General features: G+C 55.4%; 109 protein-coding genes, 2 tRNA genes and 1 pseudogene (2 of these 112 running past the window's edge). 40 read left to right on the forward strand and 72 right to left on the reverse strand.

Going from position 1 to position 115,343, the window contains the following annotated elements:
* The 13 genes from tolQ to THINI_RS09240 all read left to right on the forward strand — a co-directional run.
* Positions 1-221, forward strand: the 3' end of a protein-coding gene (gene tolQ, locus THINI_RS09180; protein ID WP_002708323.1) for a protein TolQ. It extends 466 nt beyond the left edge of the window; the window shows 221 of its 687 coding nt (coding positions 467-687); its start codon lies off the left edge, out of view; it ends in the stop codon at positions 219-221.
* Positions 218-646, forward strand: a complete 429-nt coding sequence (tolR, locus tag THINI_RS09185) for a protein TolR (protein ID WP_002708324.1) — start codon at positions 218-220, stop codon at positions 644-646. The genes tolQ and tolR overlap by 4 nt, the downstream gene beginning before the upstream one ends.
* A 44-nt stretch (positions 647-690) precedes the next feature.
* On the forward strand, positions 691-1,887 hold the full coding sequence (gene tolA / locus THINI_RS23335; RefSeq protein WP_002708325.1) for a cell envelope integrity protein TolA: 1,197 nt from the start codon (positions 691-693) through the stop codon (positions 1,885-1,887).
* 12 nt (positions 1,888-1,899) lie between these two features.
* The gene (gene tolB / locus THINI_RS09195; protein ID WP_245536606.1) at positions 1,900-3,129 is read left to right on the forward strand and encodes a Tol-Pal system beta propeller repeat protein TolB; all 1,230 of its coding nucleotides are present in this window, start codon (positions 1,900-1,902) and stop codon (positions 3,127-3,129) included.
* A gap of 30 nt (positions 3,130-3,159) precedes the next feature.
* Positions 3,160-3,729, forward strand: coding sequence for a peptidoglycan-associated lipoprotein Pal (gene pal / locus THINI_RS09200; RefSeq protein ID WP_040840426.1), 570 nt, complete (start codon positions 3,160-3,162; stop codon positions 3,727-3,729).
* A gap of 2 nt (positions 3,730-3,731) precedes the next feature.
* Positions 3,732-4,652 (forward strand): tol-pal system protein YbgF, encoded by a 921-nt coding sequence (ybgF, locus tag THINI_RS23340; RefSeq protein WP_002708328.1) that lies wholly within the window; start codon positions 3,732-3,734, stop codon positions 4,650-4,652.
* Positions 4,653-4,760: 108 nt separating this feature from the next.
* The gene (locus THINI_RS09210; protein WP_002708329.1) at positions 4,761-4,979 is read left to right on the forward strand and encodes a hypothetical protein; all 219 of its coding nucleotides are present in this window, start codon (positions 4,761-4,763) and stop codon (positions 4,977-4,979) included.
* A 5-nt stretch (positions 4,980-4,984) separates the two neighbouring features.
* A complete protein-coding gene (locus THINI_RS09215; RefSeq protein WP_002708330.1) occupies positions 4,985-6,841 on the forward strand; it encodes an AAA family ATPase in 1,857 nt (618 codons plus the stop codon).
* A gap of 63 nt (positions 6,842-6,904) precedes the next feature.
* Positions 6,905-8,170, forward strand: a complete 1,266-nt coding sequence (locus THINI_RS09220; protein WP_002708331.1) for a YeeE/YedE family protein — start codon at positions 6,905-6,907, stop codon at positions 8,168-8,170.
* A gap of 47 nt (positions 8,171-8,217) precedes the next feature.
* A tRNA-Lys gene (locus tag THINI_RS09225) sits at positions 8,218-8,293 on the forward strand.
* A gap of 205 nt (positions 8,294-8,498) precedes the next feature.
* Positions 8,499-9,359 (forward strand): DNA/RNA non-specific endonuclease, encoded by an 861-nt coding sequence (locus tag THINI_RS09230; RefSeq protein WP_002708332.1) that lies wholly within the window; start codon positions 8,499-8,501, stop codon positions 9,357-9,359.
* 10 nt (positions 9,360-9,369) lie between these two features.
* Entirely contained in the window at positions 9,370-9,621 is a 252-nt protein-coding gene (locus THINI_RS09235; RefSeq protein ID WP_002708333.1) for a hypothetical protein, read from the forward strand.
* Between the two features lie 108 nt (positions 9,622-9,729).
* Positions 9,730-10,800, forward strand: coding sequence for an EndoU domain-containing protein (locus tag THINI_RS09240; RefSeq protein WP_002708334.1), 1,071 nt, complete (start codon positions 9,730-9,732; stop codon positions 10,798-10,800).
* 48 nt (positions 10,801-10,848) lie between these two features.
* Here THINI_RS09240 and THINI_RS09245 read toward each other — a convergent pair whose 3' ends face one another.
* The 6 genes from THINI_RS09245 to THINI_RS09270 all read right to left on the reverse strand — a co-directional run bounded on the left by THINI_RS09245 (position 10,849) and on the right by THINI_RS09270 (position 17,097).
* A complete protein-coding gene (locus THINI_RS09245; RefSeq protein ID WP_002708335.1) occupies positions 10,849-11,628 on the reverse strand; it encodes an exodeoxyribonuclease III in 780 nt (259 codons plus the stop codon).
* Positions 11,625-12,560, reverse strand: coding sequence for an ornithine carbamoyltransferase (argF, locus tag THINI_RS09250; protein ID WP_002708336.1), 936 nt, complete (start codon positions 12,558-12,560; stop codon positions 11,625-11,627). Before argF ends, THINI_RS09245 begins: the two co-directional genes overlap by 4 nt.
* Positions 12,561-12,592: 32 nt before the next feature.
* On the reverse strand, positions 12,593-13,789 hold the full coding sequence (locus tag THINI_RS09255) for an aspartate aminotransferase family protein (protein ID WP_002708337.1): 1,197 nt from the start codon (positions 13,787-13,789) through the stop codon (positions 12,593-12,595).
* Between the two features lie 161 nt (positions 13,790-13,950).
* The gene (locus THINI_RS09260) at positions 13,951-15,387 is read right to left on the reverse strand and encodes a trypsin-like serine peptidase (RefSeq protein ID WP_002708338.1); all 1,437 of its coding nucleotides are present in this window, start codon (positions 15,385-15,387) and stop codon (positions 13,951-13,953) included.
* A gap of 241 nt (positions 15,388-15,628) precedes the next feature.
* Complete coding sequence (locus THINI_RS09265; RefSeq protein WP_002708339.1) at positions 15,629-16,027, reverse strand: PEGA domain-containing protein; 399 nt, start codon at positions 16,025-16,027, stop codon at positions 15,629-15,631.
* Positions 16,028-16,077: 50 nt separating this feature from the next.
* On the reverse strand, positions 16,078-17,097 hold the full coding sequence (locus THINI_RS09270; protein ID WP_002708340.1) for a hypothetical protein: 1,020 nt from the start codon (positions 17,095-17,097) through the stop codon (positions 16,078-16,080).
* A 231-nt stretch (positions 17,098-17,328) separates the two neighbouring features.
* Between THINI_RS09270 and THINI_RS09275 the strand changes: the two genes are divergently transcribed.
* Positions 17,329-19,707, forward strand: a complete 2,379-nt coding sequence (locus tag THINI_RS09275) for a CHAT domain-containing protein (RefSeq protein ID WP_002708341.1) — start codon at positions 17,329-17,331, stop codon at positions 19,705-19,707.
* Here the strand turns inward: THINI_RS09275 and THINI_RS09280 are convergent.
* The 17 genes from THINI_RS09280 to THINI_RS09360 form a co-directional block, all read right to left on the reverse strand.
* On the reverse strand, positions 19,689-20,300 hold the full coding sequence (locus tag THINI_RS09280; protein WP_002708342.1) for a hypothetical protein: 612 nt from the start codon (positions 20,298-20,300) through the stop codon (positions 19,689-19,691). The two genes, THINI_RS09275 and THINI_RS09280, sit on opposite strands and share 19 nt — an antisense overlap.
* On the reverse strand, positions 20,290-20,964 hold the full coding sequence (locus THINI_RS09285; RefSeq protein ID WP_002708343.1) for an RNA polymerase sigma factor: 675 nt from the start codon (positions 20,962-20,964) through the stop codon (positions 20,290-20,292). The genes THINI_RS09280 and THINI_RS09285 overlap by 11 nt, the downstream gene beginning before the upstream one ends.
* 179 nt (positions 20,965-21,143) lie before the next feature.
* Complete coding sequence (locus tag THINI_RS09290; RefSeq protein ID WP_002708344.1) at positions 21,144-21,407, reverse strand: hypothetical protein; 264 nt, start codon at positions 21,405-21,407, stop codon at positions 21,144-21,146.
* A gap of 209 nt (positions 21,408-21,616) precedes the next feature.
* Complete coding sequence (locus THINI_RS09295) at positions 21,617-22,579, reverse strand: sensor histidine kinase (RefSeq protein WP_169314609.1); 963 nt, start codon at positions 22,577-22,579, stop codon at positions 21,617-21,619.
* Between the two features lie 137 nt (positions 22,580-22,716).
* On the reverse strand, positions 22,717-23,382 hold the full coding sequence (locus tag THINI_RS09300) for a response regulator transcription factor (protein WP_002708346.1): 666 nt from the start codon (positions 23,380-23,382) through the stop codon (positions 22,717-22,719).
* A gap of 17 nt (positions 23,383-23,399) precedes the next feature.
* The gene (locus THINI_RS25650) at positions 23,400-24,842 is read right to left on the reverse strand and encodes a sensor histidine kinase (protein ID WP_211206969.1); all 1,443 of its coding nucleotides are present in this window, start codon (positions 24,840-24,842) and stop codon (positions 23,400-23,402) included.
* Between the two features lie 340 nt (positions 24,843-25,182).
* Positions 25,183-25,647: a hypothetical protein gene (locus tag THINI_RS09310; RefSeq protein WP_002708348.1), complete on the reverse strand. Its 465-nt coding sequence runs from the start codon at positions 25,645-25,647 to the stop codon at positions 25,183-25,185.
* A 50-nt stretch (positions 25,648-25,697) separates the two neighbouring features.
* A complete protein-coding gene (locus THINI_RS25970; protein WP_002708349.1) occupies positions 25,698-26,603 on the reverse strand; it encodes a glycine-rich domain-containing protein in 906 nt (301 codons plus the stop codon).
* A gap of 205 nt (positions 26,604-26,808) precedes the next feature.
* A complete protein-coding gene (locus THINI_RS09320; RefSeq protein WP_002708350.1) occupies positions 26,809-28,737 on the reverse strand; it encodes an SEL1-like repeat protein in 1,929 nt (642 codons plus the stop codon).
* A 31-nt stretch (positions 28,738-28,768) separates the two neighbouring features.
* Positions 28,769-30,052: a LuxR C-terminal-related transcriptional regulator gene (locus tag THINI_RS09325; RefSeq protein WP_002708351.1), complete on the reverse strand. Its 1,284-nt coding sequence runs from the start codon at positions 30,050-30,052 to the stop codon at positions 28,769-28,771.
* 131 nt (positions 30,053-30,183) lie between these two features.
* Positions 30,184-30,771, reverse strand: coding sequence for a superoxide dismutase (locus THINI_RS09330; RefSeq protein WP_002708352.1), 588 nt, complete (start codon positions 30,769-30,771; stop codon positions 30,184-30,186).
* 115 nt (positions 30,772-30,886) lie between these two features.
* Positions 30,887-31,282, reverse strand: coding sequence for a lactoylglutathione lyase (gene gloA / locus THINI_RS09335; protein WP_002708353.1), 396 nt, complete (start codon positions 31,280-31,282; stop codon positions 30,887-30,889).
* 190 nt (positions 31,283-31,472) lie between these two features.
* Entirely contained in the window at positions 31,473-31,886 is a 414-nt protein-coding gene (locus tag THINI_RS09340; protein ID WP_002708354.1) for a hydrogenase maturation protease, read from the reverse strand.
* Positions 31,879-33,177 (reverse strand): Ni/Fe hydrogenase subunit alpha, encoded by a 1,299-nt coding sequence (locus THINI_RS09345; RefSeq protein WP_002708355.1) that lies wholly within the window; start codon positions 33,175-33,177, stop codon positions 31,879-31,881. Before THINI_RS09345 ends, THINI_RS09340 begins: the two co-directional genes overlap by 8 nt.
* On the reverse strand, positions 33,161-33,832 hold the full coding sequence (locus THINI_RS09350) for an NADH-quinone oxidoreductase subunit B family protein (RefSeq protein WP_002708356.1): 672 nt from the start codon (positions 33,830-33,832) through the stop codon (positions 33,161-33,163). The genes THINI_RS09345 and THINI_RS09350 overlap by 17 nt, the downstream gene beginning before the upstream one ends.
* A gap of 1 nt (position 33,833) precedes the next feature.
* A complete protein-coding gene (locus THINI_RS09355; protein WP_002708357.1) occupies positions 33,834-34,667 on the reverse strand; it encodes an FAD/NAD(P)-binding protein in 834 nt (277 codons plus the stop codon).
* On the reverse strand, positions 34,664-35,740 hold the full coding sequence (locus THINI_RS09360; RefSeq protein ID WP_002708358.1) for a 4Fe-4S dicluster domain-containing protein: 1,077 nt from the start codon (positions 35,738-35,740) through the stop codon (positions 34,664-34,666). The genes THINI_RS09355 and THINI_RS09360 overlap by 4 nt, the downstream gene beginning before the upstream one ends.
* 182 nt (positions 35,741-35,922) lie before the next feature.
* Between THINI_RS09360 and THINI_RS25140 the strand changes: the two genes are divergently transcribed.
* The 6 genes from THINI_RS25140 (at position 35,923) to THINI_RS09385 (ending at position 44,395) form a co-directional block, all read left to right on the forward strand.
* Positions 35,923-36,090, forward strand: a complete 168-nt coding sequence (locus THINI_RS25140) for a hypothetical protein (protein ID WP_154724388.1) — start codon at positions 35,923-35,925, stop codon at positions 36,088-36,090.
* Between the two features lie 97 nt (positions 36,091-36,187).
* Complete coding sequence (locus tag THINI_RS09365) at positions 36,188-38,014, forward strand: type I restriction-modification system subunit M (RefSeq protein WP_002708359.1); 1,827 nt, start codon at positions 36,188-36,190, stop codon at positions 38,012-38,014.
* Positions 38,015-38,029: 15 nt separating this feature from the next.
* Positions 38,030-39,037: a virulence RhuM family protein gene (locus tag THINI_RS09370; protein WP_002708360.1), complete on the forward strand. Its 1,008-nt coding sequence runs from the start codon at positions 38,030-38,032 to the stop codon at positions 39,035-39,037.
* Positions 39,037-40,374, forward strand: a complete 1,338-nt coding sequence (locus THINI_RS09375) for a restriction endonuclease subunit S (protein ID WP_002708361.1) — start codon at positions 39,037-39,039, stop codon at positions 40,372-40,374. Before THINI_RS09370 ends, THINI_RS09375 begins: the two co-directional genes overlap by 1 nt.
* Positions 40,371-41,378 carry a hypothetical protein gene (locus tag THINI_RS09380; RefSeq protein WP_002708362.1) on the forward strand — a complete coding sequence of 336 codons (1,008 nt, stop codon included), beginning with the start codon at positions 40,371-40,373 and terminating at the stop codon, positions 41,376-41,378. Before THINI_RS09375 ends, THINI_RS09380 begins: the two co-directional genes overlap by 4 nt.
* Positions 41,375-44,395 carry a type I restriction endonuclease subunit R gene (locus tag THINI_RS09385; RefSeq protein ID WP_002708363.1) on the forward strand — a complete coding sequence of 1,007 codons (3,021 nt, stop codon included), beginning with the start codon at positions 41,375-41,377 and terminating at the stop codon, positions 44,393-44,395. The genes THINI_RS09380 and THINI_RS09385 overlap by 4 nt, the downstream gene beginning before the upstream one ends.
* Positions 44,396-44,447: 52 nt before the next feature.
* Here the strand turns inward: THINI_RS09385 and THINI_RS09390 are convergent, their stop codons facing one another.
* On the reverse strand, positions 44,448-44,678 hold the full coding sequence (locus THINI_RS09390; protein WP_040839331.1) for a hypothetical protein: 231 nt from the start codon (positions 44,676-44,678) through the stop codon (positions 44,448-44,450).
* A gap of 69 nt (positions 44,679-44,747) precedes the next feature.
* Between THINI_RS09390 and tnpC (THINI_RS09395) the strand changes: the two genes are divergently transcribed.
* A complete protein-coding gene (gene tnpC, locus THINI_RS09395; RefSeq protein WP_002707503.1) occupies positions 44,748-46,244 on the forward strand; it encodes an IS66 family transposase in 1,497 nt (498 codons plus the stop codon).
* On the opposite strand, the gene THINI_RS09400 is transcribed toward tnpC (THINI_RS09395), so the two are convergent.
* The 18 genes from THINI_RS09400 to THINI_RS09485 form a co-directional block, all read right to left on the reverse strand.
* Positions 46,175-47,281, reverse strand: a complete 1,107-nt coding sequence (locus THINI_RS09400; protein WP_050988025.1) for a type II toxin-antitoxin system HipA family toxin — start codon at positions 47,279-47,281, stop codon at positions 46,175-46,177. The two genes, tnpC (THINI_RS09395) and THINI_RS09400, sit on opposite strands and share 70 nt — an antisense overlap.
* Entirely contained in the window at positions 47,278-47,568 is a 291-nt protein-coding gene (locus tag THINI_RS09405; RefSeq protein ID WP_002708364.1) for a helix-turn-helix domain-containing protein, read from the reverse strand. Before THINI_RS09405 ends, THINI_RS09400 begins: the two co-directional genes overlap by 4 nt.
* Positions 47,569-47,634: 66 nt before the next feature.
* The gene (locus THINI_RS09410) at positions 47,635-47,967 is read right to left on the reverse strand and encodes a P-II family nitrogen regulator (protein ID WP_002708365.1); all 333 of its coding nucleotides are present in this window, start codon (positions 47,965-47,967) and stop codon (positions 47,635-47,637) included.
* Positions 47,964-51,083 (reverse strand): DUF2309 domain-containing protein, encoded by a 3,120-nt coding sequence (locus tag THINI_RS09415; protein WP_002708366.1) that lies wholly within the window; start codon positions 51,081-51,083, stop codon positions 47,964-47,966. Before THINI_RS09415 ends, THINI_RS09410 begins: the two co-directional genes overlap by 4 nt.
* Positions 51,080-51,832: a hypothetical protein gene (locus THINI_RS09420; RefSeq protein WP_002708367.1), complete on the reverse strand. Its 753-nt coding sequence runs from the start codon at positions 51,830-51,832 to the stop codon at positions 51,080-51,082. The genes THINI_RS09415 and THINI_RS09420 overlap by 4 nt, the downstream gene beginning before the upstream one ends.
* Positions 51,833-51,834: 2 nt before the next feature.
* Positions 51,835-53,514 (reverse strand): proton-conducting transporter transmembrane domain-containing protein, encoded by a 1,680-nt coding sequence (locus tag THINI_RS09425; protein WP_002708368.1) that lies wholly within the window; start codon positions 53,512-53,514, stop codon positions 51,835-51,837.
* Positions 53,507-55,282 carry a SulP family inorganic anion transporter gene (locus THINI_RS09430; RefSeq protein WP_002708369.1) on the reverse strand — a complete coding sequence of 592 codons (1,776 nt, stop codon included), beginning with the start codon at positions 55,280-55,282 and terminating at the stop codon, positions 53,507-53,509. Before THINI_RS09430 ends, THINI_RS09425 begins: the two co-directional genes overlap by 8 nt.
* Before the next feature lie 4 nt (positions 55,283-55,286).
* The gene (locus THINI_RS09435; protein WP_002708370.1) at positions 55,287-57,638 is read right to left on the reverse strand and encodes a nitric oxide reductase activation protein NorD; all 2,352 of its coding nucleotides are present in this window, start codon (positions 57,636-57,638) and stop codon (positions 55,287-55,289) included.
* A gap of 29 nt (positions 57,639-57,667) precedes the next feature.
* Positions 57,668-57,988, reverse strand: a complete 321-nt coding sequence (locus THINI_RS09440) for a hypothetical protein (protein ID WP_002708371.1) — start codon at positions 57,986-57,988, stop codon at positions 57,668-57,670.
* 15 nt (positions 57,989-58,003) lie between these two features.
* Positions 58,004-58,276: a 4a-hydroxytetrahydrobiopterin dehydratase gene (locus THINI_RS09445; protein WP_002708372.1), complete on the reverse strand. Its 273-nt coding sequence runs from the start codon at positions 58,274-58,276 to the stop codon at positions 58,004-58,006.
* A gap of 92 nt (positions 58,277-58,368) precedes the next feature.
* On the reverse strand, positions 58,369-58,659 hold the full coding sequence (gene csoS1, locus THINI_RS09450; protein WP_002708373.1) for an alpha-carboxysome major shell protein CsoS1: 291 nt from the start codon (positions 58,657-58,659) through the stop codon (positions 58,369-58,371).
* Between the two features lie 37 nt (positions 58,660-58,696).
* A complete protein-coding gene (gene csoS1, locus THINI_RS09455) occupies positions 58,697-59,014 on the reverse strand; it encodes an alpha-carboxysome major shell protein CsoS1 (RefSeq protein WP_002708374.1) in 318 nt (105 codons plus the stop codon).
* A gap of 36 nt (positions 59,015-59,050) precedes the next feature.
* The gene (locus THINI_RS09460) at positions 59,051-59,299 is read right to left on the reverse strand and encodes a carboxysome peptide B (protein WP_002708375.1); all 249 of its coding nucleotides are present in this window, start codon (positions 59,297-59,299) and stop codon (positions 59,051-59,053) included.
* A 3-nt stretch (positions 59,300-59,302) separates the two neighbouring features.
* Positions 59,303-59,557 carry an alpha-carboxysome shell vertex protein CsoS4 gene (csoS4, locus tag THINI_RS09465; protein WP_002708376.1) on the reverse strand — a complete coding sequence of 85 codons (255 nt, stop codon included), beginning with the start codon at positions 59,555-59,557 and terminating at the stop codon, positions 59,303-59,305.
* On the reverse strand, positions 59,554-61,137 hold the full coding sequence (locus tag THINI_RS09470; protein WP_002708377.1) for a carboxysome shell carbonic anhydrase: 1,584 nt from the start codon (positions 61,135-61,137) through the stop codon (positions 59,554-59,556). The genes csoS4 and THINI_RS09470 overlap by 4 nt, the downstream gene beginning before the upstream one ends.
* A 54-nt stretch (positions 61,138-61,191) precedes the next feature.
* Complete coding sequence (locus THINI_RS09475) at positions 61,192-63,939, reverse strand: alpha-carboxysome scaffolding protein CsoS2 (protein WP_002708378.1); 2,748 nt, start codon at positions 63,937-63,939, stop codon at positions 61,192-61,194.
* A 23-nt stretch (positions 63,940-63,962) separates the two neighbouring features.
* Positions 63,963-64,292: a ribulose bisphosphate carboxylase small subunit gene (locus THINI_RS09480; protein ID WP_002708379.1), complete on the reverse strand. Its 330-nt coding sequence runs from the start codon at positions 64,290-64,292 to the stop codon at positions 63,963-63,965.
* Positions 64,293-64,308: 16 nt separating this feature from the next.
* Entirely contained in the window at positions 64,309-65,727 is a 1,419-nt protein-coding gene (locus tag THINI_RS09485) for a form I ribulose bisphosphate carboxylase large subunit (RefSeq protein WP_002708380.1), read from the reverse strand.
* Positions 65,728-66,023: 296 nt separating this feature from the next.
* Between THINI_RS09485 and THINI_RS09490 the strand changes: the two genes are divergently transcribed.
* The gene (locus THINI_RS09490; RefSeq protein ID WP_002708381.1) at positions 66,024-66,452 is read left to right on the forward strand and encodes a hypothetical protein; all 429 of its coding nucleotides are present in this window, start codon (positions 66,024-66,026) and stop codon (positions 66,450-66,452) included.
* Between the two features lie 15 nt (positions 66,453-66,467).
* Positions 66,468-67,403: an IS1595 family transposase gene (locus tag THINI_RS09495; RefSeq protein ID WP_002707056.1), complete on the forward strand. Its 936-nt coding sequence runs from the start codon at positions 66,468-66,470 to the stop codon at positions 67,401-67,403.
* Positions 67,404-67,509: 106 nt separating this feature from the next.
* Here the strand turns inward: THINI_RS09495 and THINI_RS09500 are convergent, their stop codons facing one another.
* Positions 67,510-68,724, reverse strand: coding sequence for a GAF domain-containing protein (locus THINI_RS09500; RefSeq protein ID WP_040839339.1), 1,215 nt, complete (start codon positions 68,722-68,724; stop codon positions 67,510-67,512).
* A gap of 48 nt (positions 68,725-68,772) precedes the next feature.
* On the opposite strand from THINI_RS09500, the gene THINI_RS26475 reads away from it, so the two are divergent.
* The 4 genes from THINI_RS26475 to THINI_RS24260 all read left to right on the forward strand — a co-directional run bounded on the left by THINI_RS26475 (position 68,773) and on the right by THINI_RS24260 (position 71,296).
* Entirely contained in the window at positions 68,773-69,153 is a 381-nt protein-coding gene (locus tag THINI_RS26475) for a helix-turn-helix domain-containing protein (RefSeq protein WP_040838909.1), read from the forward strand.
* 62 nt (positions 69,154-69,215) lie between these two features.
* Positions 69,216-69,425, forward strand: coding sequence for a hypothetical protein (locus tag THINI_RS27075; protein WP_342610126.1), 210 nt, complete (start codon positions 69,216-69,218; stop codon positions 69,423-69,425).
* Positions 69,426-69,485: 60 nt separating this feature from the next.
* The gene (gene tnpC, locus THINI_RS09510; protein WP_002707503.1) at positions 69,486-70,982 is read left to right on the forward strand and encodes an IS66 family transposase; all 1,497 of its coding nucleotides are present in this window, start codon (positions 69,486-69,488) and stop codon (positions 70,980-70,982) included.
* A gap of 14 nt (positions 70,983-70,996) precedes the next feature.
* The gene (locus tag THINI_RS24260; RefSeq protein WP_245536691.1) at positions 70,997-71,296 is read left to right on the forward strand and encodes a transposase; all 300 of its coding nucleotides are present in this window, start codon (positions 70,997-70,999) and stop codon (positions 71,294-71,296) included.
* Positions 71,297-73,197: 1,901 nt separating this feature from the next.
* Here THINI_RS24260 and THINI_RS09520 read toward each other — a convergent pair.
* Complete coding sequence (locus THINI_RS09520) at positions 73,198-74,334, reverse strand: alanine--tRNA ligase-related protein (RefSeq protein ID WP_245536607.1); 1,137 nt, start codon at positions 74,332-74,334, stop codon at positions 73,198-73,200.
* Positions 74,335-74,606: 272 nt separating this feature from the next.
* On the opposite strand from THINI_RS09520, the gene THINI_RS09525 reads away from it, so the two are divergent.
* From THINI_RS09525 to THINI_RS09550, 6 genes are all read left to right on the forward strand, one after another.
* Positions 74,607-75,833, forward strand: a complete 1,227-nt coding sequence (locus THINI_RS09525; protein ID WP_002708383.1) for an ATP-binding protein — start codon at positions 74,607-74,609, stop codon at positions 75,831-75,833.
* A 116-nt stretch (positions 75,834-75,949) separates the two neighbouring features.
* Entirely contained in the window at positions 75,950-76,969 is a 1,020-nt protein-coding gene (locus THINI_RS09530; protein ID WP_002708384.1) for a LysR family transcriptional regulator, read from the forward strand.
* A complete protein-coding gene (locus tag THINI_RS09535) occupies positions 76,969-77,610 on the forward strand; it encodes a BMC domain-containing protein (RefSeq protein WP_002708385.1) in 642 nt (213 codons plus the stop codon). Before THINI_RS09530 ends, THINI_RS09535 begins: the two co-directional genes overlap by 1 nt.
* A gap of 111 nt (positions 77,611-77,721) precedes the next feature.
* Entirely contained in the window at positions 77,722-78,417 is a 696-nt protein-coding gene (locus THINI_RS09540; protein WP_002708386.1) for a response regulator, read from the forward strand.
* Positions 78,414-79,997: an ATP-binding protein gene (locus THINI_RS09545; protein WP_002708387.1), complete on the forward strand. Its 1,584-nt coding sequence runs from the start codon at positions 78,414-78,416 to the stop codon at positions 79,995-79,997. The genes THINI_RS09540 and THINI_RS09545 overlap by 4 nt, the downstream gene beginning before the upstream one ends.
* Before the next feature lie 88 nt (positions 79,998-80,085).
* Complete coding sequence (locus THINI_RS09550; protein ID WP_002708388.1) at positions 80,086-80,943, forward strand: DUF6279 family lipoprotein; 858 nt, start codon at positions 80,086-80,088, stop codon at positions 80,941-80,943.
* 52 nt (positions 80,944-80,995) lie between these two features.
* On the opposite strand, the gene THINI_RS09555 is transcribed toward THINI_RS09550, so the two are convergent.
* Both THINI_RS09555 and THINI_RS09560 read right to left on the reverse strand, forming a co-directional pair.
* A complete protein-coding gene (locus THINI_RS09555) occupies positions 80,996-81,658 on the reverse strand; it encodes a glutathione S-transferase family protein (RefSeq protein WP_002708389.1) in 663 nt (220 codons plus the stop codon).
* Positions 81,659-81,784: 126 nt separating this feature from the next.
* A tRNA-Phe gene (locus THINI_RS09560) sits at positions 81,785-81,860 on the reverse strand.
* A gap of 117 nt (positions 81,861-81,977) precedes the next feature.
* Here THINI_RS09560 and THINI_RS09565 point away from each other — a divergent pair.
* Positions 81,978-83,111, forward strand: a complete 1,134-nt coding sequence (locus THINI_RS09565; RefSeq protein ID WP_002708390.1) for a hypothetical protein — start codon at positions 81,978-81,980, stop codon at positions 83,109-83,111.
* Positions 83,112-83,116: 5 nt separating this feature from the next.
* Here THINI_RS09565 and ppx read toward each other — a convergent pair whose 3' ends face one another.
* The 7 genes from ppx to THINI_RS09600 all read right to left on the reverse strand — a co-directional run bounded on the left by ppx (position 83,117) and on the right by THINI_RS09600 (position 90,328).
* On the reverse strand, positions 83,117-84,616 hold the full coding sequence (gene ppx, locus THINI_RS09570; RefSeq protein WP_002708391.1) for an exopolyphosphatase: 1,500 nt from the start codon (positions 84,614-84,616) through the stop codon (positions 83,117-83,119).
* Between the two features lie 17 nt (positions 84,617-84,633).
* Entirely contained in the window at positions 84,634-85,017 is a 384-nt protein-coding gene (locus tag THINI_RS09575) for a RidA family protein (protein WP_002708392.1), read from the reverse strand.
* 8 nt (positions 85,018-85,025) lie between these two features.
* Positions 85,026-86,885, reverse strand: a complete 1,860-nt coding sequence (locus THINI_RS09580) for a RelA/SpoT family protein (RefSeq protein ID WP_002708393.1) — start codon at positions 86,883-86,885, stop codon at positions 85,026-85,028.
* A gap of 101 nt (positions 86,886-86,986) precedes the next feature.
* The gene (rpoZ, locus tag THINI_RS09585; RefSeq protein WP_002708394.1) at positions 86,987-87,205 is read right to left on the reverse strand and encodes a DNA-directed RNA polymerase subunit omega; all 219 of its coding nucleotides are present in this window, start codon (positions 87,203-87,205) and stop codon (positions 86,987-86,989) included.
* A 75-nt stretch (positions 87,206-87,280) separates the two neighbouring features.
* Positions 87,281-87,970, reverse strand: coding sequence for an exonuclease domain-containing protein (locus tag THINI_RS09590; protein WP_002708395.1), 690 nt, complete (start codon positions 87,968-87,970; stop codon positions 87,281-87,283).
* Positions 87,970-89,847 carry a DUF294 nucleotidyltransferase-like domain-containing protein gene (locus tag THINI_RS09595; protein ID WP_245536608.1) on the reverse strand — a complete coding sequence of 626 codons (1,878 nt, stop codon included), beginning with the start codon at positions 89,845-89,847 and terminating at the stop codon, positions 87,970-87,972. The genes THINI_RS09590 and THINI_RS09595 overlap by 1 nt, the downstream gene beginning before the upstream one ends.
* A gap of 7 nt (positions 89,848-89,854) precedes the next feature.
* Complete coding sequence (locus tag THINI_RS09600; RefSeq protein ID WP_002708397.1) at positions 89,855-90,328, reverse strand: hypothetical protein; 474 nt, start codon at positions 90,326-90,328, stop codon at positions 89,855-89,857.
* Between the two features lie 186 nt (positions 90,329-90,514).
* On the opposite strand from THINI_RS09600, the gene THINI_RS09605 reads away from it, so the two are divergent.
* Entirely contained in the window at positions 90,515-91,540 is a 1,026-nt protein-coding gene (locus tag THINI_RS09605; protein ID WP_002708398.1) for a hypothetical protein, read from the forward strand.
* Positions 91,537-92,835, forward strand: a complete 1,299-nt coding sequence (locus THINI_RS09610; protein ID WP_002708399.1) for a DNA cytosine methyltransferase — start codon at positions 91,537-91,539, stop codon at positions 92,833-92,835. The genes THINI_RS09605 and THINI_RS09610 overlap by 4 nt, the downstream gene beginning before the upstream one ends.
* A gap of 7 nt (positions 92,836-92,842) precedes the next feature.
* Here the strand turns inward: THINI_RS09610 and waaF are convergent, their stop codons facing one another.
* The 19 genes and pseudogenes from waaF to THINI_RS26480 all read right to left on the reverse strand — a co-directional run bounded on the left by waaF (position 92,843) and on the right by THINI_RS26480 (position 113,262).
* Positions 92,843-93,940, reverse strand: coding sequence for a lipopolysaccharide heptosyltransferase II (gene waaF / locus THINI_RS09615; protein WP_002708400.1), 1,098 nt, complete (start codon positions 93,938-93,940; stop codon positions 92,843-92,845).
* Positions 93,941-93,944: 4 nt separating this feature from the next.
* Complete coding sequence (locus THINI_RS09620) at positions 93,945-94,157, reverse strand: zinc-finger domain-containing protein (protein WP_002708401.1); 213 nt, start codon at positions 94,155-94,157, stop codon at positions 93,945-93,947.
* A 21-nt stretch (positions 94,158-94,178) separates the two neighbouring features.
* A complete protein-coding gene (locus THINI_RS09625; RefSeq protein WP_002708402.1) occupies positions 94,179-95,099 on the reverse strand; it encodes a branched-chain amino acid transaminase in 921 nt (306 codons plus the stop codon).
* A 434-nt stretch (positions 95,100-95,533) separates the two neighbouring features.
* Complete coding sequence (locus tag THINI_RS09630) at positions 95,534-96,682, reverse strand: aminotransferase class V-fold PLP-dependent enzyme (RefSeq protein ID WP_002708403.1); 1,149 nt, start codon at positions 96,680-96,682, stop codon at positions 95,534-95,536.
* A gap of 406 nt (positions 96,683-97,088) precedes the next feature.
* Positions 97,089-97,631, reverse strand: coding sequence for a gamma carbonic anhydrase family protein (locus THINI_RS09635; RefSeq protein WP_002708404.1), 543 nt, complete (start codon positions 97,629-97,631; stop codon positions 97,089-97,091).
* Positions 97,621-98,649 carry a M14 family metallopeptidase gene (locus tag THINI_RS09640; RefSeq protein ID WP_002708405.1) on the reverse strand — a complete coding sequence of 343 codons (1,029 nt, stop codon included), beginning with the start codon at positions 98,647-98,649 and terminating at the stop codon, positions 97,621-97,623. Before THINI_RS09640 ends, THINI_RS09635 begins: the two co-directional genes overlap by 11 nt.
* Before the next feature lie 85 nt (positions 98,650-98,734).
* Complete coding sequence (locus THINI_RS09645; RefSeq protein WP_002708406.1) at positions 98,735-100,150, reverse strand: glutamate-cysteine ligase family protein; 1,416 nt, start codon at positions 100,148-100,150, stop codon at positions 98,735-98,737.
* Between the two features lie 27 nt (positions 100,151-100,177).
* Positions 100,178-100,435 (reverse strand): YcgL domain-containing protein, encoded by a 258-nt coding sequence (locus THINI_RS09650; RefSeq protein ID WP_002708407.1) that lies wholly within the window; start codon positions 100,433-100,435, stop codon positions 100,178-100,180.
* 4 nt (positions 100,436-100,439) lie between these two features.
* On the reverse strand, positions 100,440-101,153 hold the full coding sequence (locus tag THINI_RS23355; protein ID WP_002708408.1) for a hypothetical protein: 714 nt from the start codon (positions 101,151-101,153) through the stop codon (positions 100,440-100,442).
* A gap of 21 nt (positions 101,154-101,174) precedes the next feature.
* Positions 101,175-103,085, reverse strand: a complete 1,911-nt coding sequence (speA, locus tag THINI_RS09660) for a biosynthetic arginine decarboxylase (protein ID WP_002708409.1) — start codon at positions 103,083-103,085, stop codon at positions 101,175-101,177.
* A gap of 183 nt (positions 103,086-103,268) precedes the next feature.
* Positions 103,269-104,339, reverse strand: coding sequence for a ribosome small subunit-dependent GTPase A (gene rsgA / locus THINI_RS09665; protein WP_002708410.1), 1,071 nt, complete (start codon positions 104,337-104,339; stop codon positions 103,269-103,271).
* A gap of 350 nt (positions 104,340-104,689) precedes the next feature.
* Positions 104,690-105,094 (reverse strand): DUF1801 domain-containing protein, encoded by a 405-nt coding sequence (locus THINI_RS09670; RefSeq protein ID WP_002708411.1) that lies wholly within the window; start codon positions 105,092-105,094, stop codon positions 104,690-104,692.
* Positions 105,095-105,203: 109 nt separating this feature from the next.
* Positions 105,204-106,814 carry a type I restriction-modification system subunit M gene (locus THINI_RS09675; RefSeq protein ID WP_002708412.1) on the reverse strand — a complete coding sequence of 537 codons (1,611 nt, stop codon included), beginning with the start codon at positions 106,812-106,814 and terminating at the stop codon, positions 105,204-105,206.
* Complete coding sequence (locus tag THINI_RS09680; RefSeq protein WP_002708413.1) at positions 106,811-107,140, reverse strand: HepT-like ribonuclease domain-containing protein; 330 nt, start codon at positions 107,138-107,140, stop codon at positions 106,811-106,813. Before THINI_RS09680 ends, THINI_RS09675 begins: the two co-directional genes overlap by 4 nt.
* Positions 107,130-107,423 carry a nucleotidyltransferase family protein gene (locus THINI_RS09685; RefSeq protein ID WP_002708414.1) on the reverse strand — a complete coding sequence of 98 codons (294 nt, stop codon included), beginning with the start codon at positions 107,421-107,423 and terminating at the stop codon, positions 107,130-107,132. Before THINI_RS09685 ends, THINI_RS09680 begins: the two co-directional genes overlap by 11 nt.
* A 209-nt stretch (positions 107,424-107,632) precedes the next feature.
* Positions 107,633-107,992 (reverse strand): annotated as a pseudogene (locus tag THINI_RS09690) (endonuclease domain-containing protein); the annotation flags it as partial.
* On the reverse strand, positions 107,992-109,377 hold the full coding sequence (locus THINI_RS23360) for a restriction endonuclease subunit S (protein WP_002708416.1): 1,386 nt from the start codon (positions 109,375-109,377) through the stop codon (positions 107,992-107,994). The gene THINI_RS23360 and the pseudogene THINI_RS09690, both read right to left, overlap by 1 nt.
* A 3-nt stretch (positions 109,378-109,380) precedes the next feature.
* Positions 109,381-109,986: a protein adenylyltransferase Fic gene (gene fic, locus THINI_RS09705; RefSeq protein ID WP_002708417.1), complete on the reverse strand. Its 606-nt coding sequence runs from the start codon at positions 109,984-109,986 to the stop codon at positions 109,381-109,383.
* Positions 109,987-110,124: 138 nt separating this feature from the next.
* Positions 110,125-113,262 (reverse strand): type I restriction endonuclease subunit R, encoded by a 3,138-nt coding sequence (locus tag THINI_RS26480; protein ID WP_002708418.1) that lies wholly within the window; start codon positions 113,260-113,262, stop codon positions 110,125-110,127.
* Positions 113,263-113,401: 139 nt separating this feature from the next.
* Here THINI_RS26480 and THINI_RS09715 point away from each other — a divergent pair, with 139 nt between their 5' ends.
* The 4 genes from THINI_RS09715 to THINI_RS09730 form a co-directional block, all read left to right on the forward strand.
* Positions 113,402-113,608, forward strand: a complete 207-nt coding sequence (locus tag THINI_RS09715) for an SRPBCC domain-containing protein (protein ID WP_002708419.1) — start codon at positions 113,402-113,404, stop codon at positions 113,606-113,608.
* Between the two features lie 61 nt (positions 113,609-113,669).
* Positions 113,670-114,068 (forward strand): VOC family protein, encoded by a 399-nt coding sequence (locus tag THINI_RS09720; protein ID WP_002708420.1) that lies wholly within the window; start codon positions 113,670-113,672, stop codon positions 114,066-114,068.
* A gap of 14 nt (positions 114,069-114,082) precedes the next feature.
* Positions 114,083-114,775: a helix-turn-helix transcriptional regulator gene (locus THINI_RS09725; protein ID WP_002708421.1), complete on the forward strand. Its 693-nt coding sequence runs from the start codon at positions 114,083-114,085 to the stop codon at positions 114,773-114,775.
* Between the two features lie 141 nt (positions 114,776-114,916).
* Positions 114,917-115,343, forward strand: partial view of a substrate-binding domain-containing protein gene (locus THINI_RS09730; protein ID WP_002708422.1) — the 5' portion only. Its footprint extends 374 nt past the window's final position; only the first 427 of its 801 coding nucleotides appear in the window; it begins with the start codon at positions 114,917-114,919; its stop codon lies beyond the right edge, outside the window.

Genomic DNA, 115,343 nt, shown 5'->3' on the forward strand with positions numbered 1-115,343 from the left:
TGGGACAAATGCAGCAGGCAACCCTCGGGGTCGTTGCCCCCGGCATCGCCGAAGCGCTGATCGCTACTGCCATCGGCCTGTTCGCCGCGATACCGGCGGTTATCGGCTACAACCGCTTCAGCGACAAGATTGACCGGCTGGTGGTCAGCTACGACAACTTCCGCGAAGAATTCACCGCCCTGCTGGAACGCCATGCAGTGGCGCAAAGGAAAGCCGCATGAGCACGGCCTGCCGCCGCAAACGCCGCGCCATGTCGCAGATGAACGTGGTTCCTTATATTGACGTCATGCTGGTGCTGCTGGTCATTTTTATGGTCACTGCGCCGATGATGCAAACCGGCGTGGAAGTGGATGCGCCAGACGCACAGGCCGAACCACTGGAAACCGACAACCAGCAGGAACCGCTGACCATTTCGGTAGATGCGGGTGGGCATTATTTTCTGGATGACGGCTCCGAAGTGCCTGCCGACGGCATCACCAGCTATGTGAGTTCGCAACTGGATGAGAAGGCTGAACGCCCCATTTACGTCAGGGCGGACAGCACCGTGGAATACCGTTACCTGATGAGCGCCATGATAGCCGTACAAAAAGCAGGCGCGAAAAAGATTGGCCTGATGGCTGACCCAGCGCCTCCCGACCGGAACTGACGCACACAACCACAATGATCTGACAAGGGCTTGAACGAAAGGTCATGTTTAAAGAGATACGCAACAAACCACAAGCACTGCTATGGGCCATCCTGCTGCACGTTTTCATCGTGCTGATACTGCTGCTCAGTTTCAAACTGACCGAGCGCCCGGATACCAGCTCAAGTAATGTACCTGTACAAGTCGTCACCCCGGATGGCGCAGACTCACCCGAACCGACTGAGCAGGAGCAAGACCCTGCCCGCACCGCTCTGACAGCCAAGGAAAAAGACACCTCGCCCCCGCAACCCAGCGAGCAGGAACTGGCCGCCGAACAGGCTCGCCAGCAACAACAGGCCGAAGAGGAAGCCGCCCAGCAGAAAGCCACGCTAGCGGCGGAAGCCGAACGCAAAGCCGCGCTAGCTGAACAACAGAAGGCCGCCGCCGACAAAGCAAAAGCCGCTGCCCGCGCAGAAGCCGCCACCGACAAAGCAAAAGCCACTGCCCGCGCAGAAGCCGCTGCCGAAGAACGTGCCAAGGCCGAAGCCCGCCGCCGCGCCGAAGCCCGCGCTGAAACCCGCCGCCAAACGCTGGCAGAAGAAAAACGCCAGCAACTGGAAGCCGAACGCAAGAAAACCCAGGCTGCCAAAGCCAAAGCAGACGCAGCGGCCAAAGAACTGGCAGAAAAGAAAGCCCGCGAAAAAGCTGCTGCCAAAGCCAAGGCTGCTGCGGAAGCCAAAGCAGAAGCCAAGGCCAAGGCAGCCACCGAAGCCAAAGCGGAAGCCAAGGCAAAAGCCCTCGCCGAAGCCAAAGCAGCCGCCGAAGCAGAAGCCAAGGCCAAATCCGAAGCCCTTGCACGCAAGAAAGCTGCCGAGGAAGAAGCCAAACTGGCCGCCGACCGTGAGCGCTGGAAAGCCGCCGAAGCCAAACGCAAGGCCGCCGAGGAAGAAGCGCGCCGCGCTGCAGCTGCCGCCGCAGGCCCCAGCGCACGCGATCTCAGTTCCGCCCGCGCTGACTGGAAAGCCGCCGTCAACCGTAAAATCAGGGGCAACTGGAACAAACCTTCAGAGCGTTTCGGCATGTCGGCCACCATCCGCCTGGGGATCAGCAGTTCCGGTGGCATCCGCCGGTTCTCCCTGTCCTGTAATGGCAGCCCGGCTTTCTGTGAATCAATCAAGAACGCCGTCCATGGCGCAGCCCCTTTCCCCAGGCCACGCTACGAAGAGTTATATGGCGACACCCACGTAATCACAATGGATTAAATGGCAATGAAAATGAAAGCAACCTTATTCGCATCCGTTTTATTACTGGCAGGTCTTGGCCTGCCTGTGAGCCTCCCTGCGGAAGAATTGCACTCCCGGATTGACGTTGATGCAACCGCAGGCGAAACCAGCATACTGATCACCCCGTTCAGCCCACTATCGAAAGTCATTGAAGCCGACTTGCAACGCAGCGGGCGCTTTGCCCTGATGGATCCCGCCAAGGCGGGCGGCAATTTTTCCCCCGACGCCCTGCGCGCAACCGGCGCGGAATACGCCGTCGTCGGCAGCCATAACGGCGGCCTGGATTTCCAGATCATCAACCTGCGCAGTGGGCAATCTGCTGGTTCGTTCCGCATCCCCACACACCCCAACCAGCGGCGCATGGCGCACAAAGCTGCCGACCTGGTGTTTGAAAAGCTGACCGGGGTAAAAGGCGCGTTCGACACCCGTATTGCCTACGTTTCCGCCAGCGGCCCAGCTCGCAACCAGACCTACCAATTGATCGTGTCGGACTCCGACGGCTTCAACCCGCGCACCATCGTGTCTTCGCGCAAACCGGTGATGTCGCCTAGCTGGTCGCCGGATGCGCGCCAGCTGGCCTATGTGTCCTATGAAACCGGCCGTCCGGTGGTGTACGTGCAGGATCTGGCCTCCGGCGGCAAGCGCGCCATTTCCGACCCCAACCGTTCCAGCACCTCCCCTTCATGGTCGCCGGATGGCCGCTCCATTGCCTACAGCGTTTCCGACCGGGGCAATTACAACATCGTGGTGGCCAACGCCAACGGCGGCGGCGCGCGTCAAATCACCAACACCCGTGGCATCAACACCGAGCCACAATGGGTCAGCGGCAACACCCTGGTGTTCACCTCCGACCGCAGCGGGCAGCCACAGCTTTACCAGACTTCCGCGAATGGCGGCGGTGAAAACCGCATTTCCTTCAGCGGCGGCTATAACGCCGGGTCTAGCGTTGCGGGCAACACCGTGGCAATGGTGCGCCAAAGCGGCGGTACTTCCAAAATCACCCTGATGAATGCGGCCTCCAAAGAGGAGCGCACCATTTCACGCGGAACCCAGGACGATTCGCCCGCCATTTCCCCCAACGGCATGATGGTGCTGTACGCCACCGATGCGGGTGGGCGCGGTTCCCTGGCAGTGGCCAGCGACAACGGCAAAGCGCACCAAAGCCTCTATTCCCAGGCAGGCGATGTACGCGACCCGGCCTGGTCCCCCTATCTTGATTGATGACGAAACAGCGAGATGAATGTCATGAACATGAAAGTATTAGCATCCTCTGTACTGGCAGCGGCCATAGTTGTAACCGGCTGCGCCCCTCAAACCACGGCGACTGGCACCGGCGGCGTGGGCAGCGGCTATGGCACGGGCAATGGCACGGCTGGCGGAACTGACTACGGTTACGGCACGGGCGCGGGCGGCGGCGTCAATTACGGCCCTGGCAACGGCAGCAGCATTTACACCCCGGCGGAATTGAACAACCCCAGCAGCATCCTCGCACAACGGGTCATTTACTTCGATTTCGACAGCTCCAACATCAGGCCGGAATACATGAACGTGCTGAACGCGCACGCTTCCCTGCTGGCGGCCTACCCCAACCTGCGGGTGCGGCTGGAAGGCCATGCCGACGAGCGCGGTTCACGCGAATACAACGTCGCCCTGTCGGAACGCCGTGGCTATTCCGTCCTCGATTACATGCAGATCAAGGGCGTGCGCACCAACCAGATGGATGTGATCGGCTATGGCGAAGAAGTGCCTGCCGACTTCGGCCATAATGAAGCGGCATGGGGCAAAAACCGCCGCGTTGAAATCAAATACCCCGGAGAATAATCATGCGAAACACACTGAACCGTCGCGCGCTAGGCGTGCTGGCCGCTGCTGCGCTGGCCATGCCAGCAATGGCGGAACCGCTGCCGGATGAAGCCGCCGTCCAGTTACTGCAACGGGTCAATGAACTGGAACAGGAACTTCGTAACCTGCGCGGCGACAACGAAAAGCTACAAAACGAGCTGGAAACCCTGAAAAGCAAACAGCAGGAAAATTTCCAGCAAGTTGACGAACGTATCGACAACCTGAAAGAACCAGTCGTGGACAACGCGGCTGCCGACGACAGCACCGACAAACCTGCGCCAACCCCAGACAAAGGCGGCGATGCCGATGCACTTGGCAAAAGCGACCCGAACGGCTTCTACAGCTATGGCACCGGTAAGCTGGATGACAAAAACCTGGGGGTAGACAAACCAATAGACAAACCCGCAACGGATACGGACAAACCGGCAGGCACACCTGACCAGCCCGCCGCAACCACCACTGACACGGCTGAAAAAACTGACACTACAACTGCTGACAAGGCCAAGCTGCCGGAAGAAGAGGAACGCTCCGTCTACGACCAGGCATTCCAGACCCTGCTGCAAGACCCCAAGGAAGCTGTCCCTGAGTTCCGCGCCTTCCTCAAGGACTACCCTAACAGCTCACTCGCCCCCAGCGCCCAATACTGGGTAGGTGAAGCCCTGTACGCTGAAAAGGAATTCAAAAGCGCGGTTGAGGAATTCCTGGTGGTGCTGAAAGAGCACAAAGGCAGCGACAAAGCACCTGACGCTGCCCTCAAGCTCGGCTTCAGCTTTTATGAGCTGAAAGAGTGGGAAAAAGCCCGCAAAACCCTGGAAGATGTGATCACTTTCTTCCCGGACAATGCGGAAACCACCAAACTCGCCCAAGAACGCCTGGACAAGATGAAAGCTGAGGGGCATTAACGCCCCTCCCCGTTTTTCCACCATTCCCCGCACCTTCCGCTGCAAAATTCCAATTCTTTGCATATAGTTATCTGGCAAGGATGAAGATAAACAACAGCGGAGATACGCATGTTTGGAAAAAAATCCCCTAAATCCCCCCCTCTTCCCGACCTTCTGCAAGCCACACAGGCGGGGCAGGTAAGAACAGCGGCAGCGCGCCGTTTCCTGGAATTTTGCCAGCAGGATTACCTCACCCATACCAAAGCCGATGGTTTCGACCCACAGGTGTACCTTGATGCTGTGAAGCTGGTGCTCAACCGCCTTGAAGCCACCCGCCACATGGAGTAAACGGCATGATCATCACCTCCATTCACGCAGAAAATTTCCGCAAATACACCCAGTTGCAACTGGAAAACCTGCCCGGTCGCGGCCTGCTGGCCTTAGTGGGCGGTAACGAATCAGGCAAAAGCAGCATCGGCGACGCCATCCAGTTCGGCCTGTTCGGGCATACGGACAAGGTTCCCGCCGACGAAGCCGCAAAACTGATCCACTGGGGTGACGACAAGGCCAGCGTTGCTTTGCGCCTCCAGCACCGTGGGCATGAATACCGGCTGGTGCGCTCCATCGACAACGCGGGTAACATTGCCGCCACCCTGTTTTCCACCGAGGAAGAAACCACCCTGGCAGATACGCCCGAAGGGGTGGAACGCCAACTCAAGGCCCTGCTCGGCTATCATTACGCCGCTTTTGCCAAGGCCTTTTATTGGAGCCAGCAAAGCAATGGCAAGCACGATCAAGACAACGATAACCTGCGCGCACTGGCCGGGCTGAAGGAACATGCCCGCATCAGCAGCCAACTGGAACGCGAGCAGCAGGAACGCCTGATCACGCTGGAAGAACTGGAAACCAGACGCCAGCACACCCGGCACACCATCGACGCCCTGCACATCGACGAAGACCAGCTTCCCCACCTGAATGGCATTGCCAGCGACTTGGAAGAACACCAGCAACGCCTGTTGCTGCTGGGGGAAAAGCTCGACAAGGAATCCCTGGCCTACCCTGACAACCTGCAACGCTTCCAGAAAGCCGACCAGCGTAACCGCAAAATCTCGCGCTGGACTAAAATCACCCTGCTGGTTTTCGTGCTCGCCCTGCTGGCTGGCCTGTTCCTGATGTTTACCCCTGCATGGGGCAGCCGTGTCACTGCCTCCCTGAGTAGTGGAACCCAGGATTTCCTGGGCAAGGGGGCTATCCGCCTGGCCTCTGTGACAGCACTGATTGGCGCATTCCTGCTGATGTACGGCTGGTATGTGGACGTGCGCCACTTGCGCCCCTTGCAGAAACAGGCCAGAAACCTGACCGATGCCATGGATAACAGCCATCAGATTTGTACCCAGCCGGTTTCACGCCTGTTACAAACTGACAGCACCGATTACCTGCTGGCGAAACATCTGGATCTGCCGGACACCAGTAACGACCACACCGATATGGCTTCCGTACCCGATTGGCAACAGGCCGCCAGCCACTATCAGGCCAAGGCCCTGTATGTGCACAGTGCTGCTGACACCCTTAATATCGGGCTGGGCAACCGCAGGCAGGAGCTGGCAAACTATCTGGACATGATCAGGGCCGACATCCAGACCGAACAGCAGCATCTGCAACAGCGCAGCCAGTTGCGCAACCTGCTCCATCAGCAGGAGCAGGAGCAGGAACACGAACGCCGCGAACAGGTGGTGGCTTCCACTGCCATTGACCTGTTGCAGCGTGACGCCAGCCATTCAATCGAACGCTTCAACCAGTTGGTGAAAACCCGCTGCCCCGAATTCCTGCAACGCTACACCCAGTCGCACTACAAATCGCTGGAAATCCTGCCTGACTTCAGCCTCAAGATACTCTCCGAAGAAAAAGGTGACTTCCTGGATTTCAACGAAATATCCACCGGTACGCAGCGGCAGGTAACACTGGCCATGCGGGTCGCGCTGGCCACCGCGATGGCAGATGCCACCAAGGCCGACATGCAGATGCTGTTCCTAGATGAACCGTTTGCCTTCTTCGACCCCGAACGTGCTGGTGATACCCTGCAAAGCCTGCTGGAAACCAGCCAGGGAACGCTCAGCCAGATCTGGCTGACGGCGCAGACCAAACCGGATGACATCAAACTGGCGCAAGTCATCCACTGCCCACAGGGGAGTTCCGTGCTCAAGGCGTAAACGCTTTGTCGATTGATATTTCTCAAACTATAATGCCTCCTGCACACAGTTAGAGGAGGCATTATGGCGTTTGAAGATTTCGCGTCCGCACAGTCATTTTTACTGATAGCGGGGTTTGTGATTGCGTTCATCATGGGCGCAATCGTCAACAAGACACACTTTTGTACCATGGGGGCGGTTTCCGACTGGATCAACATGGGCGAAACCAGCCGGTTCCGCGCCTGGGGCCTGGCGATTGGCATCGCCCTGCTCGGCGTGGTCATCCTGGAAATGCTGGGCATGGCCAACCTGAACAGCACCTACCCCCCTTACCGTAACGGCCAGTTGATCTGGGCGGAAAACCTGTTGGGTGGCATCCTGTTCGGCATCGGCATGACCATTGCGGGGGGCTGCGGCAACAAATGCCTGGTACGTATCGGCGGCGGCAACCTGAAATCCATTTTCGTGTTTCTGGTCATCGGCATCGTGGCGTATTTCATGCTCAACCCGTTCCCTGGCTCCGACAAGACGCTGTATTCCATTTTCTTCTACCCGTGGATCAGCCCGCTGGCGATCAACATGGGCACGTCACAGGATCTGGGTACGGTGATTGCCGGTGAGGAAAGCGCTGTCAGCGTGCGGCTGGTCATTGGCCTGCTCCTGGGGCTATCCCTGGTATGGCTGGCGTTCAAGTCCAAAGACTTCCGCAGTAGTCCCGACTTTGCGCTGGGTGGCATTACGGTCGGGCTGTGCGTGTTGGCAGCGTGGTATGTCACCAGCAACATCAGCGTCAATGTCGACGGCGAGATGTACCCACTGACCCAGTATTACGGGGAATGGGACATGCTGGCCGAATCCGAGGAAGGCAAACCCGCCATCGGCGCAGCATTGGGGCCGCAATCCTTCACCTTCATCAACCCGATGGGGCAGGCAGTCGGCTATGCTGTGGGCGGTTTCAACAGCGCCCTGCTGACGTTCGGAATCATGGCTTTCTTCGGTGTACTGACGGGGTCACTGGCTTGGGCGCTGGTTAGCCGTACCTTTCGTATTGAATGGTTCGCCTCCGCCAGTGACGTGATCAACCATGTGCTGGGCGCGGCGCTGATGGGCTTGGGCGGCGTATTGGCGATGGGCTGCACGGTCGGCCAGGCCATTACCGGCGTTTCCTCGCTGGCGATTGGTTCCTTCATCGCTTTCGCTGGCATCGTGCTGGGCAGCGCCCTGACCATGAAAGTGCAGTTCTACACAATGATGTACGAAGAGGAGGCCAGTTTCGGCAAAGCGCTGCTGACCGGGCTGGTAGATCTCAAGCTGTTGCCGGAAAGCTTGCGCAAGCTGGAAAAAGTCTGAAAAAAGGCTTGAAACCGGAGGCAGCATCCGTATAATAGCGCGTCTTCGGGCCGTTAGCTCAGTCGGTAGAGCATCTGACTTTTAATCAGGTGGTCGTGCGTTCGAGTCGCACACGGCCCACCATATAGACGAAGGGTTGCATCCTTATCAGGTGCAACCCTTTTTCATTTCTGCCTTGTGAACCCAGCTTTTAACTCAGATTTCCATCATGGCTACACTGCATCCTCGCTGCCTGCCAACCGATAAAACAGCCGGATCAGTATCCGGCTCTTGGTGGTCATGCTGCCAATAACCAAACGCATAGAAAACCTGCCGCAGGGAGCCTGCTGTGAAATTGAATACGATTACCCACACTATCGCCGTCATCCTGATTGCCTCCAGTATGGTGGCCTGTTCCTCCCCTTCCCCAGGCAATACCGATCCGTCTTCTGTTTCCGGGACATTGGGCGGCGCAACCACTAGCACGGTCACGCAAGGGGATAACCTGACATCCGGCTCGGAAGGCGGCAGTTGTTACGGTGATTATGTGGATGGCGTACAGCCGCGCCTGACCAATGCCAAACTAGCCAGCAAAACCCGCGCGCTATGCTTTGCGGAATTCTCCATACTGCACTCCGGCCTGACCCGTACCCCGCTGTGGGCAAGCGAACACCTGACCTATGCCGAACTGCTGATGGACATTGACCGCACCGACAATTTCCATGCTGAACCAACCCTACCGGCAGATGAGCGTTCTGAACTGGCGGATTATGCCGGTTCCGGCTATGACCGTGGCCACCTGGCTCCAGCAGGTGACATGCCGACCGAACAGGCGATGCGGGAAAGCTTTTCCCTGGCCAACATGACGCCGCAAAACCCCACCAACAACCGTGGACTATGGTCTTCTATCGAGAACAAAACCCGTGACCTGGCCCAACAACGCGGGGAACTGTTTGTGGTGTCCGGTGCGGTATTTGCCGGTGCCACCCTGAACAGCATCAACAACCGGGTACTGGTTCCCAGTCATTACTTCAAAGCGGTGTATGACGCCAATACTGGCGAAAGCGGGGCTTACTGGGTCGTCAATGACGCCAGTAAGAACTATAAAATGGTGAGTGCCGCAGAACTGGCGCAACTGGCGGGCATTGACCCGTTCCCCAGTATCAGCGACTACAGTAAAACAAACACCATGGCCTTGCCCCAACCTTGAGGAGCTGACAATGGACTTTTTCAGGAACGAAGCTGAAACCCGCCTCCTGCATGAACTGAACATTGAAAACCGGCTGGATCGCGTTTCGCTGCACGGCAGCCTCGACATTACCCATGATGCTTCCGGGCTGGAACTGGCCCTGAAGCTGAAAGAGATGGTGGACGGTATGGTGGCCGTGTTACAGGCAGAACAAGCCAACGGCGCATTGCCTGCCAGCATTACAATAAAACCAACGGGACAGGTCGACAACCCATTCCTATAAAACGGTATGCACTAATCTACACCCGCCACCTACCCAAGACCACGAGTAAACACGCTTGTCACACGACTGTGCTATAAGTACCCGTCCACTCAGAAAAAGGGAGCCAGCATGAAACAAGGGCTATGGGTAACAATGTCCGCCATCCTCCTACTGCTTGCAGGCATCGGCAGCAACGTATTTGCACAAGTGACATTCCCACAACCACGCGGCTTCGTGGCTGAACAGGCGTGTGCAGCCTACACATCCCTGCGCAAGCAAACCGATCCGGTGACACTGGAAATCGGCGCAACCTACACTGCGGTCGCGGAAAACCGGCAACCCGACCCAACCCACGCGCTAATCCTGGTCGGCTCTGAGAACAAATGGGTGGAACTCGGCTGCGGTCACTACACCGACGGTGCAACCGCCACCACGCCTCCGCCGGATAACCAGGCCAGCTGCCTGCCGTTTTTCGACGACGTGGACAATCCCGTCAAGGTCAATGTCGGCGGAACGGTGGATATTACCCCACCTGCCCCGCCACTGAACGCATTCGATCGGGCAGTCAACGAAACCTGCGGCGCGGCGGGCAAGGTAGTTTCCCCCGAGGAATTCCAGAGCCTGCTGAAAAGCTACCCTGACGTGTTGCAACGCATCCACGCGTTTACCGGCAACAAGGTTTACGCCAACCGCCCTGCCGCAGCTTCTGACTCAGCTTTTCTGCAAGACCTGACCGACGCCTGGTTCACCATCAAGGCGTTTGACCACATTTTCTGTGGCGAACCGGTAGCGGGTGGCCCAATTGGCGGGCTGCATTTCTACGGGCGCTATGAACAGTTGCAAGTTAGTGGTGAAGCTTGCCGGATGAACAACTACCGCCAGAATGAAGTCGTACCGGGCGTGCTGTATTCAATGGGCGTGACCATGCAAGCGGCCAATGGCGGCATTGCACGCTCTTCCATCAAGGGTTATGGGCTGACGATGAATGCGGAAGACATGCTCAAGGCTGCTACCCGAGCGTTTGCCGAAAATCCGACAAACTCTGCGGAAAGCACTGCGTGTATTCTGCCGATAGCAGATGATGGGAAACAATTCGCGACGGTGTTTGTGCGGCGGAATAATGGCATCCGCACGTTTTACCCGGATGCTACGCCTGATGTGCAGGAGACAAAGTGTGCTGCACCAATCAGTTTGCAGTAAGCCATTATTCCAAAATAACTTTCCGCAGAGGGCGTATGCAATACGCCCCTACATGGCATAATCGTAATCCAGAATCAACGGCGCATGATCCGAAAAGCGCTCATCCTTGTAAATCCATGCCGCCTTGACTTTACCTTTCATGGAAGGGGTGAGGATATGATAATCAATCCGCCACCCCACGTTCTTCGCCCACGCCTGCCCCCGGTTTGACCACCAGGTATACTGGTCGGCCTCCTGATTCACTTCGCGGAAACCGTCGACGAATGCCACTTCATCAAACAGCTTGTCCAGCCAGGCACGTTCTTCCGGCAGGAAACCAGAATTTTTCTGGTTGGATTTCCAGTTTTTCAGATCGATGTTCTTGTGGGCGATATTCCAGTCACCACAGATGATGTAATCGCGCCCAGAGGCTTTCATCTCCTGCATAATCGGCAGGAAAAACTCCATGCAGCGGTACTTGGCCTGCTGGCGTTCCTCACTGGAGGAGCCGGATGGCAGGTACAGCGACACCACGCTCAGATTACCGAAACGCGCCTCAATGTAGCGCCCTTCCACATCGAACTCGGGATTGCCCATACCGGTGATGACTGCATCCGGCTCGCTGCGGCAGTAGAGCGCCACGCCGCTGTAACCCTTCTTTTCGGCATCGTGGTAATAGCAGTGATAACCAGCCGGAAAGAAGGTTTCGCGGTCTTCTTCCAGTTGGTGAACCTGCGCCTTGGTTTCCTGGATACAGACCACATCTGCATCCTGCTGCTTCATCCACTCGAAGAAACCTTTTTTGGCGGCGGAACGAATGCCGTTGGTGTTGGCGGAGATAATCCTCACGCTTCCGGCATTCCTTCCGGAAACCCACACACCAACACTTCCAGCAACGCCTTCTGCGCGTGCAAACGGTTTTCCGCCTCATCCCAGACCACGCTTTGCGGGCCATCCATAACTTCAGCGGAAACTTCCAGACCGCGATAAGCGGGCAGGCAGTGCATAAACAACGCATCTTTCGCCGCCAATGCCATCATCTCGGTTGTGACCTGGTAACCGGCAAAGGCTTTCTCACGTTCCTTCTTTTCCGCTTCCTGACCCATGCTCGCCCAGGTATCAGTCACGACGACTTCAACGCCCTCGACCGCCGCACTCGGGTCGCGGAAGAACGTAACGCAGCCTTCAGTCGCATTCACCACATCCTGATCCGGGTCGTAGCCTTCCGGGCAGGCCACATTCAGGTGGAAACCGAACAGTTTGGCCGCATTCATCCACGAATGGCACATGTTGTTGCCATCGCCGATCCACGCCACGGTTTTGCCATTCGGCAGGCCGCGCTGTTCCATCCAGGTCATCATGTCGGCCAGCAACTGACAAGGGTGGAATTTGTCGGTCAGGGCGTTGATCACCGGCACACGCGAATTGGCCGCAAACAGCTCAACCTTTGCCTGCTCGAAGGTGCGGATCATCACCACATCGACCATACGCGAAATGACCCTGGCGGAATCCTCAATCGGCTCACCACGCCCCAACTGGGTATCATTGGGCGACAGGAACATGGAATGCCCGCCCAGTTGCGTCATGCCCGCTTCAAACGACACTCGGGTACGGGTGGACGATTTCTCAAAAATCATTGCCAGTGTGCGCAAATGCAACGGCTCGTGTGCTTCGCGACGTTTCCACATGTCTTTCAACTGGATAGCGCGGCCAATCACGGCGTGCAGCTCAACAGGCGTAAAATCGGTTAGGGTTAAAAAATGCCTGACAGCGTTGTTCATCTCTCTCTGATTCCTCTCATTTGCCCATCTCTTCAGGATGGTTTTTCTCCAGCAGCAGCTTGCAGGAATGCCTGCACCAACTCCGTTAACATAGTTATTATTTGATCAGCCTGGGCGCGCGTCATGACCAATGGTGGTAACAGGCGGATAACATTGCCTGCCGTCACATTGATCAGCGCACCCTGTTCCAGCGCCTGTTTGACCAGTTCGCCGCAATCTTTTTCCAGCTCGATGCCCAGCATCAAACCTTTGCCGCGAATCTCGCGGACACCTGCCACACCCGCCAGTTTGGCGCGGAATTGTGACAGGAAATAGCCACCCAGTTCGGCTGCATAAGCCGCCAGGTTTTCCTTTTCCATCACCCCAATCACGGCCAGCGCCGCACGGCAAGCCAGCGGGTTACCGCCGAAAGTGGAGCCGTGGTTGCCGGGGCCGAACACGCTCGCCGCCTTGCCGCCCGCCAAACACGCGCCAATCGGCACACCATTGCCCAAGGCTTTAGCCAACGTCATGACATCTGGTTTAATCGTAGTATGCTGGAATGCAAACCACTGGCCGGTACGGCACATGCCTGCCTGGATTTCATCCAGCATCAGCAGCCAGTCGTGCTGGTCGCAAATGACCCGTAGGCGTGGCAGGTAATCATCCGCCGGAATGCGGATGCCGCCTTCGCCCTGCACCGGCTCGACCAGCACCGCGACGATGTTCGGGTTAGTTGCCGCCAGCGCCTCCACCGCGTCGGCGTCGCCGTATTCGACCCGCACAAAACCTTCCACCAACGGGCCAAAACCGGCCTGGGCTTTAGGGTTGCCGGTGGCGGTCACGGTTGCCATCGTCCGTCCGTGGAAGGAGTTGGTCATGACTACAATGGTTGGTACTTCGATGCCTTTATTATGGCCGTACAAACGCGCGATCTTGATGGCAGCCTCATTGGCTTCCGCGCCGGAATTGCCGAAAAACACATTATCCAGCCCGGCAAGGGCGCACAGCTTTTCGGCCAACGCCTCCTGATGGGTGATCTGGTACAGGTTGGAGGTATGCAACAGCTCATTCGCCTGCGCGCAAATGGCATCCGCCACCTCGCGGCGCGCATGACCGACGTTGCATACCGAAATGCCGCTGAGGGCGTCCAGATATTGTTTGCCTGCGGTATCCCACAGGAGCGCGCCCTCACCACGGGCGAAAGTCACGGGCAAACGTGCATACGTTGGCATTACTGCGTTGGTCACGGCACTACCTCCAAACTATCAGCCATAAAGCCAGAAATGCGAAAGGCAGCCCAGACAGGCTGCCTTTGCGGAAAGCGGAACAATATAGGGAATAGGTTTCCGCTTGTCAATCACCAATTTAGTGCGTTGTCAAGGGATTTGTTACAGGCCGTTCGCCCGCCTTAATGCGCCGGGTTCAGCCACGGTTGCAACAAGGGGTAAGACTGATCCAACCGCACGTAATAATCCGTCCCCGTCGGGTTGCTGCACGAAGCGCTGCCCCGTGACAGGAGACCCTTGAGGTACAGGGAACCACCTTCGGATTCCCACAAGCCGGAGCCACTACCACCCGTTTCCGTCACGCCTTGCGTCCACTGTACCACGGCGAATTTACCGTTGCTGTCACCCACTACCCTGCCATCCTGTACATTGGCATAGCCCAGAAAAGTCCCGGCGGAATACAACTTGGGTAAAATCGCCGCATCCACCACATCATGATGGATGCCGGTTACGCTTGCCTGATATTGAAACAGTGTTGTGCGCCAACCCGCGAAAAAGTTGGGTTCTGGCGGGTAGGTATTCAGCTTCACCAGCGTGGTATCCAGCGTGGCATCTGTCACCAGCAACTGACCGCCACCCGTCGTAAAAATGGCATGGGCAGAAGCATCGTTACCACCACAGGAGGAATTGGCAAATTGCCACACCGGGTTCATGGTCGCCGCCATAGTGGCATCACTGATGCAGTGGTTGGCGGTCAGGAAATACGGTGTGCCCGTTCCTACCGTGGTATTGACCAGCACCCCTGAGCAAAATCCGGTGTCCCCATTCGCATGGGTAAACAGATAGCCTGCGACTGCCCCGCCTTCCGCCTGCAAATTCGTCGGGCTACACGCAAGGTCAAAATAGCATGCCGTAGAAGCTGCCTTGAACACACCCGCTTCTGCCTCCCCGCTCACGGGATCCAGAGCCACGTGCGACAGTTTGGGAGCCAGCAAATTCAGCGCTGCTGGCTGCACACCCGCTGGCAGGAAAACTTCCATTTTCAGGGTATCGCCAGCCACCGACGGCGACCACAACTGCCCTGCCCCGGCAGAGCCATCCGTTGATGCCACGAAATCGGCTTGGGTAAAGGGGCCGTACACCACCGCTGGCTCTTGCGGCGAATAGAAACGCAGTTCCACTCCGGCTGGCAAGCTTTGCGCTTTCAATTGCAAACGCACCCGTTGCGCACCGCTGGAAACAAAGCCGACATGCGCGGCCAGCCCGTCATCCACTGGCCGCCACGCCCAATCTGTTGGCGCGGCAGTCTCCGGCAAGTTGCGGCCAACCCCGATCCGCAAAGCTTTTTCCCCACCCTCATCCTGCTGTTGCAAGTGGGTGCGTTCCCCTTCCGTCAGCGGTGGCAACACCGTGTCAGATGCGTTCACAATCGCGCCACGCGCCGCCAATACCGGCAGACTGGCAGGGTCCAGACGCAATTTCACCGGCTCTTTGGCGGCACTGCCCGCAGGTGCATTGAAACGTTGCCCTTCCACTTGCACGACTTCGTCCGCGTAGAGCGGAGCCGCCAGCAACAGTGCCAGCACGGTGGTACGAACAAAAAGATTGAATACAGTCATTGATATTGACTCCCCAAGCTGCATTTATTGAAATGAAAGTAAATTATGTGAGGCAACTCTACGCCATTCGGAGAAGCAGGTTAAATAAAGATCACAGCGCAGTTAATAAAATAATTTTTTGGTAAATAAGCCGCTACGCCTAACCCTATTGTAGGCACAAAAAAGCGGGGGCGTGCCCGGCTTTTTTGCTCCTGTCGGGTTGCCGCAAGAGGAAAAACCCCTCATCAGCAAACCCCAGGTATCACTTGGCCTTTTCCAACGTGACTTTGACTGGGTTCGGCTGCAAATCCTTGTTTGCGCCATTGGCTGCATCCACACCCACGCCAATGATTCCGCCAAAGAGCAGGTTGCCCGCCATGCCTGCCGCCCCATTATCAGAAACCTTGGGAACCACTTGTACATGCGCCGTTTTGTAACCCGGTTTCTGTACGGTGACAGTCAGGCTGTCTTTGCGTTTGACCTTGAAACTGGTCGGCGTTGTGCCCTTCATACTGTTGGACAAAGTAACGCTTGCCCCTGCCGGGTTGGATTCCACCGCCAAATCCTGTTCCGTACCGCGTGTAATACTCGCGCAACCCGTGGATGCCAGCATGGCAGCGCCGATCAAGACGGTGGCGAGTGTTTTGGTGTAACTGTTCATGGTTTGTTTGCTCATAAGTTTGGGTGAATGGGTACTATTAAAAATATTATTTAAAAACTGAATATATGGATAGCTTGCCCATAAGAACCATCACCCTCACCATCTACTTCAGCATATAACCCGCCATTGTAGACGCGAATACGGATAGCGCTATTATTGAGGCCGGTCATGGTTATCTCACCCTGGCTTGCGTCAGCAGGCACCTGGATTCTGGTGCTGACTTCAACGCAACCATGAACGTTGTCGCACATCGTCCCTTTTATCTGTTCACCACTTCTGGCAGCCTGATAAAGCGTGCCATCATACGTATGCAATTGTGTATCGTGATTCAGGCGATGGAGATCAGACTGAACCTTAAAATCAGTGGTTATCCCATTTACAATGGTTTTAGTGACTTGCCGCGCCCCGGTATACAGATGCAATTCATTGGTTTCCCAGTTATAAATGGAAAGGTCGTTGTATTGGAATGTGAAATCAGAAAACTTGTCATAGGTCAAGTTTTTTGCATTAATGACCAGCTTACCAATACCACGAACTAATATATTGCCGACAATACAGTCGCCGTAATTGACATCCAGCGTGCCTGTTCCGGTACTGTTATCCAAATCTCCCGTTATCGTTAAATTTCCACCACCATAGCAGCCCACCGTCTCACTGACTGGCCTAGCTTGGTAAGGATTCGTGGCAAATGACCGCTCTGCCTCCGCGACCACAGCCTCCTCCATTTTTCTGATGTCCCCTACTGTCGTGCCAGAAGCCGAACCAGTACTGGTATCAGGACGCTGGAAAGTATTCCCTAAAATATTGGCCTCTACCATGGACTGGATGAGCAAAAGCGTGAAATTGGGTCGGTTCAGCTCACTCAATTGCGCAGCGTTGTAATTGCCGCCTGTACCCACATAAGTAGCATCACCGCCCCCCGCATCCGGTAAACTGCGGTTGTAGCTTGAGCCAGCTTCAGGATTCAACATGGCGCGGGCATTGACAGCAGAGCCACTGCTGCCACCACCGCCGCAAGCCGCCAGCGTACTGCCCAACAATGCAACCACCATCCATTTCATGCTTCTCATAATACTCACCTCAATAAAAAATATTATTCTGCTAGCGTTGTGTATAAGGCTGGTTCCAATAGCCCGTTATTCAAACGCTAACATCAGTGAATACGCTGCCCCCGCACCTAAGGGGTTAAAATAAATCCAATAAACCTCATAGATATTTAACAGTCCCATATAAATATTATTTCGCATTGAAACAAAGGCAATAGTGTTAAATTTTATGCACAATACTGATAGGAACAAACCATGCGGGGATACTTATCACCCATCATGATCAGTGGGCTATGCCTGTATTTGGCCGCCCCCCATAGCGCCCATGCTGATGTTGACTGCCAAACGACACCCGCAGCCACCACCGCAACACCCCATACTGACGGCTATGCCGCCTCACTCAGCGCCTGGGGTAGCTATTACAGCCAATGCGAATTCAACTACGCCAAAGCAGAAAGCGCTTTTAAGCAAAGCATCGAAAACTCCCCAACTGATGACGCCAAAGCATTCGCCATCATCAATCTGGCAAAATTTTATATGGACTGGAGCCAACACCCTGACCAAGCCGAAATGCGGCTCAAGGACGCTGCCGACATGCTGCCAGACCGTCACCCACGTTACTTTGAGCCGTTGACGCATCTTGGCGATTTTTATTACCAGTCAGGCGAACTTGATAAAGCCATTGGAAAGTACCAACAAGCCTTGCAGCACGTTTCCACCGCCCAGCACCCCGACCAATACCGCGCCTTGATCCTGAACAACCTGGCCAATGCCTATTTCCAACAGCGAGATTATGCGCAACATGAAAAACTGTTGCAGGAAAGTGCCGCGCTAATCCAGCAGACTTACACCACAAACAGCACGGAATACGCCACCAACCGCTACAACCTAGCCCGCAATGATCAGGCTCAGCAGCAATACGCCAAAGCCAAACGCCTCTACGCTGCCAGCCTCAGTTATTACCAAGAGCTGCCGCCCAGCCCGTTACAGCAAAAAGCGCTGGCACGGATCAAGACGCAATTGGCCAGCATCGCCCTGCGGGAAGACAATTACAGCGAGGCTGCCAAGCTACTGGCGCAGGCCGCGCCCACCTATCACCAGCAGACGCCTGCCAACGTAGCCACCGGAACCCTGCTGGCCAGTCAGGAAGACCTGGATGACCTACGCCACTTTGCCCGCCTGCAATTGCAACTCCACGCCCAAGCCCCTGCCGACAAACAGCCGCAAGGGCTGGAAGAAGCTTTCTGGGCCATCCAGCAACTGCACGGCTTGCAGCGGATGCAAAGCCTGCAACAGGCAGCATTGCGCCTGAGTGCCAGCGGCGACCCCACGCAAAGCACCCAACTCAGGCAACTGTGGCAATGGCGGCAAACGCAAACCCAACTGGAACAACAGTACGCGGCACTCATTGTGGCAAACCCAGCCCAAGCCACCCGTATCGGCCAAACCCTGACAGAAATTAGGCAAAACATTGCGGAACAGGATCAGGCATTACTGGCAAGCTTCCCCGCCTACCGCCAGTTGGCCAACCCCGCACCCTTGACGCTGGAATCACTGCAACCGTTATTGCGCGACGGTGAGGCATTCATGGCCTGGGTGATCGACCAAAACCCCGACACCCAGGACAGCACTACCTACCTGTTTGTCGCCCGTGCCGACAAACCCGCCAAACTGCACCGCTTAGCCGCCCATTTCCCCGCACAAGCGATTACCGAATTGCTGAAACCGATGCGCCGGGTCAGCAACGCCAACCCCAAACCGGAGCCTTTTGACCTGACTCTGGCGCACCAGCTTTACCGCGAACTGTTCGCTGCCGCCGACCTGGAGGGCATCCGCCACATCATTGCGGTCACCGATGACGAATTGCTGCGTCTGCCCCTGCACCTGCTGGTGAAAACAGCGCCACGCCCACCGCAGGATTACCGCGACACCGACTGGCTGATGGACACTTACACCTTTGCCTACCTGCCCTCGATTGCGGCGTTGGCCAACCTGCGCGGCCAACTGCCCGCCTTGCCCAAGCCTGACCAGCGCCGCCCGTTTCTGGGCATGGGCGCACCGGGAAACAACCTGCCCGGTGCTGCCGAGGAACTGGCGTACCAATGCCAACGCCTCCAAGGCGATCCAGCGTTCGTGTTCACCGGTAGCGAGGCCCGTGAAACCCGACTCAAGCAACTGGATCAGAGCGGTGAATTGCGGCAATTCCGCACCATCAGTTTTGCCAGCCACGCCAACATCCCCAATGGCGTGAATGTCCAGGAAGCCAGCCTGGTGCTGGGCGCTTCCGCCACCGATGACGGGCAACTGACTGCCAGTGAAATTGCCAGCCTGCGCCTGAATGCCGATTGGGTGCTGCTGTCTGCCTGTAGCACCGCCAGACTGACCGGGTTGGAAGACGGGCTGTCTTCCCTGGTCAAAGCTTTTTTCAGCGCCGGAACCCGCAGCGTGTTGGCCGCCAACTGGGACATTGATTCCGCCCAGACCCGGCGTTTGATGGAAGCCCTGTTTGACCACCTGCCAACCCAACACCGCGCCCAAGCCTTGCAGGCGGCGATGCGTTCAATGCTGCAAGGCGAAACCCATTCCCACCCGTTTTACTGGGCCGGCTTTAGCCTTTACGGCGAGGGCAATTGATAGTTAGGGAACTGTTTGCGCAGCGCCTGCTTTTCCTTGGCAGACTGCTGCTCACAACGCTGGATCGCCGCCCACCACTGTGCCGGGTCGGCACGTTCGACCCCCGTGATGGCGCAGGCATTGTCTGCCCCGGCAGCAGTAACCGCGCTATCGGAGCCGGAACCGCGCAGCACCGGCGTCTCCGGCGACCCCTGCCGCAGTAACGGCACCAATACCCCCCCAAACAGCAAGCCCATCGCCACGGCAGCGGGCAGGGTAAACCCCGGCGCGGGCAGTGACAGCCGTGACCAACCTTCAGAGCGCCACAGCTGCTTCCACCATGGCAGTGCGGCAACGCAGCGCTTGACGGCAGGAGCACCCTCCTGCATGGCACGCAAGCGCCCGCGCAAGCCTTCCGGTAACGGCCCATCCTCGACAAAGGCGGTTTCTGACACACTCACGGTATCGGAAACCGGCGGCAATGCCTGTATGTCGCGGCGCACTTGCTGCTGGAAATCCTCATCCAGCAACGCCGCCCGGTACAAAGCCGCCAACCGGCGTGCGTCAGCGGGGTCGTCGTCCCCAACCGGAGTATCAGGTGTCTCATGCTGCATGGCAGTCAATCTCCATCAATTTGTGGCTATCCTTGCTGTTATGATCAGTCGCTGATAAATCGCGTTTTAACTTGTCTTTTGCATAACGCAGGTGGGAGCGCACTGTTTCGTGCTTTTCCTGCATCCGTTCTGCAATCGCCTTAATGGATAAACCTTGTCCAATTTGTAATTCCAACGCTTGGCGCTGCTTTTCCGGCAAGGCAGCAAAGGCTCGTTTGAACACAGCCCGTTGCGCCTCGTCGGCCAACGCCTCCTCCAACAACAACAACCATTCTTCCGGATTGGGGCCGTCATCCACCGGCTCCTGCGGTCTGGAACCCTCATCGTACTGATCCAGCCTGAGCATCAGCGTGCCCGGGTCGCGTTTCTGGCGCACCAGTTTGCGGTGGTCATCCAACGCTTGGCTTTTCGCCATTGTGCACAGCATTGCCCACAAACCTGAGTCCGGCAAAGGCTTGCCACAATACCGGATCAGTTTGAGCCATGTGCTTTGCAGGCAATCCTGCGCACCCTCAATGTCATTGTAGATACAACTGCGGCGAATATAGTGAAACAGGCGTTTGCCATAGGCATTCTCCATTTCAATCCCCGCGCGCACGTCCCGACCACAAAAACGCTCAAACAACTGCCGGTCGTACTCCATTGAAGCCGTGTCGTTATGCATGGGTTATACGTCCTAAGTGTTAAACAGGGGTTAGCCTCAACTGCCGCAGAGATGGTACTTATATTTTTAGTGCTTGTTTCACTAGAATTTTTTAGTCTGAATAAAAATAGAAAATGCCGGGACAGTTGCCTCCGGCATGTCCGCCAACGCAGCCACTGACGCCACCAGTGGCTGCGTTATCATGTGCGCGTAAACCTTAGCGTGCTGGGTACTATTGTGACTGCGCCAGTGGGTCGTGGCTTGGCGGCGGCCGCCTTGTCAGCAGGGGCGCATACCGCATCCCCGTTCCCGGCAGCCGTATCGTGCCCTGCGCACAACGGTTCTGCTGCGCTAGCGCCCCCAACAGTCACTATGCTGCGCGTCTTGACATCATCTGCACTGGCTCCCGTCACCAGCGCCACTGTCAGGAACAAACTGGACATCATGTAAGGGATAGTTTTCATGGTGCTTACTCCTCGCATTAATATTGGTTGTGCGTTGTTACAGAGTCAGCATCTCAAAGTTAACTTTATGAATAAATTGACAAAAAATACATATTCACGTGTTTTTCTACCCATGGCTCATGGGAAATAACACACATGAGATACGGTAAAATTACGTAGGGAGTCAGGAAAAATGATGGCCGGTGAATTCGTAAAACTACGGCATGGCACTATTCTGGTGTTGACAACGGCAACTGCGCATGGATGCGGGTTCCATGCCCCGTGGCGCTTTCCAGTTGGAAACTGCCATCCAGCAGTTCCATCCGTTCGCGCATGTTTTGCAGGCCAATGCCCTTGCCGGGCGGCAAATGCTCCGGGGCAAAGCCTTGGCCATCATCGCTGATTGCCAGCATGGCCTCATGCTTTTCCTGCCGCAACTGCACCTCGACATGACAGGCATTGGCATGGCGCTCGATATTGGTCAGCGCTTCCTGCAACACCCGGTAGAGCATGATGGCGGCGTCATCCGGCATAGCTGCCTGATCAATCCGCAATTGTTGGTCTATCTGGATACCGGTGCGTCCGGCAAACGCTTCCAGCAGACGCTTTATCGCCGCTTCCAGACCCATTTCATCCAGCAGGCCGGGGCGCAGGCCGTGGGAAATACGCCGCACTTCCCCCATGCATTCCACCAACGTCTCCTGCGCCTTGCCGAGGCTGTCCTGATAATCACCCTTGCCCTTGGCCAGTTGGCGTGACGCCAGTTCGACGCGGAACTTGGCCGCCCCGATCAGCTGGTTGATGCCGTCATGCAACGCATGGGCAAAACGGCGGCGCTCTTCCACCTGCAAGCGGATGAAGTTGTGCACCAACTCGCGCAGATGGCGATCGGCAAGACGGCTTTCGTGCAGGTTCACCCACCACACCAGCAGCATGATGGCCAGTATCGTCAGCGCCAGCAGGATCAGGATGTAACGGAAAGCTCTCTGCACCTTATGCGTGGCTTGCCTCAGGCTATCTCCCACATCAGCACGGACATCATGCAGTTCAGGATCATTCAATACCGTCGTCAGGATTCGCTGCTGTTCCGCCGCAAACCCACGCCCCACCTGCATGCCGACCACCGCAATGAAGCCGGACAGGAACAGCAAGGGCAGGATTACCAACAACAGGATTTTAGTTTTCAGGGACAAGGCTGGTTTCATGGCAGCAGGAACAGCAGGATTGGACAAGCACATAGCTTAAGGCAGGGAACCCGTCGTCACTATTGGCAAAAACACCCGCAGAACCGTAAAACTACGGATGCCTAGCGCGTAGAAATACGTAGGGTTCAAATCATCTCATCATCAATTAGGCCGTGTTTGAGTGCGTACCTGACCATTTCCACCGGGGTAAGGTTACCCAGCTTGTCGCGGATACTGGCGCGGTGCGCTTCCACCGTGCGCGTCGCCATGCCCAGCGCCCGCGCGATCGCACCGCTGCTGGTCAGGCGCTGGTAACTGCTGTTCCGCTCAACGCCTTGCACCATCAGCACGAACACCCGGGCTTCCGTCTCGGTTAGATCCGTTTTCGGCGGCTGGGGTGGCGGCGGAGGCGGTGGTGGGGGTGGCGGCAACACGATGACGCCCGCCTGCACTGCCTTGACGGTTGGCAACAAAGCCGCAAATGGCAAATCCTTGGTCACAAAACCAACCGCACCCGCCTCAGTGGCTTGCACGGCATACTCCGGCGAATTGTGCATGGTGCAAACCAGCACCTTGACCCCCGGCAGACTTTTTTTCACCCGCCGGGTCGCTTCCAGACCGTCCATCACCGGCATGGAAATGTCCATCAGCACGATATCCGGCTCCAGCTCCAGCGCCAGTTCCAGCGCCTCCTGGCCATTGACGGCGCAACCGACGACTTCAATATCGGGTTCCTCCCGAAACAGGGCGACCAGCCCTTCCATATAAGCCGGATGATTATCTGCCAGCAATAAACGAATGGTTCGCGCCATCATCACTCTCCACAAAACTAAGCCAAAGGAACCGTTGCCCACACCAGCGCGCCGCGCCCCGGCGCACTATCAATACGCAGTTTGCCGCCCAACAGCTCGACCCGCTCGGCCATGTTGTTCAGGCCAATGCCTTTCTGCGGCGGCAACTGGTCGGGATTGAAACCCTTCCCGTTATCGCGGATTTCCATCCGCACCTGTTTGCTATTCTTGTGCAGGCGCACTTCTACTTCGCTGGCCTGCGCATGGCGCTCAATGTTCATCAGCGCCTCCTGCGTCACCCGGTAGAGCATCAGGGAGGTGCGTTCCGGCAAATCCTGCAAGCGGACAGAACAGATTTTGTTGACCTGGATGCCGTTGCGCTCCTCGAAATCCCGCAGCAACGCATCCAGCGCATCTTCCATCTCATTGCGCATTTCGTGGGAAATCCGCCGCACTTCATCAATAGTTTCGCCCAAGGTCGCCATGGAAACGTTCAGGTTATCCTCGTAAGCGCCATCACTGCGGGCAATCTGCTTCTGCGCCAGCTCAATCCGGCGTCTGGCCGCCGCCAGCATTTGCAGCACATTGTCATGCAACTCACGGGAAAAATGGCGGCGTTCATCCTGCTCCAACGGGCTGAACAGACTGTTGCCACCCTGCCCCGCCAGCCAGCCGCCACGCCGCCGCAACAGCAGCCATGCGCCCAGTGCACCGACACCCGCCAACAACAGCGCCGTCAGCAACAAGCTGATATAAAACTGCGGCAGATGGTCGCTACGGTTTGCCCATACCAGCAAGTCCGACAGGGATTGGGTTAGGAAATTGCCATCGCGTTTGCTTTCCAGTTCCGCCCTTGCCTGCACCCCTGGCTCTGAGTTCAACCACTCATTCAAACGCTCTGCCAGACCGGGAGCGTTATACACCGCCAAAACATAATCTTCGCGCAAAAAACTGCCCAGTGGCGGCTCAATGCTGAAACTATCACGTATTTCTTTCAGATCCTCACTCCGCATGTCCCCAAGGACAACACCATCCCCCGCATAAGCGTCCAAACCTTTATCAACCGTCTCTTTCAAGCACTCCACCGCCTCATCCCGGTTAACGACACCAAGCATCCGGGCATGGGGAAACAACCCCGAAACACTGGTAGTTGTCACTGTAGAGCCAACCGATTTCAGCGGCCTGTTACAATTGGTTTGCGGATTTGTTTCCTTGTCCTGGATTTTTGAATCCAGCACGCCTATCCTGACAGGTTCACCAGCATACAGGGCAGAAACTTTCTCTTTCCTGATCAGTACCTTGGCATTAGTAGTGAAAAATATTTGCGTAAACTCCCCTTTGAATGCCCCATCTTCAGGCTCCAGCCCCTCTACACGGCTTTGGGTGCCCGAACTGGGCCCGCACAAAATCCCCGGTTGCTTATTCAGGTCTCGCGGAAACTTATCAAAACGCCAATCCGCCCGCGTGATTGGTTCAGACACCAACCTATAACCTGGGTCTTGCTGACTTTTTTCCGCCAGATAATCATAAACACGACCGCAAAAACCCAACAGGCTCCTTTTCTTGTAACTCACCGGGCTTCCGTCAGAACTGTAACCGAATGTCAGCACCACTCCTTCCGCCCTTCCTTCGGGCATGGCCGCCAACATCGTCACCGATACCGCAATGCCAGCTATAACTGTTTTGATTCCCAACTGTTTACTCACTGATCACTCCCATGCACAAGGCAAATTACACTCAGGAGTCTAGTCTAAATTTTCCGCAACCTCTTTATCCTCCCCACATCAAGGGAGGATAAAGAAGTTTTGCGCTGCAGCCAGCTCATGAATAACCCGCCTTGCCATACTGGATGGCAGGCTCGGCGGCGGTATCATCCCCTTGCATTGCAGCAGACTCCGGCTCATCCAGCAACGCATACAACGCCAACCCCGCCCCCAGCATGACCAGCCCGGCGAACAGCACCCAGAATGTCAATTGCATGACAGGCCGGTAATCATCCAGCAAGCCCAAGCTATCAACTGCAAATACGCCCACACTGCAAAGCGTCAGCACCAGAAAAAAGGCTTGAAACCTTTTGTTCCAACGGATGAGCGTGGATACAACAACAGGCTTGCGCAAGGCGTGGTAGTGATAACTCAGCATGAACAGGCACTCCAGCCCCAGTAGCAGGCTGACCAGCAACACCGTCACGTTACTCTCGGGAAACAGCGCTTTGATTGCCGCCACATCCACACCCATAACCAGTAGCAGCAACAAGCTTCCCAACAAAATTTCCAGTGATTTCATCTTGATAACCTCCAGCAATCCAAACATCCAATCCTGATAGGCGAGAAAAACTAACCACCGCCGCTACCGCCACTGCCGCCACAACCGCCATCGCCCCCTCCGAATCCCCCATCACCTCCTCCGCAACCACCACCATTATTGCCAGAAGAAGCGGTAACCCAGGCCGTGTGGCCGCAAGCGCTGCAACGGTGTTCAACCTGATGCTTGTCATTACGGATGCCGGTTGAATGGAAGACCTTGCGCTGCTTGCAGGCAGGGCACTTGCCCCTGTTGACGATGGCGTAAACGACCAACACCCCCACCCCTAGTAACAGTAATATCAATACATTATCACCTGACTGGCTATCGGTGCTGGCCTGCGCCACATCCGTTACCGCCAACCCCACGCTGATGCCTGCCCCGGTCAGCCAGCGCTGGCGCAACCATGCCCAAACTGCTGGCGGACGGGGCAGCAGCCAGTGGGTACGGGTATTCACCAGACGCAAATGCGGGGTATCGCGCAGCCGTTCGCCGGGCGTTTCCCAGATGTCGGCAGGCGGCACTTCCCCAAACCAGCGCTGATAACTGGCGAGGGTTTGCGCATAGCTGCGGTGAAAGGCATTGCTTTCCTCCAGACCACCGCGCGAAGGGATGTGGTGCAGCGGTTTGCCCAGCACCGTCCCGCACAAATCCTGCCAGTAGGATTCGGTGTAAATCAGGTGGAAATGCCAGGTCTGGTCAACCGCTTCACACGGGCACACAAAATGCCCCGCCGCCTGTGTCAGGAACAGGTAGCGTTGGTATTCGCGGAACACCCGTTGTGCATAAGCGGCAGACCAGCCATTCATGCGCGCCAGCTTGCCCAGAAAGGCCAGCGGCACATCTTCGTAGGTGTGCACCTGGAAGGCTTGCAGGCGCTGATATAAATCCGCCCATTCCAGGCGGATCTGCAATGCGGCAGGCAGTGTAGTATTCATGATAAACCTCCGTGGTTGGCAAGGGACACATCACCTGTTTTACCCTTACCACTGGCGCAGGACTATCGGGATCATTACCTAAGCGCATGAAAATAAAAACCTAAGTAATAGGGAAAAATACTGGGCTGGCTACGTATTTCCCGCAATGCGCTTATCTTGGATTACGTCAACAAATACAGAATGGGGTTAAAGCCGATACGCCTTATCAGGTGATGGCACGGCGGTTCCGGCAGATGGCCTGAGCTTCCTTGTGTCCACGTTCAGCAGCCCTTTCAAACCAGCGCATCGCCAGTTCCTTGTCTTGCGGTACGCCTTCGCCCCAGGTATACATCCAGCCCAAAGCCAGCATGGCGTCAGCATCCCCTTGGGCAGCGGCTTTCCTGTACCACTGCAAGGCTTCGGCGTAGGTTCTGTCCGAGCGGTACAATTCCCCCAACTTGCCAAAGACCTTGAGATACCCGTATTTGGCAGCCTTGCTGAACCATGCCAGCGCCTGTTGCCTGTCAGTCACCACACACATTTCGCCCAAGCCAAAGTAGGCGGCAGCATCGCCCTGGGCGGCAGCCTTGTGGAACCATGCCAGCGCCTGTGCATGATCCTGCTCCACGTAGCGACCCTGTAAATACATGAAGCCCAGCTGGCTCTGGGCAGCCGCTTTCCCAGCTTGTGCATCCTGCTGAATCTGCTCAGCGGCAGCAAACCAGTTCAGCATGTCCTGGGCGGCAGCGCTTCCCCCGACAGCGGCTTTGCCAAACCATTGCCGCGCCACACCAATGTCACGCTGGAGATAACTTGCACCATATTGAAACATGCCCATATTGTACTGAGCCTTGGCATGACCCTGGGCAGCCGCTTTATCGAACCATGCCAGCGTTTGTTCGTTGTCGGCAACATAACCATCATCCAAATAACCCTGACGTAAAATCATCCCCATGCTGTACTGGCCAGTCGCATCGCCTGTTCGAGCAAGTTCCTCTACAGGTTGGACAGCCCTGAGTTTCGTCAACTCATCTTTATCGCTACGCCCTTGGGCAGCCGCTTTTTCGAGCCAATGTAGCGCCTGTGTGAAGTCCTGATCGACCCCGCCTAAGCCATCACAATACATCCAGCCCGTTTCATACTGCGCATCGGCATGACCTTGGGCAGCCGCTTTCAAAAACCATTCCAGTGCTTGCTCCTCATCTTCGATTGCACGGAGGCTCCCGGCCTGACCACCATCATCCCAACTAACACTGACACCATACTGATACATCAAGCCAAGAATATATTGGGCTACCGAATGCCCTTGCTGCGCCGCATCAACATACCATTGCAGAGGCAGCCTCAGCTCCCGCAGCACGACGTGGAGAGGGTTACTAGCCCATTGCTCCGCCGCTTCGTAACGCCAGTGGAGCACCTGGAGATAGTCTTGCCCAACACCCTGGCCCTCACGATACATCTCCGCCAGCTTATCCATGGCCTCGCTACAACCCTGAGCTGCTGCCTGCTCGAACCAGTGCAGAGCTTGCGTATAATCCTGTTGCACGCCATCGCCATAAAAATACGCCTCCCCCAAGCTGAACGACTCATAGCCATAATCAGTCTGGCAGGCAGGCTGGGGCGGCGCTGGTTGCCCTGGAGAAATGAACCCTTTGGCAGCGGCTTCGGCATAACACTGCTGTGCCTGCTCAACGTCCTTGGCAACGCCTTTGCCCTCGGCGTACATCCAACCCAGTGCCAGTTGGGCACGGCCATCCCCCTGGGCGACAGCCTTGTGGAACCACTCCAGCGCCTGCGCGTAGTCCTGCTCCACGCATTCACCCTGATGCACGATTCCCTGCACATGCAGCCCAACCAGCGGGTAGCCATCCAGCACATGTTCGCCGTGGCAATACATCATGCCCAGGTAATACTGAGCAGTGGGATTCCCCTGGACGGCGGCGTTCCTGAACCATTGCAACGGTATTTGCAGCAACCCATACAGGGCTTGGTTTACCCCCCGGAGTACAGCTTGGTCGAACCATTGCAGCGCCTGCGCGTAGTCCCGCTCCACGCCTGCGCCCAGAAAGTATTGCAACCCCAGCTGGTGTTGGGCGGCGGCATCACCAGCGCTGGCGGCTGTTGCGATGGCATTTTTATGCGATTCGCTATCCATCGATGTCAATGGCTCCTGAGTAAACTCATGCTTATAACAAGCTCCGCTCCTGCAAATACTTGAACAGGGCGACCTTGCTGTTGGTTTCGGTGCGCTGGTAAATGGCGCGGATATGCGCTTCGACCGTGCGCTGCGATGCAATGTCCAGCTTGCGGGCAATCACGCCAGCCGGGTCACCATCTGCCCACAGACGGGCGACTTCCAGCTGTCTGGGGGTCAGTAAGCTGGTGGCGTCCGGATTGGCAGATTCTGGTTCTTCCCCATCCACATCCGCTACAACCGGCGCAGACGCTACGGGAGGCCGGTTAGGCAGAAAACCTGCAACCGACAAAGCTGGTTTCTTGGTCAGGCTACGCCAGCGCCACCACACCCGCAGCATGATCAGCAACGCCAGCAAGGCGGACAAGATGCTGCCGAACAAGCGCACGGCAGGCAAATGATCATCCCTCACGATCCAGCGCAGGGCACGAATAAAGCTATCCTCCGGCACGACCAGGGCTGCGGCAGCCGCTTTGCCCTGGTCTGAAACCACCCAGCCATTCACCACCTTCAGCAATTCGGGGGAGTTGTACACCACCACGGCGTATTCTTCGCGGGAATAGCCGTGCAGAGCCGGTGCAATCACATAATCCGCCTGCTTGTCCAGTTTAATATCATTCGCCAGCATATCCGCCAGAATGATTTCATCGCTGGCATAAGCGTCAATCGCCTCTTGCTGGTCAGCAGGTAGCAATAAATGCCTGATCGCCTCGGCGCGGTTTGTTTGCCTGAGCACATGAGCCATCGGGTAAACGCTTCTGATCAGGGAAGTGGTAATCGCGATAGGTTGCGTGGGGTCTTCCAGCAAACCGATCCGTAGCTTGCCGGGCTGAGTGTAGAGCCGCTCCAGTTTGTCGCGCCGAATCAGCAATTTGGTGGAAGTCAGCGCGAATGGCGTGGAAAAATCAGCGCCAGATCCATTCCCCAGTGTATGTAAAATTTCCACCCGCTGCCGGGTGATGGAGTCCGGGCCGCACTGGATGCCGGGTTTCCCCGCCAGTTTTTCCGCGAAAGGAACGAAACGCTCCTCAAAATGCAATTCACGCGGTTCCAGCTGATAATCCTTCCCGCGTAGAAATTCAGCTAATAGACCGCAATACCCCAGAATCTCCCCGGTTTTTTCGTTACGGATGATTTCAGTGGAACTGACCGGGCTACTATCCGGGTTGTAGCCAAACACCAGCGGTTCCCCAGCGGACACAAAGCTTGCAGGCAAGCCGCCCATAACAGCCGCCAGCACCAACACTCCGGATTGCAGGGCACGACGCTTACCCATATTCCACTCCTGCTGAAATTATCCATCCGTCAGGATTCTAGACTATCCGGCGGTCTATCCGCACCCCTGGAACGGACACAAAAAAGCCGGGGCGTACCCGGCTTTTTCGCTATGGCTGGAAAGCGTGCGCTTTACGCTGCGTAGTTGGCCGCCGCGAAATCCCAGTTCGCCAGATTGTTGATGAAGGTCTCAACAAACTTGGGGCGCAGGTTGCGGTAATCGATATAGTAAGCGTGTTCCCACACATCCACGCACAGCAGCGCGGTGTCGCCAGTGGTCAGCGGCGTGCCTGCCGCGCCCATGTTCACGATGTCGACGGAACCATCAGCCTTTTTCACCAACCAGGTCCAGCCGGAACCAAAGTTGCCGACAGCGGATGCAGTGAAAGCTTTCTTGAATTCGTCGAAAGAACCCCACTTGGCGTTAATGGCGTCAGCCAGTGCGCCGGAAGGCTCTCCGCCGCCATTGGGTTTCATGCAGTTCCAGAAGAATGTGTGGTTCCAGACCTGGGCTGCGTTGTTGTAAACACCACCGGCAGGCGCGGATTTCACGATGTCTTCCAGACCCATGCTTTCAAATTGCGTGCCTGGGATCAGGTTGTTCAGGTTGGTGACATAAGCGTTATGGTGCTTATCGTGGTGGAATTCCAGCGTTTCGGCGGACATGTGTGGGGCAAGTGCGTCTTTTGCGTAAGGCAGGTCGGGTAGCGTGTGAGCCATGGGTCGTTACTCCTCTGGTAGTTGGTCTTCAGATTTATGGACAGGGCGTAAGATAGGCCATTTTCAACAAAATGTGCAATAAGCCCGTGTTTGATTGCTGAATTGTCATATTGTTTCAGAAGCGCTTGTGATCCGCGCCGATCAGTTCGATCTGGTAGCCATCCGGGTCTTCGAGGAAGGCGATGATAGTAGTACCGGCATTCATCGGCCCGGCTGCGCGGATAATCTTGCCGCCCGCCGCCCGCATGTTTTCGCAGGCTGCGTACACGTCCGGCACTTCCAAAGCAATATGGCCGAAAGCCGTGCCCAACTCGTACTTGTCCACGCCCCAGTTATAGGTCAGCTCCAGCACCGTGTGGTCGCTTTCGTCGCCATAACCGATGAAGGCAAGGGTGAACTCACCCGCCGGGTAATCCTTACGCCGCAACAGTTTCATGCCCAACACATGGGTGTAGAACTCGATTGAGCGTTCCAGATCGCCGACGCGCAGCATGGTGTGAAGGATTCGCATGGTGAAACTCCTGTGGTGGTATTCAGCTATTCTGCCCGCATCTATTGGCGGGCGCATCTAAAATCAATCATACGTCTACAAGGCGGAAGATTACCATCAGGGCTATGACAACCTGAACACCGGTACAGGGTATTGCCAGGTGGTGACCAGCACTAAAGTGCGCAAGTTCCGCGAAAAGTTCAAAGCCCGACTAGCTGGCTAGCCCGGCAATCACCACACCCCATACCTCCAGCCGTTGGGGCAAAGTGCCCAGCACCTTCCCCATCGCCAACGCTTCCGCCACGCCAATGCCATGGGAAGAAACCGGCGCTTGCATCTGTTCCAGCTCCTCCGGCTTGAGCTTGAGGATCATGCCCGGCGAATGTTTGACGGAAACCACCGCGTCGATCAGGATCACATGCTCATGGCCGCGCATGTATTCGAGCAATTCCAGGCCGGGGCGGTCAAGCTTGTGCAGCACCAGCGTACCGGCCTCCAGCCGCGTTTTTACCCAGCTTTCTTCCGCCAACACATCGACGGCGCTCCAGCCCGCAATGTCATCCTCAAACGGTGAGCCGATGCCGATAATGGCAGTTTTGGCGGAGGGAGGAGGAGGATTAGCCACGATTCACCTTCAGCCGCAAAAAATGCGTGGCGCAGGAAATGCACGGGTCGTAATTGCGGATCACCTGTTCTGCCCGCAGCTTCAGCGCTTCATCGCTGTTGTCCAGCCCGAAGGCGTGCAGGGACTGGTGTAAATCCTGCTCCATGCGCGCCTGGTTCTGGCTAGTTGGTGGCACGATCCGCGCGTTTTTCACCGTGCCGTCAGCATTGAAAGCGTAGCGATGCCAGAGCAGCCCACGCGGTGCTTCGGTACAACCAAAGCCGACAGCCTCGCGGGTGTTGACGGGTACATGCGGCTGGTCAGGCAGAGAATATTCCGCCAACAAACGGATGGCCTCATCCATGCTGTAAGCAATCTCCAGCGCCCGCGCCGCCATGCTGTGGAACATATTGAGGCTGGGGAACTGCACCGGGCTGCCTGCCAGCAATTCCAACAACTGCGCTGGCAATTGCTCACGCAACAAATTCACCCGCGCCAACGGCCCCACCAGATAGGGTTTGCCGTGCAAATGCGCGTGCAAAGCAGTGGAATACGGCATTTGGAACTCATTGAAATGCTGTTCATATTCCCCGATACCAATATCCAACCCGTTATCGGAAATGATGCGCCCCTCATTGAACGGGTATTCGTCAGGGTGATGCAGGGCGACGGAAACGAAATCCTGCTGGTCATCGGGCATCGGCAGGTTGACCACCCAGCGCACCAATTCATAGGCGTCTGCCCGCGCCGCTTCCAGCTCAGCTTGCAGCGCCCGCATCTCATCCAGCGCTGGGGCGGAGTAGAAACCGCCCACGCAGGCATTGACCGGATGCACCGAACGCCCACCAACCACGCGCATGATACGGTTGCCCAAACCTTGCAGTTTCAGGCCACGGCTGACCACATGCGGGAAAGTTTTCGCCATCGCCAGCGCATTGTCAAAGCCGAGGAAATCGGGCGCGGCCAGCAAGTGGATGTGCAGCGCATGGCTCTGTATCCATTCCCCGCAATACAGCAGGCGGCGCAAAGCCCTTGCCCACGGCGTAATCTGCACGCCGAACGCCATTTCCGCCGCATGTACTGCGCTCATCTGGTAGGCGACCGGGCAGATGCCGCAGATACGGGCGGTAATGTCCGGCACTTCCTGAAAGTCGCGGCCTTCCAGTAGTTTCTCAAACAGGCGTGGCGGCTCGAAAATGCTGAACTTGAGGTTGGTAATCGTGCCGTTGTCGATGTCGAGTTCCAGCGCGCCTTCGCCTTCCACGCGCGCCAGCACCGGGACGCGCACGCTGACTTTACGCTGCTCCTGCATAGATCACTCCTTGCGGGCCATAACAGCCGTAGCAGCCACGCCCCATGTGCGGGCAGATGGCATTGCAACCGGCGTGGGTATGTGGGCCGAGACAATGCTGGCCTTGCGTTACCACCACGCAGACGTTACCGCGCCGCTTGCATTCGGCACACACGCTTTCACGGCTGGCTGCCGGGGTTGCGCCGTGCAACAGGGTGGCGACCGCCTGCATGACCTGTTGGGTATTGACCGGGCAGCCCCACAGCTCCAGGTCGACTTTCACGTGTTTGGCGATGGTGGTGGCTGTGGAGAGGCTGTCGAGGTATTCGGGGTGGGCGTAAATGGCCTGATGCCAGCCGCCGTTGTCGTGGATGTTACGCAACGCCTGCACCCCGCCCGCCGTGGCGCACGCGCCGATGGTAATCAGGTAACGGCTGTTGGCGCGGACTTGCCGGATGCGTTCTTCGTCGTGATGGGTGTTAACGCTGCCTTCAACGAAGGCGATGTCGACTTGCACATCTTCATTCAACATACCGGCTTCGGCGAAATGCAGTATCTCGACCCGTTCCGCCAATTGCAGCAGCGCTTCCCCGGCATTGAGGAAGGCCAGTTGGCAGCCATCGCAGGAGGAAAATTTGTGTACGGCGACCGTCGGTTTGGTGTTGTTCATTGCCATGTCAGAACCCCTTCACCCCTAACAGGCGGCTAATGGCGGGCAGTGGAAACACCGGGCCATCCTTGCAGATGAATTGCCCGCCGAACTGGCAGTGCCCGCAATGGCCGACCGCGCAGTGCATATTGCGCTCCATGCTCAGCCAGATATCGTCCGCCGCCACCTGGTGCTCCAGCAGGCGCTGGCTGGCGACCTGCATCATGATTTCCGGGCCGCACAGCATGGCGATGGCGTTGTCCGGTTCAAATATCGCCTTGTCCAGCAAATCGGTGACGAAACCCTTGTCGAATGCCCAGTGTGGCGTGGTTTCATTCGCCGCCAGCAGGATTTGCGTATTGGGCAATTGCGCCCAGCCTTCGTACTGTTCGCGCCAGATCAGGTCGTTGGCGTGTTTCACCCCCTGCATGATGATCAGGCGGGCGAAACGGTCACGGCGTTGTTGCATGAAATTGATCACCGACACCACCGGGGCGCAGCCCAGCCCGCCGGTAATCAGCAGCACGTCACGGCCTTCCGCTTCCGCCATCGGCCAGCCGCGCCCGTAGGGGCCGCGCACGCCGATGAAGTCGCCTGCCTGCAACGTTGCCATCGCGCGGGTAACGCGCCCAACCACGCGGATGGTATGGTCGTACAGGTTGGCATTATCCGGGTCGGAGACGATGGAAATCGGCACTTCGCCTACACCATGCAGGTAGAGCATGTTGAACTGCCCCGGCGCGAAGCTGTAGCTGGCTTGCTGGTACGGGTCGGTGAATTGCAGGCGCAGGGTGAAAATGTCCGGCGCTTCCTGGATACGTTCGACGATTTCAGCTTCGTGCGGGAGGTAAGCGTTGTTCATGTGGTCAAACTCCCTACTTCTTCCGTCAGGTCGATGCCAACCGGACACCAGGTAATGCAACGTCCGCAGCCAGTGCAACCGCTACGCCCGAATTGTTCATGCCAGCCTGCCAGCTTGTGGGTCAGCCATTGCCGGTAGTAATCCGCATGGCTGCGCCGCACTGCACCGCCATGGATGTAGCTGTGATTGGGGTCGAAACAGGAATTCCACAGCCGTTCATGGGTGCTGCCTGTTCCGTCCAGTGCAGGATGTTCCACTTCCTGATGGCAGAAACAGGTCGGGCAAACGCTGGTGCAGTTGCCGCAAGCCAGACAGCGCGCGCCGACTTCCTGCCAGTGTGTGTGCTGGAGTTTGTCATACAGTGGCGGCTTGTCGGGCAGGGAACGTTGTTGCTGGCGGGCGGGCTGCATCCGTTCCTGTGCAGTCAGTAACTGCTCCTGGGTGGCTTGGGCCAGCGGTAACTGGTCGGCTATCTGCTGGCCTTGTTCAGAGCCGGTTTGCAGCACAAAACCCTCAGCCGTTTCGCTTAGCAGCAGGTCGTAGCCATCGAGAATATCCGGCCCGTCGCCAGTCGAAACACAGAAACAGGTGGCAGCCGCATGGGTGCAGTTAACGCCGATCAGCAGCAGGTTTTCACGCCGCTGCTGGTAATACGGGTCGGGGTAGGTTCCGTGCAGGAAATGCTGATCCTGAATCGCCAGCGCCGCCAGGTCGCAGGCACGCACGCCGAGGATGGCGGTTTTCTGCGGCTTGGGCAGGATGGTCTTGAAATGCAGCCTGCCGGATTCGTCGCGCACCGCTTTCCACAGACTTTCCTGCGGCGCGAAAGTGTACGGCTTGATGGCGGACGCACCGTTCGCCCAATCGAACCAGTAAGGGGAACCGGTTTGATGCAGGCGGTAACTGCCGGGTTGCTGTTCATCCTGCCAGCCCTGCGGTAGTTGCGCCACCTCGTGCAGCTGGTCGAACACAATGGAACCTTGACGTACCTGCGGGCCGATGCAGGTAAAGCCCGCCGCTGCCAGTGTTTCCAGCATGGCGGGGAAATCTGCCCTCGCAAGAAAATGGTGCATGGTAATCTTGCTCCATTGCTTGTAACCATTTTTAGTTTAGTCCCTGCCTCGGCTCTTGTCATTGCCATACATCAACACAGGCACGCGCAACAGTATGGCTCTGAGCGTTACAGGGCTTTTCTATAACCCTGAGCGCGCTGGCTCGCCTGTTCGCGGAAGGGGTTGGCGGTTTCCACGGCGGCTTGAGCGCGAAGAATTACATCAGCCTGACCAAAGCCTCCCGCGCCACCGCTACCCGCGACTTACAGGAACTGGTACAACTGGGGGTACTGCACAAGGTGGGGGAGTTGCGCTATGCGCGGTATTGCCTGAATTCACGGGTGTGTGTCGGCAGTCTGTCCGGCGTTTGAAGTACAATGGATATTGTGTTGCCCATAGACAGACATGGTGATGACAATATCGACATGCCAAACAGTGTCACATGGAAAATTTTACCCCGGAGAATCAATGACGAATTTCAAAGACAAAGCCAATCTGATTTGGGAAGTGGCAGACCTGTTACGCGGCGACTATAAGCAGTCCGATTATGGCAAGGTGATTTTGCCCATGACCGTCTTGCGCCGCATTGATTGTGTGCTGGCTCCCAGCAAGCAAAAAGTACTCGACTACCTGCCGAAAGTAGCAAAGCTCTCGGATAGCGCCAAAGACCTGACCTTAAACAAAATTGCCGGGGTGAATTTCCACAACCGTAGCCAGTTTGATTTTGCCAGAATCATTGCCGACCCCAATCATGTGGCGGCTAACCTGCGTAACCACATCAATGGTTATTCCGCTTCAGCCAGGGAAATCATTGAGTATTTCAACTTCGATGACCAAATTGAACGTATGGATGACCCCAAGGCGGACATCCTGTTTCAGGTGGTCAAGAAATTTGCCGACATTAATCTGGCAGACATGGATTCCATGCAGATGGGCTACGTGTTTGAAGACCTGATCCGGCGGTTTGCAGAGCAGTCCAACGAGACTGCCGGGGAGCATTTTACCCCGCGTGAAGTCATTAAGTTGATGGTTAATATTCTGTTTGATGCTGATAGCGAGTCTCTGACCCAGCCCGGTATTGTCAAAACCCTCTACGACCCGGCTTGTGGGACAGGGGGGATGCTGTCGATTGGTGAGCAACATCTTAAGGATTTTAATTCTGGCGCCAAACTGGAGGTGTTCGGGCAGGAAATCAACCCGGAATCCTACGCCATCTGCAAATCCGATATGCTGATCAAAGGGCAAAACCCGACCAATATCAAATTCGGCAATACCTTTACGGTCGATGGTTTGCGGGATGAGAAATTTGATTACATGCTCTCCAATCCGCCGTTTGGGGTGGACTGGAAAAAAGCCCAAAAGATCATAACCAACGAACACACGGATCAAGGTTATGCCGGGCGTTTTGGCGCTGGTTTGCCGCGTATCAATGACGGTTCCTTGCTGTTCTTGCAACACATGATTGCCAAGATGAAAACGCCACCCAGAGACCCGGAACAGGTCGGTGGTAGCCGCATTGGTATTGTTTTTAATGGTTCCCCACTGTTTACCGGGCAGGCGGGAAGTGGTGAAAGCAATATCCGCCAGTGGATTATTGAAAATGATTGGTTGGAGGCGATTATCGCTTTGCCGGATCAGCTATTTTATAACACGGGTATTTCCACCTATATCTGGGTTCTGAACAATCATAAAGACCCTGAGCGCAAAGGTTTGGTGCAGCTCATCAATGCCACGGGCAGCAAGGATGAGGATTTGATCAAGGTCGGGGAACGGGATTTCAATCGTTTCTGGGAAAAGATGCCGCGCTCGTTGGGCAACAAGCGCAAGCAGATACCCGAAAACGGTGAGACCAAAGGTATCGGCTTTATCACCAAGCTGTACGGTGATTTCACCGAAAACGAATTTGTCAAAATCCTGCCCAATGCATTCTTTGGTTATTGGCGGGTAACAGTCGAACAGCCACAAAAAGATGATGACGGGAATATCGTTACTGGACGCGATGGTTCCCCCAAAGCCGACACCAGCTTGCGTGACTACGAGAACATTCCGTTTTTGCAGAAAGGCAAGCACAACCAGTTGATCCCGCAAACCATTGAGGAATATTTCGGGCGTGAAGTGAAACCTCACCTGCCCGATGCCTGGATTGACGAAAGCAAGACCAAAATCGGCTACGAGATCAATTTCACCAAATACTTCTACGAGTTCAAACCGCTGCGCTCACTGGCGGAGATCAGGGCTGAAATCCTGGCGCTGGAGGAAAGCAGCCTGGAACTGGAAAAGAAGGTGCTGGAATAAATGGAGGGCGTACCAATGGACAAGGAACAAGCAGACTTCATTATCTACAACACGGTTGATGGCAAGGCCAGCGTCAAGCTTTATGCGCAGGATGGCATGGTGTGGATGAACCAGAACCAGTTGGCGGAGCTTTTTGCCACCTCTAAGCAAAATATCGGCAAGCATATTGCTAACATATTGAAGGAAAATGAGTTATCTGAAATTTCAGTTGTAAAAAATTACTTTACAACTGCCGCCGATGGCAAACAATACGACATCACCTACTACTCGCTGGAAATGATACTGGCGATTGGTTTCCGGGTGCGCAGCAAACGCGGTACGCAGTTCCGTATCTGGGCAAACCGGCACCTGAAGGAGTACATGATCAAGGGCTTTGTCATGGATGACGAGCGCCTGAAGAACCCGGATGGCAGACCGGATTATTTTGATGAATTGCTGGAGCGCATCCGTGATATTCGCGCTTCAGAAAAGCGTTTTTACCAGAAAGTGCGTGACCTGTTTGCCTTGAGCAGCGACTACGACCCCTCAGACAAGCAAACACAGATGTTCTTTGCCGAGACGCAGAACAAATTGCTGTATGCCGTTACCCTGAAAACGGCAGCTGAGATTATTGTGGCGCGGGCGGATGCCAGCCAGCCCAATATGGCCTTGACCTCATGGAAAGGGGCGGTGGTGCGTAAGCAGGATATTGTTATCGCCAAAAACTACCTGACAGAGGATGAGATCGACACGCTAAATCGCCTTGTCGTGATCTTCCTGGAAACGGCAGAACTCCGCGCCAAAAACCGCAATGATTTGACCATGCGTTTCTGGCAGGAAAATGTCGACAAACTGTTAACCTTCAATGATCAACCCATCCTGACCCACAAGGGCAAGGTCAGCAACGAACAAATGGAAAAGAAAGTCCGCGAAATTTACCAGCAGTTCGACCAGCAGCGCAAAGCCCAAGCAGCCAGGCAAGCAGACGCCGATGATTTACAGGAACTCCAGCAACTGGAAGAACAACTCAAGCGGGAACACTGATGGAACGTTACGAACAATACAAAGACAGCGGCATTGAATGGATCGGCGAAATTCCTGCTGAATGGGGAATGGCTTCGTTAAAATGGAAATCAACAATTTTTTCTGGTGGAACCCCTGACAAGAATCGCCCGGAATACTGGTATAATGGAAACATACCTTGGTTAAACTCAGGCTCAGTTAATCAGTCTATTATCACAGAGCCTTCGGCATTTATTACGGAAGATGGATTTAAAAATTCTAGCGCGAAATGGATAGAAAAAAATAGTGTGGTAATGGCCTTAGCTGGGCAAGGCAAAACAAAAGGTATGTCGGCACTTGTCACCTTTAGGACAACTTGCAATCAATCTCTTTCTGTTATTCAGCCAAAGCCAGACATCAATGCTAAGTTTTTGCTTTATTATCTTCAAAGTAATTATCTGCATATCAGAGCACTGGCAGGAGAAGGAAAAAGAGATGGCCTGAATTTGGAAATGGTTGGTGGAATATCAATTCCTCTTCTTTCAGAAATCGAACAAACGGCCATCGCCGAATACCTCGACATTAAGACGGTAGAAATTGATGCACTAATCAGCCAAAAAGAGCGTTTACTTGAACTGTACGAAGAAGAAAAGGCTGCGATTATCAATCATGCTGTTACTAGAGGCATTGATCCTGATGTGGAACTTGTGGACAGTGGCGTTGAGTGGTTGGGTGAGATTCCGAAGGGGTGGGAAGTTAAAAAGCTGAAGTATACTGTTTTGGTTAACCCGGTTAAAGATAATATTGATAAAGCATCTAGTGATGAAGTTGTTTTTCTTTCGATGGATAAAGTTAGTGAAGATGGCAGAATTGATTGCAGCATTAAGAAACCAATAGTCGAGCTATTCAGTGGATTTACCTTTTTCCGAAAAAATGATGTGATAGTTGCAAAAATAACCCCATGTTTTGAAAATGGTAAAGGAGCACTATTAGATAGCTTGGAGACAGATATCGGTTTCGGCTCCACAGAGTTTCATGTGCTTCGCCCATCTGCCGTTATTAATGGAAAGTTTCTTTACTATATTACCAAGTCAGAAGTATTTATGAAGGTTGGAGAAGCCTTCATGACTGGAGCTGCTGGTCAAAAGCGCGTTCCAACAGATTTCATTTCTGACTTTCCATTAGTTTCACTCGATCTAAACGAACAAATAGCCATCGTCAAATACATCGAAGCCGAAGTTGCTCGCCTTGATAGAAAAATCAGTAAAACTAGACGCATCATTGAACTACAAAAAGAGTACCGGACTGCACTGATTTCTGAGGTGGTAACTGGTAAAGTGAAGGTTCCTGATCTGGAGAGCAAAGAGGTAGCTCAATGACTTTATGTGCTGCGTGGATTCGTCAAGCTAATGATACAGAAGAACTTGTCTTTGCTACCGATAGCACATTAACTGGTGGGGAAAGGTGGGATCATGGCATCAAGCTGTTTGAGCTACCACGTAAAGACTGCTTGCTAAGCTTTGCGGGCAGCACTTTGCGAGCTTATCCATTGGTACTAAACCTCGTTTCCTCTATAACATTTGATAAGTACCTAGACTCGCCGTCTACCAACATTGAAGAAGTGCTTAAGCATATTGCTGAGCTGTTTAGTGAGTTGATTCAGAAAATCGTAAAAGAAGTTGACTCAGAAGACATACATGAGTTACGCAGCGGGGCACGTTTTATTTTTGGAGGGTGGGATTGGCAACGAGGTATTTTTCGTGTGTGGGAGTTATTTTATTCCAAAGAAGTAGAGGGTTTTCTTTTCACTGAAGTCACAGATGATAACTCCAAGACAAGATTTTATACATTTGTAGGTGATGCCAAACAAGAGGATTTTAGCGCCGAGGCGAAAAAGCAATTTAAGCAACTGCTATTTGATGAGGATAAACTTGATTCAAAGTTGGATATGGAGCCATTAAAGCTTTTACGTAAAGTAGCATTGGATACCACTATTCGGGAGGTTGGCGGTAGTTTACAAATTGCCAAAGTCTACAAATCGGGGCGTACTGAGTTCTTTGGCATTGCTTGGCCTTCAAGTGATTCACCACCATATTTCCAAGGTCGAAAGTACAATCAAGTCACCAAGCCACCCGTACGCTATCTGAACCCAGATACGTTTGAGGTTATGGATATGGATTTGCCAGACAAAATTTGCATGACAGATGAAACAGTTTACGGTGTTCATATTGATTTTGTCAGGGAATGCTATCCCAATGGCGTTGTTAATGATGCAATTTCAGAGAGAGATAGATATAGAATTAAAAATATTCTGAAAGAAGTAGCCTATCGACAGTTCATGGAACGGCAGCAGCAGGACGCAGCAGAGGAAGTGACTGTATGAACATCACCTCAGAAAACACCTTTGAAACTGCGATTGTCGCAAGCCTGCTGGAGTCTGGTGGTTATATCGCAGGGGATGCCAGCGAATTCAGTGCGGAACTGGGTATGTTCAAGGCCGAGGTATTGCAGTTTTTGCAAACCACTCAAGCCAAACAATGGGACAGACTGTCCGCCATTCACGGTGAGGATATTTCCAATCGCATCATCGCAAGACTTTACAAGGAAATGGATTTGCGCGGTGCGCTGGATGTGATCCGCAATGGTTTTGTCGATTATGGCGTGCGCTTCAAAATGGCCTTTTTCAAACCCGAATCAGGCTTAAATCCCGATACGCTTGCAATGTACGAACAGAACCAGCTCAAAGTGACACGACAGGTCTACTACAGCAAGAAAAACAAGAACTCGGTGGATTTGGTGCTGTCACTGAATGGCTTGCCCGTGGCAACGCTGGAACTTAAAAACCGTTTTACCGGGCAAAACATCACACACGCCAAACGTCAGTACGCCACCTCCCGCGATCATCGGGAACTACTGTTCGCTTTCAAAAAGCGCGCCCTGGTGCATTTCGCGGTAGATGACGAAGAAGTCTACATGGCGACACGCATTGACGGTGACAGGACATATTGGCTGCCTTTCAATAAAGGTCACAACAACGGCGCAGGCAACCCACCCAATCCGGCAGGTTATCGCAGTGATTACCTGTGGCGCGACATTCTGGCCAAGGATAGCTGGCTGGAAATTATCGGGCGTTTCATTCACCTGCAAGTGGAAGAATTTGAATTTGAGGGCTATACCCGCAAAAAGGAAAAACTGATATTCCCGCGCTTCCACCAATTGGATGCAGTACGCAAAATTACCCACCATGCGCAAACCAACGGGGCGGGGCATAACTATCTGGTGCAGCATTCAGCGGGTTCGGGCAAAAGCAACTCGATTGCGTGGCTCTCTTATCGTTTATCCGGGCTGCACAACGACGCTAACCAACGTATTTTTGATAGCGTGATTGTGGTCACGGATCGGCGCGTACTGGATTCGCAGTTACAAAACACCATCTATCAGTTTGAACATAAATCCGGTGTCGTGCAGCGTATCGACAAGGATTCGCAACAGTTGGCGGATGCCATTGAGGGCGGAGCAAACATCATTATTACCACCTTGCAGAAATTCCCGTTTGTAATCGACAAAGTGGGCGGATTAGCTAATCGCCGTTATGCGGTGATCATTGATGAGGCGCACAGCTCACAAGGCGGCGAAGCCAGCAAAAAGATGAAACAGGTATTAGGCGATAACGCTACCAGTGTGCAGGAGCCTTACCCCAAATACGGTGAAGGTGACGGTGAAGAAGTCATGGATTCGCAGGATATGGTCAGCGACTATATCGAGCAAATTGACCAATCTGCGGCGGCACGAGGGCGACAAGCCAACCTGTCGTTCTTTGCGTTTACCGCAACCCCCAAATACAAGACGTTGGCGGTATTCGGATACAAGGATGTAGAAGGCAAGCCCCAACCCTTCCATCTTTATTCGATGCGACAAGCCATTGAAGAAGGTTTCATTCTGGATGTGTTGCAGCACTACACGACCTATCAGTTATATTTCAAACTGTGCAAAGCGATAGAAGACGACCCGAAAATCAACAGGAAAAAGGCAGCGCAGGCGATAGGCCGTTTTGTATCCTTGCACCCGCATAATCTGGCGCAAAAGACGGAAATCATCATTGAACACTTCCGGCAGGTTGTTGCGGCTAAGATTGGCGGGCGTGCCAAAGCCATGTTGGTGACAGGTTCACGCCTGCACGCCAAACGTTATTTCGAGGAGTTCAAACGTTATATCAAGCTCAAAGGCTACGGGCAGCACATCAAGATACTGGTGGCTTTTTCTGGCAAGGTAGTGGATGACAATTTCCCCGAGGGGGTGACTGAACCCCAACTGACGGGGTTTGGTGAAAAAGAGTTGCCGCAGAAATTTGCCGACGATGAATACAAAATCCTGATTGTGGCGGACAAGTACCAGACTGGCTTCGACCAGCCCTTGTTGCACACCATGTATGTTGACAAGCCATTATCGGGCGTTAAAGCAGTCCAAACCTTGTCACGCCTGAATCGTACCGCACCGGGTAAGGAAGATACGTTTATTCTCGATTTCGTTAATGAACGGCAGACCATTCTTGATTCATTCCAGCCTTACTACGAGTTAACCACCGTTACCGACGAACCAGAACCGAATCACCTGTATGACCTGAAAGCCAAGCTCGACGGGCAGCAGATTTATTTGATGTCAGAAGTAGACGTGCTGGCTCGGGTTTATTTCGACCCCACCACGCAAATGACTCCCCGCACACAGGCACAGTTGTACAGCTACATTGATCCGGCTGTGGATCGTTACAAGGCCATTGATAGCGAAGATTCTCAGGATGAATTCAAAAAGAGCCTGCGAACCTGGACGAATCTATACGCCTTTATGGCGCAAATCATGCCTTTCCGTGAACCTGAGTTTGAGAAATTCTACGCCTATGCCAAGCTGCTGTTGACCAAACTGCCCAAGCGTGATTTGGCCGAGAGCATGAAACTGAGCGATGAAGTGGCTTTGGAATACTACCGGCTGGAAAAGATCAAAGAGGGTTCCATTGACCTGATAACGGGTGAAGATGGTGAACTCGACGGCCTGACGGAAGCCGGTATCAAATGCACAAAAGATGAAAAGATTGCCCTGTCAGAAATCATCGACGTATTAAACGAGCGTTTTGGCACTGAATTTGAAGAGGCCGACCGGCTTTTCTTTGAACAAATTGAAACGGAGTTGATGCAGGATGCCACGCTAAAAGTACAGGCAAGAGTCAATAAGCTGGATACTTTCAAATACGCCTTTGAAGAACTGTTCATTGATAAACTGATTGAACGGATGGATCAGAATCAGGAGATTTTCGAGAAAATTCTTGAGGATCAGTCCTTTGGTGGTTTGGTGAAAGAACTGATGATGAAAAAGATATATGGGCGACTGAATGAGCGGGACTCATAGCAATGCCCAACTTGGGTTTATTTGTTGCTGTCGCTGGGCACGAAAGTTGGCATCAGCGCAAGTGTTGCCCAATTTCAGCCAACGTTTTGCCAATCCTCCGGCTTTCCTCACTCGATGCAATCCCCACCTCCCCCGCAATCCGCCCCCACTGCCGGGTCGCTGAGCGCACTTCCTCCAGCATGTCCCGCCAGCCCTTGATTCCGCAGCTTTCCGCCACCCGCCGGATGTCTTTCAATTGCGGGTTGCCGCTGCCTGCAATATCGGTGGTGTGGTAAGCGTTCACGCCCTCTGATAGGCATTGCAGCGATTTTATAGTAAATTCACCCCATCCCAATAACGAGCCATTATCCCCTTGCCAGCCCTAGCCCACCCACTGCCGACCACCCTTGATGAAGCACATCAGCTGATCGTGCGCCAACAGGAACGGATAGCCGGGTTGGAGAAGCAAGCGGCACGGGTAGTGGTGTTGGAACAGCAAGTCGAAACGCTGCAAAAACAGCTCGAAGAACTGGTGGCCAAACTGGGCAGCAGTTCCCGCAACAGCTCCAAACCGCCGTCCTCAGACAGCCCGGAACAACGGGCAGCCCGTCCAAAACGCAAGGGGAGTGGCCGCCCGCATGGCGGGCAACCCGGCCATCCACGCCACGAACGGGCGTTATATCCCCCCGAACAAGTGACCCGCACTGAACAGTATTTCCCGGAAAGCACCTGCGCCTGTGGTGGGGCAGTGGCGGTTGACTGGGAAAACCCTTACCGCCATCAGGTCACGGACATCGCCCCTCCGCCGCCACCCGAGGTGACGGAGCACCAGTTTTACCACGGTGTCTGCCAATCCTGCGGCAACCAACACCACAGCCAGTGGCCGGACTGGGTCCCCAGCGGGCAAATGGGTGCGGGTGTGATTGCCTGGATTGTGGTGCTGGCCGGACAGTTTCGCCTGTCGATGCGCCAAACCCAGCTCCTGTTGTGGGAAGTCTGGCAGGTGCGCTTCAGCACCGGGGCGATCAGCAAAGCGCAAGGCAAATCCATCCCGTGGATGGGGCCGCTGTACCGTCAGGTCGGTGAGCATGTGCGTGGGCAGGCGGTCTGCCATGCCGATGAAACCCGCCATTACCGTGGCACGAACACCTACTGGTTATGGGCATTGGCGGACAACACCGTCACGTACTTCATGACCCATTACTCACGCGGCAAGGCTGCCGCCGATGCCTTGTTGGGCAGTTTTACCGGTTATCTGGTGACAGACCACTTCAGCGGTTACGGCAATGTCCCGCCCGAACGGCGGCAACTGTGCTGGGCACACCTGATCCGGCACTTCCGCAAGATGGCCGGGCGTTGTGGCGGAGGGGGAATGGTTGGCAAACGCCTGCTGCTGATTGCCTGCGCCACCGTCCGCACCCATCACCGCTGGCAACAGCACCCCGAAGGGGCGGCACGCTACCGGCGGCGGATACTGCGCCTGCGCCGCAGCTTCCAGGCCACCCTCAGCCTGGGCGAAGCATTGGATAACTGCAAACGCACCCGCAACCAATGCAAACATCTCCGTAAAGATGAGGCCATGTGCTGGACTTTCCTCAAGGATACACGCATTCCCCTCACCAATAACCGCGCTGAACGGGTGATCCGCCCCTACGTGCAATGGCGTAAGACCAGTTTTGCCAGCCAGTCGGCACAAGGGGACAGGTTCCGGCCAACCGTGCTGACCGTGTTGGGGACTGCCCGGCAATTGGGGATGGATATGGCAACCCTGATGCGCTATGTGTGCTCCCAAGGCTTGGCTCATAAGCCGGTCGCCGTGCGCTTCCCCTTGGGGCAGGTCTGTACCCGCAAACCGCTACAAATGGCGTGAACGCTTACGGTGGTGTGCTGGTTGTTGATGCCGCTGCTGAACGTGAGGTCAAATGCCGGTGACAATTCCCAGCCGTGTTCCCGGCGGATGAAGGCAAAATTTTTGGCGTGATCATCCTTGTTGTGGGCGAAGACGTTGAACAGCATCAGTCGGAAGGCTTTTTCCGCCTCCCTAACACTACGGGTGATGTTCCGGGTCGCGTTGATGACGGTTTCGTAACTGATGCACGGCAAACGGTGGCTGGCGTAAATATAGCCCGACAAGCTGATGACGTGATGCCGCTGGTTGCCGTCCCGGTCAAAACGACACACGGCAAAAAACTCGTCGGCAGCAGCGCCTTGCCCGACCCGCAGCAGACGACATTCCGGCATTTCCAGCCCAGCCAGTTGCGCCATGCGGGCGTAAGCCAGCTCGATGCGCCCCATTTCGGCTGGGTCTTCCCGCGCCCGGAACTTGACCATCCAGTGCGTATAACCTGCGGGTAAAGGCTGGAAACCCGACAGGCATTCATCCGCCTGTTCCGACAGCGCGACCGTTACCTTGGGGCGCGCGCCACCCGGCGAACCGCCTTGTACCTGCAACTGCTGTAAAACTTCCGGCGTTTCCCCACGCAGCAATTGTTCGGCGGATTGCGCCAAACGCGCTATGTCCACCGTGGCGGAGACATCCCTGCTATGGATTTCCGGTTCATATTCCAGCGCCCCCATTGCCCGTGAGCCGATGTAGGCGAGCCGATCCAGCGGGGTGATTTCATGCGCCTGCCAGCCGGTTTGCTGGCGGAATGCCCGATCCATCAGCAACAGACCCCAGCCATCCGGCAGGGAGTCGTGGAACACGCCATGCACGCCGCCAAACTCCTGCGGTTGCGGGGAGAGTTGAGGTTCGGCTTGGAAAGGCAAGGTGCCGGGCGACAGGTCAAAGCCGGACTGGAGCCATGAGGAGGCGTACTGAAAATAAATCCGCCCACGCGCATCCGTACCGAGTTCACCAACCGTTGTTCCCGCGCTGTGAACGCGCAATCGGGTGATGTGTTTCATAAGCTCCCCCGCTGGCGTGGCCTGGCTTGCAACTCGGCAATGGATTGCGGCGGTTTTGCCGCGAACAGGGGCTGGAACGCATCCATGCAATCCAGCGCAAACGCCAGTTTCAGCAGGCTATGAAAACTGATCTGTCCGCTGGTTTCAAAGCGCTTGATGCTACCTTCGGCAACACCGGATTTTTCTGCCAGCGTGCGCCGGGTCAGGTTGGCGGCCAGACGTTGCGCCCTGGCTTGCGCGGCAACTGTTGCCAGCAGCGATTCTGGCGTTTGAAATGTAATAGGCAATATATTAACCCCATTGCAAATTTTTCTCTTACAAAGGATATTATATTACCTTTTAAATAAATTCGCCTATTCCCCGCCTTTGAATTTCACCATCCGCATGACCTGTATGTCGGAAACAAACACCACCCCGGAATGGCGACTGAAAAACGGGGTGAAACCACCCAATATCGGTTCCACCAGTTCCGGCGGAACGGCAGCGACGATCATGATCAACAAGTCTTCCTCGTTGAACATCAGATGGCCTTCGTGAAACCCCTGCCGCCCCTTGCCGGAAAGGTTATTGATGATGGTGTAACCCTTCACTCCGGCATGGTCGAGCAGGTCGGTGGCAAATTCCTGATATTCGCCTTCCAGGATAATTTCGAGCTTTTTCAGCGGACTGAGTGTGATGTCGTTCATGCCAGTGCTTCCTCTAACAGGGCAGGTTCGGGGGCGGAAAGCTGTTGGTGGGTTTGCCAGCTGCCATCCTCGAACAGGTGTACGGTGTGGGTTTCGGGGTCGATAACCAGCAGCCTGATCCAGGCGTTTTTCACCAGACGTTTGACGGAAATGACCCGCTCCACCGCCTGTCTCGCATGTTCAAACGGGGCTTCGATCAGGGTGACCAGGCGTACCGGCTCGTGGTAGGGCTTGCCTTTCTTGAGCACGGTCTGGGCGGGCAGGCCGGTACGCAGGTCGCTGATATTGCCGGTCATCACGCCGAAGCGCCCCGCCACGTTATGGTTGACCTTGCTGCCGCTGCCGAAACGGTCGTTATCGACGGTGGAAAAGTAGTGTTCCATGTTGATCCACTGCCCCACCACCAGCGGGCCGGTGAGGATGTTTTCCAGCAAGCGCCGTTTGGGGTCAACCCGGTAATCGTAGGAATGCAGAAAGGCACGCCCGTCCAGCGTTGCGTCGCTGGTCAGCCCGCGCCGCCCGATGATGAAGTAGGCGTTGCGCGACAGCCCCCATTCCGGGCGTACCTGTGACCAGTCCACCGCATTGCGTTGGGCGCATGAAAACGCAGAAGCCGGTTCGCAGCTGCTGTAAAATTCCAGCCCCAGCGTCGGTATGCGTTCCTGCGCACACAGGCGGGAAGCGGCGGTCAGGCCCTTGCGCAGCCGATCCAGATACATCAGGTGGGCAGAAGGCACCAGCTCCAGATCAATCAACTGCACCTCGTCGGTGGTAGTGTTGTGCAGGGCAGGCACGAACCAGGTGTCATCGGGAATGTCGATGCCCTGCTCATGCAAGCGTCGGCGTACCTGCGGCTTGTTGGCCATCTGCGCCAGTACGCGCCCGCTGACCTGCCCGTGATTGCCGCCACACGCGCCGCAATCCAGCGCGGATTCATACGGGTTGTTGGCAGAGGTGCTGCCGTGCCCGACCAGCAGGACAAAGCGCGAGAAATTTTCCGTCAGGCCAATTGCCCGCAGTGCCGTGCCGACGTAGTTGGTCTGCTCGTCGAGGGTGAAGCCGATCCGCCCCAGCCGTTCCAGTTGCCACTGGGCGGAGGAGGCGTTGATGCGGTAATCGGTTTGCAGACGCTTGATAAACGTGCGCAACTTGCCTTCGCCCAGACCCAGATGTTGCAGGCATTCGCCGAGATCGGTCTGGTGGTCGAGGGCGGCTTCGCGGAGTTCGCGGATAACGGCATCGGTGACTTTTTCCGGTGCCAGCCCAAATTCCTGCTCAATCGCCTTGACGATAACCGCCCGTTGTACCGTGCGCACGATGGAATCAGCCTCGGTACGACTGAGTTTGTCCAGCAGCAAGTGGGTATGCGGATGTTCCGCGTGCAGGCGCTTACGCCAGTTGTGGTAGCCCCTGGGGGCAAGGGTCTTGCCGATCATGTCGAAGCCGAACAGCAGGCCGATGGCTTCCACCGTGACGAATGGCGTCAGTACGGATTCCTTCAGCTCATGCACGGCATGTTCCAGCGCAGTCATGGCCGGGTCGTCCTGCACGCCGGTCGCGGCAATTTCCAGCACCAGATTTTGCGGGGTGAGGATGACCGGGCATAGATGCAATTCGCTGCCCTTACCCAGTTCCATAAAACTGAGCGGAACGCCGAAGAATCCGGCGATGCCGAAGGTCTGGTAATCGCCGACACTTTCCAGATGGCGACGGATGCGCTCGGAACGGGTATCGATGCAGAACAGCGCCTGTGCAAACGGGCGTTTGCTAGTGGTGGCACAGGGGCGCAGGGTCACGCCATCCAGCAACCGGGTAATAGCTTTGGCTTCCATCGCACGCAGCCACATCATGCCTTCACGCTGCTCACAGGCCGACAGGGTGTCGAGCAGGGTTTGTATTTCGTCCACCGCCATCGTTGCCAGCTTGTCGTCATCACCGGCCAGTTGCGCCAGTTCCTGCAAATGTGCGGCTTGCTGGCGGGCTTCGTGCTGGCGTTTTTTCCGGGTGTAGGTGGTAAATACAGCAGCAATGTCGACAGGCTTGTTACGCAGCAGGGCGCGTTCCACCGTATTCGCCATCACAGGCAGAATCTGCCCGCTGTACAGCTCCAGCCGTAACCAGGTCTCCTGCGGGCGTTCGGTAATCATGGCTTCCAGCGCTGTGCGGGTATTCAACCGGCGTTGTAGCTTGCCGGAATTGAGCAAAGCCAGCGCCAGCGTCAGGCGGATCGCCATGAAGTCGATCAGGTCGCCGGGGTATTTCTGGTTCCAGTGGTAGCGCTTGGCGCTGGAACGCCAGCGGATGAAACCGACCCAGCCGTGCAGCCGCGCCAGTTCGCGGGTGAAATAGGCCATCCAACGCGCTTCGGGAATACCCAGCTGTGCCAGCACGTAGGCAATAATACCTTCCGGCGTGTCGGCTTCCCCCAGAATGCGGCGCACCTGGCGGGTACGTTGCACCAGCGGAATATTGTGCAACGCCAATTCCCGCCATGCCTGGAAGAAACCGTGTTCGCGCCCCGGCATTCCCCACGCTGACTGGCCTTCATCGAAAAAGTCGAGGCAGCTTTTGATCAGCAGGGTATCAAGCTCCTCGCCAAGCTGAGTACCGTACAAGGCATCGACGGCTTCGTACACCGGGCAGTCTGCAAGCAGGCGCTGGCGCAGCCGGGTTGTCAGCTTCTTCAGATCAATGCCTGCGTTCGCGTCAGGCTCCTTACCCGTCAGTACGGTGTGGATGTCGGCAGCATCCGGCAAGGTGACAGCGGGGCTAACCGGCTGGCGGGTTTCGGTGAGCAAGGCCAGCAGCCAGCGCGGTAATGCCAGCCCGGTGGTATTTTCCCGCCCGGCCAGAAATGCACTGATTTCAGCCGCCAGCGCGTTCCTGTCTACCTTGCCTTCGTCCAGATAAGCCTGATAGAGGCTGCGCGGCAAATAAGCCCGCCCGTGAAACAGCTTGCTGCCTTGTTCCACCGCTTCGGGAAAAGGCAAGTGTTCCAGCCCGTGCAGGGGGTTGTGGTGAATGAAGGTGCGCATCGGCCAGAAAAACGGGATCGGTTCCGCCGCCATGTGAATCATGGAACGGATTTTCAGGCTCATGCCCAGAAAGTTGTTCATGCTAAACCTCCCGTTACCAGCAAGCCTGCCAGCGCCAGCACCGCCAGAATCAGCGCAAACGCCCAACTCAGCCCCGACTGCAAATCGCTGACTTGCCCGGCCTGCTGTTCAGGCCCGACCAGCAAGCCTTGCAACAGGCGCACCCCCGCCCAGCTCCAGCTCAGCCAGGTCAGCAACATCAGCACGGCGATGAACGGGCTGGCCAGCAACAACATGTGCAGCATGGTGAAAAATGTGGGGAACACCGGCGTAGCGATAGCCGCCAACGTACTGAACACCAGCAATCCGGAAAAACGTGGCATGATGCTGGCCAGCCCGCCGTACAAATGGGTGTAGGCTGCACCGAAGCGCTGTTCCAGCCCTACCGCCAGCAGCGCAATCAAGGTCAGTGGAATACTGAAACCCAACGCATCCGCCATCAGTAATGCCTGTTCTCCGTTAGCCAATAGCGGAAACCACAACAGACTCCATGCTGAAGTCGCCAGAAAGCCCACCCAGCCGTTCACATCCCGCTGCGTAATCAGGCGGAAGCCGTACAGCAAGGCTGTCAGTGCCGCCCACAGCAGTACCCAGCCGGGCAGTTCCTCACCCAGCAGAAAGAACAGTGCCACCCCCATTTGCGGCCAGCACAACAACAAACCGATCCTGAGCAAGGGGTGACTAAACCGTTCCAGCAAATAATTGAACACCATGCTGAGCGGAAACAGCGGCAGGAACAAACCGATCAACAATAACGTGAATACAGACATACTTACCCCCACCTCAGCCAGCTGTTGATCCGCGCAGACCCGGCCAGCAAGCCACGGGTCAGGGTCGTGTACAATTCCGCGATATACAGTTCCCGCATCAGCAGGGCATAGAAGCCCATCCACATGCGGGTGGCGAAACTTTTCCCCGGCGCAGCATTGCGGTCGGCGTAATAAGCACTGAGCCAGCCAACCACGATCACCAGCGCCACCAACACAATCAGCGCATTGAACCAGGTAAAATCAATGCGGGCTGAGTCATACAGCCTTTCGATAAAGCCTGCTTCAGGGTAAAGGAACAGGGTAAAGGCATGGCTGACCAGCGTGTAACCAATCACCACCACGGTAAACGAGAAGATAATCAGCGTTACCAGTCGCCACGGATTCTGCGAACGCATGTTGTAGGTCGCAAACAGCAACTGCACGCCCGTCACCCAGCCAAAGAATAGCAGCACAATCGCGCCCTGCTTGTGGAACACGCCGGGGTCAACCACCAGATGCGATAGACCCAACACGCCCAGTGGCACCAGCATGGTCAGCGCCGCCATCAACAGCCACGGGTAACGGTTGCCCTGCGGCTGCTTTTCGATAATGAAGGTATACAGCTCATCCTTGGGTATACCATCGTGCTGGCGTGCCTGCCCAATGACCCCGCCTGCATTCAGGAACAACGTCCCCTTGAACAGCCCGTGTGCAATCAGGTGGAATATCGCCAGCGAAAACGCACCCACCCCGCATTCCATGATCATGAAACCCATCTGCCCCATGGTGGAATAGCCCAGCGATTTCTTGATGTCATTCTGGGTCAGCATCAGCACCGAGCCAATCAGTGAGGTCATCAGCCCCACGACAAACACCCAGTGCAGCACATCATGCGTCTCAACGAAAACCGGCGCAAAGCGGTTGATCAGGAAACCGCCCGCATTCACGATACCTGCGTGCATCAGGGCGGATACCGGGGTAGGCCCTTCCATCGTATACGGCAGCCAGGTATGCAGCAGGAACTGGGCGGAACGGGCAAACGCCGCCAGCGCAATCAGCGCACCCACCACCTCAACCACTGCCAGCCCCAGGAAGGTTGTCACGTGCGGATCAGCTTTCACCTGCTCGAAAATGGCGGGTAATGACCAGGTTCCATACGCATGGAACAGCAGCACCGCCGCCAGCAGCAGCGGCAAATCGCCAAACCGGTAGGTAATCAGCGTCCAGAAGCCGTAGCGGTGTGCCGATTTGCTGCGCATATCCTGCCCCAACAGGAAATACAGCAATACCCCGATCAGTTGCCACGCAATCAGCAACGTGATCAGGTCGCCCGCCGCTACCATCACCAGCAGGGCGGCAACCATCAGATCCAGCAGGATGAAAAAGCGCACATAACCGGCTTCTTCCACCATGTAACGCACGGAATAGACCCGCACGATCAGGCTGATGACAGCAATGACAAAAGCCATCAGCAGGCTCAGCGGATCGAACAGCAGACTGCCCCATACCGTACCAACACTATGTAAATCGGAAGCCTGCCCTGACAATTTCAGCCATAACAGGAAACCGGCCAGCAGCAATGTCAGTACGCTACCCGCCAGTCCGATCCGCACCACGCCGCGCCCCAGCAAACCCGACAGCAGCCGGGTCAGCAAGGCCGACAGCAGCGGCAGTGCCGGTAGCAGTAACATGAGCTTATCCATAAATACCTCCAGCCCGGTTCACGATCGGCAACTGCAAAGGGGTGATGTCAACGGCATCGGCAAAGACCTGTTTGGCGTATTGCAGGGCGTCTTTGCGTTCCTTGAAGAAATGCCCGGTGCCGATATGCCTGACCAGGCCGGAGCGATCAAAAGCGGCATAAACCTGCGCCTTGCTGCGGGCGATATACAGGTCGATGCCCTTGGCGCGTAAGCGGTCGACCATCTTTTCCAGCATGTTCTCACCGGTCGCATCTACCTGGCCGACGCCTTCCAGATCCAAAATCACTGCCTTGAGGGCAGGCTTGCGGGCAATGCTGTTCAGCAGCTTGCCTTCCAGATACCCGGCGTTGGCGAAATAGAGATCGCCGTCAAAGCCGAAGATCGCCACGCTGTCGCTGGTCGGCAGGTCGTGCAGTTCGGCGTCACGCAGGATGCCGTCGCTGGGGTCACGTGCCAGTTCCACGAAATTCGGCGTCATGGTGCGGTACAGGAACAGGCCGAGCGAGAGCAGGATACCCGTCAGGATGCCCACTTCCAGATGCGGCGCGAACATCAGCGTGGCAGCGAAGGTGATGATGGCGGCAATACCATCATGCCGTTCCACCTTCCACGCCCGCACGATCGGCTCCAGTGAAAACAGGTTGAGCACCGCCATAATGATGACCGCACCCAGGGTCGCCTGCGGCAGGTGATAAAGCAGGTCAGTCAGGAACAGCAAGGTAATGCCGATCAGCAATCCGGTAATGATCGAGGCCAGCCCGGTACGCGCGCCGGAGGCAAAATTCACCGCAGAACGCGAAAACGAACCCGACACCACATACCCCTGCGACAAACCGGAGGCGATATTCGCCATGCCCTGCCCGACCAGTTCCTGATTCACCGACCACGGCTGGCGGGTTTGCGAGGCAATCGCCTTGGAGATGGAAATGGCTTCCACCAGCCCCATCAGGCCGATCACGATGGCCGAGATCATCAGCCCGCCAAGCTGGTCGAAATTGAACGTAACCACCGGGAAGGAAAATGCCGGTAAGCCTTGCGGAATCGCCCCCACCACACTGCCGCCGCGCTCCTCGTAATGGAAAAACCAAGCAATCACCGTGGTCAGCACGACTGTAAGCAGGATACCCGGCAAACGCGGCGCATAGCGTTTCAGCATCAGCAGTGAAGTCAACGCAACCGCCCCCATCAGGAAAATGACCAGTTGCGTGTCACCCAGTGAAGTGACTACTGCCCACAAATACTCGTAATAATGCTCGAACTGGTCAGCCTTGATGTCGAGGCCAAACACTTTCGGCAATTGCGAAGTGCCGATAATCAGCGCCGCGCCATTGGTAAAGCCCAAGACCACCGGATTGGACAGGAAGTCGACCACGATCCCGAGCCGCAGCAACCCCAGTGACAGACGGAACACGCCGATCATGAAGGCCAGCAGCGCCGCATAAACCATCATCATTTCAATGCCCAGTGAGACGTAGGGCTGGATGGCAGTTGCCGACATCAGCGAAGCCAGTGCCACCGGGCCAGTGCTCAACTGGCGTGAAGAACCGAACAGCGCCGCCACGATCACCGGCAGGAAGGAGGCATACAAGCCAACATACGCAGGCAGCCCCGCCAGTTGCGCGTAAGCCATGGCCTGTGGAATCGCAATCATGGCGACGGTAAGCCCCGCCATCGCATCGGATTTCAGGGTTGTAGGATTTTTCAGCTCCCCCGCCCATTGCCGGTAAGGGGTGAAATTATTGCTGAGGGATCGTAGCCAGTTAATCATAGACTCACCGGGTCATGCTCAGGTAGAGCGCAGGCAGTTTTTCCGGCAGGCGCGTGACGTGATCCAGCACCAGATAGTTTTTCGCGCCGAAGATGTTGGAAACATACTGATCGGCGTAAGGGTCGAGGCTCAGGCAGAAGGTGCGGATGCCGCTACGCCCTAGCTCTTCCACCGCCTTCTTGGTGTCGAAACGCAGGTATTGCGGATCGCGCACGTCATTGTCGGCAGGCTCGCCATCGGTCAGCAGGATCACCAGTTTCTTTTGGCTGGCTCGTTGCGCCAATAAGGAACCGGCATGACGCAAGGCCGCGCCCATGCGGGTGGAAAGCTGCCCCTTCATACCTGCCAAACGCCCCTTGGTCACATCGCTGTAGGGCGCGTCGAAATCCTTGATGCGGTAGTACTCGACATCGTGCCGCCCGTTGGAGTCGAAACCGTGGATGGCGAACGGGTCGCCCACCTTGTTGAGCGCTTCGGCCAGCAGGGCGGCGGCTTCGCGCGCCATGTCCAGCACCGTTACGCCTTCCTCGGCGTCGCGTACCTGATCGTTGGTCGATTCCGACAGGTCGATCAGCAGCACTACCGACAAATCGCGGATTTGCAAGTGGGTGCGGATGTTGATGCGCGGGTCGGGCTGCGAACCCATGCGAATACTGACCATCGCATCCACCGCCGCATTGATGTCGATGGTGTCGCCGTCTTCCTGTTTGCGCTGACGTACCACGCCTTGTGGCTGTACCGCTTCGATCAGGTGTTTGAGGCGCGATATGATCGGTTTGTTGCGTTCGATGGCGGCGTCGATTTCGGCGACTTCGCCCAGTTTCGGGCGCTTTTCCAGTACCGTCGTCCAGTTGGGGCGCTCTAACTGGGTCTGGTAATCCCATTCCGGGTAGTGCACCGGCGAAGCCATCGGCGGCTTGCCTTCCTTCTCGTTGAGGGACTTGCCGTCGTCATGGAACCATTCGGTCGCCAGCACCCAGACTTCCTGCGCGTCATCACCCGCGAATTCAACGTCGAGGTTGTTCCACATTTCCATGACGCTGACGTATTTGCGTACCTGTTTGGTCTGGCCGGGCAGCAGTATGCCGTCGGCCTCTTCAGTCTGGTCTACCCACAGGTAGCGGTTGTCATCACGGTAGGGGTTGGCGGGCAAATCCTTGTTGGGGTTGAAGCGGATACCGAGCGACTCGGCCTGTTTGGCCAGTTCGCGCCCGATTTCCCACGCCAGACGTTGCTCGCTCAGACGGTCGGAAGCTTGCTGGAACAACGCACGTGCGGCTTCCACCAGCGGGTGATCGTCGTTGCAGTAGTTTTCATCAGCCATCGCGCGAGCCATGCGGTCGAGCAGTGCGCCGGTGCTATCCGTTTTGCTTTGATCAGTAGGCAGCAGGTTGAGCCAGATTTGCTTGAGGCCGGGGAAAGCCTTGATCGCGAGTGCTTCCACCCGCGCATCTTCCACCAGCCCGATCATGGCTTTTTGCAGCGAACTCAGGTCTTCGGCCAGCGGGTCGTAGCGCGAATGCATGATGTGCGCGGAAGCGTGCGCGGCGGCTGCGCGGTAGAGTTCCATGCCAGCAATCTTGTCTTCGGCAGCAGCATTTTCCTGCTCGCTGAAGTCATCGAAAGCGTCCGGCAAGTGGATGAAATAATGTTCGATATAAGGGCGATAACCTTCGCGCGTTTCAAAGTCACCGGAGGTAGGGCGCAGGAAAAAATCCTGACCCCACAGCGCCCGCAAATACATGATCAGGCGACGTTGTACATCGACGAACAGTACCCCGCGCTGTTCCTTTTTCATGATGGTGCGGGAGTCGTCGCTGTCCAGCCCGAAATAGGCCGTCTGTTCGTCAAACTTGTTGCGGTAGGCGGCAACACCCCACATGGCCCAGCGGCGCAAACCGCCCAGGGTCAGGTGGGTCAGCAACACATCCAGCTTCGACAGCATCGGGCGCAAGCTGCGTGGAGCCTGCGCCAGCAGGGTATTCAGCAGGCCGAGATAGCCCTTGAACAGTTCCAGCTCACCCATGCGGGTGGCGGCAGTCGGGGCAGTGGAAAACAGCAGCACCAGAACAGCAGCGCTGGTGCGGGAATACATTTTGATGGCGGCGGAAAGCAGCTCGGAAACCGCTTCCTCACCGATTTCTCGCGCTACCTGCGGGGCAGCTTCGAGGAATGCTTCGACCAGATCGGTGCCGCGCCCCAGTGAATTCAGACCAGCCGCGCCGCGCAGGTAAGTGTCCAGCCCACGCGGGGTGAACACGCGCGCGGCGTCGTGCCAGTTGGATTCGAGGACGGCATTGGCGGTTTCGCCCAATTCGTCCAGGACATCCTGATAGTCACTGAGTTGAATCGCCATGGTGTCATTCCTTGTGCCGTTACCGTCTTTTAATCAGGCCAGATTCGCTCCGGATGCAGCGGAAAATCTTTGGTATTCAGATCCGGTGCGGAATCGGCAGCGACTGACCTAGCTTGCGCTGCCGGTTTGTTGCGGCTGTTACTGCCCGCTTTTGGCTTGGATGCCGGTTTCCTGGGAGCCGGTTTTTTTGCGGCTGGCTTGGGCTTAGCTTTAGGTGCAGGCGGGCTGCTTTTCTGCGCCGTTGCTACCGCTGGCTTGTCTGCCTCAGCAGGTGCCGCCGGAGTAGCGGCTGGAGCCGTTTCCTCCGGCGGGCTGGCTGTAGTGACCATTTTGTCTTCTGGTTCAGTCATGCGAACGTCCCGTCCTCAGGCTGCCACTTTGTGCGACAGGATCGCGTCGGTTTCAGCGGCGAAACCGTATTCGACCATGCCCAGATCATCAGCTTCGGCCTGGATGCGGACAGTCACCTGGGTGCGGTTAAAATTCAGACTGGGGTAGTAACCCGTGCGTTCAGAAAGGCTGGCCAGATCGTCAAGAAACTGGCGGGTTTCCTCATAGGAACCGAACTCGTAGCGGCGGGACATGCCGACCGGAAGTTTGTGGGTGTCCCAGTTATTCAGTGTGCGTATATCTGCCATGATGGTGCTCCTGTGTTGAAGATTCCCCCTTCTCCCCTCTTACTCCCTGCCCCCCTTGCGGGGGAAGGGTTGGGGATGGGGGGGTAAAACGCTTATTCAGCCGTAGGCAAAATCGTTTCCACTTCAGAGTGGACACGCGCAATGATGTGCGCCGCCACGATGCCGTCGCCGACCCGTTCGCAAGCGTCAGCGCCCGCACGGACTGCGGCGTTGACCGCGCCGGTTTCGCCACGTACCAGTACGGTGACGTAGCCGCCGCCGACGAACTGGCGTCCGATCAGTTTGACTTCTGCTGCTTTGGTCATGGCGTCCGCTGCTTCGATAGCCGGAACCAGACCGCGTGTTTCGATCATGCCAAGTGCAATACCTGTTACCTGTGCCATTGTGATTCTCCTTGAGAGTTCAATTTAATCTGTGTAATTAACCGATAACTGCCTGGTCAGCGGTCTCGCCCGGCTTGGGGAGGATGCTTTCCACTTCGGAATGGACACGCGCAATGATGTGCGCCGCCACGATGCCGTCACCAACCCGTTCGCAGGCGTCGGCTCCGGCGCGTACCGCTGCGTTGACCGCACCGGTTTCGCCGCGTACCAGCACGGTTACGTAACCGCCGCCGACAAACTGCCGTCCTACCAGACGTACTTCTGCTGCTTTGGTCATGGCGTCCGCCGCTTCGATGGCAGGCACCAGACCGCGAGTTTCAATCATGCCAAGGGCAATGCCCGTCACTTCAGCCATTTTCGTGCTCCTTTTTTCAACAAACGGGAGGAAAAATTATTCTTCATCCCAGTAATCAATAATGCCCAGTATGGTTAGATCCGTCTGGATGTCGGCGTCGCCCATGCCGAAGCGTGCCGCTGAACCACTGGAGGTAAAAACCCATTTTCCTGCTGGTACGCCAATCGGATCGGTCGCTACCAGCAGCCCGCCCTTGAGGCCCTTCAGAACCCGCAGGGAGGCGCTTTTCAAACCCGGAACCCGGCGAGTGGCAACCAGATCGCGTTCAACGCGCATGATTTCCATGGCTCAGCCTTCCGGGTTCCAGTTGTCGATAATCCCCACAATCGTCAGGTCGGAGGGGTAGGACTTGCTACCCGCCGCTTCCCTCGCTGCCGAGGAACTCACGCAGATCACCCAGTCACCGGGGATGCAACCGATCGCGTCCACCGCTACCAGCGGCACAGCACCCGGTTTGTCACGCACCACCAGCAGCGGGCGATGACCCAGTTCAGCCTGACGGTTGGTGGAAACCAGCGTCTTTTCGACCCGCATGATTCTCATAAACCGTCCTCCACCGTTTCGATCGGGCTGCCGGTTGGCTGGTTCTGCACCGAGAGGTGGCAGAACAGTAAACCGTTTTTGTCCAGTTCGGCGTAACGGGTCTTGATCGCATCGCGTACCCGTTGCGCCTTGGCTACCGCGCGTTCGCGGGAACCGGGGACTTTGGCGTTGTAGCGGAAGTGGATCGCCACCGGAACCGGCAACCCGTGCTTGACGTTGAGTCCCTTGAAAATCTTGATGCCTACATCCATGTCCGCCACGCCTTCTTCCAGCGTTTCCATGCGCGCGTAGTAGGCCACGTTGCGCATCTGCACTTCCTCGAAACTGTCGCCGACGCTGATGAAGCGTTCGGCATGACCGATGTCGGGGTAGCGTCCGCCGTATACATCGGCGACGTATTCAATCTGCGACAAATTGTTGATCAGCAGGTTGGCGACCAGGCGGCGCATTCCGTCGTGCGGTTCGCCCTTGCCTGCGCCCCAGCCGTCGGTTTCCAGCGCGGTCTTGCGGATCGCTTCGTACACCGCCAGTCGTGCTTCATCTGCCGACAGGTGCAGGGTGTCGCGGTACAGTTCGGCGTTGTCGATCAGGCGATGGGTCGACAGATCGCCGTTGGCGTCCGGCACGTGTACCCGGATCGCATCGGTGTCGGTATCGACGCCGATCAGTAATAAATCTGTGCTGGCCCCACAGCAGAACGAGTTTTCAATGGCTTCACGGAACTGGTACAAACGTTCCAGTGCGGCTTCCATGGCCTTGCGCTCGTTACTGCCGTGGGCAGCACATCCCTCATGGCAGGAGGAACTGGTGCTGGTGTGATACACCGCAATCTTTAAATAACGGGTGCCTGCATCCACGGTGGTCGGAACACCTTCGCGGAAGCGGCGTAATTCGGTTTCTTCCCAGTGGTGGACATCGGTTTCCACATCGAACAGCGTGCCTGCATATGACTTGCGGCGGGTGAACGATGAAATCGGCAGGCGCAGGATGTAGCGGCTCATGCCTTTCAAGCGTCCATCCGAGCAGGCGCTGATGTCGACCGCGTGGAAGCCGCAATCGAGGAAGAAATTGCGTGTGTCCTGCACGCTTTCGACCTGACGGCGGATGTCGTCCACAAACTGGGCGGCGGATGTCTTCAGCGCGGAAAACACGCAGTGGGCATACAGCGCCTTCATGTCCGGGCCGGAAATCCACGCATCATCCAGCAGGCTTTCCGGCAGTTCGTAATCCAGCCACTGCGCGGCGATCTCCCGCGCCTGGGCAGCGAAACCTGCCCCGCGCGGAATCCCGGCAATGTTCTTCAGGGTCGGCGCGATCATGTCGAAACGGCCTTTGACCGAATCTTCGCAATGCGCCAGACGGGCGTTCATGTGGCCGTCGGTCAACGGGTGGCGGCAGACAGCGGCAGGCAGCGAAGCGCAGGCCGGATGCGGCTTGGCAGGTGCATCGCTGGCAACCGGCAGCGGCGCAAGCTTGGCAACGGCCAGGCCGACCGGAGCTGTTGCTCCAGTACGGCGCAGGATGTTGCGGTTAGCCTGCGTGTTGCCAGAGCGAATGTTGTAAGCATTACGTGTGTTCATCGCGTGTTGCCTTTCATTCCTTGCCGTTAATCAATCTGCTGTTTAAAGCCACGTTTAACCACGCGCCCCACCGGATACGGTGATGACTGCGCCCTGATGGGTGTTGCCGCTGCTGCCGGTAATCGCCGACATGGCTGCTGATACCCGTTCCATGTTGCGGTTGACATGGGCATTGAATGCCGCACCGCGTGCCTCACAGCGCAGGGTCGGGTTGCGTCCCTGTGCCGAGCGGCCTTCCGTGCCGGTGATCTGGTGACCACGCGCCCAGTTGTCGCCGGTAATGCTGATGCCACCGTCACGACCTTCGCCGGTGATGCGCTGCACGGGTGCAGGAGCCATGCCTTCCGCCGGATGTTGCAGGGAAGCCTGTACCGGTGTCGGCGCAGTGGCCGGAGCCTGCATCGGCGCTGGCGCTGCCGGTTGCGGCTGGATCATGACCTGCTGCGGTTGCGTCATGTGGGTATGACGGAACTCGGGCGTGCCGGAAACCCACTGACCACCCAGATTCACCGGGCCGGTTACGCGGCTGTTGCCGTCGTAAGAGTTACCGGTAATCGCGCTCTGCGATCCGCGTTTCTGCGCTGCCCGTGCCGGTGACACAATGCTGAAGTCCGTTGGCGCGGTTGGCTCAGGCTGCGGTTGCGCGGCATACACCGGGTACTGAGGCTGGGCCATCATCATCGGTGCCGGTTGCGGCGCTACCTGCTGTTGCGGGTAGTACGCTTGCGGGTACTGCCCGTGCAGGGCTGCTGGCGCACTGATCGGCATCGGTTGCGGTTCCGGCTGCTGCATCGCTGGAGCCGGTGTGTGCTGATGGCTGTCCTGCTCGGGTGCAATCAGCCCGGCAGCTATCGCCAGATCCCGTGCGGCGCAAGCGCTGCAACAGGCTCCGTGATTTTCCGGCACCTGGATGCCCGCATACGGTGTTCCGCTCACTGGTAAGTGACTGCCCGCTTCGTTACCGGTCACGCTGGCCGTGTTGCTCAGCAGGGTGCCGGAAACGTGCTGGCCGTTCGGCGTATGCTCTACACCAACCTTGGCTGGCGTTGCGGGTGGGGTGCTCGCGCAATACCCGGCGAATTGTTCCTGGCCGTAGTATTCAGTCCCGGTGACGGGCAGGCACCCCCCGTGCTCGTCACCGCTAAGCTTTGGGCCGTGATCAACCCGTGTACCGGTCAGCTCACGACCTGCCAAGGTGTGCATGCTGTGCGCCTTGGGTGGCGCGCCACCACACAGTTTTCTGCTGGCACTGTCATATTGCGCACCGGTAACCCGCTTGCAGGAACCCGGTTCGTTACCCGTTACCTTGCTGCTGCGGTCAACCAGATTGCCGGTGATGACCTGATCCCTGCGGGTGCGGTCGATACCCACCTTGGCCGGACTCGGCTGCGGCATGGTCTGGCAGATCGAGGCGAACTGTTCGTTGGAAATGTATTCCGTGCCGGTAATGGTGCGGCAACTGCCTTGCTCATCACCGGTGACCCTGGAAGAGCGCCCGACTTCCGTACCGGTCACAGGGCGACCTGCGATGGTATGGGTCAGCGCGACCTTGGCAGGCCCGTTGATGGTCATTTTGGCCATGCCGGTATCCGCGTACTGCGAGCCAGTGATGCTGCGTTTTGCGCCTGCTTCGGTACCGGTAGTGCGGTTGAAGCGGGCTTCGTCCGCACCGGTTACACTGATTTGCTTGCGTTCGGTCATGCTGCTCATCACTTTGGGTGGCTTGCCTGCCAGCCCCTTGTTTTCACAGAATTCAGCGAAACGTTCCGCGCCCAGGTATTCCGTACCGGTAACGCTGCGGCAAGCGCCTTGCTCGTCGCCGGTCACTTTGGCGGAACGACCCACTTCCGTGCCGGAAACGCCCAGGCCACCGCTGGTGACGCTGAAACCGACCTTGGGCGGCTCCGTAGGCTTCGGTTTGCTGCCGCAGAAAGAGGCGAACTGTTCCGTGCCGATGTACTCGGTGCCGGTAACGGTGCGGCAGGTGCCGGGTTCATTGCCGGTAACGGTCGCCTTACGCTCAACTTGCGTACCTGTGACCGGGCTGCCGGACAGCGTAGTGCCGGTTTCCACTTTCGGTGGCGCGGCGCTGGGGCGAACCCGTCCGCTCGGGCGGGCGGCCTTGCTGTTGCCACGGCCTTTCATCGCCATGGCTTGGCGGTGCTTGCGGGCTGCTTCGCGTCCGTCAACGTCCGGATTCAGGAAGCTGGCGGCAACACTGGCGCGGCTGGCGGTGCGGCGTTTGCCGGACATCGCTGCCTTGCCCTTGTTGGCCAGCGCCTGCCGACGATTACGGCAGATCTGGCGGATGCTATTGGCGTCCTGACCCAGTGCGCCGGGGTTGGCTTCCACCAGTTCGCAGATCATGTCCAGCTCGGCGGTAGCTTCCGGGGAAGCATCGTCAGCGGATTGATCCAGCGTGGCCGGGTTGGGAGCCATCATCGGAGCAGGCCGTTGCGGGCGTGTCGGACGTGCAGAGGAAGTCTGCCCGGCCACAGCGGTCTTGCCCTGCGAGGCCATATTCTGCCGACGGTTGCGGCACAGCTGGCGCACGCTGCTGGTATCCGGCCCCAAAGCTGAGGGATCGCTCTCAACCATGGAACACAGATCAGCCAAGCGGTCGGCAGGCTGTGAGCTGGCCGTGGGTGCAGACGAAACCGGGCGAGCCTGCGCCGCTACCGCAACAGGCGCGGAAGGCGACGGTCTGGAACGCCGGTCGGCGGCGCTGCGCTGAGCGGCCTGTCTTCGCGCCGCTTGCGCTGCGCGGGATTTATCCGCGCTGGTTGCAGTTTGTGCAGGCATGGTAGTCCTCCGCTAACGTTGGATTAACCCCGGTACACGATAAAGGCAGTGCCCTGGCTTTGGGTGTAGTTGTCGTAGCCGATCAGGCGCACGTGGTGGTTGGGGTATTCACGACGGCAGGCGTCGAGTTCCGCCAGTACCACATCCACGCTTTGCTCGCCGAACATCGGCAGCTTCCACATGAACCAGTAGTTGCGCGCCGCGCCGGAAGGCTCGACGTGCTCGACCGCCGGGTTCCAGCCCTGCGCGATGACGTACTGGATCTGGGTGCGGATTTCCTCCGCCGACAGTTGCGGCAGGTAGGAAAAGGTTTCGTATTTCAGTGACTGTTTGTAGTCAGCAACAGTTGCCATGTCGTCAACTCCTTAATTAGCGGTTCTGGGTATCAAGCTTGTCGACAGTGTCGAATTCGAACTTGATTTCCTTCCAGGTTTCCATCGCAATCTTCAGCTCGGGGCTGGACTGGGCCGCCTTGGTGAGGATTTCCTTGCCGTTGCGCTCCAGGTCGACACCACGGTTGCGGGCTTCCACGCAGGCTTCCAGCGCGACACGGTTGGCTGCTGCACCCGCTGCGTTGCCCCATGGGTGACCCAAAGTACCGCCACCGAATTGCAGTACGGAGTCGTCGCCGAAAATGGTCACGAGCGCAGGCATGTGCCAGACGTGGATACCACCGGAGGCAACTGCAAATACGCCCGGCATGGAACCCCAGTCCTGATCGAAGAAGATGCCGCGTGAACGGTCTTCAGGAACGAAGGATTCGCGCAGCAGGTCGATCCAGCCGAGGGTCGCTTCGCGGTCGCCTTCCAGCTTGCCGACAACCGTACCGGTATGCAGGTGGTCGCCACCGGACAGGCGCAGGGCTTTCGCCAGTACGCGGAAGTGGATGCCGTGGTGCGGGTTACGGTCGAGTACGGCGTGCATCGCGCGGTGGATGTGCAGCAGCACGCCGTTCTTGCGGCACCAGCGCGCCAAACCGGTGTTGGAGCAGAAACCGCCGGTCAGGAAGTCGTGCATGATGATGGGGGAGCCGATTTCCTTGGCGAATTCAGCACGCTCATACATTTCTTCCGGGGAAGGCGCGGTCACGTTCAGGTAGTGGCCTTTGCGTTCGCCGGTATGGGCTTCGGCGGTTTCAATCGCGTCCTGCACGAACAGGAAGCGGTCACGCCAGCGCATGAATGGCTGCGAGTTGATGTTTTCGTCGTCCTTGGTGAAGTCCAGACCACCGCGCAAACACTCGTAGACGGCGCGGCCATAGTTCTTGGCGGACAGACCCAGTTTCGGCTTGATGGTACAACCCAGCATCGGGCGGCCATACTTGTTCATGTGGTCGCGTTCGACCTGGATGCCGTGTGGCGGGCCGTTACAGGTCTTGACGTAGGCGATCGGGAAGCGCACGTCTTCCAGACGCAGGGCGCGTACTGCCTTGAAGCCGAAGACGTTACCCACCAGTGAGGTGAAGACGTTGACAACGGAGCCTTCTTCGAACAGGTCGATGGGGTAGGCGATGAAAGCGTAGTAACAGGAATCGTCGCCCGGCACGTCCTCGATCGCATAGGCGCGGCCACGGTAGTAGTCCATGTCGGTGAGGAGGTCAGTCCAGACCGTAGTCCAGGTACCGGTGGAAGATTCCGCAGCCACTGCCGCAGCAGCTTCTTCGCGGTCAACACCCGGTTGCGGGGTGATCTTGAAACAGGCCAGCAAGTCGGTGTCCAATGGAACGTAATCCGGCTGCCAGTAGGTTTGCCGGTATTCCTTGACCCCGGCCTCGTATTTCTTTGCCATCATCTTCTCCTTGCAGAAGTCGCTGTCTGAAATCTTGTTCTGGCTGATTTGCGCCAGATGGGACGACTATAAGCAAGGTGAATTATGAACTAAAGTTAATTGTAAAAATGGTTTTCATATATAAAAGTAAATGTAAATAATGACAATTTACTGGAGTAAATGAAAAATTGGGTTGTCCCCTAGTCTGGATTAAGTTTGGTAGGTTCTGCGGAAATATCAGTCATTCGCGGACAATGACGAGGTATGTTTTACCCGTGCTACAATATGTCCAATCCTGAAACAGAAGGTTATATGCCATGACTGAGCAACATGAAAAATTGAAAGCAGATTCCAACGCGGTTATGGAGCATGTAGATATTTATCAAGGGCTGATCAATCGTATGGCGGCCAACAGTGCCGAGTGCAAGAAATGGGCGTTGGGCTTGGTTTCAGCTATTTTGGTTTTAGTAGCTGAGAAAGGCATTGAGCAAGCTGCCGCTCTAGTGATTGTGCCGGTAATTTTATTCTGCCTCTTGGATGCTTACTACCTGGCATTAGAGAAACAATTCAGGTTTGCTTACAACAACTTTCTGGATGCACTGCACAGCGGTAGCCTGCAAGCCAGCGAACTGTATCGGGTACGGGTGAATGGCAAATTACCCAAGGCTCAATATGCGTTTCAGGGTCTTGTTTTCCCCGGCATTGCAAACGTGATGGATAGCGGTAAAGTTAGTCATTTCCGATAGCCAAGGAGAGGCTTTATGACCTCGCTCATCAGTATTTCCAGCCTGACCAGTGATGCCGCCTGTTTCGAGCAAGTCCGTTCCGTGCGTTGGCCTAATGGGGTGATTTGTCCGCACTGCGGTTCACAGGACACTATCCGTCGAGGCAAGGATGACACCCAGCAGGAACGCCAGCGTTACCAGTGTAAGGATTGCCAAAAGCGTTTTGATGACCTGACGGGAACGGTGTTTGAAGGCCACCACCAGCCGCTGAAGGTGTGGGTGTTGTGCCTGTACCTGATGTCGTTGAACCTGTCCAACCAACAAATCGCCCGCGAATTGGGGTTGAACAAGGATGATGTTCAGGCGATGACGGAACAGTTACGGCGTGGTGTCGAGAAAAAAACGCCAGTAAACCTGTTTGGGAATGTTGAATTTGATGAGGTTTATGTCAAGGCTGGACACAAGGGAAACCCCGAAGCCGTCGCGGATGCTGGGCGTGAAGGTCGCCGCCGCGCCCTGAAAGGTGCGCCGGGGCGTGGGACACTGGAAAAGGACAAACCACCCATTTTCGGCATGATCCAGCGTTCCGGGGAGGTCGTGATCCGTATGCTGGCGAATGTGAAACAGACGACGATCAAGCCGTTGATTGTGGAAACGGTGGCAGCAGGCACGCTGGTCTACACCGATGAGTACAACATTTACAGCCGATTGGAAGAATGGGGCTATGCCCACAAAACCGTCAACCATGGCGCAGGCGAATATGCCCGTGACGAAGATGGTGACGGTTTCCATGAAGTCCACGTCAATACGATGGAAGGTTTTTGGTCACTGTTACGCTCATGGTTACGACCTCATCGGGGGATCTCACAAGAAAAGCTACCGTGTTACCTTGCATTCTTCGAGTCTCTTCACAACATCAGGAAACGGGGGCAAGCTGCCTTACAGTCCTTGCTTTCGCTGCTGTTGGGATAAGACCCTGAAACGCATATTGAGCCTAATATTATAGCCAGAAAATAAGCTAGCTATTGATCGTTCTGAGCTTTCCTCATTCCAGTTGGCAAAGAAAAAAAGTAACTCTTTAGTCATAATATTTAATATCTTTCAACAAGCTTCGCAAATAATCTTCATTATCTAATCTTGTTTTATCAATAACTTTGTCCGCGCCATTTTCTTTAGAAAAAGAAACTATTTTTGCATTATTATGGAATTTATTGTCAATTTTCCTATTATCAAGAATAAAAATAACTTTAGAATGACTTTCGCTATTAATATCATCTTCTGATTTTGATTTTTCTCCTAACTTAGATAACGTATCTTGCAAGGTTCTTTTGTCAACGGTTTTACCGCCAATTATTGAGATGCGCTCTTCATGGCCATTTAAATCTATAGAGAATCTAATTGTGTTCTTTTCATGCAAGAAAATATCCGCACCAATTCTTCTTTTAACAATAATAATTGATGATTTCAATTCATTGAAAAGAGCTTCCGGTTCATTAATATCTATATCAATAAAAATAGAATTTCCTTTTTTGTATTTATATATTTTGTACTCGGCCTGGCCCTCAACTTTTTGTAAAAATCCAATTATACTTCTTAGGAAGTTGAATATTGCGATATAGCAGTTTTCCCTATTGGCTAAAAATTCAATCGACTGTTCGATATTCCCAATAAGATATTGATATCCGTCTAGCTCTTGAATAATATTTTCAAACAAAGAAGAGATATTGATTGGTTCTTTGATGCTTATATCTAATAAGGATGTATCTTTAATCGCTTGCTTGATCTCAGTAACACTTTGCATTGCATCTTTCTGTAACAAGAGAGTATCTCTAAGAAGGGATGTGTCTTCCTTGAAACGTTGATAATTACCAATATCGTCTATGCTAAAGTTAATAGCACGCTCAAGATCAAGAATTGAGTCAGCTACTTTATTTTTTAATTGTATTAAAATAAATGTTTTTGCCAATTCTTCTTGGCGAGCGCTTTCTTCCAATAGTAGCTTTTGTTCAAGCTGTTTCGCCTCTTCCAACTTTCGATTCGATTCTTTCAGATCAGTATTTTCTAGAATCCGAAACAGTCCGCTAATGTGTGCCGCCACTGCTTGTAAGAAAAAAAGGTCGCGAATCGAATAGACGTATTCCAGAGTAGGATGATAAACCGCAATGACTCCTAACACGCCTTGAGAGACTGGCATATCTTTCGCTTTAGGGCAAAAAATAGGGACACCCAACCAAGATGCTAATGGGTTCCCGGCAAACTCACCCCGCTGAGGCTGAGCATATAGTCTTTTCATTTTAGTCAGCTACAATAGGACGGATGATCAACTTCCCCATCCTTCATCATGCCGACTTACTACTCTAAGGATCTCCGTGAACGTGTTGTTGCTGCCTATGACAAGAGCAAACATAAATCCCACGTTTGTGGGACGTTTTCCATAGCCCGCAGCACCCTGGACAAATGGTTGGCCCTGAGGGAAGAAACCGGCAGCCTCCAACCCCGGACACATCCCCGCCCTGGGCACAGCCATAAGGTGAAAGACGTTGAAGCTTTTCGGCAATGGGTGGAGAGCGAAACCCCGTTTGAACGCATCGAGGATTTGCTGCCACGCTTTGAAGCGCATTATGGCAAGGCCATTTCTTATCGTGGCCTGCATAAATGGCTGCAACGGATCGGTTGGAGCCATAAAAAAAACGTTCTTTCTACCAGCAAGCCAAACCGCTAGACCGCTGGGTTTTCCTGTGGCTACTTGGGCATCTGGAGAAAAAATACGGTCAGGATCATATCCTGTTTGCGGACGAGGCAGGATTCTACAGTACCGAACGCTATGAGTGGGGCTGGGCAAAAAAAGGGGAGCCTTGTGACATCCCCCGCCCTGGAGGCCGGGGACATAAACGCAACTGGATCAGCGCTATCCGCGCCTCTGATCAAAGCTGGCAAATGCCGTGGGTAGTGACCGGCAACATTAACCGGATGGTAAGCGTTCACGCCCTCTGATAGGCATTGCAGCGATTTTATAGTAAATTCACCCCATCCCAATAACGAGCCATTATCCCCTTGCCAGCCCTAGCCCACCCACTGCCGACCACCCTTGATGAAGCACATCAGCTGATCGTGCGCCAACAGGAACGGATAGCCGGGTTGGAGAAGCAAGCGGCACGGGTAGTGGTGTTGGAACAGCAAGTCGAAACGCTGCAAAAACAGCTCGAAGAACTGGTGGCCAAACTGGGCAGCAGTTCCCGCAACAGCTCCAAACCGCCGTCCTCAGACAGCCCGGAACAACGGGCAGCCCGTCCAAAACGCAAGGGGAGTGGCCGCCCGCATGGCGGGCAACCCGGCCATCCACGCCACGAACGGGCGTTATATCCCCCCGAACAAGTGACCCGCACTGAACAGTATTTCCCGGAAAGCACCTGCGCCTGTGGTGGGGCAGTGGCGGTTGACTGGGAAAACCCTTACCGCCATCAGGTCACGGACATCGCCCCTCCGCCGCCACCCGAGGTGACGGAGCACCAGTTTTACCACGGTGTCTGCCAATCCTGCGGCAACCAACACCACAGCCAGTGGCCGGACTGGGTCCCCAGCGGGCAAATGGGTGCGGGTGTGATTGCCTGGATTGTGGTGCTGGCCGGACAGTTTCGCCTGTCGATGCGCCAAACCCAGCTCCTGTTGTGGGAAGTCTGGCAGGTGCGCTTCAGCACCGGGGCGATCAGCAAAGCGCAAGGCAAATCCATCCCGTGGATGGGGCCGCTGTACCGTCAGGTCGGTGAGCATGTGCGTGGGCAGGCGGTCTGCCATGCCGATGAAACCCGCCATTACCGTGGCACGAACACCTACTGGTTATGGGCATTGGCGGACAACACCGTCACGTACTTCATGACCCATTACTCACGCGGCAAGGCTGCCGCCGATGCCTTGTTGGGCAGTTTTACCGGTTATCTGGTGACAGACCACTTCAGCGGTTACGGCAATGTCCCGCCCGAACGGCGGCAACTGTGCTGGGCACACCTGATCCGGCACTTCCGCAAGATGGCCGGGCGTTGTGGCGGAGGGGGAATGGTTGGCAAACGCCTGCTGCTGATTGCCTGCGCCACCGTCCGCACCCATCACCGCTGGCAACAGCACCCCGAAGGGGCGGCACGCTACCGGCGGCGGATACTGCGCCTGCGCCGCAGCTTCCAGGCCACCCTCAGCCTGGGCGAAGCATTGGATAACTGCAAACGCACCCGCAACCAATGCAAACATCTCCGTAAAGATGAGGCCATGTGCTGGACTTTCCTCAAGGATACACGCATTCCCCTCACCAATAACCGCGCTGAACGGGTGATCCGCCCCTACGTGCAATGGCGTAAGACCAGTTTTGCCAGCCAGTCGGCACAAGGGGACAGGTTCCGGCCAACCGTGCTGACCGTGTTGGGGACTGCCCGGCAATTGGGGATGGATATGGCAACCCTGATGCGCTATGTGTGCTCCCAAGGCTTGGCTCATAAGCCGGTCGCCGTGCGCTTCCCCTTGGGGCAGGTCTGTACCCGCAAACCGCTACAAATGGCGTGAACGCTTACAACCGGATGATTGTTGAACAATGGTTGGAAGCCTTGGGAAAATCGTTGCAGCAAGGTCAGGAAAAGCCCAAACCTTATGTGCTTGTCTGGGACAATGCGAGCTTCCATTTAGGCGGTGACCTGGAGGCGATTGCCATGAAATACCAGATTCGTATCATTCAGTTACCCGCTTATTCGCCTGATCTCAACCCCATCGAGCAATGCTGGGCAACCTTGAAACATTATGCGCGTCTGGCCATGGGAAAAGGTAGCACCCTGGACGACGCGATTGATTACGCATTCAACAGACAAAGTGTAGCCGACTAAAATGAAAAGACTATACCATTCTACTGAGTCTTTCAGTGTTTTGATAAAGATTGGTTGCCCTTCAATAATGATGTTCTCAGTACGCCCCTGCCTCTCAAGATCAATAGAGCGTGTTGAGTCCCATATAGGTTTGTCCGGGTCATTGTCTTTATACAGCCATGGTTGTCCGTCTTTATAAATTAGGGGAAATCTGATGCTGTTTTGTTCGCGGTCATGCAAAGCGATATATAGGTTATCCGAATACATGACCTTCCGGATATATTTACGTGCAAGTTTTAACAGGCCATCAAGGGTTAGACTTTGGTCGGCGTGCTGCTGACTAACACGCTTTGCAAAGACTGCCAATCTGTCATAGCGTTTCCCGTTATGGATACTGTTAACTCGTCGCCCCACAGCATCCGACACTTCGTCAATAATACGTGTACTGATCGAGCCAGGTTTATTGGAAGGAATAACGAAACAGCCAACAACGTGACGATCTTCATCTGAATAACCACAACGCATAGGGGCTACAAGATATGATTTGCCGCCAAATTCCATCCGTAACGGGTCTGTTGTATAATCCCTCGGTAAAACACGATGACCGTGTGCCCATTGGGCGATTTCATTCTGCCATCCCGCTTCCTCCCCTACCAAATTCTTGTGCCTGATGTCATGAGGCCAACGTCGATTCCAAGCAAAATTAGAATTATTAATTGTCCATATTTCCAAATCATTAATGCCGTAGGCTTCTTTCAGATAATTTGCGGCATCTTGATACAATACAGTCGGATTTGTTTCTTTGCTCGCATCCATATCAGTAATGAATGCCTGCTTTTTCTGGGTACGGAATGTTGCCAGTAACAAACCTGTAAAATCAGCAACAGCATCTAAAAAATGCATATCCCGCACGTTATAGGCGTTTGCTGTGCGGTTATGCAACACGATATGTCCAAATACAAAACCAGTTGGGTGATAGATGGTGGCTCCTAACCAAGACTGGCAGTTTCCATCCACACCGAGTAGTTTTTCCTGTGGGGTAAGCTCAAAACTGCCGTGATAGAGTTGCCCCTTCTCCTTGTCGCCAATCATAGCAGCAAGATTCTGCTGACCACCAACAATGCGCAATAAATAATCATTATCGAGAGCGGCATTGTTTTCAGGCGAACGGAAGCCAGGAATAATGCCTGCATGTTCGCTGTTGGCGAGGTAATAGCGATCGGTTTCCAAAGGGTTTTTAATCAGGATATGCGGGCGATCATTGTTATGATAACGCTCTTGTAAGCTGTCCAAAACACAGGAAAGAATCCCGCACTCTCTCTGAATTTGGTTGTTTGCCAAACTCCGTTGCAGGTTATTCCGTAGCTGGTTGAAAATCTGATCATATTTTTCTCGATCGTGCAAAACTGTGAGGAATTTGGCAAAGCGGTCGCTCAATACATCCACTATTTTCACAGTTGTGGAGGTATAGGGCGATTTACCTGTCTTGCGTTGAACAATGAATGCCCCGATAGGGCTCTTCTCTCGTGACAAATGCATAGGAACCGCGAAAGCACTCACAACTCCAGGAAAAGTAGCTGTTTCTGCGCCACCTTCAACATGAAACATGGGGTAAGCATCTCGCTCCAGTCGTTGGGAAGCCACTTTCAATACATCAGGGTTGGTCAGCAATGCATGGGTTTCTGACTTGTCTCCAGTCGGCTGTCCGCCATCCACAGCTAACTGATACTTACCACTATCGTCCCGGTACACAATGCTCAGTTCATCCTTATCAATACCTGGTAGCTGGTCAACCTCTAACAATGCTTCGATCAATCCACTGATATGATCGACTTTGCTAACGGCATCTTGTAAATGATCCACTACAGTGGCGACAGTTTCCCAGAGAGCTAAGGCGTTATCTAAAGGATGGGATAATTCACTCATATTGTCTTTACCATTCGATGCTGTTTGTTTGATTTTTGCTGGGTCTGAGTACGCCGGTTTTTTATAAAACGTTGGTATTCTTCTAGCAGATGTTCCAAAGCAGTTGGTTGGTCGGATGCAACAAGAGCCAAAAACTTCAGAGTATCCCAGTGATTGTCTTCAGTACGCTCCATGGCTTCCCGCGCCAGTTTTCGCATAATGTATTTACGCCCACCTTTTCCCGGTGCTGGTGCACCATCTGCGGTGAGTTTTAAGAAAGCGTAAAGGTGGTCAAAAATGGTATGGATGTCTTTTTGGGTGGTGTATCCGGCACTAGTAACGCCAATGTCTGACAGTTGTTCCTGCCATGTTGAGAAGCGGTGCGCATGATAAACGCTAGGTAACTCACGCAAGACCATTTCAACCCGTTCTAACCCCAGCACACACTCAGCAAATACTGTCTCTGCCGGAATCAATTTGCCGTCATCGCCAATATAGTTTTCGATAAATAGCGAATTGGAAATCTCAACAAAGCGCCCGCAACGGCAGGTTCCGGGTGCTTTCTCCCGATTTTCGCAAGCAGCGCAGACGACTTCAGGTCGCTCATAGAACACTTCAGTATGTGGCCCACATTTCTTGCCATCGCTGGCGATCTGTCCGGTGGAGCGTTGTCGCCAGAAGCAGTGCTCCTGATCCAGCCCCACCAGTCGTGAGGTATCCACGCCCAGTTCACGCCAACATCGGTAGCTCGCTTCATCCCGCCCGAACTCGCCATCATCCAGATAAGTAACCCACAAGCGTTCCTTTTCCAGCCCCAATACATCGGTTAGAAAATGCCATAAGCGGGGTAATACCGTTTCCCGTTCACTACAGCCAATATGAAATGCAGCCGACATATGAAACAGGCTCAGGCGCGTCGGGTCTGTTCCCACCTGCTTCATGTCGAAATGCCGGAAACAGGGCTGGGTAAATGCGAATTTGCCGCCGGTTTGCTCGACGATTTTTTCCAGATCATTTTCCACCTGAATCAAACCGGCACTCATGACAAAAGACATGGGCACCGAATCGTGCAACAGGGAGGAAGGCGGTAAACGGGAAAAACCGTCTTGCGCATGAAGACTGAGAAAAGCCTCGCTGATGGCGTCGCAATCCATTGTGTTGCGGTTTTGCTCTGGGGTCATTAAGCAAGTCCCTTGTCGGGGATCAACCCCGTTACAAATTAAGCATGTAGCCCAAACCACTTTTATAGCAATTTTGTGTAATCTTTACCATCCTTGTTATCCTTTTCGGACAAAAACATTAGGATTGGGATGGGTTTTGTGCGGGCGTGGTCAGTCGCGTTTGGTATCCATTCGAAAAAGTAACAGTTTGTCTACGTTGCAAAATCCGACTAAAATGGATTTAAATTCCAGATTGGTCGGATTTCATGTACATACATCGCACCCTCGAACAAACCATCCAACAAGTCAGCAAGACCTTTCCCGCCCTGCTGCTCACGGGCGCAAGGCAGGTCGGCAAAACCACGCTACTGGAAAACTGTGCACCGGAAGGCTACCGCTACGTCACCCTGGATGACCCCGAGCAGGCTGCCTTGGCGAAAACTGACCCGGCTTTGTTCTTCCAACGTCACCCGCCGCCAGTGATTGTCGATGAAATCCAGTATGCTCCTGAGTTGTTCCGCGCCATCAAACTGATCGTGGATCGCGACAAAAAGCCGGGGCAGTTATGGCTGACCGGCTCGCAGAAATTCCATCTGATGCAAGGCGTTACCGAAAGTCTGGCCGGGCGCGTGGCGGTGCTGGATTTGACAGGCTTGTCGTATGCGGAAATCAGCCAACGCGCCGAAAAAGTTCTTCCCTTCCTGCCGGGTCAGCACTGGCTGGATGCCGCGCGGAAGCGGGCAGACAAGCCTTTGACCTTGCCGGATGTTTACCGGTTGATCTGGCGCGGCAGCTACCCACGGATTGCGCTTGACCCCGAAACGCCGCGCGACCTGTTCTATAACGCCTATATCCAGACCTATCTGCAACGCGATGTACGCGATTTGACCCGTGTCGGCGATGAACGCGCTTTTCTGCAATTCCTGCGCGCCGTGGCCGCCCGCACCTCCCAATTACTCAACTATGCGGATTTGGCGCGGGACGTGGATATTGACCAGAAAACGGCGAAAACCTGGCTGTCGATTCTGGAAACCTCGGGCATCATTTTCCTGTTGCAACCCTGGCATAACAACGTCAGCAAGCGCCTGCTCAAAACCCCCAAGCTGTATTTTCTGGATGCGGGACTGTGCGCCTACCTGACCCAATGGTCATCGCCGGAAACCCTGGAGGCGGGTGCGATGAATGGAGCCATGCTGGAAAACTGGATACTGATGGAAATCCTCAAAAGCTACTGGCATAACGGTTTGCAACCCAGCGTCTGGTTTTACCGTGATAAGGACAAGCGTGAAATTGACCTGCTGCTGGAGCAGGATGGCAAACTGCACCCGGTGGAATTCAAGAAAACGGCCAGCCCTGGTCAGTCAGCGAGCAAACATTTCTCCGTGCTGGAAAAACTAGGGATTGAGGTTGGGCATGGCGCTGTGGTGTGTTTGAAGGAGGTAGATGTACCATTGTCGCGGGAGGTGGATGCGATACCGGCAGGCTATTTGTAGTAAATACATTTAATTTACTTAAGTTTATGAAAAAACAAAAATACCTATCTTTTTTGTAATCCCCCTCCAATTAAGATACATTGTCAAAACGAAATTAACTGTTTATAGGTTTTCCGATGAACCTGCGCCACATCACCCTCCATCAGCTCCGCCTGTTCCACAGCCTGGGCAAGCACCTGTCGTTCACCCGCGCGGCAGAGGAGATGCATTTGTCGCAACCGGCCATGTCGATCCAGATCAAGCGGCTGGAAGAAAGCGTGGGGATGCCGCTGGTGGAAAAGATGGGCAAGCGCCTGTTCCTCACCGAAGCCGGGCGCGAACTGTTCGAAGCCTCACGCGATGTGCTGGATCGTCTCAAAGTCCTCAACGAAGACATGATCGGCATGGAAGAAGGTGTGAAAGGCCCGCTCAATCTGGCGGCCATTACCACCGCCAAGTATTTCATGCCACACCTGCTGGGTGCTTTCATGCGCGACTACCCCGGTGTGGAGCCGAACCTGACCATCACCAATCAGGCCAAAGTGGTCGGGCGGCTGGAAGAAAACATGGACGATCTGGTCATCATGGGCACCATTCCGGAAAACATGGAGCTGGAGGCGGAATACTTTCTCGACAACCCGCTGGTAGTGGTCGCACCGCCTGATCATCCGCTGGTTGGCCGGAAAAACATCCCGCTGGAACGCATTGCCGAGGAACGCTTCATTTCCCGTGAACTGGGTTCCGGCACCCGCGAAGCCCGTCGCCGCCTGTTCGCCGAACACGGGCTGGAAAGCAAGGCGTATATGGAACTGGGCAGCGGCGAAGCCATCAAGCAGGCCGTCATGGCAGGGCTGGGTATTTCCGTGCTGTCGATCCACAACCTGCGGCTAGAGCTGGAAGCCGGGCTGGTCGCCGTGCTGGATGTGCAACACTTCCCACTGGTGCGCAAATGGTATGCGGTGCACCTGAAGAGCAAAAAGCTTTCCAACACCTCGCGTCGTTTCCTCGATTTTCTGCTGCACGACGGGGCGCGTTTGTGGGAGGAAATCAATGAAACCCAGCTGGTATGCGCCAGCAAACTGGCCAAGGTGGCAGATAATGCCGCTTACAAAACGACCTACACCCTTTCCTCACTCTCTGACCGGGCGTTGAACTGATGGATAATGTCAAACTACGTGTGTATTCCTTCATCGACTCGCTGCAACCGCAGCTGGCTTCTTATCTGGCAACCTCTTCGCAGGGTTTTCTGCCGATCCCCGGCGATGCCTGTTTGTGGGTGGAAGTCGCGCCCGGTATGTCGGTGCATCGCCTCAGCGACATCGCCCTCAAGGCGACCAACGTGCGCCTCGGCCAGCAGGTGGTGGAACGCGCGTTCGGCAGCATGGAAATCCACTTCCGCAACCAGAGCGAAGTGCTGACGGCGGGCGATGCGATCCTGTCCGAAATTCACCATTCCATCGAGGATCGTGCGCCCTGCCGGATTGCCTGGAAAGAGATCATCCGCGCCATCGCGCCGGATCATGCCACCCTGATCAACCGCCAGTTGCGCATGGGTTCCATGTTGCTGCCCGGTAAAAGCATGTTCATTCTGGAAACCGAGCCTGCCGGTTATATTGTGTATGCGGCGAATGAAGCCGAAAAAGCCGCGCATGTGACACTGGTGGACATGAAAGCCTTCGGCCCGTTCGGGCGGCTGATCATGATGGGCAGCGAGGCCGAAACCGCGCAGGCGATGTATGCCGCCGAGCAAGCGATTGCCGTGCTCAACCAGCGCGCCAACGGACGCTTACCAACCTGACTTCTGGTGGGCGGCGCTACAAATCCATAACAAAAAAACTGCGGACTTTTGCGGTGGTTCTGCTTATGCTGGCCTGATTTGCCCGCAACAGAAACCCTTATCGCAACTGCAATGCCTGCCAATAACACCCCCGTATTGCTTCTGGTCGAAGATGACGCCCGCCTGGCTGCCCTGATGCAGGAATATCTGCAACAGGAAGGCTTCCATGTCACGGTGGAAGCGCGCGGCGACACGGCTGCGAACCGCATCCCCGCCGAACAGCCCGACCTGGTGGTGCTGGATGTCATGTTGCCGGGGCTGGACGGCATGTCGGTGTGCCGTCAGGTGCGCACTGCTTACGACAACCCAATCCTGATGCTGACCGCGCGGGATGAAGACATCGACCAGGTACTGGGTTTGGAGCTGGGCGCGGATGATTACGTGGTCAAACCGGTGAAACCGCGCGTACTGCTGGCACGAATCCAAAACCTGCTACGCCGCCAGGAAAAGCTGCTGGCGCAAACCGGCCAACGCCTGTGTTTCGGCGACTTGAGCATTGACCTGCAAAGCCGTGATGCGACCCTGGCCGGTGAACCACTGGTATTGACCACACAGGAATTCGACCTGCTTTACCTGCTGGCCAGCCAGGCGGGCACAATCCTGAACCGTGACGCCATCCTCAATGGCCTGTCCGGCATCGACTACGACGGGCTAGACCGCTCGGTCGACATCCGCATCGCCCGTCTGCGCAAGCGTCTAGGGGATAACCCGGCGCAACCGCGCTATATCAAGACAGTGCGCAACCAGGGGTATTTGTTCCTGACATGAGTCGCCTGTTCCTCACCTTGTTTCTGCTGATGCTGCTGGTCGTGATTGGCTTCGGCATGAACATCAATGGTGTTGCGAAGTATCTGTTCAATGGCACGCTGGAAGCACTACGCGAACAGCAAATGGGGGGCGTGATCAGCCTGCTGGAAAATGAAATACGCGGGCTGGATGCCCCTCAACGCCAGCAACGCCTGGCTGATATACAAGCCATGTTCCGCTATGAGGTTTCCCTGTTGCCCATTGCTGAAATGGAGTTGTCCGCCAGTGAACAGCAGCGTTTACGGAATGGCGAATTCGTCAACAGGTCACACGATCAGGCCGAATTCAGTTACCACCCTGCCCATTTGCCCGGCATGGCCTGGCGCTTGCAATTGGATTACACCCTGAGCGAAGGTGACAGGGATTTTCTGGTCGGCCCGCTGGCGTTGGTGGAAAAACTGCTGGCTGCTGCGCCACCTGCGCAATGGTCGGCAGTCGTGGCGGAAAATGCCCAACATTTCGGTATTCCTATCCAGTTACTGACCGTACAGGCGGTGCAGGAAAACCAGTTGCTGGATGAGAAACAACTGGCGCAGTTACAAGCCGGGGAAATAGCCATGCGCTTTCGCCACAACAACCTGGAATACGCCTTCAAACGCCTGCTGGACAGTGATCAGGTGCTGCAAATCGGCAGGATCGAAGTGCCTTGGATGCTGGATAACTCCATCTATTTTCTGGTCGCCCTGCTATCCATGTTGCTGGGAACCGCCATCTGGCTATGGCTACATCCGCTGTGGCAGGATTTGCGCAAACTCAGGCAGGCTGCTGACGGCTTTGGGCAAGGCAATCTGGCGACCCGTATCGACATTTCCCGCTTCTCATTCGTGAAAAGCATACTGGAAGCCTTCAACAGCATGGCCAGACGCATCGAGCAACTGGTGACTTCCCACCAGACGCTGACCAATGCCGTGTCGCATGAATTGCGCACACCCGTTTCCCGCCTGCGTTTCAGTCTGGAAATGCTGGGCAGCACCCACGACGAAACCGATCGCCAGCGGCATTTGCAGGCCATGAATACAGACATTGATGAGCTGGAGGAAATGCTGGCCGAGCTGCTGACCTATGCACGCATGGATCGGCAAGGCATCAGCCTGAACAAGACGCCGTTGGTGTTAGGCGAATGGTTGGAAGAACAAATCCACCGCAACCAGCAGGATTGCCAAGCTATCCGCATCCATGCTGAAGGCGTGGGTTTGCCCACAGCCCCCGTGACGGCCATGGATGCAAGGCTGATGACCCATGCCCTGCGTAATTTGCTGCAAAACGCCTGCCGCTACGCCAACCAGCAGATTCAGGTGGTGTTTGCGTATCGTGACGGCAAACATGAATTACGGGTGGAAGATGACGGTTGCGGTATTCCGGAGAAACATCACGACAGCATTTTCGATCCATTCACCCGTGTGGATGCCAGCCGTGACCGACGTTCCGGCGGCTATGGGCTGGGTCTGGCGATAGTCCGGCAAGTCATGCACATGCACCAGGGCAACGTGACCGTGGGGCATTCACCGCTGGGTGGGGCGCAATTCGTGTTGCGCTGGTAAGCTACAAACCAGCAACATTTCACCAACAGACGCCGACATCGCAGCGCTTTAGCATGGTTCCTGTCATTAAACAAACGAGGACAACACCATGCGATATGTATTTCTATTGTTAGCGATGTTAACGCTGAGCGCGTGCAGCTATACCCCCGAAACCCTGCGCAATGCCTACCACAACCTGGGCAAGGATTACGCCAGGGAACTCAAGCAAATGAGCAGCTTCACAGCACAAGAACAGGCGCAGATTGACGACTTCGGCATGCAAATCCAGCAATGGCACAAGCAACAGAAACTGCCGGGTTACGCCAACACCATGCAGGAACTAGCCACTTCATTGAAGACGCAAGGCGCAATCCCCCGTAACCAGCTGGCGAATTTTATGGATTTGCTGGAAGGTTACCCGCATTTCAACGAAGCCCGCGAGGTCAACCTGCACCTGGCAGAGCTGGCAAGACAATTGAGGGAACCACAATACGCCCAGATTGCCGCCCAATTACGGGAAGACCGGGCAGATCAGGAAGAATCCCTGCAAGCACTGAGCCCACAGAAACTGCTACGCCAACGGGTCAAAGCCGTAAACAACTTTGCCGCTTTCGTCGGCGTGGAACTGACCCCGGAACAACTAGCGCTGGTGGAACGCCATTTTGCCGACCTGCCGGATCAGCGTACCGATGCCATCACCACCAACCGGCAATGGACGGAAGGTTTGCTTGCCTTGCTGGAAAAGCGCAACCAACCCGACTTCCCCGCGCAATTCGCCCGCCACATGTTGGATGACAACGACGCCCGACGCTTGCGGCAATATGCGCCTGCCACCGCGCAGGAAAGCCGTCAGCGCGTACTGGCCATGCTGGAAGACCTCATCGCCAGCCTGAGCGCCGGGCAGAAGGCAACCCTCGCAGGCAAACTCCAATCCATCGCCGATACCTTCAACGGGCTGGCAAGGTAATCTTGTTCCCACCGTAGGGGCAGACCTCCGTGTCTGCCCTGCCCGGCTCCTGTCAACGCTCCAGCAAATAACCTTCGCGCATTTTCACAAAATTCAGGAACACGTCTTCAAAATCCTCCACCACCGAGGTTTTGACCGCCTCCTGCGCCAGCAAGGCATCGCTCCACACCTGCATCCGTTCGCTCATTTGCAGGTCGACGCCGAAATGTTTCTTCACCAGCGCCAGACGCATGAACAACGGCGCGTACACACAATCCACCAGTTGCAGGGAGGAACCGGCGAAGAACGGGCCTGCTGCCGCCAGCTCCCCACCCACCCGCTGCAAACCGTTCCGTAATGAATCATAGGCTTCGTCAAACGCAGCCGCGTCCTTGGCACTCAGCATGTGGAACTGGCGCGTCACCAGTTCGGAGCAGAACTCGACCCAGGCACGGTGCTGTGCCTTTTGCAGCGGATCAGCCGGGTGCAAGGAGGGCGGATATACCTCATCCAGGTATTCGAGGATAACGGCGGACTCAAACAACGGCTTACCATCCACCAGCAACACCGGCACCTTGCCCAGCGGGGAAATGGCGCTGAACCAGTCGGGCGGCTCATGCGGGTTGATATGGGTAAGCGTATACGCAACGCCCTTTTCATTCAGGGCAATGACCGAACGCTGCACAAACGGGCAGACTTTGAAACTGACCAGTTCCAGCTTGTTGGGTTGGGACATGGGAAAACCTCCTTTGGCTACGGCAAGGCACAACTATACACCAAGGAGAGGATTGTAGGGGGAGGGAGCGGCTGCAAAAGGAAGCCCACTTAACAGGTGGGCTAAAGGGGGTAACCATAAATGCGGTGGTGGCCGGGGACGGAATCGAACCGCCGACACGGGGATTTTCAATCCCCTGCTCTACCAACTGAGCTACCCGGCCAACTGAGGGCGCTATTACAGCGTTTTGGCCGAATGTTGTCAAGAACTAATGTGTCAGATTTGTGTCTGCTACAATCCAGCTTGATTATCCACTGGTAAGAACAGCGACCCTGAACACATGGACTCCCACGGTCTGGTTTTATTTCTTTTCACCCTGGCGACGATTGTCGGCATTGTTTTCTTCGCCCGCTGGCTGAGCCGTTTCCTGCTGCGTTTTGAATTGCCGCCGGATACCCGCCTGCTGATCCTGATTTCTTTCGTCGGTGTGATCCTGGTCGCCAGCCTGAATTTCCTCTGGCAGAAAAGCGCCAGCCGCCAACCCGAGCCGCCCCCCAATACCGACAAGCACGACCCAACGTCCCAACAACCCGCCAAGGAAACCGACCTCGACACCTACGAAAGCACCGCCTACCCCGACCTGTACGGCCTGCGCCAAGACATGATCAAACAACTGGATGAACTGCACACCTTCTTCGCCAACGTCAGGTCATGGGCAAAGACAATGCCCGCCCAACGCCCTTTCCTGCAAACAATCATCAACATCCGCTGGGAACGCAACCAGCAACTGCGCAAGGCATACCAGGAAATCGACCGCAGCCGCCGCGAATTCTGGTTGCATTACCGCACCGGCGAAGACCGCTACGTGCGGGAAATGTTCGACGAGGAAGCCGTGCGCCTGCAAAAGCGCATCCAGAACGGCTTGGGCGACAGCCACAAGTTCCAAGCGGAGGAAGCCGACGCCATCAGCAAACAGGTACGAGCCTGCGTGGATTTGCTGAAAGCCACCAAACTGGCCAAGCCCAAAAAAGGCCAGGCTTACGATTTCCTGCCATACACAGAACAAAACCGCCAAGTATTGGTGGACATCCTCACCCGCAAGCAGGAAAACGGCATCCTCGCCAATGTGACGCAATTGCACAACCTTGAAAACCAGATCCGCGACAAACTCGCTTACATGCTGCAATACCGCAAGGTCAACACTGACCTGCTGAGTGAAGTCAATGACCTGATCCGCATCTGGAACGAAGCGCTGATTTATGCCCAATACGCGCAGTACCGCGTCCTGTTTGGCGTCGAAACGCTGGACATCCTCGAACGGCTGGGCATTTCCCCGGAAAGCCGCGATTACGCCCGGCTGCTCAACCAGCTGCGCGAGCTTGCCCCGCAAGTGGTGACGGATGCAGATGAGGAACGCAAAACCGCCGCTTACAGCTACAACCCGGACATCGACCACAAATACCGCAAGCCGTAGCAATGCTAGAACACCAATTCAAATTTCACCGCTTTCAGGAATGCCTGTTCACGTTCCAGATCGGCCAGCAACAGCGGCTTTTTCCCACGCACATCATCCAGAAACTGCACCTCCATGCGGTTCTTGCCTAGCTTGAGGCGCTCGATGCGCGGGGCGGCTTCCTTGTGGGAACGGTGCAACAACACAGCCAGCCGCAGCAACACGCTCAGGTACAACGCATTCTGATAATGTTCCGCATCCAGCAACTCAAACAGCTTGCTGGAAAGTTTCTGCCGGTGGGTGCGCACCAGCACGCTCAGCCAGCGCTGTTCCTCGGTGGAAAACCCTGGCAAATCCGCATTCGCCAGCAGGTAGCCGCCGTGCTTGTGGTAGCTGCTGTGGGAAATCGCCAGCCCCACCTCGTGCAAATCGGCAGCCCAGCACAGTAACTGGCTCAGGTGACCAGGCAGTTTCCAGTCATCCCGGCAGCGGTTAAATAATTTGTGTGCAGTTTTCTGCACCGCTTCCGCATACGCCTGATTGACCTGGAAGCGCTGTTGTAAAGCACGCACGGTCTTGTCACGGATGTCGTCGTGCTGGTAACGCTCCAACCGGTCATAGATCAAGCCTTCACGTAAAGCGCCATCCGACACATACATACGGTCGATTTTCAGCGCCTCAAAGGTAGCAATCAACACAGCCAGCCCACCGGCAAACACCGGCTTGCGTTCATCGCTTAACCCGGCCAGCTTGAGCTTGTCGACATGCCCGGCATCGATCATCATGTCGCGCACCTTGTACATGTGTTCCAAGGTGATGCCGTAGGGCGCGAGGCCAGTTTGCTGGATAACCTTTTTCACCGCGCGGATAGTGCCAGACGCACCCGTGGCCGATTCCCAACCAATTTCCCGGTAAGACGCCTTGATGGGGCGCAGTTCCAGTTGCGCCGCCGTGATGGCCTTGTCCCAGCAAGCTTTACCCAACTTGCCATCAGGGAAAAACGCGCGGCTGCTGCTGACGCAACCCATGCGCAGGCTTTCCAGATGCAGCGGCTCGAAACCTTGCCCAATGATCAGCTCGGTACTGCCGCCACCTATGTCCATCACGAAACGTTTGCCTTGCTGATCCCTGGCCAGCGAATGCGCCACCCCGAGGTAGATCAGGCGCGCCTCTTCGCGGCCACTGATGACAGCAATGGGATGCCCCAGCGCCGCCTCAGCCAAATGCAGGAAATCACGCGCATTCCTGCTCTGCCGCAAGGTATTGGTGCCAACCGCAGCCACATTGTCGGAAGGGAAATCACGGATGCGCTCGCCAAAACGGCGCAGGCAATCAACCGCCCGCTGTTGTGCAGCTTTGCCGAGATTGCCTTTCGCATCCAGCCCGCCGCCCAGGCGCACGGATTCACGCAGGCGATCCAGCACATTGACCTGCCCGAAAGCGTCAATCTGCGCGACAATCATGTGGAAACTGTTGGAGCCGAGGTCAATCGCCGCCAGCTTGTACGGTGCTTGCCCGTCTGTCATGTTTACCCCCTGGGAACTTAACCCAGCGCCATAATGGCGTCGACTTCCACTTCTGCGCCACGCGGCAGTGCAGCAACCCCAATGGCTGCGCGCGCCGGATACGGCTCGGCAAAAAACTCGGCCATCACCTGATTAACGATCGGGAAGTTGCCCAGGTCAGTCAAGAAAACATGCACTTTCACGCAATCATCCAGCGTCCCGCCCGCCGCCTTGGCAACAGCAGCCAGATTGCGGAACACCTGCCGTACCTGTCCGGCAATATCCCCCTCCACCATCTGCATGGTCGCCGGAACCAGCGGAATCTGTCCGGAAAGGTATACAGTGTGATCTACCCGCACGGCCTGCGAATACGTGCCAATCGCCTGGGGGGCGTCAGGCGTGGAAATGATGGTCTTGGTCATTGGGGTCCTTATTTCGTCAATTTGCTTACATTCAACACATTGGGTATACGTTTTAGCTGACGGATGACTTCTTGTAAATGCTCCATATCATCAACCTGCAAGGTAAAGGCATCCTGCTTGACCCGGCCTTCCCCGCTGATTTTCAGGTCGACAATGTTCACGTCCAGACTGTCGAGGTGTTTGGTAATCTGGCGCAACATCCCCTTGATGTCCCTGACGTCCACCACGATGCCCACCGAAATTTTCTCGCCATCGCCACCCTCACCGCGTTCCGGCAAGGCATCGTGCTGGCGCAACCAGGAGCGGATATTGGAACGCGCCCGGCTGGTCTTGACGAAATTCAGCCATGACACATGGGGAGTCGCCCCCTTGCCAGTCAGGACTTCAATCTTCGCCATGGTATTGGGCAAGCGGCTGCGGGGTGTTAGCTTGCGCCCATCGACTGTACCACCCTTGCAATGATGCCCGATTTCGGTGTGTACCGCGTAGGCAAAATCCAGCAACGTCGCCCCACGCGGCAGCTCCTTGACATCGCCTTCCGGGGTATAGGCGTAGATTTCGGTCTGGAACATGTCCGCCTGCATGTCGGCGTAAAACTCATCCGGATTCTGCGCCTGGCTGTCGAACGCCTTGATCTGCTCCGACCACTCGTCAAAAACAGCCTGGGTGTAGGCGCGGGTTTCCGGCCTGCTCCACTGTGACGCCAAACCAAATTGCGCCATATCGAACATTTCCCGCGTTTGGATCTGGAAACGCACCAGTTGCCCGCTGGAAGCCGTCACTACGGTCTGTAGGGACTGGAAGCCATAAGCGCGGGGGGCGGCAATGAAATCCCTGACCATGCCCATACGTGGTTTGAAAATCTCGTGGATGATACCCAACGCTTGGTAACATTGCGCCCGCTCACCAACCTGCACGCTGATTTCCAGCAAATCACATTGTTGTTTGAAATCCACTTTACGCTGGCGGCACTGCTCATAAACCCGAAACAGGTTCTTTTCCCAAAACACCACATTACTGCCGGGAATCGCCGCCTCCAACGCGCCCGAGATGCTGTAATACACTTGCTGGTGCTTTTCCTCGTTTTCCGTCAAATACTTTTCCAGTGCGGCTTCCATGATACGGCTGCGCCACGGGTAAAGGTTCTGGAAACACAACCATTGCAGCTCACGGCGGATCTTGTTCATCCCCAGGCGGCGTGCCAGCGATACATAAATCCGGGAAGTTTCTTCTGCCACCCGGCGGCGCTTGTCAGGCAACACATTCCCCAAGGTTTTCATGTTGTGCAAGCGATCCGCCAACTTGACCACGACCACACGGAAATCGCCGGTCATGGCCTTCATCATCTTCTGGTAACTGGCAATCGCCACCGCCTGTTTGGTCGGCAGGCTATCATCGCGTTTCAGCTTGGTAACGCCATCCACCATCCGGCCTACCGCCAGGCCAAAACGCTCAACAACCTCCGCAACCGTGCGCTCAGTATCTTCTGGCACATCATGCAGCAGAGCGGCGCAGATGGTATCGGCGTCCAGATGCAATTCCGCCAAGAAGCGGGCAACTTCCAGCGGATGGGTAATATACGGGGTCTGGTCAGCACGTTTCTGGTCACCATGCGCCTCAGCAGCAAACAGGAAGGCGTCATAAACCTTGCGGTGATCCTCTGCTGATGGCATATAACGCTCGACCAGCTGCATCAGGTCGTTGGAACGGAAAATGGGCGGCGGTTTGGAAGGCGGCATGACTGAAGAATCCTGAAAACCCTGATCGTCAATATTCACATGGCCGCTTACCTGACCATGCCCCGACCACGGCGACCCGTGTCCACAATCGTCCGGAGGCAGCCCGTGGTAAAAATTGTCTTCTGACATATTAATAACCTCCTTCCAAGCGGATCAGGACTAGCCACAACAAAACGCTGTCTGCGTAACGAAAAATGCCCGCTGTTTACTAGCGGGCATTTTCATCTGCATCAGTCTTCGGGCATGTGGGTGGTAATCACGACAGGCTTCTGGTTTAACAGACCGTCAGCAATTTCGCGCAGGGCAATCACGGTCGGCTTGTCACCCTCTTCATCCAGCAACGGCTGGGCACCGTGGGAAATATCGCGGGCGCGCTTCGCCGCTTTCAATACCAGTTCAAAATGGTTTTCCACATTCTGCAAGCAATCTTCTACCGTAATACGTGCCATCGTTGTTCCGCTTTTGAAAATCAATTGAATTACATTAAGCCGGATTATGACCGAGGTCAACCCCGACCCAAACCGTTAACCTAGCAAATCTGCCAGTCTAAGGCTTTTGCCATCCCCTTGTATATGGCTTATTTCGGCGAGGAAAAGTTCCGCAGTGGCAATGGCATCCTGCAAGGCATCATGCGCCCCGTAACGCGGCAGGTTGTAATGCTGGCGCAAATTCCCCAAGCGGAACTGGTTGGGGATAATAACCTGCTGGGCACGCTCACGCAGGCGCTTTTCGATTGCCAGCGTATCCAGCATCAGCAGCGGCAACTTCCGCCCATAGACACGTTCCATCGCTGCTTGCAGGAACGTGCGCTCGATATGCTCGAAATGCGCAATCAGCACCTTGCCGGTCATGCGCTCCACCAGCTCATGCAGGGCATCGTGCAGATGAATGCCCTCATTCATCCGGTCGTCAGTGATCTTGTGCACCACCACGGTTTCAGGCGGCAACGGAAAATTCAGCTTGACGATACGGTGGATACAGCGCCCCATCTGCACGCGCCCCTGGCGGATTTCCGTGTAACCCATACTGAGGATGGCATCCTTACGCGCATCCAGCCCGGTGGTTTCAAAATCCAGCACCAGATAATCCACATCCCATGCCGACTGCTTTTTGTCGGCGAAAGGGGTTTGCAGGTAATGGCGGGCGACCGGGTGTTCCACCTTCGGCAGCAGGCGCTGTTTCTGGGCTTCGGGGGAAAACCAACGCCACAGCATCAGCGGAACCGGTCAGCCTGATAGCGGGTAGCCATGCTTTCCTGCATGGTCGACACCACTTCAAAGGCATCTTTCAGATGGCGGCGTTCCAGCGCGGAAAGCTCTTCCGGGGGCACGTAGTTGTTCGGCTTCTGGCCATTTTCAATTTGCTTGGCCTGATGTTGCAGGCGTACCATGCTGATGAATTCAAAGGCATCGCGCAAGTCGTTGATAGTCCCTTCCGTCAGGACACCCGCCGCGCCAATCGCGTCCAGCCGCTCCCAGGTATTGATCGGCTCCAACCCGCCCGCCAGCGCATACAGGCGCGCCATGTCGATGACCGGCACCACGCCGCGTTTTTTCATGTCCATGCCTTTTTCTGCGCCTTCATCATGGCTATCTTTGTCCAGCACAAAACCACGGAAGAAACCCAGTGGCGGTTTGTGGCTCAGCACATTACCGGCCATGAATGCCTGGAACAGGGTTTGCACTTTAGTCATCGACAGCACTTCCGCCTGCAAGGTAGCCAGCAAGCCCTTATCACCATGCAGGCAACGCAGGTCGAAGAAAATGCTGGCATACATCAGCGCCTTCGGTTTCGGGTTCTCAATCCAGTCGGTGAAATAACCACGCCACACCGATAACGGTTGCCGCCACTGGTCGTTGGTCGCCATCACATCACCGGGGCAATACACATACCCACACGCATCCAGCCCATCGCTGACATATTTGGCTACATGACGGAAATACGCGCCGTGTTCGGCCTCGTTGTAGTCATCCGACAGGATCATGCCGTTATCCTGATCCGAATGCGCGGTTTGCTCCCGCCGTGCCATTGAACCGGCGACGATGAAAGCATATGGGATAGGCGGTGCGCCAAACTTTTCTTCCGCCAGCACCAGCAAACGGCGGACGATGGCCTGGCCGATGGAAGTCACCGCTTGGCCGATGTCATTAGCGGGCAGGCTTTGCCTGACCAGGCTCACCAGCACTTTCGGCAAGGTCTGGCTGAGTTCCGCCAAACGCTCAACGCTCTTGGCGGCAAACACGTCGCCGACCAGATAAATGGCATTGTGGCTCTGGCTGCGCAACAGGTCGGTAGCGGAAACCACCCCCACCACATCAGCGTTTTCCACCACTGGCAAATGGCGGATATTGCGGCGCGCCATCAGCAGCAAGGCTTCGGACGCCTGATCGCGTGGCGTCAGGGTCAGCGGTTTGGGCGTCATGATGCCGGATACCGGCTCTTCGACATTACGGCCTTCTGCCACCACGCGCTTGCGGAAATCCACATCGGTAACAATCCCGCACAAGCTGCCGTCAGCTTCGGTCACCATCGCGGTCTGGGCATTGAATTCGTTCATCTGGCAAGCAACCTGACGGATGCTGTCATCCTTGCCCACCAGCATCGGCAGTTTCATCAGGTCACGCACATGCATGGCCACCAGGGCGAAACTGTCACCACCACGGATTTCCTGGATGGCGCTGCGCAGGCGTTCCGGTTTGCGGTCGGAGAAGTATTTGCGTACCTTCTCGAAACGTTCCATCACCCTCTGGAACAGCTCGGCAGGAACCGCGTAAAACAGCGTATCCTCAATCGCCTTGACCGTCATGCTGACAGTGCCGCCGCGAATAATGGAACGGTAACCCACCCAGTCGCCCTCGGAAAAACGCCCGTAGAGCTGCCCATTTTCCAGCAACACCTCCACCGCGCCACTGCGGATCAGCAACACACGTTCATTGCGTTCACCAATTTTCAGCACCTCAGAGCCACGGCGGGCATACTCAATTTCTAGCCCCATGGTGACCTCATTGAGGCAATCCAGCGGCAACTCCGTCAGTGGCGGGCATTTGGCAAGGTAATCACGAATCTCAAGCTGCTCAACTTCCATCAGCATTCAACCTTCAAAACTGGGCCGGAATTTCGGCGTAGGAAACCCGCCCGGTCTGCGCCAGCGCCATGCGCACGGCGGTCGGGTGAGGCTGCAACAACTTGGCGGGGAATTCCCCAAACCATGTCTCCCCACCGGCTGGACGGTCGATGACGACATGCTGCTCCTCTTCGCCGTAAACCAGCGCGAGTTGCACCCCCCTGAGGGGTTGGTTGGCACGGATATCAATACGCACCAGATCGGGTGCGCTGGCCTCCCCACGCATCATGGAAACCTGCATGTCTTTATAGGAAAGCTTACACTGGTTGGTCGCCAGCAAACATTGACCTTCGGCAACTAATTGCTGCATAGCAACATCTTTTTTCTGGGTGGGCTTGTCCTTGTTCAACCACAAATCCATCATCCCCCAACCGCCAATCAGCATGAACGGGGCAACCATGATCGCAATACGGCTATGCAGGCTCAGGCCGAAGAACCATTTCAACATACCAACACTCTCTCTCCACGCTATTCTTGTGCATGACAGCATACACGATCCGGCAGGGAAATCAGACCATTATGTTTAGGAAAAAACAATCACCACAAAGACCGGGCTTGCCACAATTTTTGCTTTGTAACAAAGAAACAGCCAAAATCAGACGCTGAAGCATACCTTGACCTACACGGAGAAAAGATGGATTACCGCAGGACATTGGCGGAACTGGAATCGCAAGCTGTAAAATGGTGGCCTAAAGCACTGGAAGCAGAAGTCGCCAGCCAAAGTGCTATCCAACTGCTACTGGCAACCCAGGACAAATTCCTAAGCATCCTCAAGCTGTCGGGCAATACGCCTGAGCAGATTTTCTCCGTACTGGAAGCATCAGGGATGCCCGCCAACCTGTTCCTGAAACATCTTGTAACACTGGCCGATTATGGTGGGGAGGCCATTCAACGGCTAGGGCGTGAATTCACCACCATTTTTCCTATGGATGCCAGTGGTCGGCACTACTTTGAATACTTCCGCAACGGTAAAAGCTATCGCCATACCTTCGCAGCACTCCCACTCAAAGGCTTGGGCAACAGCAAGCTTTACCTTGATGGCGTTGCCATTGCCAAACCTGTAGGGCTGAACCCACTGTACCAAGACATGACCATGCTCTTGCTGTACGCCGCCACATCCGAACAATCGCATCTGGCAGCATTGGAAAAGTGTGAAATTGGTATGTTGTTGGGCGATGATGCTGCCCTCGACAAATATGTACGTGAAAAATATATCCATGTAAGCCGCATTACGACAGGTGCAAACACCAACACGCTAGGGCAGATTGCCCAACGCTACGTAGCAGACTTGCTTACGCAATACCTCCCAAGCCACTACAACATTACCCGCAATGGCAAAATCCCACTGAGAGGTTATGAAAAACCTGATGGGATGCCGTTCGATGTTGTCATCAGCCTGAACGGCAAAAGTGTTGGTGTTGAAGTCAGCTTTCAGGTCACCACCAACAGTGTCATTGAACGTAAATCCGGGCAAGCTGATACCCGTCAGCAACTCATGCACCAAAATGGGCACAAGATTGCTTACGTATTGGATGGAGCGGGCAACTTCCAACGTTCATCGGCAGTAGGAACTATCTGTCAGTTCAGTGATTGCACGGTTGCTTATTCAGAAGCTGAAATGGCAGTTTTGGCGGATTTTATCCGGGAGACGGTGGCATGATGCGGTTTGTAGATTTGTTCGCCGGCGTTGGAGGAATCCGCCTTGGTTTTGAACAGACCATGCAGGAACTGGGGATTCCCCACCAATGCGTGTTATCTTCCGAGATCGACAAGTTTGCCCAGGAAACTTACGCCCTGAACTTTGGCGAAATGCCACAAGGCGACATTTACGGCATCCGCCAATTCCCTGAATTTGATTTCCTGTTGGCTGGCTTCCCTTGCCAACCGTTTTCTTACGCAGGCAAACAACAAGGCTTTGGCGATACTCGCGGTACGCTGTTTTTTGAAGTTGAGCGAATATTACGTGAGCATCAACCCAAAGGATTCCTGCTGGAGAATGTGCGCGGCTTAACCACCCATGACAAGGGGCGGACATTTAAAACTATCCTCCAACACTTGGAGGCACTAGGTTACGGGGTGGAATACCTGTTATTGAATGGCTCCAGTTTCGGCATACCGCAAAACCGGGTAAGAGTTTATATTGTCGGTGTTTATCAGGGAAAACCACGCCTATCTCTACAGTCGGATTTAGGGGCAGCAGACTCCCACAAATTCAAGGACAAACTGACCCAATCCAGCCTGTTTGACAGCCATTACCCTCTACAGGTCGTGCGTAACATCCTTGAGCCTAACCCTGACCGCAAATACGATTGCTCCGAAGATTTTACAACACGCCTGTTACGCATGGTCGATGGCAAAGCGGAGAATCTGCACGGCATCCGCATGATTGACCACCGCAATGGCAATTCCATCCACTCATGGGAACTGGGCATCAAGGGGGAATGCAGCGACGATGAAATTGCCTTTATGAATGCCCTGATTGCCAACCGCCGCAAAAAACACTTTGGTACGGAGCAGGACGGTAAAAAACTGACACTGGATCAGATCAAAACGTTCTTTAACCCCCCTAACCTACACAGTATCATGCGCGGATTGTTGGACAAGGGCTACCTGAAAGACCATGGTGGCAAATTCAACCCGGTGGCTGGCAATATGTCATTTGAAGTATTCAAATTCCTTGATCCGGACAGCATTTCCATCACCTTGGTCAGCAGTGACGCCCATAAACTGGGGATAGTACACAATGGCCGGATACGGCGAATTACCCCCCGCGAATGCGCCCGCTTGCAGGGCTTCCCAGACAGTTTCATCTTGCACCCGCAAGATACCAATGCCTACCGGCAATTTGGAAACTCAGTATCCGTACCCGTCATCAAGGAAGTCCTGCTGGATTTATTCCGGGGTGCAGGCCACCAAATCAACCGCCAGACAAAATCCTTGAGCCAAGCGGCTTGAAACAACATTACAAGCAATCAATAACCTGATCCGGAGTGATTTTCCGCAAGCAATCCAGATGCCCCAGCGGACATTCCCGCTTGAAACAGGGGCTGCATTGCAGACCAAGATACAGGATTTGGGCGTTGGCGCTCAGCGGCGGCGTATAGGTTGGGTCTGAAGAGCCATACAAGGCAACCACAGGCGCGCCAACAGCAGCAGCCACATGCATCAAGCCGGAATCATTGCTGACCACCTGATCGGCCAGCGCCAGCAGGGCAAGCACTTCCTGCAAACTGGTTTTGCCCGCCAGATCAAGACATGCCGGTGAATTAACCGTACTGGCAATCTGCGCGGTAACAGGCGCATCCTTCCCGGAACCCAACAAAATGACTTCCCCACCCTGCGCAATGTGATGGCTGGCAACTTCGGCGAAATACTCGGCGGGCCAGCGTTTGGCTCCGCCATATTCAGCACCTGGGCATAGGGCCAAAAGAGAAGAAACCCCTCCTAACCTCCCCTTATCAGGAGGGGAACCGAGCAGCACGCCATCTTTGGCTCCCTCCCCTGATAAGGGGAGGGCTGGGGAGGGGTTTCTGCGCAAAAACTTTTGCCGCGTGTCTGCTTTTTGTTTCTCGGTCACCCGCAGGCGCGGCGGGGAAATCTCAGGCGGCAGTTGCGCATCCGCTGGCAAACCCAGCGCGACAAAGCGCTGTACAGTCATGGTCAGTACTGATTTGTCCAGTGGGCGCAGATCATTCAACAAACCGTAGCGCATTTCCCCCCGGTAGCCAGTCCGCAGCGTTGCCTGCGCCCAGAACGGTATCAGCGCAGACTTGAGGGAGCGCGGTAGCACAATCGCCCAGTCGTAGGCCGTTGCGCGCAGTGATTCACCCAACCGATAGCGGGTTTTCAGTGCCAGCTCGCCGTGTTGCAGGGGCATCGTGATGGCGAAACTGACTTCCGGCATGGCGGCCAGAATCGGCTTGCTCCAGGCTGGGGCAAGTACATCAATTTGCAAAGCGGGGAAACGTTGCTTCAGCGCCATGAACAGGCTTTGCGCCATCACCATATCGCCGACCCAAGAAGGGCCGACAACCAGGCAGCGCCGGGGGGCAAACGGCATTGCGTCAGTCAATCAGCCGGTAAAGCGTGCCGCAGTAAGGGCAGCGGGCTGTCTTGTCCGCACTGCTGTCAATTGCCAGGAAAACCCGTGGATGCGAACACCACAAGGCCGTTTCATCCGTGGGGCAATGCAACGGCAAAGCTTGCCGTTTTACCACCACTTCGCGGCTTTCGCCCAACCGTTTGTAATCAGCAATACTGGGTGCAGGTGCGGACATGATGCCTCCCTCGTTTTAGCGTTAGACGTAAGTCAGCCAATGACGGTATTTTTCAACACGGCCATGCACAATGTCAAAGTACAGGGATTGCAGCTTTTCGGTCACCGGGCCGCGCGCACCTGCGCCGATCGGGCGGCGATCCAGTTCGCGGATCGGGGTAACTTCCGCCGCTGTGCCGCTGAAAAAAGCTTCGTCAGCGATGTACACTTCGTCGCGGGTGATGCGCTTTTCACGGATCTCGATGCCCAGCTCATTGGCCAGGTACATCAGGGTCTTGCGGGTAATGCCATCCAGCGCCGACGTCAGGTCAGGCGTGTAAATGACCCCATCCTTCACCAGGAAGAAGTTTTCGCCGCTGCCTTCGGCCACATAGCCTTCCGCATCCAGCAACAGGGCTTCGTCGTAGCCATCTTCCAGCGCCTCACGCAGCGCCAGCATGGAATTCATGTAATTGCCGTTCGCCTTGGCCTTGCACATGGTGATGTTGACGTGGTGACGGGTGTAAGAAGAAGTCTTGATGCGGATACCCTTTTCCATGTTTTCCGCCCCCAGATAAGCGCCCCACGTCCAGGCCGCGACCATGGCGTGCACTTCAAGATTATCAGCACGCAGCCCCATGCCTTCGGAGCCGTAGAAACACATCGGGCGGATGTAGGCAGAATCCAGCTTGTTTTCCCGCACTGCCGCACGCTGGGCTTCATTCAGCTGCGCCTTGCTGTAAGGGATGTTCATGCGCAGGATTTTGGCAGAATTGAACAAACGGTCGGTATGTTCCTGCAAGCGGAAAATAGCAGTGCCCTGGTCGGTCTTGTATGCCCGCACACCTTCAAACACGCCCATGCCGTAATGCAAGGTATGGGTCAGAACGTGTGTCTTGGCATCGCGCCATGGAACCAGTTCGCCGTCCAGCCAGATCAGGCCATCGCGGTCAGACATTGACATTGCTTATCTCCACTGATCAAAACGAAACGGAAAGCATACACGCAGTGCTGAATTGTTGCCAGTACGCGGCACTACCCCATTAGGGCAATCGGCAGAAATAATCGTGATCAGCAATTTAAGGGCAAAAATAGTGACTTTTGCGCGGCTTTGTCAGCCTTTGCCGCCATGGCTGTCGGTTTCTGACAGCATTGACATTGACGTTATCTAGAGCGCCACTCGCGCAATAAGATAAATAAACAGATGAATCAGTGGCTTGGAATTATTTTCAGGAGTTGGCACAAGCGTTGCAAACTCCCTTAGCGTCAGAACAGCGTAACAACAAGAATTTATCAGCAAGCCCCAAGAGGTAGAGAGTAGGCTTAACCATACATAACAATAAAATGCCTGACCATGCCTCGACTCCTCTAGCCCTCGCCCCACAAAGGCGGGGGTTTTTATTTGCAAGCCACGCGTGAATATTGCCTGATAAGGCGCAACACTGTCTCCAGTTGACCCTGCGGAGTGTGGAAATGTGGCGATAAACGGACACCCCCACCTCGCAGTGCGCAAAATACCCCCTTTTCCTGCAAATATCGGAACAATCCATCGGCATCCCCGCTGACCGGGCGCAGGGTGAGAATCCCCGAACGCCGTTGCGGGCGCAGATCACTGAGGATTTCGATTCCCGATATTGCCCGCAAACCCGCCAGCAGGTAATCCATATTGCTGGCAAGCTGCCGCCAGACTTCTTCCATGCCCATGTCCAGCAGCAAACCAAGGCTGGCATTGAGGGCATGGATGCCCAACATATTGGGGCTGCCGCACTCGAAACGGCGGGCGTGCGGGTACGGCGTGTAACTTTCCGCGCTGTAATCCGTCATGCCTGCCGCCATGTGCCAGCCGTATTGGCCCAGGGTAAGGGTGTCGGCCAGTTCGCGGCGCACGTAGAGCAAGCCTAGCCCTTCCGATGCCAACATCCATTTGTGCCCGTCGGCAGCGACGAAATCGGCGTAGATGGCTTGCACATCAAACGGCATCATCCCCAGTTGCTGGATGGCATCGACGCAAAACAGGATGCCATGCTGGTGGCAAAAACGGCCAACTTTTGCCAAATCCATGCGCAAGCCGTCGGCGTATTGCACGGCACTGATGCTGAGCAGGCGGGTACGCCCATCGCATAGCGCCAGCAGTGCGTCTTCCGGCTCGCCTGCGCAGGTAGCGAGGTCAAGCTGGCGGAATTCCACCCCTTTGCTGGCCAGCGAAGACCAGACGAAACGGTTGGAAGGGAATTCCTGACGGATACCGACCACGTTATCCCCTGTCCGCCAGCCCAGACCGTAGGCAACGAACGACAACCCTTCCGAAGTATTTTTCACCAGTGCAATATCGTCGGGCGAGGGGGCATTGAGCAAGCGTTGTGCTTTTTGCCGCAAATCCTGTTCCACCGCCAGCCATTGCGGGTAACGCAGCGAACCCTGGCGGGCATTTTCTTCGGCAAACGTCTTGATGGCATCCACCGTCACTTGCGGCCAGGGGGCAACCGCAGCGTGGTTGAGGTGGATCAAATTGGCGTGGATGGGAAATAGCTGGCTGGAGTCGATCATGGCGGCACATCCGGGTTTGCAATGTTAAGCAGAGAGTTTACCCGCATGTCATGGCATTGCCCAACTTGCCACAATTGTCAGGCCAACGCTGAACACCTGATGAAACTGTCAGCACCTGACGCCCAAGCTGTCGCAAACTGACATTTCTCAATTTGTCACCCCAGCCAGAAATCCAAATATTTTATTTTAATTTCAATAGGATAAACAACAATCACCCTGCTTGGCATAGCCGTTGCACTATTATTCTTGTCAGAAACAGCGAAACAACAAGAATTTATCAGCAAGCCCCAAGAGGTAGAGAGCAGGCTTAACCATACATAACAATAAAATGCCTGACCATACCTCGACTCCTCTAACCCCCGCCCACAAAGCGGGGGTTTTTATTTTGCAGGCAATCAATCTGGCTTTAATCCGAACCCGAATCCCGCGTCCGCCCCGCCAGCTTGCCGTAATAGTTGGCGGAATAGCTGAAGTAGGCTTTTTCCTTATCCGTCAGCGGGCGCGCCATTTTCACCGGGCTACCCACGTACAGATGCCCGCTTGCCAGCACCTTGCCGGGGGGAACCAGGCTGCCCGCGCCGATCATGACTTCATCTTCCACCACCGCACCATCCAGCACGATTGCGCCCATGCCGACCAGGCAACGGTTGCCGATGGTGCAGGCGTGCAGTACCGCACGGTGGCCAATGGTGACTTCATCGCCGATGAGCAGCGGGCGGCCTTCCGGGGTGGAGTATTCACCGCCGTGGGTAACGTGCAACACCGCCCCGTCCTGCACATTGGTCAGCTTGCCGATGCGGATGTGGTTGATGTCGCCGCGCACCACTGCCATCGGCCACACCGAGGAGCCTTCCCCCAGCGTGGTTTGCCCGCTGACATACGCCATTGGGTCGACATAAGCGTCGGGATGAATATCGGGAATATGCTCTTCAAATGCTTTAACGGTCATATTGCGGCTCCAAAGGCAGGCGTTTCATCAGGTAGCACAGGCAATCCTGGCGGATGATGGTTTCATCCAGCGTCAGCATGGCTGGCATCAATGCTTGTTTGAGTTCGATACTGTCGTTTGTGCGGATGAAAAAATGCTCGCTAACGTCAACGTCTTCATCGTCCCAGGCTTGCAGGCTTGCATCAGGGTGACAGGTGCTGGCAAATGCGGTTCCCGCCGACAATTCCGAAAAATTGTAGCGGTCGAGCGCAGGCAGCAGGTGGATGTCGGCCTCCGGGTTGCTGAAACTGAAACTGTGTGCTTCCGGCAAGGTGACACGCGCCACAGTCTGGTAGATGTTCACATCCTGCGGTGGTAGCGGATGATCGGGCAGTTCCTGTAAATGCAAAGCAGCGTCAAGGAACTCCAGCACATGTTCAACGCCTTGCGCCACGCCGGGTTTACCGCATTCCACCGTGACAGAAGGGCAATATTGCGCCATTGCCATCGACTGCACACCACGTGGCGTTTCAAAGAACACCACGATGTTGGAAAACAGCCGCGCCAGTTGTAATGAACGGTTGTCAAGCACGTTGATGCAACCGTAATGCGGGTTCTGGCCGGTATTGTTGTGCACGTCGATGCTAGCGAACAGCCCCTTGTCCGCCATGCTGTCAGTCACTTGCCGCATCAGTTCAGCTTCCTCGCAATCATCCAGGTCGCCACCCGGCCACACGCGATTGTAATCAGGCTGGCCTTCCAGCCGCCGCATCCCGAAGGTCGCCGCTTCTATATTGCCGAAAAATACTGACAACGAACGCGGTAACGGCTGCTCCTGATACTTACGCAGCAGTTGCTGGATGGCAAAAAAGCCGGTGTCTTCATTGCCATGTAGCAGGATGGAAACAAACAGGGGCGGTGCGCGTTTGCCCTGCAAGTGCAGCAGGGTCGGGTTCGGCATCAGGGCATGCAGTCCGTAGGGGCTTTTCAGCCCGAAAAAACCCGCCGGGAGGGTGTCAATTTCAGTCAGTTTCAACATGCAGGTATCCATTGGTTTATCCGCAGGGGCAGGCCCCCGTGCCTGCCCTTCCTGCCTGAAAGAGGGCAACCACAGGGGGTTGCCCCTACAGCGTCCAGGTGTGGACAGGCGTATGAGTATGCTGCAAACGGGCGTAATCCAGCAACAGGCGCCCAATATCGCCTTGCGTGCGTTGCAAATGGCGTTGCTGCCACACCGCGCCGGTTTGCCCGGTTTCAATGCGGGCAGCGATAATGCCGAGGTAATGGCGGATGTCGGTTTCATCAATACCGAGTTGTTCCAACCCTTCCGCCGCGATGGGCAGCAACTCATCCAGTATCAGCCTGGGGGCTTGCCACTCCTGCTGGTTCCAGCGCAGTGCGGTTTCCAGCCCCAGGCGGGCGGCGTTGTAGAAGTTTTCCCGCGCGGTGGCGAAAGCCATCGGTAACGGTTCGCCTGTGCACAGTTGCGCCCCCAGATATTGGGTCAGGCCGTAAAACAGCGCCGCGTTGGCCAGCATATCCGGCACGCTGGGGCCTGCGGGCAGGCTACGGTGTTCGATACGGATATGCGGCGTGCCATCCGGGTCGAAACCGACCAGCGGGCGGTTCCAGCGCCAGGTGACGCCGTTGTGCAGGCGCAAATGGGCGAAGCGGTCGGCGGGCTTGTCCAACAACATCGGCAATAGCACCGGGTAAATGTCGAGATTTTCCTGAAAGCATTCGGCAATGCTGTTGTCGGCGAAACCGGAGCCGAAACTGACCCTTGCCGGGTATTCACGCCCCGCATCAACGGCTTGCTCAAACACCGGGATGCGGGTTTCCTGCCACAGCGAATGCCCGAACAGGAACGGCGAATTGCCCGCCACCGCCATGATCGGCCCGGAGACAATCATGGCGGCATTGTAGAAATGGTGCGCCGTTGCCGCCGCCACCTGCATGTGTACCTGGAACGAGGTGGTGGCTGCCTCCAGCATCACGCTGTCATGCTGGATGTACAAGGATTCGCGACCATCGATTGCCAGCCGCAGCGGACGCCCGTGGCGCGCCTTGAGGATTTCAGCGTTAAGCGCGTGATAGCGGTTGGAATCGGTCATGGTTTGCAGGCAAAAATCACCCTGCCTGCAACTGGGCAGGATACCAATCAGCAGCAGTTGCGCCCCCACTTGCCCCGCCGCGACGTAAGCCTGTTCCAGCAGTGTTTGCAGCGCCTGCCCGAAATCACGCAGGGCAGAAGCCGTCAGCGGGCGCGGTGGTGTGTTCAGCTCAATATTGAATTTCGCCAGCTCGGTGGTGGCCAGCGGGTTATGCAGGGCGTGCAGGAAACGGGTATTCAGCGGCGCAGGGCGGAAACGCGCATCGGTCAGCCAGCCTTCCAGCTCAAAACCACCCACGGCAGCCTGACTGGAAAACCCGCCATCAGCCAGCATGTCAACCAGCAGACGGGTTTCGGTGCGCAAGCGGGCAGCATATTCGCGCCAGTCTGCTGGCGTGAAATGGTCTGTGGCGATTTCCTGACCCATGTGTGCCTCCCTGGGTTTAGCGCATTGTTAGCAGGCGGCTGTCTTATCCTCCTCGCTGGGCGGCAGTTGCAGGAAGAAGCCGTTTTCCTGCATCACCCGGCGGATTTCAGGCGCTTCCACTGCCAGCATTAGCTTGCGTTCCGCGCCCAGTTCAAAGTCGAAGGAAAACTCCGGCTCACCAAAAATTTTCAGCAACACCCCAGGCACCCGTTCAAAGTTGCCCTTTTCCGGCAGAAACAGGAAGGAACCGGGTTTTCTGCGGCTGCGGTAAACGTAGCACTGCATGGTTTCAGTTTTCCCCCTTACGGGCCATGACGGCGGCGGAACGGATGTCGGCCAGCTTGAGCACCAGGGTGACGGAACCGCTGCCAACACGCTCTTCCAGCTCAATGGCATCAGCGGTGGCGCTGAGCACCTTGCCTTCGCGGCGACGCCCGTCATGCTGGGTAATGCGCACGTACTGACCGGCATGGTCTGCCAGCTGACCGACGGCAATATCCTGAAAGCCTACGTGGTACAAGGCAGTAGCAGGCAAATCCTTGGTGACGGCTGGCAACGCAGGTTGCGGCTCAGGCGTACTGGGGGCGGATGCAACCGCTGGCGGCGCCGTGGCGGCTTCAGGGGCTGCCGGAGTACGCGCCTGCGCGGGAATTTCAATGGTGTGGGTAACCGCTTCCGCTGGCGGCACAGCTGTTTCCCCTGTGGCTGATGCCACTGTCGGAGCAGGCGCATCTACACCCAGTACTTGCGCACGTGCATACACATGCGTACTGGCACCTGCAAACCAGGCCACCAGCGCCAACAATACCCCAATGAAACCGGTAATGACCCAGCCTGACACCTTGTGCCAGAGGGAAGGCAGCGCCAACACATTCAGACCCGGAACCAGCGCAACCAGTCCCGTGACCGGATGGCGCTGGAATCCTGATACCACCACAAACAACCAGGCTATCACGAACAGGAGCAAACCCAGTATAAAAGTGCCCAACAATACATATTCCATGCTTTTCTGCCGTCTTTCGCGTTAATCTTCCAGGTAAGTATAACCGATCAAACCGGCTTCGATTTCCCGCAGCAGCATTTTTTGCCGTTCACTATCGTCAACAGCAGCTGCCAGCTTGCGGCGGCACTGCGCCAGCAGGTCTTTCGGCTCGAAATGGACGTAACGCAACAACTCGTCGATGGTGTCGCCGCGTTCCGGCTCTGACAGCGCATACCCCCCCTCCGGCAACAGCTCCACGTTGATGGAATCGGTGTCGCCAAACAGGTTGTGCAAGTCGCCGAGGATTTCCTGATACGCTCCAACCATGAAAATACCCAGCAGGTAGGGTTCGCCCTTTTTCAGTGAATGCAACGGCAGGGTGCTTTCCAGCCGCCCACTTTCCACATAACGCGCTACCGTGCCGTCGGAATCGCAGGTCAAATCCTGCATGGTCACGCGCCGGTCGGGTTGCTCCTGCAAACGGTGCAGCGGCATGATCGGAAAGATTTGCTCAATCGCCCATACATCCGGCATCGACTGGAACAGCGAGAAATTGCAGAAATATTTGTCCGCCAGCTTGTCACGTAAACCGGCCTGGATTTCAGGGTCAAGCTCGGCAAACAGTTCCGGCTGGCGCAGCAGTTTCTGGCAGATGGCTCGGTGGAACTCTTCCGCGCGCGCGCGCTGGTTGAGGTCGATGGAACCATGCGCGTACATGCCGTGCGCTTCGCCCAGCCAGTAGGCCGCGTCGTGGTAAATTTCCGACGGCGGCAGGCTACGGCGGTTCTCGTACAGGCGGAACAGGTTGTGCAGGATGGCGGGGGCGTCATCCTCAGGCTCGTACAGGTCGGGTTCCGCTTCCGGCTGTTCCGGATCGGTATCGATGACGTTGGTGATCAGCACGGCGTGGTGGGCGGTCAGGCCGCGCCCGGATTCGCTGACGAAATCGGGGAACGGCAATGCGTATTCCTCGCACACATCCTGCACGCTGCGCACGATGGTGTTGGCGTATTCCTGCAAGCTGTAATTGATGGAACAGTCATTGCGCGAGCGTGAACCGTCGTAATCCACGCCCAAGCCACCGCCTACGTCGACTACGCGGATGTTCGCGCCCAAGCGGTGCAATTCGGCGAAATAGCGGCTGGCTTCGCGCATCCCGCGCTGGATGTCCTGAATATTGGCGATTTGTGAACCCATGTGAAAATGCAGCAGTTGCAGGCAGTCGAGTTTGCCCGCCTGTTGCAGTTGCTCCAGCATGTGCAGAGCCTGCGCGGCGGACAGGCCGAACTTGGATTTTTCCCCGCCAGTGTTCTGCCATTTGCCCTTGCCGAGCGAATACAGGCGCACGCGGATGCCGAGCAGCGGTTCGATGCCGAGTTTTTCCGCCTCTTCCAGCGTTTCCAGCAGTTCGGAAGGTTTTTCCACCACGATGAAAATGCGGTGGCCCATCTGCCTGCCGATCAGGGCGAGACGCAGGTATTCACGGTCTTTGTAGCCGTTGCAGATGATGGTGCTTCCAGCGGGTGCGGAACCGAGGACTGCCATCAGCTCCGGTTTGCTGCCTGCTTCGAGGCCAACCTGTGTGCCACCGCCTTTGAGGATTTCCTGCACCACGCTGCGTTGCTGGTTGACCTTGATCGGGTAAATGGCGGTATAGCGGCTGCTTTGCCCGCAAGCAGCAATGGCGTGGTTGAAAGCGGCTTGCAGGCGCTGCACCCGGTCGTGCAGCACGTCGACGAAGCGCACCAGCAGCGGAAAGCGCATTCCGTCTTCGTTATGGACGCGCATTGCCAATGCGTGCAAATCCAGTTGTCGGTCAGACTGGTCGGGCAGGCGCATCGACGCGTTGCCTGCCAGATTGATGTCGAAATAGCCATCGCCCCAGTGCTGGATGCTGTACAGGCGGCGGGCGGCGTCGAGGTTCCAGGTTGGATGGGTAACGGTATTCGTCATGGTGTTCCTGCTGCGCGTTGATGTGCGGTTCAAGGTGTGCAGGATACTAGGTATGAGGGGGCTTGAGAATAATGCCGTAAAATGTCTCAAACGGGGTTCACATGATTTACCAGATTAACTGTGATTTTGACGGCGGCACACCCCAAAATCACAGTTAATCACAATAATCTGCGTAATCCAGGTTCAGACATTCCCTTTGAAGCGCTGCGCACTGGCCTTGGCCTGTTTGTAGAAACGCCCCAGCGCCCGCTCATGTTGACGGCGCTCGGCCAGCGTCTCGCTGTTGCGCGCCTGTTCGGCCATCAGCTTGTGGTAATTGTCGAGGCGACGCTGTTCCAGTTCACCATTTTCGACTGCTTTACGGACGGCACAGCCCGGTTCGTTGAGATGCTGGCAGTCGTGGAAGCGGCATTGTTCCGACAATTGCTCGATGTCAGCGAAGGTAGCGTGAATCCCTTCCTCACAATCCACCATTTGCAGTTCGCGCATTCCCGGCGTATCCAGCAGGATGCCACCACCACGCAAACGGTGCAGGCTGCGGGCGGTGGTGGTGTGCCGCCCTTTGCTGTCCTTTTCCCGAATGGGGCCGGTTGCCTGTTCTTCCTCACCTTTCAGCGAGTTGAGCAGGGTCGATTTGCCAACACCGGAGGAACCCAGCAAGGCGATGGTCTGGCCGCTGGTACACCACATTTCCAGTGTTGTTACGTCCTGCGCGTCGGTTGCGTTGATAACTTCAACCGAGAGGTTGGGGTAGTTTTTGCGTAACATATCCACGTAAACCGACGTATCCGCGCACAGGTCTTTTTTGGTCAGCACCACCACCGCATCAATACCAGCCTCGGCAGCCAGCACCAGATAGCGCTCGATCCGGTTGAGGTTGAATTCCTCATTGCAGGAAGTCACCACAAACAGCGTGTCGATATTGGCGGCAATCAGTTGCAGCATGGCTTCACTGCCTGCGCTGCGGCGTTTGAGCAGGGTTTTGCGCTCCAACAGGTAAAGCGGTTGCAAATCCCGATCCAGCAGCAGCCAGTCACCGACGGTGGGGTGATTTTCCGGCGCTTCGTTGCGCCACGGGTAGGTGGAAAGCGGGAGGGATTGCGCCTGCCCGTGCGTATCCAGCCCCAGACATTCGATCAGGTTGCGTTGTACGCCAGTTACCCGGAAGGGCACAGCAGTTTCGAGGGTTTCCAGTGTCAGTTGTGACTGGAAGAAATGTGTCCACCCCAGTTCCTGGAGATGTGTGATTTGCATGACTGTATTCCCAATAAACAAAAGCAGGGTATGCGCTTATGCCAAGCGCGACATTATTGGGGATTCGATGGAACCCCGGCACAGACCGGGACAGGATCAGAAGATCAGCGTTGGGCGGCCTGCGCAGCGTGGTGGACAATCATGGACAACCTCCTTTTGATAGTGGGCGGAAACACAATTAACTATACCATATGGCCTGATCCGAAACTAAGGAAATCGAAATCAGCCGCCTGCGTCTGATAGGGAGGAAATCAAACTCATTCGCCAGCATTCCCGCCCGTAATAATGTTCGGAAAATAACCCACCCAGTCAGTACAGGAAATCACTTGCAACTATTCGCGAGGGAACCATTAAAGCTGGCTGATCCATTGCTGGACGAGACTGACGATTTCATTTTTCAACGAGAATGCCTGATCCGACGACTGAATCACCAACACACACCTGTCGGGTGCTTTCCAGTTTGCTAGGCCATGCGGGTCGTCGAGCACGAAGGGTTTCTCCACCGGCTTGGGCTTGGCTCCGCGATGCAGCACCAACTGGATGTTTTTCGGCGGATGCAGTTTAAACGTCGCAAAATGCTCTTCCAGTTTGAAACTTGGCGCATTCCATTTGATCTCTTCGCTGATGCGGGAATCTGCCGCCCTGATTGCCTGCCGTAGCACTGCGATGGCAGCTTTGTGCGGGTGCTCAAGATTTTCCATGAAAAGGTCTGCCGGATGATCCCCGGCAGCAACCGCGCTTTGTTTTTTTGCCATGAATCAAACCTCAGTGTTTGGGTTTCCGGAATTTATGACTCCGGTTGTGGCTGCACGTGCAGGATTTTCAACAGTTCGTGCATTATTCCCGCCATGCGCGGCCACATTGTCAGCAAGGTAAAGGTGGCAGCCCCAGCTCCTTTAGAAATCCATTATGCTTCCCGGCACTTTCAGCAATACTCTGTTCCAAACTCACCAATTCTACATTCAGGGCTTTTAAATCGACCTGCTCCTCTGCCTGAGCTGTACTGACATAACGTGAAATATTCAGGTTGTAATCGTTCTTCTCGATTTCATCCATTTTCACCCGGCGGGCGTAGCGGGCTTCTTCCTTGCGGAACTGATAAGTATCGACGATTTTGTCGATATGCTCCGGCAGCAGGCGGTTTTGCCGCTTGCCTTTCTCGAAGTGTTCAGCAGCGTTGATGAACAGCACGTCATCGGGCTTTTTGCAGCGTTTCAGCACCAGAATGCAGACCGGGATGCCGGTGGAGAAAAACAGGTTGGGTGGCAGGCCGATTACCGTGTCGATGTGGCCGTCTTTCAGCAGTTTGGTACGGATGCGCTGTTCTGCGCCGCCACGGAACAACACGCCATGCGGCAGGATAATCGCCATTACGCCACTGTCGCCGAGAAAGTGGAAGCCATGCAGCAAAAACGCGAAGTCGGCGGCGGATTTGGGTGCAAGACCATAGTTCTTAAAGCGAAAATCTTCGCCTAGCGTATCGGTAGGCTCCCAGCGATAGCTGAACGGCGGATTGGCAACCACCGCATCGAATTTCAGCTTCTTCGCCGGGTTCATCTCGTTGAGGATGCCCCAGTCATTCAGCAGGGAATCGCCGTGGTGAATCTCGAATTCGGTATCCTTCACCCCGTGCAGCAGCATGTTCATGCGCGCGAGGTTGTAAGTGGTGATGTTCTTTTCCTGCCCGTAGATTTTGCCGATGCCGTGTGCGCCAAGCTGTTTGCGCACATTCAGCAGCAGCGAGCCGGAACCGCAGGCGAAGTCCAGCACCTTGGTGAGTTTGGACTTTTTGCCAGTGGCGGGTTCCTGGCTGTCCAGCGTGACGATTTCAGACAGGATGGTGGAAATCTGCTGCGGGGTGTAGAACTCGCCTGCCTTCTTGCCGCTGCCTGCCGCGAACTGGCCGATCAGGTATTCGTAGGCATCGCCCAGAATGTCAGTGTCGGTGCTGAACTGGGAAATGCCTTCAGCGATTTTCTGGATGATGGTGCAGAGTTTGGCATTACGGTCTGACGGCTTCCTGCCCAGCTTTTCGGAATGCAGGTTGATCTCGGAGAACAGCCCCTGAAAATTGCCACCAAAGGATTTTTCTTCGATGTACTTGAAACCGTTGTACAGCGTCGATAGCAGTTCTGTATTTTGGGTGCGTGCCAGTTCAGCGATGTTGCTCCACAGGTATTGCGGCTCAATTACGTAATGCACCTTGAGGCGCATCTGTTTTTCAAAATCCGCTACGTCTTCCGGGTAATCCTGATACCACAGGCTCAGCGGCGTGACGCCGGGCAGGTCGGAGGTATCCGGGTAGTCCGACCCCAATTCCTTTTTGGCTGACGCTTCGTAGTTGTCGGAGAGGTAGCGCAAAAACAGGAACGACAGCATGTAGTCGCGGAAGTCGTCGGCATTCATCGCGCCGCGTAGCTGGTCGGCGATGTCCCACAGGGTTTTGCCGAGTTGGTTGAGTTGTTCTTGGGTCATTTCAACTGCCGTAGGTCGTTAAGTAACTGTGGGATGTCCGTCTGGACGATGCTCCACAAAATGTCGTTATCCAGTCCAAGATAAGCGTGAATAATACGGTTACGGGTAGCAATCAACTGCCGCCACGGAATGCTTGGAGCCTGTTCGCGGATTTCATCGGGAATGTGGGTGGCTGCCTCACCGATTAATTCCATATTCCGCAGGGTTGCGTCATAAGTGCGCCGGTCTTGCTCGAATTGCTCCTGGGAGTAACCTTCCGTGTATTCAAGCACCAGTTCGGCAAACTCGATCATGTCATCCAGGTAAAAACGCCATTCACGGGACATAGATAGCATCCTTTTCCACATAGGGGCGAAGTTCAGGGCGCAACGCCTTGTCTGTCACCAAGTCCAGCGGACAACCCAGTTTGTCTTCCAGATAAAACAATAAACCGAAATAACGGCTGGAATCGGCTTTGCCTTCAAACTCCACGAGGACATCCACATCGCTATCCGCTTGTGCCTCGTCGCGGGCGGTTGAGCCGAACAATGCCAGCCGCTGGACGCCGAAGCGTTTATGAACCTCTGAGAACTGTTCGGTCAATAATTTTAATGCCTGCTGTTTTTTCATGATTTCAGCACTCTTGGTCAGAACCTCTTCGTTATGGGTGACAATGTTTGACTACCCCTGTCCAGCTTCGCTGCCCCCTCTAGAGGAGGGAGAACCACCCCGTCCAGCTTCGCTGTCCACCCCTCCATAGGAGGGGAATGGTGCTGTCTTGATTCCCCTCCTGTGGAGGGGTGCCCCGAAGGGGTGGGGTGGTTGTCTTCAAATGCAGGATGGTGCAATAAGAAAGCCGTCACCGCTGCCAGATTCTGTTTTACATCCTTATCCCGAATACGGATGACGTTCAAGCCCAAGCCCGATAAATAGGCATCGCGCTCTGCATCATAGTCTGCTTTGTCATCGTGGCTGCTGCCGTCAACTTCGAGGACGGTATGCTTTTCAGCGCAGTAAAAATCGACAATGAAGTTACCGATAATCTTTTGTCGGTCAAAATCCAGCCCTTTGAACTGGCCTCGCTTGAGTTGATTCCACAGTAATACTTCAGACAGGTTGCCTGCACGCCGCAATTCTTTGGCGCGCTCCTTGAGCTTCGGGTTGTAGGGTAAGGCTTGGTAGCGTTGGGTGTGGCGCATTAACTGTCCTCCGCTGTGGGAGAAACCACCCCGTCCAGCTTCGCTGTCCACCCCTCCACAGGAGGGGAATGCTGCTGCCTTAATTCCCCTCCTGTGGAGGGGTGCCCCGAAGGGGTGGGGTGGTTATCCACCGCCGGGAAAAGCTGCTGCATCAGCCCTTTTTTGTGACTCTTGAGCGCCTCAATTTTCTGGCTTTGTGCGGTAATCAGCTCGTCGATAGTGGAAAGACAATCGGCGATTTTTTGCTGCTCAAGAGAAGAAGATGGAATTGTAATTACCTGAGCATATAATGTTGTTATAGAAATAAATGGTTGATCACTGCCAATTGATTGTTTAATTACAAAGTCCTTCACAAATATTTGGCACAAGTGAAATGCAAAATCTTCATTTATATCATCAGAAAGCAGTTCTAACTTCCCAACACGTTGATATAGCAAAGATGGATCATCATTCTTTTTTAATCGAGCAATTTTTAATTCGCCATTAGTAACTGGACGATTTAAAGCTAGTACTATATCGCCTTCATGCAATACCAATCCAGAATATTTAATCGTGTAATTCTGTGGGAGATAAACTGCATTATCACTCCATTTCACTATTCCATAGCCAACATTTTCAATCTGGAGCAAGCGAATTCCATTTTTAGAATATTCAGATGCTTTAAACCCCTTTCCTGAATTTATTTTTATAATACTTCCGAATAATACCTCATCCCACTCCCCCCCATCCCGAAACTCAGGAAACCGCAACCTCGGCACAGTCTCACCTTCGGCGGGGAAGAGTTGCTGCATCAGCCCTTTTTTATGCGCCTTGAGGGCGGCGAGTTTTTGGGTTTGGGCGGTGATCAGATCGTCGATGGAGGAAAGGCAATCGGCGATTTTTTGTTGTTCCTTCTTGATAGGAATAAGAATCGGAAATAAAAGAAAGGTATCTGCATGGATTCGTTTTGCTTTTCTGCTTCCGTCTGCCGCTTCGCCCTGCTTTTCATAAAATCCTTTCTGCTTTACATATTCGAGTAAAAAAATAGGATTCAAATTTCCATTGATGTCAAAACATGGAAGGTCTACGGTAGATTCATATCCATCTAAGTGATTAGGAATAATGCCAAAAGCTTGATTGAGGAAATCAAGCTTGCTATAGATAAACTGCCCAGCCTTTCTATAGTAATACTGTGTGTTGATACTACCTTCGATTACCTCATTTTTTTCATAAACACCTTTTCCCCATAGTTTTACAGTGATTTTTTTCGCAACATCACCTTTGTTACCCAATACGCGGCTTTCTGTCAGAAATTCACCTAATTTTTTTTCCTCCCACCCCCCTGCATCCTGAAACTCAGGAAACCGCAACGCTGGCACTAATGCCTTTTTTTCTGGTTTGCTCATCCCCTACACATCCCGCGTCCTGAACTCGCTATACCCTTCATAGTAATAGCTGACATCAATGCCTTTCATAAACAGTTCCCGGTCGTCGATTTTATCGGTCAAGGCAGCTTTCAGCAGCACCTTGATCTCCACATCCTTCACCACGCTGCGCTCCATCGCCGAGAGATAATCCGCTTTATCCACTGCATTCCAGTCAATCACCTGCTGGACACCGTGCTTCAACATCAAATCCAGCCAAATCCGCGTAGCACGCCCGCTCCCTTCCCGAAACGGATGCGCCACATTCATTTCAACGTACTTCTCGATAATAGCGTCAAAATCATCCTGCGGCATTTGCGTAATATGCACCAGCGAAGGCTCCAGATACATCAGCGGTGCAAAGCGAAAATTACCCTTGGCAATATTCACCGTGCGGACTTTTCCCGCAAATTCGTAAATATCATCAAACAGATAGGCGTGAATCTGGGCAAGCCCTTGAAACGTCCCCACCTCGATGTGGTGGATGTCGCCGCTATCAAAAAGCTGTTTGGCTTTTTGCTTGCTGATGCGTTCCTCGGTTTTGCTCAGTTCAATCTGGTCGGTGATGCCCAGTTTGTTTTCTAGCGTCATACTGTACCGTTCCTGTTATTACGCATAACCACCCCGTCAGGCTACGCCTGCCACCCCTCCAACGGAGAGGAATTGGGGGGATGACACCGGCCTAAATTCCCCTCCCGTGGAGGGGTACGCCGAAGGCGGGGGGTGGTTTTACTCATACACATTCAACCCCGAAATTTCACGCCCGCCCGCGAGCTTGTTCAAATAAGGAACCAGCTCTTCCATCAGCGCCAGTTCCGCCACGCGCCGCTGTTTCCAGCCAAGCTCCAGGGGGGCGAGCAGGTCGGTCAATTGTTCCCCATCAAAAATCATGCGCCCCATCACGGTATCAACAAAAGCCTGTAAAGCTACCGTTTGCAGCCCATGTTTGCCTGCAATACCCGCCAACTCATCAGCCGCTTTCTGCGCCTTGTAACCCTGATAACCTTCCCGGATTTCGTTTTCTTTCAAAGGACTATCCGTCGGCAGGCTGTAAATATAGGGGATGATGTCGTCGCGCTCGTCCATCAGGCTGGCGTTGGAGCTGATCATGTCGATCAACTGCTCGCGTGACATTTTCGCCTTGCCCGCCTGCACAGTCGATTCCGCAATCAACCCCATGATGTAATCGTAGTCGACCAGCGAGGAAGCAAACAGCACCAGGTCAAATTCCAGTTGTTCAACCACCGGATTGGGGTTTTCAGTCTTGCCCTGCTTGCGCCGCAATTCCAGCGCGGTGTCAAGATACATGGCTTTGAAACCGCGCAGGGTATCGGTGGGCAGCTTGCTTTCAATCGTCTGTCTGCTCTGGTCGTCAAGGTCGGTGTATTGCTCCAGTTGGGTCTTGAGCTTTTGCACTTCCTTGAAATGAGTGATGAAACTGGCCTTGGCGGTGTCGCCCTTGAGGTTGACCACTTGCGCAGGCTCACACGCCAGCCCGTTGTCAGCCATGAAAGTTTCCAGCTGGGTGACGGCTTGCGTGTACTGCTCAACCACCTTGGGCGCAGGGTCAACCAGCCAGATTTCCCTCGCCCTCTCCTTATCCTTGCCGGAAAACAGGCGGATGGCAGCATCGACTTCGGTTTCCTGATAGCGGAAATCGAGGATATTGCCCCACGGCTTGGTGTCGTTGAGCACGCGGTTGGTGCGCGAAAATGCCTGGATCAGGCCGTGGTGCTTGAGGTTTTTATCCACATACAGGGTATTGAGGTATTTGGAGTCGAAACCGGTCAGCAGCATATCCACCACGATGGTGATGTCGATCTTGTTTTTGTGCGGGTAGTCGGCATTGCTGTACTTCTGGTCTTTGATGCGCTGCTGCACATCCTGATAGTACAGGTCGAATTCGTTGATGCTGTGGTTCGTGCCGTATTGCCGGTTATAGTCGTCAATGATGGCCTTGAGCGCCGCTTTCTTTTGCTCCGGTTCGTGTTGGTTGTCTTCCTTTTCCGTGGCCAAATCTTCCTGTAGCTGGATCACATCCTTGTTGCCTTCCGCCGGGGGCGAGAACACACAGGCGATGTTCAGCGGCCTGAAATCTGCCCAATTCCCCTCCTGTGGAGGGGTGCCCCGAAGGGGTGGGGTGGTTTCTCCCACGCCTGTAACCACCCCGTCAGGCTTCGCCTGCCACCCCTCCAACGGAGGGGAATCAAGCCCGCAATTCCCCTCCCTTGGAGGGGTGCCCCGAAGGGGTGGGGTGGTTTCCCCTTGCCCCTGAATGCACTGAAAAGCCCGGTAATATTCAATCGCATCATTGATGGAAGCAGTAGCGAGGATGGCGTTAAACCGGCGCTGGTCGGTGGCGCTGTCGTGCTTGTCCAGTATGGCTTTAATGACGGCTTCCGGCGGCGGGGTCTGGCCTTTTTTCGGTTTTGCGCCATCCTTGCCAAAGTAGTCGATGTGGAAGCTCAGCACATTCTTGTCGTCGATGGCGTTGGTGATGGTGTAGGCGTGCAGTTCCTTCTCGAAAATATCCGCCGTGGTTTTGAAAGAGCCGACATTGCCGTCAATTTGCAGATAGGTGGCGTTTTCCTCAAAGATCGGCGTGCCGGTAAAGCCGAACAGTTGCGCCTTGGGGAAGAATTCTTTGATGGCTTTATGGTTCTCACCAAACTGGGAGCGGTGGCATTCGTCGAAGATGAACACCACACGCTTGTCGCGCAGCGGTTCCAGCCGTTGCTTGTAGGTCTGCTGGCCTTGTTGCTGTTTTTGCTTGTTGCGCTTGCTGTTTTCATCCAGCGCCAGCCCCAGTTTCTGGATGGTAGTGACGATTACCTTGTCGGCGTAGTCGTCTGACAGCATCCGCCGCACCAGTGCTTCGGTGTTGGTGTTCTGCTCAACGCAGCCTTCCTGAAACTTGTTGAATTCCTCGCGGGTCTGGCGGTCGAGGTCTTTGCGGTCAACCACGAACAGGCATTTTTGGATGTCGGGATTGTCTTTCAGCAAGGTGGATGCCTTGAACGAAGTCAGCGTCTTGCCGCTGCCGGTGGTGTGCCAGATATAACCGTTGCCCCGGTTTTGGTGGATACAGTCGACGATAGCTTGCACCGCATAGATTTGGTAGGGGCGCATGATGAGGATTTTCTGTTCGCTCTGCACCAGCACCATGTAGCGGCTGATCAACTGGCCGAGGCTGCATTTTTCAAGGAATTCGTCGGCAAAGGCGTGCAAGTGGCCAATTTTGTTGTTGTTCTCATCGGCGTGCTGGTAGATGGGCAAAAAGCGCTCGTCGGCATTGAAGCTGAAATGCTGGTCGCGGTTATTGGCGAAGTAGCGGGTGTCGCTTTCGTTGCTGACGATGAACAACTGCATGAAGCACAGCAGCGAATGGGTATAGCCGTTGCCGGGGTCGTTACGGTACTCGACGATCTGCTCCATCGCGCGGCGCGGGCTGATTTGCAGGGTTTTCAGCTCAATCTGCACCAGCGGTAGGCCATTAATCAGCAGGATCACATCATAGCGGTGGTAACTGCTATCAGTATTGAGGCGTAGCTGATTGATGACTTCAAAATCGTTTTTGCACCAGTCGCGCAGATTGACCAGCATGTATTCCAGCGGCGTGCCGTCTTCGCGGGTGAATTTGCCCTTTTCGCGCAGGGATTGGGAGGCAGTGAATACGTCACTGGTAATGATTTCATCACGTAAACGGGCAAATTCGGCATCGGTCAGGCTGACCCAGTTCAGTGCCTCGAATTTCTGGCGGAAGTTGTTTTCCAGCGCGGCTTTATCGCGTATGTCAGGGCGGTAGGTGTACTTGAGGCCGGTAAGTTTAGCGATAAGACCTTGCTCAATCTGGCTCTCTTTTGTCATGCACCTGCCCTGCTTAATCGCCGTTAAAATACTGTTGAAAATGCTTCCAAAGCATATCAGCTTTTCAACGTTCAACGTGACGGTTGGCAGGCGATTCTCGACAATTTCAAACGCCACGTCGACACCAGGGAGTAAGATCATGCCCAACACTGTCAAACTGCACCGCGTATTACGCGCACCAGCAGAGCAGGTTTACCGCGCCTTCCTTGACCCCGACGCCATGGTCAAATGGATACCGCCACACGGTTTCACTGGCAACATGCATCATCAGGATGCCTGCGCCGGGTGTTGCTGGCACAACTGGTCGAAGCGGAAATTCCGAATGGATGAAACACTACTGACATGATGCTGTCAGTAGACTGCCGTTAGACTACAAAAACTATCAATTACTACCAAGGAGAAACACCATGAAACCCAATCCAGTAGGCTGGTTTGAAATTTACGTACAAGACATGCCCCGCGCTATTGCTTTCTATGAAGCCATGCTTGCAACCAAGCTGGAAAAGCTGCCCACATCTGATCCGGAAACATGGCCTGACCTGGAAATGTGGACATTCCCGATGTCTGACTGTTCCGAACCCACTTATGGTGCTGCGGGCGCACTGGTCAAAATGGGCAGTTGCCCATCCGTTGCTGGTGGCACATTAGTGTATTTCAGTTGTGAAGATTGCGCGGTGGATGCTGCCCGTGCCGCAGCCAATGGCGGCAGTATTTTCAAGGAAAAAATCTCCATCGGCGAACACGGTTTCATTGCACTGGTGTTCGACACCGAAGGCAACATGATCGGCCTGCATTCCATGAAGTAAGGAACCGTCCTACCATGCGCCGTGCCGACCGTTTGTTTCAGCTTGTGCAAATCCTGCGCAACAAGCGTTTCGTCACGGCGCGTGAACTGGCCGAACGGCTGGAAGTTTCCGAACGCACCATTTACCGTGACATTCAGGATCTGAGCGTATCCGGCGTGCCAGTGGAAGGCGAAGCCGGGGTTGGCTACCACCTGCGCTATTCCCTCGACATTCCACCACTGATGTTCACCGCTGCCGAAATCGAAGCGCTGCTGTTGGGCACGCGGATGCTGAAAGCCTGGGGTGGCAGCGAACTCGGTAGCAGTGCACAATCCGTCCTCGACAAGGTACACGCCGTCATCCCCGCCGAGCTGCACCGTCACCTGGAAGAAAGCCGTGTCTATGCCATGCGTTTCGGCGCGCGCGAAGACCTCGAAACCACCCTCGACACCTGCCGCCATGCTATTGCCAAACACCGTTACCTGCACATGGAATACCAACGAGCCGACCACGAATTCAGCCAGCGCGAAGTCAAACCGCTGGGGCTGTTTTTCTGGGGGAACGTATGGACGCTGACAGCATGGTGCGTACTGCGTAACGACTTCCGCACCTTCCGGCTCGACCGTGTGCGCCAGCTCAAAACCCTGGACAAAACGTTCGAGGAAATGCCGGGGCAAACGCTGGCCGACTTCATCCACCTGATGCAATCGCGGTGTGAGAAGTTTTAGTGCATCAACACGCTTGCAGAAACAAACCAACCACAAAATTTTCTTTGGCTCGGGAATAAAAAAAGCTGTGCTCTCGTATACGGGTATGTAGCGGTCATTTTTGCCGCCAGATACACCAATCCAATAACAGGAGCACTATCCGTGAATATCGACACTACCCTCACTAGCACAACCTCGCCCCCCTTTTTTCAGCGAATCCTTACCGGCCTGTTCCTGATGGCCTCACTAACAGCTTCCGGTCTGGCGCAGGCAGAAACCCTGCATGTTTACGGGCCGGGCGGCCCTGCTCCCGCCATGAAAGCCTTGGCCAGTGCTTTTTCCAAGGAAAAAGGCATTGACGTGGAAGTGGTCGCAGGCCCTTCCAGCAAGTGGATGGATCAGGCAAAACAGGATGCCCACGTCATCTACTCCGGCTCGGAAAACATGATGCTGGGTTTCATCAAGGCTCTGGACGGGCAGATTGATGAAAATACCATCGAACCCATCTACCTGCGCCCATCCACCATTCTGGTCAGAAAAGGCAACCCCAAGAAGATTCAGGGTCTGCGCGACCTTGCCAAGCCCGGCA

The organism is Thiothrix nivea DSM 5205 (assembly GCF_000260135.1).
GTDB lineage: Bacteria > Pseudomonadota > Gammaproteobacteria > Thiotrichales > Thiotrichaceae > Thiothrix > Thiothrix nivea.

What these genes read in the sequence shown, in the direction of transcription:
- tolR (WP_002708324.1), top strand. Translation starts at nt 218, where the DNA reads ATGAGCACGGCCTGCCGCCGCAAACGCCGCGCCATGTCGCAGATGAAC.
- tolA (WP_002708325.1), top strand. Translation starts at nt 691, where the DNA reads ATGTTTAAAGAGATACGCAACAAACCACAAGCACTGCTATGGGCCATC.
- tolB (WP_245536606.1), top strand. Translation starts at nt 1,900, where the DNA reads ATGAAAGCAACCTTATTCGCATCCGTTTTATTACTGGCAGGTCTTGGC.
- pal (WP_040840426.1), top strand. Translation starts at nt 3,160, where the DNA reads ATGAAAGTATTAGCATCCTCTGTACTGGCAGCGGCCATAGTTGTAACC.
- ybgF (WP_002708328.1), top strand. Translation starts at nt 3,732, where the DNA reads ATGCGAAACACACTGAACCGTCGCGCGCTAGGCGTGCTGGCCGCTGCT.
- THINI_RS09210 (WP_002708329.1), top strand. Translation starts at nt 4,761, where the DNA reads ATGTTTGGAAAAAAATCCCCTAAATCCCCCCCTCTTCCCGACCTTCTG.
- THINI_RS09215 (WP_002708330.1), top strand. Translation starts at nt 4,985, where the DNA reads ATGATCATCACCTCCATTCACGCAGAAAATTTCCGCAAATACACCCAG.
- THINI_RS09220 (WP_002708331.1), top strand. Translation starts at nt 6,905, where the DNA reads ATGGCGTTTGAAGATTTCGCGTCCGCACAGTCATTTTTACTGATAGCG.
- THINI_RS09235 (WP_002708333.1), top strand. Translation starts at nt 9,370, where the DNA reads ATGGACTTTTTCAGGAACGAAGCTGAAACCCGCCTCCTGCATGAACTG.
- THINI_RS09240 (WP_002708334.1), top strand. Translation starts at nt 9,730, where the DNA reads ATGAAACAAGGGCTATGGGTAACAATGTCCGCCATCCTCCTACTGCTT.
- argF (WP_002708336.1), bottom strand. Translation starts at nt 12,560, where the DNA reads ATGAACAACGCTGTCAGGCATTTTTTAACCCTAACCGATTTTACGCCT.
- THINI_RS09260 (WP_002708338.1), bottom strand. Translation starts at nt 15,387, where the DNA reads ATGACTGTATTCAATCTTTTTGTTCGTACCACCGTGCTGGCACTGTTG.
- THINI_RS09265 (WP_002708339.1), bottom strand. Translation starts at nt 16,027, where the DNA reads ATGAACAGTTACACCAAAACACTCGCCACCGTCTTGATCGGCGCTGCC.
- THINI_RS09270 (WP_002708340.1), bottom strand. Translation starts at nt 17,097, where the DNA reads ATGAGAAGCATGAAATGGATGGTGGTTGCATTGTTGGGCAGTACGCTG.
- THINI_RS09275 (WP_002708341.1), top strand. Translation starts at nt 17,329, where the DNA reads ATGCGGGGATACTTATCACCCATCATGATCAGTGGGCTATGCCTGTAT.
- THINI_RS09280 (WP_002708342.1), bottom strand. Translation starts at nt 20,300, where the DNA reads ATGCAGCATGAGACACCTGATACTCCGGTTGGGGACGACGACCCCGCT.
- THINI_RS09285 (WP_002708343.1), bottom strand. Translation starts at nt 20,964, where the DNA reads ATGCATAACGACACGGCTTCAATGGAGTACGACCGGCAGTTGTTTGAG.
- THINI_RS09290 (WP_002708344.1), bottom strand. Translation starts at nt 21,407, where the DNA reads ATGAAAACTATCCCTTACATGATGTCCAGTTTGTTCCTGACAGTGGCG.
- THINI_RS09300 (WP_002708346.1), bottom strand. Translation starts at nt 23,382, where the DNA reads ATGGCGCGAACCATTCGTTTATTGCTGGCAGATAATCATCCGGCTTAT.
- THINI_RS09310 (WP_002708348.1), bottom strand. Translation starts at nt 25,647, where the DNA reads ATGAAATCACTGGAAATTTTGTTGGGAAGCTTGTTGCTGCTACTGGTT.
- THINI_RS25970 (WP_002708349.1), bottom strand. Translation starts at nt 26,603, where the DNA reads ATGAATACTACACTGCCTGCCGCATTGCAGATCCGCCTGGAATGGGCG.
- THINI_RS09320 (WP_002708350.1), bottom strand. Translation starts at nt 28,737, where the DNA reads ATGGATAGCGAATCGCATAAAAATGCCATCGCAACAGCCGCCAGCGCT.
- THINI_RS09325 (WP_002708351.1), bottom strand. Translation starts at nt 30,052, where the DNA reads ATGGGTAAGCGTCGTGCCCTGCAATCCGGAGTGTTGGTGCTGGCGGCT.
- THINI_RS09330 (WP_002708352.1), bottom strand. Translation starts at nt 30,771, where the DNA reads ATGGCTCACACGCTACCCGACCTGCCTTACGCAAAAGACGCACTTGCC.
- gloA (WP_002708353.1), bottom strand. Translation starts at nt 31,282, where the DNA reads ATGCGAATCCTTCACACCATGCTGCGCGTCGGCGATCTGGAACGCTCA.
- THINI_RS09345 (WP_002708355.1), bottom strand. Translation starts at nt 33,177, where the DNA reads ATGCAGGAGCAGCGTAAAGTCAGCGTGCGCGTCCCGGTGCTGGCGCGC.
- THINI_RS09350 (WP_002708356.1), bottom strand. Translation starts at nt 33,832, where the DNA reads ATGGCAATGAACAACACCAAACCGACGGTCGCCGTACACAAATTTTCC.
- THINI_RS09355 (WP_002708357.1), bottom strand. Translation starts at nt 34,667, where the DNA reads ATGAACAACGCTTACCTCCCGCACGAAGCTGAAATCGTCGAACGTATC.
- THINI_RS09360 (WP_002708358.1), bottom strand. Translation starts at nt 35,740, where the DNA reads ATGCACCATTTTCTTGCGAGGGCAGATTTCCCCGCCATGCTGGAAACA.
- THINI_RS09365 (WP_002708359.1), top strand. Translation starts at nt 36,188, where the DNA reads ATGACGAATTTCAAAGACAAAGCCAATCTGATTTGGGAAGTGGCAGAC.
- THINI_RS09370 (WP_002708360.1), top strand. Translation starts at nt 38,030, where the DNA reads ATGGACAAGGAACAAGCAGACTTCATTATCTACAACACGGTTGATGGC.
- THINI_RS09375 (WP_002708361.1), top strand. Translation starts at nt 39,037, where the DNA reads ATGGAACGTTACGAACAATACAAAGACAGCGGCATTGAATGGATCGGC.
- THINI_RS09380 (WP_002708362.1), top strand. Translation starts at nt 40,371, where the DNA reads ATGACTTTATGTGCTGCGTGGATTCGTCAAGCTAATGATACAGAAGAA.
- THINI_RS09385 (WP_002708363.1), top strand. Translation starts at nt 41,375, where the DNA reads ATGAACATCACCTCAGAAAACACCTTTGAAACTGCGATTGTCGCAAGC.
- THINI_RS09400 (WP_050988025.1), bottom strand. Translation starts at nt 47,281, where the DNA reads ATGAAACACATCACCCGATTGCGCGTTCACAGCGCGGGAACAACGGTT.
- THINI_RS09410 (WP_002708365.1), bottom strand. Translation starts at nt 47,967, where the DNA reads ATGAACGACATCACACTCAGTCCGCTGAAAAAGCTCGAAATTATCCTG.
- THINI_RS09415 (WP_002708366.1), bottom strand. Translation starts at nt 51,083, where the DNA reads ATGAACAACTTTCTGGGCATGAGCCTGAAAATCCGTTCCATGATTCAC.
- THINI_RS09420 (WP_002708367.1), bottom strand. Translation starts at nt 51,832, where the DNA reads ATGTCTGTATTCACGTTATTGTTGATCGGTTTGTTCCTGCCGCTGTTT.
- THINI_RS09425 (WP_002708368.1), bottom strand. Translation starts at nt 53,514, where the DNA reads ATGGATAAGCTCATGTTACTGCTACCGGCACTGCCGCTGCTGTCGGCC.
- THINI_RS09430 (WP_002708369.1), bottom strand. Translation starts at nt 55,282, where the DNA reads ATGATTAACTGGCTACGATCCCTCAGCAATAATTTCACCCCTTACCGG.
- THINI_RS09435 (WP_002708370.1), bottom strand. Translation starts at nt 57,638, where the DNA reads ATGGCGATTCAACTCAGTGACTATCAGGATGTCCTGGACGAATTGGGC.
- THINI_RS09440 (WP_002708371.1), bottom strand. Translation starts at nt 57,988, where the DNA reads ATGACTGAACCAGAAGACAAAATGGTCACTACAGCCAGCCCGCCGGAG.
- THINI_RS09445 (WP_002708372.1), bottom strand. Translation starts at nt 58,276, where the DNA reads ATGGCAGATATACGCACACTGAATAACTGGGACACCCACAAACTTCCG.
- csoS1 (WP_002708373.1), bottom strand. Translation starts at nt 58,659, where the DNA reads ATGGCACAGGTAACAGGTATTGCACTTGGCATGATCGAAACACGCGGT.
- csoS1 (WP_002708374.1), bottom strand. Translation starts at nt 59,014, where the DNA reads ATGGCTGAAGTGACGGGCATTGCCCTTGGCATGATTGAAACTCGCGGT.
- THINI_RS09460 (WP_002708375.1), bottom strand. Translation starts at nt 59,299, where the DNA reads ATGGAAATCATGCGCGTTGAACGCGATCTGGTTGCCACTCGCCGGGTT.
- csoS4 (WP_002708376.1), bottom strand. Translation starts at nt 59,557, where the DNA reads ATGAGAATCATGCGGGTCGAAAAGACGCTGGTTTCCACCAACCGTCAG.
- THINI_RS09470 (WP_002708377.1), bottom strand. Translation starts at nt 61,137, where the DNA reads ATGAACACACGTAATGCTTACAACATTCGCTCTGGCAACACGCAGGCT.
- THINI_RS09475 (WP_002708378.1), bottom strand. Translation starts at nt 63,939, where the DNA reads ATGCCTGCACAAACTGCAACCAGCGCGGATAAATCCCGCGCAGCGCAA.
- THINI_RS09480 (WP_002708379.1), bottom strand. Translation starts at nt 64,292, where the DNA reads ATGGCAACTGTTGCTGACTACAAACAGTCACTGAAATACGAAACCTTT.
- THINI_RS09485 (WP_002708380.1), bottom strand. Translation starts at nt 65,727, where the DNA reads ATGGCAAAGAAATACGAGGCCGGGGTCAAGGAATACCGGCAAACCTAC.
- THINI_RS09490 (WP_002708381.1), top strand. Translation starts at nt 66,024, where the DNA reads ATGACTGAGCAACATGAAAAATTGAAAGCAGATTCCAACGCGGTTATG.
- THINI_RS09495 (WP_002707056.1), top strand. Translation starts at nt 66,468, where the DNA reads ATGACCTCGCTCATCAGTATTTCCAGCCTGACCAGTGATGCCGCCTGT.
- THINI_RS09500 (WP_040839339.1), bottom strand. Translation starts at nt 68,724, where the DNA reads ATGAAAAGACTATATGCTCAGCCTCAGCGGGGTGAGTTTGCCGGGAAC.
- THINI_RS26475 (WP_040838909.1), top strand. Translation starts at nt 68,773, where the DNA reads ATGCCGACTTACTACTCTAAGGATCTCCGTGAACGTGTTGTTGCTGCC.
- THINI_RS24260 (WP_245536691.1), top strand. Translation starts at nt 70,997, where the DNA reads ATGATTGTTGAACAATGGTTGGAAGCCTTGGGAAAATCGTTGCAGCAA.
- THINI_RS09520 (WP_245536607.1), bottom strand. Translation starts at nt 74,334, where the DNA reads ATGGATTGCGACGCCATCAGCGAGGCTTTTCTCAGTCTTCATGCGCAA.
- THINI_RS09525 (WP_002708383.1), top strand. Translation starts at nt 74,607, where the DNA reads ATGTACATACATCGCACCCTCGAACAAACCATCCAACAAGTCAGCAAG.
- THINI_RS09530 (WP_002708384.1), top strand. Translation starts at nt 75,950, where the DNA reads ATGAACCTGCGCCACATCACCCTCCATCAGCTCCGCCTGTTCCACAGC.
- THINI_RS09535 (WP_002708385.1), top strand. Translation starts at nt 76,969, where the DNA reads ATGGATAATGTCAAACTACGTGTGTATTCCTTCATCGACTCGCTGCAA.
- THINI_RS09540 (WP_002708386.1), top strand. Translation starts at nt 77,722, where the DNA reads ATGCCTGCCAATAACACCCCCGTATTGCTTCTGGTCGAAGATGACGCC.
- THINI_RS09545 (WP_002708387.1), top strand. Translation starts at nt 78,414, where the DNA reads ATGAGTCGCCTGTTCCTCACCTTGTTTCTGCTGATGCTGCTGGTCGTG.
- THINI_RS09550 (WP_002708388.1), top strand. Translation starts at nt 80,086, where the DNA reads ATGCGATATGTATTTCTATTGTTAGCGATGTTAACGCTGAGCGCGTGC.
- THINI_RS09555 (WP_002708389.1), bottom strand. Translation starts at nt 81,658, where the DNA reads ATGTCCCAACCCAACAAGCTGGAACTGGTCAGTTTCAAAGTCTGCCCG.
- THINI_RS09565 (WP_002708390.1), top strand. Translation starts at nt 81,978, where the DNA reads ATGGACTCCCACGGTCTGGTTTTATTTCTTTTCACCCTGGCGACGATT.
- ppx (WP_002708391.1), bottom strand. Translation starts at nt 84,616, where the DNA reads ATGACAGACGGGCAAGCACCGTACAAGCTGGCGGCGATTGACCTCGGC.
- THINI_RS09575 (WP_002708392.1), bottom strand. Translation starts at nt 85,017, where the DNA reads ATGACCAAGACCATCATTTCCACGCCTGACGCCCCCCAGGCGATTGGC.
- THINI_RS09580 (WP_002708393.1), bottom strand. Translation starts at nt 86,885, where the DNA reads ATGTCAGAAGACAATTTTTACCACGGGCTGCCTCCGGACGATTGTGGA.
- rpoZ (WP_002708394.1), bottom strand. Translation starts at nt 87,205, where the DNA reads ATGGCACGTATTACGGTAGAAGATTGCTTGCAGAATGTGGAAAACCAT.
- THINI_RS09590 (WP_002708395.1), bottom strand. Translation starts at nt 87,970, where the DNA reads ATGCTGTGGCGTTGGTTTTCCCCCGAAGCCCAGAAACAGCGCCTGCTG.
- THINI_RS09595 (WP_245536608.1), bottom strand. Translation starts at nt 89,847, where the DNA reads ATGCTGATGGAAGTTGAGCAGCTTGAGATTCGTGATTACCTTGCCAAA.
- THINI_RS09600 (WP_002708397.1), bottom strand. Translation starts at nt 90,328, where the DNA reads ATGTTGAAATGGTTCTTCGGCCTGAGCCTGCATAGCCGTATTGCGATC.
- THINI_RS09605 (WP_002708398.1), top strand. Translation starts at nt 90,515, where the DNA reads ATGGATTACCGCAGGACATTGGCGGAACTGGAATCGCAAGCTGTAAAA.
- THINI_RS09610 (WP_002708399.1), top strand. Translation starts at nt 91,537, where the DNA reads ATGATGCGGTTTGTAGATTTGTTCGCCGGCGTTGGAGGAATCCGCCTT.
- waaF (WP_002708400.1), bottom strand. Translation starts at nt 93,940, where the DNA reads ATGCCGTTTGCCCCCCGGCGCTGCCTGGTTGTCGGCCCTTCTTGGGTC.
- THINI_RS09620 (WP_002708401.1), bottom strand. Translation starts at nt 94,157, where the DNA reads ATGTCCGCACCTGCACCCAGTATTGCTGATTACAAACGGTTGGGCGAA.
- THINI_RS09625 (WP_002708402.1), bottom strand. Translation starts at nt 95,099, where the DNA reads ATGTCAATGTCTGACCGCGATGGCCTGATCTGGCTGGACGGCGAACTG.
- THINI_RS09630 (WP_002708403.1), bottom strand. Translation starts at nt 96,682, where the DNA reads ATGATCGACTCCAGCCAGCTATTTCCCATCCACGCCAATTTGATCCAC.
- THINI_RS09635 (WP_002708404.1), bottom strand. Translation starts at nt 97,631, where the DNA reads ATGACCGTTAAAGCATTTGAAGAGCATATTCCCGATATTCATCCCGAC.
- THINI_RS09640 (WP_002708405.1), bottom strand. Translation starts at nt 98,649, where the DNA reads ATGTTGAAACTGACTGAAATTGACACCCTCCCGGCGGGTTTTTTCGGG.
- THINI_RS09645 (WP_002708406.1), bottom strand. Translation starts at nt 100,150, where the DNA reads ATGGGTCAGGAAATCGCCACAGACCATTTCACGCCAGCAGACTGGCGC.
- THINI_RS09650 (WP_002708407.1), bottom strand. Translation starts at nt 100,435, where the DNA reads ATGCAGTGCTACGTTTACCGCAGCCGCAGAAAACCCGGTTCCTTCCTG.
- THINI_RS23355 (WP_002708408.1), bottom strand. Translation starts at nt 101,153, where the DNA reads ATGGAATATGTATTGTTGGGCACTTTTATACTGGGTTTGCTCCTGTTC.
- speA (WP_002708409.1), bottom strand. Translation starts at nt 103,085, where the DNA reads ATGACGAATACCGTTACCCATCCAACCTGGAACCTCGACGCCGCCCGC.
- rsgA (WP_002708410.1), bottom strand. Translation starts at nt 104,339, where the DNA reads ATGCAAATCACACATCTCCAGGAACTGGGGTGGACACATTTCTTCCAG.
- THINI_RS09670 (WP_002708411.1), bottom strand. Translation starts at nt 105,094, where the DNA reads ATGGCAAAAAAACAAAGCGCGGTTGCTGCCGGGGATCATCCGGCAGAC.
- THINI_RS09675 (WP_002708412.1), bottom strand. Translation starts at nt 106,814, where the DNA reads ATGACCCAAGAACAACTCAACCAACTCGGCAAAACCCTGTGGGACATC.
- THINI_RS09680 (WP_002708413.1), bottom strand. Translation starts at nt 107,140, where the DNA reads ATGTCCCGTGAATGGCGTTTTTACCTGGATGACATGATCGAGTTTGCC.
- THINI_RS09685 (WP_002708414.1), bottom strand. Translation starts at nt 107,423, where the DNA reads ATGAAAAAACAGCAGGCATTAAAATTATTGACCGAACAGTTCTCAGAG.
- THINI_RS23360 (WP_002708416.1), bottom strand. Translation starts at nt 109,377, where the DNA reads ATGAGCAAACCAGAAAAAAAGGCATTAGTGCCAGCGTTGCGGTTTCCT.
- fic (WP_002708417.1), bottom strand. Translation starts at nt 109,986, where the DNA reads ATGACGCTAGAAAACAAACTGGGCATCACCGACCAGATTGAACTGAGC.
- THINI_RS26480 (WP_002708418.1), bottom strand. Translation starts at nt 113,262, where the DNA reads ATGACAAAAGAGAGCCAGATTGAGCAAGGTCTTATCGCTAAACTTACC.
- THINI_RS09715 (WP_002708419.1), top strand. Translation starts at nt 113,402, where the DNA reads ATGCCCAACACTGTCAAACTGCACCGCGTATTACGCGCACCAGCAGAG.
- THINI_RS09720 (WP_002708420.1), top strand. Translation starts at nt 113,670, where the DNA reads ATGAAACCCAATCCAGTAGGCTGGTTTGAAATTTACGTACAAGACATG.
- THINI_RS09725 (WP_002708421.1), top strand. Translation starts at nt 114,083, where the DNA reads ATGCGCCGTGCCGACCGTTTGTTTCAGCTTGTGCAAATCCTGCGCAAC.